We start from the raw sequence: 86082 nt of genomic DNA on the forward strand, positions 1-86082 counted from the left end.
AGGGGGCATGGCGGCAGGAGTTGTCTCTTTCATCGCTCAAACCTTAACGTAAAATATCTGCCCTGCCTGGATTATACCTTTATTGCTTGTTGATTTTCGTTTAAGTCCCGTTAAAAACTTCTGCGACGCTGCACTCAGTAAGCTGTTGAAAAACCTACCCTTGTAAGTGCGAGCGCTTTCATCCTGCAAAACTTGGATTAACAAGCTGACTTAATAGTTCAGGATTTTCGACCTCATTCAAACAGAAGGGGTAGCTACTACCTCGTTGTTAGAACCAAAGTAAAGCTGGCTTAATTCTTCAAGGGAAATATTATTATCCAGTTGTGGATTACGGAAGTAGGGATGGATTGGCAAGAGAGAAGCTGGACGACGTTCTGTTGGCGAAGACACAATCTGCTCAATTAGGGTTAAGTAATTCTCAGCAGTACTCTCCCAGGTGTAAGAGTTCAACACCCGCTCCTTTCCAGCTTCGGCAAAATACTCCCACTCCTGACCATCACAGATCAACCGCTCCAAGCCTTGTGCAATATCAGCAGGGTCTTGTGGGTCAACCAGTACACCATATTCCTCATCTCCCTCTCGCAGGCTCTCGCTGGGACCACCATTCTGAGTTGCGACCACAGGTAAACCCGTTGCTGCCGCTTCTAAGGGAGCCAGACCAAAGGGTTCATAGAGTGCAGTTAGCGCAAATACCGAGCGGCGTTGACGCATAAACCGATAGGTCGCCGCCAGTCCCTCTTGCCCTTGATCAGATAAGCCAAAAGCACTGATCTTGCCCCATAAGTTATTTTCTTGCACGACTTCGCGGATGGGGACTAAGACGCCTTGTTCGGCTAGGTCATTATCAGCCTCCTCGCGTAGCGGATCGTCTAGTCCACTTGTAAGTATCACCAAGTTGGCTCGTTCTTGAAGCGTCTGGCTCATTGCATAGGCTTGCACTAACCCCAAGATGTTTTTCTTGGGAGCTAATCGGCTGGCAGCCAGGATAGCCGGTAAATCTCGGCGTTCCTCAGCAATATCTCGTGCCAATCGCTCCTCAATGAGTTGATAGGTAGCTTCTTCATCTTCGGATCGGGTTTCTGAACTGAAGAGGGAAGAGTCTGCTCCTGGTGGAATCACAGCAAAGCAGTTGTCGTTATTGACATCCACTGCGCCATGATAGACAGGATGAGAGTATTGCTCAAAGCGTTCCTGTTGTGTACTGGTGATATTGACAGCCGAGCGATTCATGCTCAAGCGCTCAGCTACAATGCGGTATTTGAAGTGAAATTGCTCGTCTATTTCGGCTAAATTCTCTGGAGTGGGTTCCAATTTGTCCAGCTTTTGTGCCCCAAGAGAATGACCCGTAAATGTGAAGGGTATGCCTGTCTCGTCCTCAATTAGAACAGCGGATAGTCCTCCATCGGCATAGTGGGCGGTCATGGCATCGGGTAAACCACCCTCCTCTCGATAAAATTTCAGGATGTTAGGCACCCAATCGGTGACTAGATGCGACCAAAGCAACTCTTTTGGGAGGAATTCTTTTGGCCCTGCTGGCAAGCGGATGATGCGAACGTTGTCCACGCCGGGATAAGCGTCAAACGGCTTAGCAAATTCTGGCCACTCTGGATCGATGATTTGGCGCGTGAGAATATCAACTTTGTGACCCTTTTGAGCCATTGCCAGGGCAACTTCCCTGACATAGATTAGCTGACCACCAAAATCCGGATGTCCCGTTAGATGACTATTACTTGAATCGAAGTTGCCCTGAGGGTTAAGAAATCCAATGTGCATCGTCTGATTCCTAAGAAAGCTTCATGTGAGTGAGCTAGAGAATTCTGCCTGAAGACGCACAGGAACAATGAAAGCGAACATATCCAGAATGAGTACTGGCAGTAAGGCTTTCATGAGTGCCATCAAAAGTTAAGAGAGAGAGCTTTTATGGGTTCCCTTCGGTTGACACCCAGCCGGATTCAAGCATTTTCCTATTGCTTAGGTTAATCGCTACTAGAGAGTCCTCACATATACCGGATGACATAAAGCGATCGCAAATCCTTGGGTTCCTGAATGATTACACAATGATTAAGCAATTAAAATGCACATCAGCTTAGTATCCTCAGTAATCGTTTTCATGTTGGCAAGGATGGCGCTCGCTCAATAGTCGCTATTAGGATTGAGCAAGCGCAAAGTACAACTAACTCAACACGCTCAACCTATACACAGACAATCCCATGGCTGAATACAAACAAACTCCAGAAAATAGCTCTCTATCCCTGTCTACCCCTCCGTTGGTTACTAACATATCGGAGGCTGATGCCATCCTTACGGATGCGATCAAACACGTTTGCGAAGAGACTGAATGGGAATATGGTGAAGTCTGGATTCCCGAAGCGGACAACACAATCCTACAACTGAGTCCAGCCTGGTATATCACTACACGGGTAGACAGCGATCGCAAGCTTGCCTGGAAGCAGTTTCGGTGCTGTAGTGAGGAGTTCGTCTTATATCCAGGTGAGGGATTACCAGGACGAGTTTTTTCAGCTCAACAACCAGAATGGATTGCTGATGTGTCGATTCAGTCAGAATTCTACTTTTTACGGAATCAGATTGCCAAAGCGTTTGGGGTTAAATCAGCCTTGGGTGTGCCTGTAGTTGAGGCACACCTACAAATTGTTCTCGTTTTTTTCATGTCAAAGATTTGGGATGAGAACAAGCAAGTGATTGCCTCCACCGAGGCTGTCGCCGAGCAACTTAAACCATTACTGCCAAGTCTGAACTGAAGCAACGAAATGTAGAACGTTTTTAAAAGCGTAAGGAATGCGATCGCCAATCGCTTTGGTACCAACCGCTACGACAATATGGAGGTCATCCTGACCAATCGAGTATGTTAAAACCGATGATATTACCCTAATCCGCAAGGACGGGTGTGACGTTAGACTACTCATCAACGGATTTCGCAAGCTAGTTAGGAGGATTTAGGAGATGACTCAGGGTTCCGTCAATCAGCTTGGCGAAATTATCCCTCAAACGCTCAACGCATATGCTCCCAATGTGTTTCCAGAATTTCATCAAACGCTGCAAACACACTTTCCAGGGGCAGTACCGATGAGTAAGTACATGAGAAAAACTTTCCAAAGCTTGAGTACCTACGGTTTTTGTGACGAAAACACGATGGGAATGATCGCAATCTGTCGGGATGAAATCGCTGAACCGCTATTCATTGAAGTCATTCGATATTGGGGAAAAACTTTTAATTGTTGCAGCTTAGCTGGGTTTGTCATGATGGGAAAAACCGGGTTAGCCGCCGCAACAGACCATACCCCGATCGTTGATGGTCTGCGTCGTTTTACCTTCTATGCTATGCCTCATGTCGCCATTTCTAGACATGGCGATATTGGCAAGGTCTATCGAGATGGCGTTCAAAAAGTTTCCCATGCTTGTGGAGCATTAGAAACGGTTGTCAAGGAGTTAGCATCAGGTCACCTGAAACTCGAAATGGATATGCAGGATATTGAACAAACGATTATCCGGCAGAAGATTCTTTCAACCCTTACTTATGGAGACAAGCCCGATTTGATAGAAATTACCAAATTGGCATCTCGAATTATTTCCAACGATGTCGAAAACCTTTTAAATACCCTAGACTCGTCCGTCTTTAATTATGCCGTCATGACCGGAATTCAAATTCACGGCCCCCTAGACACTCACTGGATCTACCCGCAAGATTTTTATGTCGTTGGAGCGGATATTTCTGAAGGAAAGGAACATATTAAAGTGTTTCAGTAGAGACAAGATTAAATAAGGCAATGGCAACGCGATCGCTACTCGCAATACCTGTACGCTAAATCTCAAATCTTCAGCTCGGATAGTTGGTTCATTGACTTTAGCTTTAGCTCTAGCTCTGTGTCTTGGTTAAGGCGCGTAGGTGGTAGGTTTTAAGGGAAAAGTTATAGCCCTCTCCTGGGAAAGATTAGGGTTGTGGGTAGATTTTGGCTGACAAGGCATACCTGTAGACCTACAACCTAACACCTTGACAGGGGCAGCTTTAGCCCTAGTCGCTAATGTTTGGCTCCATATCACAAAAGTTTCGCTTATTGTTGCTTGTGTAACATTTTTTTAGACTTACGTCTTCTAGATTAACAATAAAGCTTCAACTCAATAGGAGGCTTGATATGGGCTTGATCAGGAGCATTGAGATTCGGCAGCTAGAGTCGATCAAAGGAGGAATGTCTCAGTTCTACACTCCTCAAGCTAGTCACGAGACAATGCTGGTACAGATTCCACCAGGAACAGTGGATGATTTGTTTGTACACAAATTTCAGACAGACCAATTATTGGTTGTGCGGGCAAGCTTTGTGCTGGTGGTGTTACAAAACCGTCATTACCAGTACATTCTCCTGTGTGAAGAGCAGCCAATGGTAGTCAAAATCCCTCCTGGTGTTCCTCATGGAGCGATTAACTTGAGTGCAGAACCCTGTGTGCTGGTGAATGCTGTATTACGCCATGGTGCGGCTCATGAGCGAGATTATCAACCCCTGAAACGACCCTTCCCTTACGATTTAGAAGCCGCTCAGGCAACGCTGAAGGAAGAATTTATAGCGGGTGCTATCGGCTAGACCAGCTTGCCCCAGGTTTCCTTACCTCTTTCGCGAAAAGATGGGTGAAAACATTTTGAAGGGAGTATGGAAGAGTTGAAACATGCGATCGCGCTTGCAAATAAAGCATTTGTGGCACTTGTAAAATCAACTACACCGCCTAGGTTTCATCAGGCTTAGAAGAATTTATCAAAAAAAGTTCTTAGGTTCCTGTTTGATGGGGCATACATGACCTAGCGTAAGAGTAGATTAGCTCTTATACCAGTACCCCATGCCATTGATAATCCTGGTTGCAGATGACAACCTGGGAACTCGTCTTTCTGTTAGCGATTACCTGGAAATCTCAGGCTACTCAGTCGTCGCGGCTGAGAATGGTCAGGAGGCGTTGTCTCTGATAGACACCTATCATCCTCACTTAATTGTTACAGACATCAATATGCCGAAAATGGACGGCTATGAACTGGTCAAAAGAGTTCGTCAAAAGCCAGCATTCCGTCTGTTACCTGTAGTGTTTTTGACCGAGAGAAACACTACAGAGGAACGGATTCGCGGTTACCAGTTAGGGTGCGACTTGTATCTACCCAAGCCTTTTGAGATGCAGGAATTGGGGGCCGTGATTCGCAATCTTTTGGAGCGAGCGCAGATGATGCAGGCGGAGTTACGATTCTCCTCGCCAGAAGTAACACCTGAGTCTGAGCCGTCACACCAAGTACAGACAAGTCACAGTAAGCCGAGCGCTTCTAGACCCAATAGTTTTGGTATAAGCGAGCGAGAACAGCAAGTCTTGGATTTACTCACAACAGGTTTATCCAATGTCGAAATCGGCAGCAAGCTGCACCTCAGCCATCGCACTGTCGAAAAACACGTCAGCAAGCTCTTGAGCAAAACAGCAACCAGTAATCGAGCGGAGCTAGTCCGATTTGCCCTAGAAAACCATTTAGTAGAATAAGTCTCAGGACTCTTGAAATAGGTAAAGAGTTTTGCTAACTAATTTCATTGGCTAACACCAGCCCTAGCCACAAATAATTCTGCGACTCAATGTTGCTGCAACCTCTGCTCAACCAGATTTCCAAGAGTTCTGGAAAAATCCCCCTCCGGGTTTTCCTCGTCGTCCCGTTTGTCCTTCAGACTGTTGCTGCTGTGGGACTAACAGGGTGGTTTTCTTTACGCAATGGACAGCAAGCCGTTAACGATGTTGCTAACCAACTGGGTAGTGAAATTACCGCTCGGATTGACCAGAACCTGCGTACTTACCTTGCTACCCCGCATCAGATTAATCAGATCAACGCAGCGGCTATTAGTCTTGATCAACTAGATATCCGAGACTTGGCAGGATGGGAACGTCAATTCTTTCGTCATCTTCCGATATTTAATAGCCTGTATAGCATTACGCTGGGTAACGAGCAAAAAGAATTCATTGGGGTAGAAACTCGCGAACAGGGCTTACTCGTAGTAATGCACTCGGATAAGACTACGGGGTATAACCTGCGTACCTATGTTGCCACCAGCAAAGGCGATCGCTTAAGACTTCTTAGCCTCACTGAAAACTACGACTCACGAGTTCGCCCTTGGTATAAAGCGGCTGTGGCTGCGAAGAAACCCGCTTGGAGTCAGGTTTTTCCCCAATTCAGTACTAAAGGACTCAACATTGCAGCAGTTCAGCCCATTTATGACAAGCAGAATAAGCTACAGGGAGTAGTCAGTATCGGCGTACACCTCTCGAAAGTCGGTGACTTTCTGCAAAGTCTAAAAATTGGTAAAACTGGACAGGCTTTTATTATCGAGCGGTCAGGGCTGTTGGTGGCAACCTCGACTACTGAACCGCTATTTCGCATCAACAACGATAAACAGGAACGGCTCAACGCGGCGAATAGCAGTAACCCCTTAACTCAAGCGACGGCTAAATATTTGTTAGCCAAATTTGGCAATTTCAATCAAATTAAAGATTCCCAGCCCCTCGAATTTGATATTGACGGCAAGCGGCAATTTGTACAAGTCCTACCCTTACTCGATAACAAAGGCTTGGACTGGCTGATTGTGGTGGTAGTGCCAGAATCAGACTTTATGGAACGCATTGAGGCAAACACTCGCTGGACAATTTTGCTGTGTCTCGGTGCTTTGGGGCTAGCAACTCTATTAGGTATACTGACTTCCCGTTGGATCGTCCAGCCAATCCTACGCATGAGTAAGGCAGCGAAAGCGCTCTCTCAAGGAAAATGGGAGCAAACCCTACCTGTAGAACGCGCTGATGAACTAGCGGTACTGGCCAGCGCCTTCAACCAAATGGCACTGCAACTGCAAGAATCTTTTGCCGCTCTAGAACAGCGCAATCAAGAGCTAGAAAGTCGAGTTGAAGAGCGTACTGCCCACCTGCAAACTGTTAATGAGCAACTGCGAGTTGAAATTGTCGAACGCACACAAGTGGAGATAGCGCTCAGAGAATCAGAAACCCAGTTACAGCAGGCAAAAGAGGCAGCAGAAGCCGCTAATCGTGCGAAAAGTGAATTTCTTGCGAATATCAGTCACGAACTGAGAACCCCACTCAACGGGATTTTGGGCTATGCACAAATCCTCAAGCGTGAAAAAAGCCTAATGCCCCAACAGCAGGATGGGCTAGTCATGATTCAACAGTGTGGTGAACATCTGTTGACCTTGATTAATGATATTTTGGATATCTCAAAAATCGAAGCCCGGAAAATGGAACTCCAGCCGAGTAATTTTCATTTTCCCGAATTCTTGGGTGGCATTGTTGAACTCTTCCGAATGCGATCGCAACAGCAGGGAATCGCTTTTATCTACGAAAGCCTTTCGCCTCTCCCAACTGGTGTATGGGGTGATGAAAAACGCTTGCGGCAAGTTTTGATTAATTTACTCGGTAATGCCGTCAAGTTTACTGAAAACGGTGGAGTCGCGTTCAAAGTTGGTGTGGTTGAGGAACCGACTCAGCCAAACTCAGCGCCTACAACTAGTGAAACCTACAGAATACGGTTTCAGGTGGAAGACACAGGAATTGGCATTCCTCCAGAGAAATTAACAGAAATCTTTTTACCCTTCCAGCAAGTAGGCAATCACAATCAATGGATCGAGGGAACTGGACTCGGTTTGCCAATCAGTAGCAAACTCGTCAAGATGATGGGCGGTGAACTTCAAGTCAAAAGTAGCTTAGGTTCTGGCAGTATATTTTTCTTTGAAATCAATTTACCGAAAGTGACAGAGTGGACTAATTCCTCCACAATTGATGCGCTGATGATTAGTGGTTTTAAAGGTGAGAAGCGCAAGGTGTTAGTCGTGGATGATAAATGGCAAAATCGTTCTGTTCTACTCAACTTGCTATCACCTTTAGGCTTTGAAGTTGTTGAGGCGATAGATGGTCATGATGCGTTACTCAAAGCTGCCGAGTTTAAACCAGATGTGATTTTAATGGATTTGGTTATGCCTGTGATGGATGGTTTTGAGGCAACACGACAACTGCGGCAAGCAACCGAACTCAAAGATATTGTTGTAATTGCTACATCAGCAAGTACATTTGATTCCGATCATCAGGAAAGTTTAAATTCAGGTTGTGACGATTTTATTGCCAAGCCAGTGCGCTCAAAGGAGCTTTTTGAACTTTTACAGTCTCATTTAGGGCTGGAATGGGTTTACGAAGAGGAGATAACAACACCAGGGAAGCTAGATGATACCCGAATCCAAACTCATGGAGATTCTTCTCATACTTCTGTCTCACTAGTTGCGCCACCAGTGGAAGAAGTAGATGCCTTGTTTGAACTAGCAAAAATTGGCGACATCAAGGGCATCTTGGAAGGAGCAGAGCGTCTTGAACAGATGGATGAGAAGTTTTTACCGTTAGTACAGGAGCTTCGTCAATTGGCTAAGGGATTTCAGGTTAAGAAAATCCGGGAATTGCTTAAGGCTAAGAGTAAGGTTTAGTTTAATTTTGAAAAAGTTAAGCACTTCTATAAAAAATAGACTTGGGTAACCGTAACCTTGAAAATTAATAGTAGAAATATCTCACAAATAATAAAAAGCGACTTAGAAACGAATGAGTAATAAAAATCTGGAAAAAGGGATTATTTTACTGGTGGACGACACACCCACTAACTTAGGTGTCCTGTTTGAGTCGTTAAGTAACTCTGGCTTCAAAATACTGGTTGCGCTAGATGGAGAAAGCGCAATTGAGCAGGTTGATTATGTTGTGCCTGATCTGATTCTTTTGGATATCTTAATGCCAGGAATTGATGGGTTTGAAACTTGTCATCGCTTGAAATCAAAAGATTCAACTAAAGATATTCCTGTGATTTTCATGACTGCTCTGACGGAGACAGTGGATAAAGTAAAAGGCTTTGGTGTGGGAGCAGTGGACTATATCACAAAACCTATACAAACAGAAGAGGTTTTAGCCCGCGTCAACACACACTTGTCCATTCAAAACTTAAAAAAGGCACTACTTGAGCAAAATGAGCGCCTGCAACAGGAAATTTGCGATCGCCAAAAGGCAGAAGAGGCGTTGCGATTGCTCTTACATAGCGTTTCTCACGATCTCCGCAACCCTGTAACCGGAATGTCAATGGTGCTGCGGAATTTGCTTGCACAAGAAAAGGAAACTATACCCGTTGGACGCTCAATCTTAGAGCGCATGGCAACAAGTAGCGATCGCCAACTCAATTTGATCAACTCTCTAGTCGAAGCCCATGCTAACGAAGTTCGAGGTGTAGCCAGTATTCGTAAGCCACTGCAACTCAGTCAGCTTATTCAAGACTTGGTTGCGGATTGGGAGCCAATTTTTGTCAAAAGTCAAGCCACACTTACAAATCTTGCTCCGGCTGAGTTACCGCTAGTTAATGCTGATGCTACACAGTTGTGGCGTGTATTTGAAAACCTCATTGGCAATGCCCTCAAGCACAATCCTCCGGGCGTGAGTTTGACAATAACAGCTACAGTGGAAGCCAAGGAACAGAACCAGGAAGAAGCGATCGCTAATTGCTCAAACTCTAAGCTATCTTCTCCTACTCCCTACTCTGGAGTAGGCACGGCAACACCATCCTTACTCTCTACTGCCCCAAAAAAACTCCACTCTTCGCCTACAGTAATTCGTTGTACGGTTAAGGATAACGGCATCGGCATAGAGCCTCAACAGTGTGAACGACTCTTTGAACTTTATGTCCGAGGTAGCCAGTCTCGGCACACTTCCGGCCTTGGCTTAGGGCTATATCTGTGTCGGCAAATCATTACTGCCCATGGTGGTGAGATTGCTATCAGTAGTACCCCAGGTAACGGGGCAACGTTTTGGTTTACCTTACCCGTCCTAAAATAGGTGTTAGGTGTTAGGGGAGAGGGATTTTCATCGCAATGTTTGTGTACTCCTGTTCATGCGTGCCTAACTTAAAATTGGGAAGTACTGTCAACGAAGACTAATATCCAAGCTTTTCGTGGTGCAAACTATGCATCCGCTGAGCTATTTCTAATGGAATATCAACTTTCTCAAAATCCTCAATCTCAAATACCCCAACACGAATATTAATCAGTCGCCAAGAACCACGTTCGCGCAATAATATGGCATCTCCCCTCAGGTCTTCTATTGTCCAGGTGACAAGCGCATATGGCTCATCGATAGTCATTTCTATAAATTTTACATCTTGTTGCTGTTCGTCCAATTGATTGACCATGTATCTAGTCATAACTTCCTTGTTAGGCGATTGCCTTTAGCTAAGGCTCCTCTTGGATAGATGCATTCTTGAGTAATACGGTTAGTAGATTTAAATGAATATTTAAGTGGTACGTCATTGCACCCAAATATCGAATGTGATGAACTAGTTTTTCATCAAGAGCGATTAGCCCTGTATAATTATTATCTTCTTGTTCATTGTTTCTTATATCAAGATAGCTATTGTAGTCTCTGATTAGCTTAAATAGGCTATTGTCATCATCTTGCAGCATATAGGCAATATGCTCATCCATCAATAAATATTGAGGGGGCGTATTTTCAATTATTACCTTGAGTTTTCCTTCGTTTATTGGAGTAATTAATGTTTGTTTTAATAAACAAGATTTTTTTTGCTTCAGCAGATTCAGTTCGCGGCGGATTAGCTTATCTGCCTTGCGTAAGTTAAAAAAAATATTATCTACTTCAAAAATTAAGTACGATAACAAGACTTGCGATTCTTTCTTTGTGTCTGTGGCAGTCTGAAGCATTTTACTGAATCTAGTAATAACCGTTAGCCCAAGCCTTTGTTTTCGTCATATACTTTTTTATTCATCAAAACATTGTTGTAAGTTCATAACTTTCTCAAAGGGTAAGGGTGTAAATTCCGGCAAAATCCTACATCACTAGTTGGCTTTCATGGAAGCGGTAGCCAGTCTAGATTGACAATGTATGTGCTACGTGCCAACTTATGGCACATCAAACCCTAAGCGAATCCTAGGTTCGCTCACTCAAGCTTTAAACAAAACTGGACAAAACCCAGTTAAGTACGCGATCGCAAAATCTTGATAGCTAATTAGGCTAAGTAGAAATTCTTACTAGTAGTGGGTTAAGAATTGCACTACTAGTCAATACAAAATTTGCATTTGTAGCTTTAACCCAAGTTTGGTTGGGAAACCTATGAAGTTGAAGGAGAAAAGTAGATGACCCTGATGTATTCAACCTGTAGAGCAGCGAAAGCAAGAAGACTGGGTTTAACAGTCTGTTGCTTCCATTTGGGAGATATCTCAACATGTAATACTAGCGTAAAACATGTATTACTATGAATAGTATTTCAATTTGCTGAGATCAGCAACAAACTCAGGCAAAGTTTATCAAGTCTTAAAAAAATCCGCTGAGAGAGTAGGCTTTTCAAAGTAGGCTGAACAGCCACGGCTAAAGGCTTTTGCGGGTAGCCACTACTGAATTTGCAACAGCACTCACCCTTAAGAAATTGCAACCTTGAAGCTACATAGAGGTAAAGCAGTGACGAATACTCATAGCAGCACATGATGTAACTAGACTAAATGCAACTGCCTAAAGATAGAAATACAGTAATACAACTCAGCTAACTACAATTACCCATAAAGCTTCTCACTTGGATGAGGACGCTCTCCAGAATTCTCCTGAACTTCTGTATTCTTCTTGGTCACCCAGCTACTTATCAATGGTTGCTGATGAGATTTGCCAAATTTTGATGGTTTGGTCAAAGCCTCCACTCGCGAGAAAGCGCCCATCCTGGCTGAAAGCAACTGATTGCACCCAGTCTTGATGTCCAGGTAATACAGCAAGAAGTTCGCCTGTTTTTAAGTTCCATAGCCGGACACCATCACGGCTAGCACTAGCAAGGGTTTCGCCATCAGGATTAATTGCGATCGCTTGAATCCGTCCGATATGCCCAGAAAGGGTGTATTCTAGTTGCCCAGTTCTTAAGTTTCGGACTTTGATGGTGCGGTCATAACTGCCACTGACCAAAGTTTGACCATCAGGTGTAAATGCGATCGCATTCACAGCACCTGTATGCTCAGACATTGTACTCAGTAATTGTCCCGTCCTCAGGTTCCACAGTTTAATCGTACCGTCTCTCACCCCACTTGCCAGGATGTCCCCATTAGGGTTAACTGCCAGGGCATACGTTGGATTATCGAACCGTACCAGCGTGTAAAGGGGGCGCTGCGTCTTCAAATCCCACAGCCGAATCCCATCCAAGCCACCAGTGACTAGCGTATTACTATCTGGTGTCATTGCCAGGGAAAGAACATTGCTGGAATGTTCCAAAAAAGTTCGGGTGTACTGCCCCGTTTGCCAGTTCCAGAGATTGACACCAGCGTCAGCCCCACAACTAGCCAGAATTTCTCCATCAGGGCTTAATGCCAGGGCAATCACAGAGGTTCGGTGCGCCCGAATGCTCTTGATTTCTCGTCCTGTGTTCAGCCACCACAATTTAATCTTGGCATCACTATTACTCCCGCCACTAATGAGGATTGTCCCATCAGGGCTGAAGACTAGGGCATCAACAGGCGCAGAATGCCCTTTAAGGGTGCGAACGAATTGTGGTGTTTTCCAAGCGTCAGCTAGCGGTAAGACTTCCGAATTGCTTGTTTCGGGTGAAGGGGCATCAACAACGGTAGGGACAGGCATTGGCTGAGCCACTACCGCGAGACTCATGCTAAAAGTGATGCTAGTTGCGATCGCGCCCAAAATTGCCAGTTGTCTCTTTGTGAATCTGCAACAACTGGAAGCAAAATAGTTCATGAATATGATTTTTTTAAGCTATCGAATATTTAACCTGCAAGCTGCTATTTAGCCTATTGCTTGTAGGATGAGTCGAAAAGCCAGTCCGTGTTATGCAAATCAAATGTACAGCAGCTTAGAGGCATCAACCTACCTAACTTTGTACAGGCCGCGTGTATCATTAGCTCTACTCATTGGTTAGCGATTGAATATTTGGGCAAATCGTCTGGGCAATACGATTACCCGCTGGTTGCTCTTGCCAACCCGAAAGTACGCCCAACAGTTCAGACTTAAGAATTTCTAACGCCTCGATTTGTTGTGTGATTGCCTCAACTTTGAGCAGTAAATGCTGCTTTACAGCACCACAGGGCAATTCACCAGAGTCATGAACTTTTAGGAGTTCCTGAATCTCGCTGAGGCTAAGCCCTAAAGACTGTGCCCGTTTAATAAACGCTAGCCGATTTATAACTGAAGGGCTGAAGAGGCGGTAGCCAGATTCTGAGCGTGTTGTTGCCGGAACCAGAAGACCAATTTCCTCGTAATAGCGAATGGTTTTTACTGGAATTTCGCTACAACTGGCAACCTCACCAATTTTGAGCTTCTGATGGCATCGATTTTCTGCTCCGTGGGTCGTTCGGGCTTGCTTGTGTCCTGCTGTTCCCCGTTTGGCTAAGGCTAGCGGAGGCGATGCACTAACACGTCCCACTTCGCTATCAGCAGCATAATCTTTCATTAGAGCGGTTTTCAGTTAAATGAGCTACAGCTAAAGGTTGTGAAACAAGTGTCAAAGTCAGGAAAACAAAAAAGCTGAGCGCTGATAGCTGAGCGCTAACTGCTATGTCGGTTCATTAACGTCAGCGCTTAACGGTGTGGTTTACGCTTAGTCGTGCTTAAAATCGGTAACGCCGGACGTGACGAGCTAGGAGGGAGAAAATGCGTTACTGGCTGCTCTGCTAGCTCAGCTTCTCGACGCTGGCTTTGCCACCAACGCAACACAATCGCGAGCATCACCATCATTATCCCAAAACCTAGCAATGACCAACGCTCACCAACGCCACCAATCACAGCATCTACGGCACCGACAATGACGATGAAGCTAGAAATTGGCTCTTTTCGATAAGCTGACTTCAAAATTCGAGGCCACAAAGCATTCATCACGGCTTATAACTTACTCAGTTCCACTTAGGTATTTAATCTAATTTCAGGGTATCTCATCAGTGTCCCAATTAACGATGCACACTCTTTACCCTGAATACTTCTATTTTCTACCGCTTCATTACAGCCGACAACATCGCCCATCAGATGGGATTTGATGGAATCACTGGATTCACCTGCATACAGAGATTGCAAACTTGATTGCTAGTCTCTTCACGTTTTAGTAGACGAGTAAAATTAGTGTAGGTTGCCGAGCGGCGAGAGCCAAATTCTTATTCTATTGTAAGCCCAGCCAGGTTAGTAGCCCCTGTCCCGTAGAATATTCGATAACCAAGGTCAATACAAAACCAATCATTGCAGCGCGACCATTTAAACGCTCTGCGTAGTCATTAAAGCCAAATTTGGGTTCTTCTAGCTGGGGGGTTGTGGTTGGTTGCGGTTGTGTCATGGTTTTAAAACTCTATTTAGGGTTTTTGGTTACAATCCTTTACTATTTTTAATCATTCTTCAATCAGGAAAGCTTGTCAAGTTTTATAAGGGCTGGGGCAAGAGATTAGGGTAGGAACTCAAGAAGATTCAAATCCATGCAATGTAGAGAAGGTTGCAAGCACCTAGCTATCTATTGGTTTTTCTGAACTTCTGGCTCAGAATTTCCAATCATATTGTGTAGCAATTGGCGGCAGGACTAGGTCACTCGCCATACTGTAGTTAGAAGCCCTTAGCGAAAAAATAGTAGACTTACTCGCTCTCACCCGCTACGAGAAGCAGCGTTTTTGGCTTTTTGGTTCAACTACTCTTATCGGTGGCACTCTTGAGCTAGCTATTGGCTGATACAGGCTCAACATAGTACCGATTCTCTTTCGAGGTAAACAATGGAAATAGGTGTCCCCAAGGAAACTAAAGATCAAGAATTTCGTGTAGGTTTAAGTCCCAGTAGTGTTCGAGTATTATGTGAAGCTGGTCATCAGGTATTTATAGAAACCAATGCTGGCGCTGGTGCTGGATTGGCAGATGAAGACTATCTGCAAGCTGGAGGACAAATTGTCTCAACGCCAGCTGAGGCTTGGAATCGTGAACTGGTCGTCAAGGTGAAAGAACCACTTAAGCCGGAGTACCAGTTTCTCCAAAAAGGGCAACTGCTGTTTACTTATCTACACTTGGCAGCTGATCGAGCGTTAACCGAGCATCTCATTGATTGTGGCGTAACTGCGATCGCGTATGAAACCGTTGAGCTTCCAGACCGGAAATTACCTCTACTCACCCCCATGAGTATCATTGCTGGTCGTCTGGCTGTGCAATTTGGAGCTAGGTTTCTAGAGCGCCAGCAAGGCGGACGAGGTCTGCTTTTAGGGGGAATTCCTGGTGTTAGTCCGGGTAAGGTGGTGATTCTTGGTGGCGGAATTGTCGGTACAGAAGCGGCTCGGATTGCTGTAGGGATGGGGGCGAGAGTACAAATTTTCGATGTTAATGTCGAGCGATTGGCGTATTTAGAAACCCTCTTTGGTTCTAGAGTCGAACTACTCTACAGTAGCTCTGCCCAAATTGAAGCGGCTGTCCCCGATGCTGACTTACTTGTTGGTGCAGTTTTAATTCCAGGGCGACGTGCGCCAATCCTCGTGTCTCGGAGTTTAGTACAACAGATGCGTCCGGGTTCTGTAATTATTGATGTGGCAGTAGACCAAGGCGGCTGCATCGAAACCTTACGACCGACTTCTCACACCAATCCTACTTATATTGAGGAAGGTGTTGTCCACTTTGGTGTGCCGAATATGCCGGGGGCTGTTCCCTGGACAGCAACCCAGGCACTCAACAATAGTACTTTGCCCTATGTCCTGAAGTTAGCAAATCAGGGATTAGAGGCTCTCAAGCTTGATTCCACCTTGGGAAAAGGTTTGAACGTACAGAATTACCAACTGGTTCACCCAGAGGTACAGCAGGTATTTCCGGATTTAGTTCGCTGAGGCGATCGCTTTCTTTGTGCGTGAAGGAGTAGCAAATGCGATTGCAATCTGGAATATGTCTCTTTGACTGAACTGAAGCAACACGCCCTCAACTCTTGATGAAAATTGGGTGCAAAACGAGAAATCGGCTTAAGGTATTATCCCTATTGATGGAGGATATTGTCTGATTTGCTAACTATCTTAAGCAGTAGAACGGGGTGATTTATCCTGTGTTCAACAGACGTTTAAGAGGTTTTAGTTGCAAGTTATGCAGTATCAAACAACAGTAGGGTGGTCGCTGATTACTTCGGGAATCGTGACGCTCTTACTCAATGTCCTTCCCGGTAAGTCCCTTTGGTGGGGAATTGGATTTCTAGTGATTGGAATTGTGGCACTCTATGTGCGGAAAAGCGATCGTATTCCCACACCCTAAGAGTAGGTGACTACCACTTGCCAAAAGTTGACCATCAGGGCTAATGGCGAGAATATACGCGGCACTGGTATGCCCTTCTTCTCATTATTCTCTTTCCAAGCTGTATTATCTTAGGAATTGTCTTGTATAAAAAGCACTGTGCTTATCGTGCTGCTGTTCTACTTCAACAGATTGAGGCGTTAGAAAGGTTGTGGCGGATAAGTCCGAGAAAATAGAACAAGAGAATTGTCTATTGTCTGTGGTGAATTTCGTCTACATATTAGTGAAGGAAGTAAGCGATCGCTTTTTGAGCAGGCAAGGCAAATGCGATCGCATTCTTGAGTAACACTAAACGGCGCTAACAGAACTTGCCATCACGCTTCTTGCTCTTGTCCATATTCCCCTACTCAGACCCCTTGAGGGGTTCAGCCTTCGTACTCGGTATCTATTTCAATCTCTAGAGTGTCCTCATCCACCCGGACATACAAGATATTGGGACGACAGCAAACCTGGCAATCCTCGACATAAGATTGCTGCCCACCCGCACTCAAATCAATAAATGTGAGATTTGGTTCCCCACAATAGCCACAGGTAAATTCTGCTGTATCTTGCATTAAAATTTAGCGTTTGAAATCGGTACTCTACCAGCGCACATCAAGCTGCTTAGCCAAGATGTTCTACTAAGTATGGCAGCTAATAGTCTATCAGGGATGGTGCCAGTGAAGAGAGCCAGGGAAAGATGATGTATTAGGACTTTTATACTCTGCCTTCACCTTCACAACCCTCTATTAAGCAGATTAAGATTCCGCCTTAAGGTCAAGACATTCTCTAGTCAAGAGTTCACAATGGAAGAATCTTATTCTATTTGTCACTCTTTGGTTTTATGAATTTTATTCTCCTATAAAAAAAGTACTTAATTTTCAAGAAAATCAAATGCTTGAAAATTCACCCTAAATTCATAGGAACTTAAGTACAAATCTAGGGTTAGCGTTTTAAATGATGAATAGACCGATTCTTTTCAGGGTTATTTTCTGACAAGATTTTATTATTAGGGGCATTCTCTGTCGGCAACTCAGTTGAGTGTGGTTCAAAATCCTAATTGATGTTATGATTGCCCTCTTCTATTTATCAGTTCCGCTGCTGTTAGTTTATTTCCTCCAGCACCCTACTAATCTCCCTATACAGAAAAGTTTCTGGTTGTTGTACACCTTCGTTATCACTTACCTGCTGGTGGTGTGGACTCTCTGGCACTCCGAAGATTGGCTAGATGGTCTTGTTAAAACAACTAGTCTAGGTATTTTCTTCTACGGGGCTGAAATTGTTATTCAATGGATATCTAAAGTTGTAGAAACGTACCCTAGTACATCTCTACAGGCAGTATTTACCCAAGCGGCGGCACTAAAAACTCAGGAACACCAACAGCAAGAGTCTGCACAACGGCTTTCCTTGCTAGTTAAGCAGACTCCACTGGCAGTGATTGAATGGACTACTGATTTTGAAGTCGTGGACTGGAACCCAGCCGCAGAAAAGATTTTTGGCTATGACAAACGGGAGGCTTTGGGTCGCAATGGGGTTGAACTGATAGTGCCTGAAAGCGCAGGGGAGCAGGTAAATCTGGTTTGGCGACAATTGTTGCAGCAACAGGGTGGAACTCGCAGTACAAACGAGAACGTGACGAAAGAGGGTCACAAGATTTATTGCGAGTGGTACAACACGCCGTTGGTTAATGCTAAGGGTGAGGTAATTGGGGTAGCGTCTCTTGTTCAGGACATTTCTGAACGAAAATTTGCAGAAGAAGCGTTGCAACAAGCCAAAAACGAGCTAGAAATTCGCGTTGAGGCACGCACTCAGGAATTAAAGCAGGCTTTAGCTGAGCTTCAGAACGTTATCACCCAACTTCAAGGTGAAATTGACCAGCGTCAGCAGGTAGAAGCGGCGTTGAGAGAGCGAGAGGAGCAGTATCGGTCAGTTGTTGATAATGTCAAAGAAGTCATATTCCAGACTGATGCCAATGGGTTGTGGACGTTCTTGAATCCGGCATGGAGTGAAATCACAGGATTTGCGATCGCCGAAACGCTTGGCACACCCTTGTTAGATTACGTTCATCCCAACGATAGGCAACGCCACTGGGAACAATTTCAACCCTTGATTGGAGGCAAAAAAGAATACTGCTCCCATGAAGTTCGCTACATTACTCAAAACGGTGGGTATCGCTGGATTGAGGTATTAGCACAATTAACCTTCGATGCTGACGGGACGTTTCGTGGTACATCTGGCACCCTGAAAGACATCACACAGCGACATTTAAGCGAAGCGGCACTCCGGAAAAGCGAGGAACGTTTCCGTTCCTTAGTTGCTAATATTCCTGGGGTGGTTTACCGCTGTGCCTACGATGCTGATCGCACAATTGAGTTTATCAGTGATGCGATCGCAGAAATTTCAGGTTATCCAGCGGCTGACTTTATCCACAATCACATCCGAACGGCTGCCAGTTTGATTGCGCCTCAAGATATCGCACGAGTTCAACAGACTCTATCAGAGTGTGTAGCGCAAAGACAGCCCTACGTGCTGGAGTACCCAATAGTTACAAGCAATGGCACGTTGAGATGGGTGTATGAGAAAGGTCAGGGAGTATTCAGTGAAGAGGGTAGCCTACTCTGGTTAGACGGCGCAATATTTGACATCACAGACTACAAGCAAACCCAAGAGAATTTGCGCTACAGCGAGGAGCAATTCCGCCAACTGACAGAAAATATCCGGGAGGTCTTCTTTTTAACAACTCCTAACCTCCAGGAAATTCTTTACATTAGTCCAGCGTATGAACAGGTTTGGGGTCGCACCAGGCAAAGCTTGTACCAACAGCCTAGCTCTTGGATGGACAGTATACATCCACAAGATCGCGATCGCGTAGCGGGAAATTGTTTACGCAGCTTGCAAAAACAGCAAGATTTCGAGCAGGAGTATCGGATTGTGCGACCGGATTGCTCCGTGCGCTGGGTATCGGTGCGTGGCTGTCTTGTCTTTAACGAGGTGGGGGTAGCAACGCGCCTTGCGGGGATTGCAGAGGATATCACAGAACGTAAGCGAGCAGAAGCCGAGATTCTCAACGCCTTAGCCAAAGAAAAAGAACTAGGTGACCTAAAATCTCGTTTTGTTTCGATTACCTCCCATGAATTTCGCACCCCGTTGACGACAATTATGTCCACGGCGGAGTTATTAGAATACTACGACTGGACAAAAGAGGAAGAACTTGAACAACTGCATCTCATTCAAGAGGCAGTCAAACAAATGCTCCAACTCTTGGAAGATGTGCTGTGCATTGGTACCGCAGAAGCGGGACAACTACAACTCAACCCAGAACCACTGGCGTTGAATGAATTTTGCCGGGAGTTGGTCGCCCAATTCCAGCATAGGATGAGTTTAAAATCAACCCCTGCAAGCCCTCAATACACCCTGACGTTTGTAAGCCGGGGTCAAAGATTTCTTGCTTGTATGGATAAAAGGCTACTGCGACAAGTACTGAATAACTTACTTGCAAACGCCATTAAATACTCTCCCAATGGTGGCACTGTTCGATTTGAATTAATTTGTCAAAATGATCGAGCGATCTTCCAGATTCAGGATCAGGGGATCGGTATACCGAAAGAAGACCAACCACGACTGTTTGAGTTCTTTCATCGAGCGAAAAACGTAGGTGCCATTACTGGGACAGGCTTGGGTCTAGCGATAGTCAAACAGTGCGTTGATCTACATGGGGGTGACATTACCGTCAAAAGTGAAGTTGGGGTGGGAACACTATTTACAGTAACGCTGCCCTTGAAGAACCATTTCTCTATTGCTCCCTATGTTTAATAATTTGCCCCCAATCCCCCTAGACCAGATTGTCAGAAATAACCCACCTGTAAAAACTCTCCCCCAGATTCCCCTACTTTCGGAACGGCTGGGAAGCGTTCGCCATGAAGGTCTAGGCGATCGCATCCAGTGTACTAGCAAAGCTGATTGCGCTCTTGTGGAAGCCGCTCTGGAGCAGTGCTTCGGAGGAAGTAGCCTAAAATTCCCCCAGATCCCTCAAAATGTGGCTCACAAGCTAAAAGTGTTGCAAAATGATGACCTGTGAAATTGAGCGGATCACACCAGTATCCCAATCACAGCCGTTTCTGAACTCAGAATTTGTGAAGCAGCTAATTTATGTCAATTTCACTTCCTCAAAAAGAAAAACGGATGCACAAGATTCTCGTAATTGAAGACGAGCGTGTAATCAAAATGAACCTGCTCAAGCTCCTGAGTGCAGAAGGGTTCCAGACTATCAGTGCTGATGATGGGATTAGCGGGTTAAAACTCGCTCAAGCTGAGCTGCCGGATTTGATTATTTGCGACATCCTGATGCCTAACCTGGATGGCTACGGTGTTCTCAAAGCGTTGCAACAAAACCCAGTGACTGCCACAATTCCTTTTATTTTCCTGACTGCCAAAGCGGAACGCTCAGATTGGCGTCAGGCGATGACCTTGGGGGCAGATGATTACTTAACTAAGCCATTTACTAGAGCGGAACTCCTTGATGCGATCGCGTCTCGCCTCCATAAACAAGAGTTTTTGAGCCAACGGCATAGTATTGAACTTCAGCAGGTGGAAGCTCAACTGAACTACTTACTGCACTACGACCGTTTGACTAACCTGCCTAATCGACTCTTGTTACAAGAACGGTTTACTCAGCTAGTCAATCCAAAAGAGGGACAGCCTCGGCAGATTCCGATCCTCTCTCTTGGTTTGGAGCAACTCAAGCGGATTAACAATGCTTTAGGCCCGACTAGCGGCGACTTGTTAGTTCAAGCGGTCGCAGATCGACTGCAACGTACCGTCAGGCAGCAAGATACCGTCGCGCAATTGAGTGGTGATCAATTTGTCATTCTCCTTGCCAGGACAAATCAGCGCCTAGAGGTTGCTCAGGTTGCGAAAACCATTCTTGATGCCTTTTCCAACCCCTTCCTGGTTAACGACCACGAGATTTTTCTCAGCGGGGCAAGAATTGGTATCGCCTTTTTTGGACGCGATGGTTGTGACCTTGACACCTTAATTAAACATGCTAGTGCAGCAATGGAGGATGCCAAGAAGTCAGGAACAAACCCCTATCAGTTTTATATCGCCTCAATAGGGGCAAAATCTCAAGAAGCACTGTTACTAGAACTGGAACTGCGCCAAGCCTTGGAACGCGAAGAATTTCAGCTCTACTATCAGCCTAAGGTGAATCTCCGAACAGGAGAGATTAAGGGGGCAGAAGCGTTGGTACGTTGGCATCACCCCCACAGAGACTCGGTTTCTCCGACAGAGTTTATTCCATTGGCTGAGAAAACAGGTTTTATCGTTCCATTGGGAGAGTGGGTTTTAAGAACAGCTTGTATCCAAGCTAAAGTTTGGCAAATGGCTGGTTTTTGCCCGTTACGAATCGCCGTAAATTTGTCAGGACATCAGTTTAATCAGCCACATCTGAGTCGCTTAATCTTTGAAGTCTTGCAAGAAACTGGGCTTGACCCTCGCTATTTGGAATTAGAGATTACTGAAAGTGCCTTGATGCAGAATCCAGAAAGCGCGATCGCAACGTTGCATGAATTAAAGCAGCTTGGCATTGTGATCTCCATTGATGATTTTGGTACGGGCTATTCTTCTTTAAGTTATCTCAAGCAATTTCCCTTTGATATTTTGAAGATTGACCGCTCGTTTGTCTGCCAGCTCGCACAGGACACGAAGAATGCAGCGATTACGACAGCGATTTTGCAATTGGCTCATACTCTGAATCTCAAGGTTGTTGCTGAAGGAGTAGAGACACAAGAGGAACTCGATTTCCTCTATGGACATCAGTGCGATGAGGTACAAGGCTATTGGTTTAGTCCTCCTTTGTCTGCTCAAGACTTTGAAGAGTTGCTCAAGGGCGGGAAGCGTCCACCGCTCTTTTCGAGTTGAAGTTCGTTGTCTTGCTTGAGAACTTACATCGTAAGAGAGACGAGGGCATCAGTACAGTGCTGATATGCTGAGCGCTAGCTCAATCCTAGGTTTGGAATGAGAGTAATTTCACATATCAAAATTGTCTTAACGTGACAAAGCTATTTAATAACTATTAACTATACAAATAATCTAGACCGCAGTTTGCGACCATCCCAGTAGATGAGTCAGTCTCTTGCTCATTAGCAGCATCTTAATAAGTTTAAGGAGTTAGGCATGGAAACACGACGCTTGGGCGCCTCTGATGTCAAAATTACCCCTGTTCTCATGGGTACCTGGCAAGCAGGAAAAAGTATGTGGGTAGGGGTTGAAGACGCTGAAACGATTAAAGCGATACGGGCAGCGTTTGATGCCGGGATCACAACCGTAGATACAGCAGAAGTCTACGGAAAGGGTCACTCTGAGGAAGTTGTCGCTGAAGCACTTGCTGATGTTCGTGACCAAGTGACTTATGCAACTAAGGTGTTTGCCAACCATCTCAAATACGACCAGGTATTTGAGGCGTGTGAGGGTTCTTTAACGAGGCTCAAGACAGACTACATCGATCTCTATCAGATTCATTGGCCTTCTGGTTCGTTTAAGAGTGAGGTTGTGCCGATTGAAGAAACGATGAATGCCTTAAACGAATTAAAAGAACAAGGCAAAATCCGGGCAATTGGTGTTTCTAATTTCTCCCGTGCCCAGATTGAAGAAGCCATGCAGTATGGACGCATCGATAGCTTGCAGCCTCCTTACTCTCTGTTTTGGCGTCAGGTAGAGAAAGATACTGTGCCGTATTGTGTCGAGAACAATATTTCTATCCTTGCCTACTCCTCATTGGCGCAAGGATTATTGACGGGCAAGTTTGGTCGCGATCACAAATTTGAGGAAGGCGATAATCGCAGAGATAATAAGCTGTTTAAGGGTGAGAACTACGACCGAGCGCAGCAAGCTCTAGACAAGCTGCGTCCAATTGCTGAACGTCATCAATGTAGCCTCGCTCAGTTGTCCCTCGCTTGGTTGATTGCTCAGCCACAAACAAATGCGATCGCAGGTGCCCGCAATACTGAGCAAGCTGTTGGTAATGCCTCTTCCGCTGATGTTGACCTGTCTACCGATGAAATCAAGGAAATTGATGCGATCGGGCGCTTAGTCACCGATCAGCTAGATGAGAATCCTGTAATGTGGGACTGGGATTGATGAAACCAATTATGCTAGGGTATTTATCGAGAATTGAATTCGGCCATTGAGTATGTTTTTCCTAGTTGGCAGACATCTCCCCGAATCAAAATCTCCAAAGTATTTGATCTGTTGGAAATGTCCATGTCAATTTATGTAGGGAATCTACCGTTTGCCGCTTCTCAAGAAGATGTCAGAAGCGTCTTTGCTGAGTACGGCACTGTTAAGAGTGTTCAACTACCGACAGACCGTGAAACCGGTCGGATGCGTGGATTTGGTTTTGTAGAAATGGAGACAGAAGCCCAAGAAATGGCGGCAATCGAAGCCCTTAATGGTGCTGAGTGGATGAGTCGTGAGCTTAAAGTTAATCAAGCAAGACCCCGCACAGATCGAGGTTCTTTTGATGGTAGTCGTGGGAGAAACGACAACCGTAGCTTCTCTCGCAATTCTCAAAGCTACTAAATGCTAAACGCTGTTGAAAAGTCAAGCAGGCTTCTTGCTCTGCCCATTTACCGAGATTAACCTTTGGTTAGTCAAAAACCGATTGTCAGTCATTAGTGTTGATGAGTAAGTTAGGATGACTCAAGTACTTGTAGGTCAAAACGAAGGAATTGATTCAGCTTTGCGTCGGTTTAAGCGTCAAGTCTCCAAGGCGGGGATATTGACAGAAGTCAGGCGTCATCGCCACTTTGAGACTCCTCTGGAAAAACGTAAGCGTAAGGAAGTTGCACGACGGAAGAAGCGTTGGGGTTAACCAGAGTTCAGTGCCGAAATCTCTGATGCAACTCTAAATTGCCTAGGCAAGTTGGCTTAGCGGGTACGGACAAAAGTTGCTTCTTACTGGCGGAGCGGAATTTCGATCACAAATTCCGTTCCTTTTTCTGGTGTTGAGAAACACCTCAAGCGACCACCATGTTTTTCAACAACGATTTGGTAGCTGATGGATAGCCCTAATCCTGTACCTTTGCCTACGGGTTTTGTCGTGAAAAAGGGGTCAAACATCCGTTGTCTAACTTCCTCTGGTACTCCGGTGCCATTGTCGATAATTCTGATCACTGCCCATGTGGCTGAACTATCCTCGATAACTTCTGTACGAATCCAAATTGTGCCGGGATCATGTTCAGAATGCGTTACCGGGGGTTTACGGCTGTCTGGGAAGCGCAACTTGGCGACACAGGCACCTTGCGACGGCAATGCTGAGACTCTGGGATTGATAACTGTTTCACTAACACACACATCAGGTTTTGAAATCACCCAATGCTCTTTGAAATCCTGTGCAGTGCAGCCTGAAGTGATGGACTCCTCTAAAGCATCTATTGCATTGCACAGCAAATTCATAAATACCTGGTTCAAAAGACCGGCATAGCATTCTACTAGTGGTAGTTGTCCGTATTCCTTGAGAATCTTAATCCCTGGCTTGTCTCCTTGCGGTTTGAGCCGATTGTGGAGAATTATCAGTGTACTATCAATCCCTTGATGCAGGTCTACTGGCTTCATCTGAGCGTCGTCAAGCCGCGAGAAGCTTTGTAGTGACTGAACAATCTGACGAATGCGGTCTGCCCCCATCTGCATTGAGGCGATGGTTTTTGGAAAATCTTCAACGAGAAAATGCAGGTCAATCTCCTCAGCTTCCTCTTGAATTTCTGATGCTGGCTGAGGATAGTATTTGACATAAAGCTTCAGAATGTTTAGTAAATTCTCAGCATATTGACTAGCAGGGATCATGTTGTTGCACAGGAAGTTCACGGGATTGTTAATCTCGTGGGCAATGCCAGCCACTAACTGTCCCAAGGTCGCCATTTTTTCGTTGTGAATTAATTGCGATTGAGTCTGTTGGAGCTTTTGTAGAGCGAGTTCCAGTTCCTGGGCTTGGGCTTTAAATTGAGCTTCCGATTGCCGCAAAGCCTCCTCATCTAATTTGCGCTTTGTGATATCTGTAACAAAGCCTTCGTAGTAGAGTAACGTACCCTTTTCGTCGCGCACTGCCCGTGCATTCTCGGAAATCCAAATGAGACTGCCGTCTTTGCGATAAACCTGAGATTCAAAATCACTTACCGAATCACAGGTATGCAGTTGCTTGATAAATTCATAACGTCGGTACGGCTCAACATAAAGCTGCCGTTCAATATCAGTCAAGGTTGTCAGTAATTCTTCTGGTGATTCATAGCCATAGATGCTTGATAGTGCAGGATTACAGGCTTGATACTGCCCATCCGGCGTTGTTTGAAAGATACCCTCAACGGCATTCTCAAAAATACTGCGATACTTCTGTTCAGCTTGCCGCAGAGCCTCTTCCACTTGTTGGCGTTCCCTTTGGGCAGCTTCGCTAACAGCAATTTGGTTAGCTAGTTTTTGCTTAGCTCGTTTCAACTGCCTTGTCCGCTTTGCAAGTTTTTTATGGATTGTTTCGTCGCACTCTCCCCAGTTCTCAGAACGGGTGGGCAACCGATTACGGTTTGGGAACATGGCTCATTTGTTGAAGATTCTCTGCCCACTGTCCTCATTATTTGACTTTTTAGTCACTAGCTGAGGTGACGCAACCTTTTCAGATCTTGTTATGTCGTGTGTTATTGAATGGTGACAGTTGCCCACATTTTTTGTGATCAAAGTTTACAAAAAATGTGATTTAAATCACTGCGGGTGTTTAAACTTGAGAAAAAGGAAGTTCTCCTTCTTGAGGTTGCCCTAGTAAGGCTTATTTCACCACTTCTACCACCTTATGAAAATTCAGATGCGATCGCGTTGTTGCCGTAAGTCACGCACAGTTGACAAGTACTGCCCAAGAAAAGGTAAGCCGCCAATTGCCGGAAGCAAGTAACGAGACGTACAAAGTAAGCCTAAAGCAGCAGCAGTTGGTGCAGCAAAATAGGGTTGGTAAAACAAAATCAACGCGGCATCACGAGTGCCAACACCAGCAAACGTCAGTGGCAGCAATCCCGCAAGAATCGCTAGCGGTGAGAGAGCAAGATTTGCTAAAAATGGTGTCCAAGCTTTGAGGGCAAGAATAAAAAACCAAATTTGCAGTAAGTGCAAAAACCAGATAAAGATTGAGGTGGCAGTAATTTTTAATAACTGTCCTTTGTCACGCCAGAAGTATTCATGCATTTCCCCCCAGGAAGTCTGCAACTTTTCCAGCTTAGAGCGAAGTTTCTTGGGAGCAAACTTTTTTGTAACCAAGAAAAATAGATGTGCAAATTTACGAGAACTTAGAAGGAATACTCCAATAACTAGACCTAAAATTACACTAACTGTCATTATCCAAAACAGTGCATCTTTTTGGGGATAAAGCAATAACCCAAACACACACCATAACAGTAGTGATAGCAAATCACAGGATTTTTCAAATACAACTAGCGATAAAGATAGCGTCCCATCTAAATGACCTCGTTGCTTCATAAAATAGGCTTTGGCAATATCTCCCATCTTGGAAGGCAACACCATATTCAGTACACTAGCTGCCAAAATGAGACGAGTTGCCTCACCAAATCCTAATTGTGAACCTGTCGGCATCAATTGTTGTAGTCGCCAAGCTGTGAATAAAGTCAGTGGGACTACCATGCCAAGACTGATTACCATCCACCAGCCATTGCAATTTTTGAAAACTTCGATAAGTCCAGGGAAATCAATCTTCGAGTAAATGACGGCTAGGATAACCAGGCTAACAATGATGGAAATTAGTCGTTTCATTGAGTAGGAATTGGGAATTGGGACAATGGGCTGTAGGTGATGGTCAAGAAACCTTCATATCACCTAGTACTTCATCACTATTCTCTAAGGCTCAATTTTTTATTCTTAAAGATACCGCTCTATTTTCAACGATTCACTAGGAGCAAGTTTTTTGACTTCAGGTGTGAGGTCAAGCCAAGGTTGTAATTGCCCTCGCTGAAAGGTGCGACTCATGACGACATAAATTGATGTTTGGTCACAGCCAATGCCAGCACTAATCACACCTTCCCAAGACTGTGCTTGTAATTCGTCTATAACGTGCCATTTTCCATCTTCCCAAGACAAACGTCGGCGGAAAGAATAGGGTGAAGCTTTCTTGCCAGTAATTAGGACTTTTTGTAATAACTTGCGGATTAAATTTGGAAAAAAGCGTCCAACGGTTAACATGACAACCCGTAGAATTAGTAAGTTGGCAGGTGTCATTTGCTTTTGTTTCGCCCATCCCAATTGACCTTGGATAGCAATTTCGTTTTCAGTAACATTGACTTGATAAGTGTCAACCAGATGAGCAACAGCGTTTTTGACCTTACCACCTTCCAGCACTTGCAGCGAAAATTGAGTATCAGATGCAATCAGTTGATTACCGCGAAATAGCTTAAAAACACCGCCTTTATTCAGTGCTAAATAAAGTTCGATGTCCTGGCGGCGGTCAATGAGGATTTTGGCTTCCTTGAACCAAACGCGACCTGTAGGACGTAGTGTAGGCTTGGGTCTATCTTCAACAAAATCTCGCCAAGTTAGGAGATAATTCCAGGTATGGTGACCAATAATGTGGTCATCAGCGTAACAAGGTGCAAGACCATTTGCGAGTCCGACTAAAAAGCGATCGCTTATTTCCAACGCCTCCGGCATCCACTGCCCAACAAGTTCAAACCCGTGGGGAAAGAAATTGTAAGTATTGCGACTGGTGTACTCGCCACCATACGACCCATCGGGATGCACAAATTCAGCCGCTAATTCTACCGCTTTAATTAAGGCTTCCTTCAAGCGTGGATCGGGTCTTAGTTGATAAATCCTCGCTAAACAGGAAATCGTTAAGGTATGGTAACCAGGGTCACAACCCTCGTATTCTTGAAACCAACCTTCAGGATTTTGCCAGGACAATACCCTTTCCAAACGCTGTACCCGCGCTTTATCCCACTTAGAAGTTTGCAACAGCTTGGACAGGAGTTCTAAGCACAGAACAATTAAAGCTTGGTGATTAGTCAGGCGTCCACTTTCATTGTGATGCGCTAACCAATCTGCCCGACGTTCAAAAAATCTTAGGGCAGTTGAATTATTAAGTCCCAGTTGGGTGTAACTCTCAATGCACGCCAGCAAGGAAAATGCCGCTGCACCACCAGCCCGTTCAAAGGGAAAATAATCATCACAAGACCCATCCGGATGACCACTCTTCGCCGCATAGAGAATGCCTGCTTCTACCCAATCTCGAATGATTGGCTGTTGGTAAAATGGATTGTCTGGCACATCAGTCTCGTAAGCCAAAGCAAGGGGCCAGACAAATTCCTGCGACATGCCACTGGGGAAGTCGATAATTTTGTATTGCCAGAAGTTGCGGTCAAAGCAGCCATAGGTAGGGCTGTGGGCATTGCGGTCAAGCAACGTTAAGATTTTGGGGATTTGAGCTAATGCTTCACGGGCGAATAGGTCTTTACTCATGAAAGGCTTAGTTTAAATGCAAAGTGTTGAGGTAAGGCGTGGCTTGAATTCTCGCTCAATTTAGTGCAATTTTGTAGTTAGCTTTATCTTGTTTTTTTATACATTCTGCACTCAATACAAGGAATTTTTGAGTCTTGAAGGCAGAACAAGTTTCTACTAAGCCTGCTAACGTTGGCGTAATTTCTTGTTCGAGTCTTGCTTGGGCTTCTGCTGCGGCAGGTTGAAACTGTTTAATCCAACGATTTTTATCAATGTAATTTACTTCAAATGCTTGTTTTTCTAGTAACCAGAAATTGATGTTGTATTTTTGAATAAAGCTTTGTAATCCGGCTAAATTTGGGCTGTATTGAGCTTGGATGAGGTGAATGACTCGCTGACGGAATTGACTATAGTAGCCAGTATGGTAAGGGATTCCATATTCTGGGCTGACTAAGACGGAACGCTGAGAAAATGTTGGCAGGTTATCCGCTTCTTCAGCTAGGGAGGCAATAAGGGTATCTTTAGGTTGTTGGGCGAAAAACTGATAAAGGGCTGGTACTTCACCGACTTTATATTGTGTTCTTGGGAAATTTTTTATTAAGCTTGGATACAGTGCTAAAACTATCGCTAGTAATAGAGTTGTTCCAAGTGCAAGAACTTGTCTTTTTTGCCATCTTGGTTGTCTTTGCTGTTGCGCCCAATACAACAGGGCATCTAACATGAGGGTTAATGCGATCGCCGCCGATAGCGCTAGCACAATTTGCAAGCTATGTTGTGTATAACGGCTCGGTAGATGGAGCTTGAATAGCAAAGCATGAGCTGCAAAAAATAGACCAATTGATGCGATAATTAGCTGAATTAAAACGATACTTTCGTTACTCAGTTGCCTTACTAAGGGGAATCTAGAAGGATATCGCAGCAATATTGGTAACAATAAACTAGCACTAAGGGTTACTGGAGTAAGTAGCATTTCTGGAAATATGCCACTGCGCCCTCCCAACCAAAACCTCCAAGGATTATCACGGAAAAAGCTTGCTCGTCCCTTTGACCAAAATTCTGGTAGTGTCTTCGCTTCAGCTACACTAATCACTGGTTCAAATTGAGACGTTGTTAGGGCAAAGGGTAAGAGTACAAGTATCGCTACTCCTAAACCAGCCGCACAGAACCGATAATCACTTCGGTGCCGAGAAAATCTGATTTCCCCCTGTTCCCAGCGCAATAAGCGTAGTACTAGAACTCCCACCGAGATGAAAACGCACTGAGGGTAAAAAAGACCCTGCAAAGCAATTACAGCCATACAAGGGAGTAAGAAATCAGTTAAACACGATCGCTTCCTATCTTGCTGCAATAAATAGTACAAGAAGGCAAGAAGTAGTGGATAGATAAATGCTCTAGGAGTGGCTGAAACTAAGTCTTCTTTGCACCAAAGATTTTGGTTTAATACTAGAGAAGCAATAAAACCTGCCATTGGGACAGGTAAAATTTCTAAGCAAACACCAAAACAGTACCCAGTCGTTACTAAATCCAGGACAACTGGCAAGAACTTACTAAAAAGAATTGGGTCAATACCTATAGCTGCAAATAACTGATATAGAGTGGTATAACCCCAAGGAGCAACAGATTGAAAATAATCAGCAATTAAATCATTCGGGAACAACTCAGAGTCTAAAAACCGACGCATCCAAAATACGTGCTGTCGTGCATCATCCTGCACAACATATTCACTACTGAAGGCTTGTTGCAGCCACATAGTGCTATAAACCGCTGCAAAAGCCAGACTTAAACTAAACCAAAAGATGACTTGTGACTTGGAGGCTTTTGGGACTGGAGTGGTGAGAAATTGGCGTAAGTATCGGCTCAGCATAGCACCCGTGGTGTTTATAAAGCGATCGCATGATTTCTACCGCTTCACTAACTTCGTGGAGGAGTACTCCTTCACGTTTTGAGAATCAACTTCAAGTCGGCGGAGTCTTAGCTGGACATCTTCTAGCATCTTACGATTCACTGCCATTAAATCAGCGACTAACCCAAACATCCACAATTGAAAACCAATCAAAATGAGAATTGCCGCCAAAATCAGACTCGGAACATGAGCTTTTGGAGTACCACTCAAGAACAAGATTAACCAGCGAACACCAAGCAGCGAACCTAAACTAAAAGGAATCGTACCCAAGATTACAAAGAATCTCAAGGGCTTATAGGTCATGAAGATTCGCAGGATTGTCAAAAGCGATCGCTTTACATAAGATGGGATACTCTTGACTAAACGCGAAGGTCGTAAATACCGATTAGTTCGGATTGGCACAGATGTAATGACCATGCCTTTTTGTCCGGCTTGAATAATAGTTTCTAAGGTATAGGTATATTCATTAAATACATTTAACCGTAGCGCTGCCTCACGACTGATTGCTCGGAAGCCACTAGGCGCATCGAGAATCTTTGTATTACTAGCCATCCGCACAACCAAACTACCTAACTTTTGTAGGAACTTTTTCGTAGGAGAAAAATGCTTGATTTGTTGAATTGGTCGTGCGCCAACAACAATCTCAGCCCTACCCGATAAAATCGGTTCAATTAGTTTTGGAATATCATCAGCACAATACTGATTATCGGCATCGGTATTAACAATAATATCAGCGTTAGCTTTCAAACAAGCTTCTATTCCCGCCATGAAGGCTTTCGCAAGTCCCTGATTATGTTCAAAATTGACGATGTGATCAACACCGTGAGCTTGAGCCACTTCCACGGTTTTATCAATGCTGCCATCGTTGATAATCAACCACTCTACAGTATCTACACCTGGCAGCTCACGCGGGAGTTCAGAAAGGGTAACTTCCAGGCTTCCTTCTTCGTTGTAACAGGGGATTTGGATGATGAGTTTCGTCAAGTCACTTTACTCCAATTCAAGATTTAAGAGGGATATCAATGGGTGGATTATATTGAAATTCACGATTCACTAAGCATTGTTGAGTCCAATTTTGGTAGGCTTCCCCTAAGCGGCTCTCAACTAGCCGCGAACTGAGTCAATTTAACCATCAAACCGATTACCTTGAGTGTGTGATGTATGGATTATCTTTAGGTTGGTGCCAATGAAGGGGGTAAAGCGCCAGACCTACAAACCAGCTCCTTTACCTTTACCTTAAAAGTTTACTTTTGTCAAAATATGTTTTCAAAGATTTTTGAAAACATAAGCAACTGAAGTAAGCTAAAACACTTTTTAAAGTGTCTGTCTGTGGTATTCAGAGAATAATGTTCCCTAATTTGATGTTTGGTAAAACTGTGAACAAATCTTCCAGTTTTTTTTCGAGCTGCATCTACTCTTGGAAAGGTATCAGTAGCTGGCTGAGTAAGAGAGAAAATTTCTTTTTTGTGCTACTGATAGTTATTCATCTATTGCCGATCTGGTTTTTTAATTACTTTCCTTCACAAGATGGACCGGCACACCTTCACAGTGCTAGCGTTCTCCGTGGGTATTATTTCCCTGAACATTCTGCTTTCAGGGAGTATTATTTACTCAACAAAAACCTTACTCCAAACTGGTTTACCCATCTTTCCTTAGCAGGACTGATGTATATTGTGCCACCACTTATTGCCCAGAAGCTTCTCTTGAGTGGCTATATCATCCTCTTGCCCATCTCAATCCGCTATGCGCTGTACGCGGTTCGTCCAGATGCAGTATTTCTTGCATTTCTGGCGTTTCCGTTTATTTACAACTATGTGCTTCACATGGGCTTTTACAACTTCTCGTACAGCATGGCGATGTTTTTTTTTGTCGTTGGTTACTGGCTGAAGCACCAGAACCACTTCACGTTTCGTAGGGTAATTACCTTAAGTGTTCTCTCACTATTGCTCTACTTCTGCCATTTATTCTCGTTGGTAACGGCGTATATAGCGATCGCATTTTTAACGGTATGGTTGACGATTCTCGAGCTCGCGCCACAGGTACGTCAGCAGAAATTTAATTGGCGATCATTTGCTCAAGTGCTGCGTATGCGAGTACTTGTACCACTCTGTGCATTTTTGCCGACACTCATCCTTGTTGTGATGTTTCTCGCTCGGAAGTCAACAGTCAACTCCGACATTGACACGTCTAGATTGACTTGGAAACATATATTTTATCTGCTTAGCCTCCACTCACTCGTCTCCTTTCAGAAACCGGAGTTTTTGTTATCCATAGCGCTAGCAGGTTTGTTTGCAGCGACTTGTTTATATGTTCTCATCACCAAACTAGCTCATCGTCAGATAAATGTCTGGGATGGCTTTCTCTTGGTTGTTGTTGCCTACGTCCTCATGTACTGTATTGCACCCGATAAGATGTCTGGCGGCGGTAATATCAAGCAGCGACTGCTGTTTTATCCGTTTTTTATCCTAATTCTCTGGTTTGGGGCGCAGTCGTACCACTGGATTGTCAAGCAAAGAATCCAGCTAGTTGCTGTGGCAATTACTTTAATGCTGCTTGGAGTCCACACAATACAGTATGCAGAGCTGAACAGCTACTTAGAAGAGTACGTCTCAGGTATGCACCTGATTGAGCCAAATACGACTCTTCTCCCTCTCTCCTTCTCCAATACTGGACACGCGCCCGACGGAAAGGTTCTATCACGCCGGGTTAAACCTTTTTGGCACGTTTCGGGATACATTGCGGCACAAAAACACGTTGTTGTTCTCAATAATTACCAAGCGGCGTTAGACTATTTCCCAATTGCTTACCGTTCTGAGACTAGCCCCTTTCTACATATTGGTATCGAGAATTATCCGAGCAAAGGTAACTGGGGGATCGAAGCTGAGCCTCCTAGGGTAGACTTCCTCAACTATCCCCAACGGACAGGAGGACATGTAGATTATGTGCTGATTTGGCAAGTCCTTGAGGGACATCGTACTCTTGAAAACACGAAGTCTATCTTCAAACAACTAGAGGAGGGATACGATCTCATTTACACCTCTCCACAAAGGGGATTGATGCAGTTATACCGTCGTAAGGATTGGGGTAGGAAAACGGAGGAAGTTGGGGGTTCTGAACTGTAGCATCCCAGTTGATAGCCACCAGATTGCTTTAGGATTGTTCTGAACCTAGATAAGGTTCCAACTTTCACTAGGAGCGAGAGCAATGTGGCAAGACAATTGGACGCAAGGATGTTGGCATAGTAGTAGACCAAAAAAAGGTGTGGGATATCGCTTTCAGAGGCTGGGAACGTTCAGCGTTGTCAGCGTGGCAATGATTATCGCGATGTCTTCTGTGAGACAAACTAGTGCGATCACCTTTCCTTTAAAAGAGCAGTTGCCTAACGCCTCAACATCTCTGGCACAAACACCTATACCTTCTCTAACCCTACCCCCGGCGATCTTTCCGACAAATCAAGCCCCCGGCGTTAGCGTTCCTCCCCTGCAACAACCGATTCCTGCTGAAACCCTTCCAGCCGTTACACCTGCTCAACCACCTGAGCTTCCACCCGCAAATGTATCTCCTACTCCTAATTCATCCCCAGTTATTGAATTTGGTCAGCCATTGCCAGAGAAAACAACATCGACTGAACCAGCATTTATACCTCAAAGCGGCATACCAACCCTTGAGCCAGCAGCCGCTTTTATGTCGCAGGAGTCAACGGAGACTGATGTAAATCCAGAAATTCTATTACCCAGTGGCACTCAGCTAAGTCTGCGCTATCCCGGCGAAAAGGTTCTCAATCTTCAAGCCTATCAGTTACGGCAGGAAGTGTTGCTACTTCAGGAGGACTTGCGCGATCGCAATAATCAAGTCATTGCCTCGGCTGGGACACCAGTTATTGGATACTTTGAAACGAGTAGTACAGGCAGTCGCTTCATTGCAAAAGCAATAGTACTCCGTGGAAGTAATCTTCCCTTTGAAGCTCAATCCGATAATCTCGAAGTCACTCCTCCTGAAGAAACTACCACCAACCAGAGTCTTCGCCAACCGGGTACAACAATTCAGCCAGGTCAAATTTTACAAGTTCAGCTACAGTCCGATTGGCGTTTCTCAGCGATTAGTAATTAAGGTAATTCCTTGGCTTAGAAATCCTCTGTTTCTGGTCGTGGACCAACTGTGCCAGGTTGATTGAAGAAGGTATTACCCGCGTCATTGTTTTGATAGATGCAGGCAATTTTTGGTGAACCTTCTAATGCCCCAGTGAAGCCAAACGTATTCATGCGGTTCTTACATTCGCGCACCTGCTCAGAGGTAACGAGTTTCCTTTGCTCCAGAATTGACCAGTTGTTCTTACGCAAGACACAGCCCGGTTGCATATTAGGCTGGGTAACGTAGACGCTAAAGGGACTCATCGTCACATAGACACGCATATCTGTAACCATCGCACTTGCTCCATACTGAACACAAAGCTCAGCATTTGGTGCACTGCGGTCGATGGCTTCACGGGTTACCAAATTCTGTGGGTTTGAACTCGCTGTGGAAGCAAACGCAATGCCTATCCCAACCCCCAGCGCCAGGACGGCACCCAAAATTGCCATGTAAGTGAAGTTGAAATCAAATAAAGGGGGTTTGGAAGCTGGGGCTTTTTCTCTAGGACTAGGAATAGTTGTGGATCTGGATTTACGTTTCATCGTTAGCTTACGTCAACTTTAGGAGAATTAGCAGGGAGTAGTTTCAACTGCCCTCCTTATCCCAGTATGCCTATAGATATCTTATTCTGGTTAGGGAAAACGGGAAGGTTTAAAGGGAAAGGAATAAATTTTCCTTATTCCCTACCGCTATTGCTTTGGCACACCAGAAGGCGCAATCCCTAATATTTTGCTAAGCGTTGCTGTGCTTGCATTGGGATGCCAGTTACCCCTGCCTGCTCAAGTAGTACTAGGAAATCTTCTCGGATAGATGAGTTAGTGGAGTAAGACGCTTGGGCAGCAATGAGCGTGTCGATCGCATCGTACCAAAGTCCAGCTTCAGCATAGGCTAAGGCGCGATCGCGTTCTGTTGTCGCTGTTGCTAGCTGTTGCTCTAGTGCTGGCGTACTAGGCACACGCTTAATCCAACTTTGAGCAAAGGTGTCGTTAGAGCGTCGATCTGCATTACAAATTAAGGTTACAGACCAACGGTACTCTTTGCCAGGAACGAGTTCCGGCAGATTCTTTGGCATTTCTAGCTGAACAATACCAGCCTTTTGTAGCTGTAGCTGTTTTACAAAGATTGGCTCGGCAACGCCTGATTCCACTAAGGCAAATTCCAAAGGTTCCGATGGCACAGTGGAGACATACCAAGAGAACGTTGGATGACCTGACAAGGTTTCTGCTGTGTGGTCGTTGGGAACAACTAGTGCTAGTTCCACCGCCTGAGACCCAGTACAGCCTCGCGAACCTGCTCCTTGGGTTCGTCTGGGCATTCCCCGCTGAGGCGGGACATAACTAAAATTTGCTTGGGTTTGTGCAGGAATTGCTAAAGCAGGGCTTGTTAATAGGTTTAAGCTACCATCTAGCCAACTGGTCACTGGCATCAAGACGATTGATGCAGTCGCTGTGACCACACTTATCAATAGGCGGAAATTCACCATGATAGTAGGCGCAGTATTTAAAGTTTTTTAATATTCAGTAGAGCGCCCTGATTTCTCTAAAACTTAATGAAATGTACACGAGCAATAGTAAGTATGTACTTATCTATTACTACCCTTTAAGAATAAGAGAATCTTTAGGAAGAGACCTCTCTATTTAGAGAGAGAAACTGCCTAAATATTTCTTAAAACTTATACTTTTCATTAAACATTGGTGATGGAAGTAGTGAATAGGAGCGAAGCGTAGTCGGGTGAAGGCAGAAATCTCAGGAGCTACAACTAGAGTGAGAATTGCAATTTATTAAATCACGTTCCTTAAGGATAAATCCCCAAGATTGTTATTCTGTCAAGCTAAAAGACAAGCTACTGGAAAGATGAGATATTCCAGGAAGAAGAGTTTCCAGATGAATTGGTAAAACTGCGCGATCGCACTTTTATCCTGCAAATCAACACTGAGGCTACGCCACCACAGTAAACCTAACGCCAGTAGGTTCGTAACCACCAGAAAAATTGGGTTCACCGAAGGTAGGATTAGTAACGCGGCAAGTATCATAGCCAGGTAGCATACCGTAATTACCCAACGGGCAAGGTTAAAGACAACTGGCTTACCGAGCTGGATCGTAAACGTGGTGATGTTGTACTGTTTATCGCCTTCCATATCGGGGATGTCCTTGAAAATCGCGATCGCAAACGTAAAGACCACAATAAACAGCGTTAATGCCCAAACTGGTGCAGGTGGAAAAACAACATTCCCAGATAGACGGTCACTAAAGTGCAAAAACAGCCCTAAATTAACAATTGCGCCCCGCACAGTGTAAATACAAAAACTAGCCCAGAAAGGAAATCGCTTCAAGCGTATTGGCGGCAAAGAATAAGCTGTTCCTAGCGCTAAACTGATGCTCACCATTAAGAGCAACCACAAACCGAGTAATCCTGCTAATAGCAAGGCTAAGATGCCAAGAATCCCTACAATCAGTTGAGCTTGTCGCCTCGAAAACTCACCTGCCGCAATAGGGAGATGCGGTTTATTAATCCGGTCAATCTCCACATCTTCTAATTGATTCAGCCCGACAATATAAACGTTGCCGCACAAGCAAGCAATCCAAGCGCCCACTAATTGCTCTAAACTCACTACTGTGAAGTGGCTGCCAGTAGTGGCTATGGCAATCACATACAAGGCAAAAACACTTAAGCTGGTGCCGATAATCGTGTGAGGACGCGAGAATTTCCAAAAGGAATAGAGCCATTCAGCTGGCTGCTTAAACGGGGTGATTTGGGAACGGGTTGACGTTTGGGGAGAAATCTGGCTCATTCTTGAGATTAAGACGGAATAGACCAGAAAGATCTTACTCCCTAGCTCCCCCTTCGCTCTAGCTAGGATTTTTAAGCGATGCTCTTAACGTTAGTGCAGTAGGAGGTGATCATCCGATGGATTCCCTGAATGGTCAGTATCGTGATGTCAATGTTAAGGAAGTTTTGTTGGCACAGGCTAGCGCCTCGCTTTGCTGCTTCGCACCATGCTTTGCAAACGCTAACGCTGGTGCCGAAGGCAATCGCACCTAAAGTTATACTGAATAGACATTCTTCACGACATAGGGAGTTTGATGCCTACCGACGCGCAACTGAGGTGTTTGTATCGAATTGGCTACCAGTTGACATATATGCTGTTTCAGCCCATCCACCTTATTTGCATCGACGGTCGAACTCAGAATTTATATATCTTGGCAGGGCAGAACGAGGAAATCGAGGCAAGAAATTACTCCAAGTGGAGAGGTGCTGTAATGAGTCAAGTTGACTACACGGCTATGTCTTACAAAGAGTTAAGGCGGTACTTTCTCAAGCATCGAGAAGATCAAGCTGCTTTTCAGGCTTATCTGTCAAGGCGTCGAGAGCGATCGCGCCCAGTCATTACAAGAGTTGATGACCCAGATTTCGATAACAAAATTCAAACAGCAATCCGTCAGCAACTAGCGGAGCATCGAAGTTAGCACAGTAGTAGCCTCTTAAGCTGAGGAAGGCTTTGTGTGTGATCGCATTCCACACACTAACAAGCGCGATCGCATTCCCCACACCAACAAGCGCGATGACATCCCCTCCCTCAGCCCGTCTATTAGTCTTTGCGGCAGTATTTGTGTTTGCTCTTGAGGCAGGTATTGGCTGTGAGAGATTATCGAAATTTTTCCATCTGTTGCGCCTGCAACAACATATTGGCGTATCTCCGAGTGCCCTACGTCAGTTAAGAACCCGCATGGAAGAGAAAATTCTAGAGTATCAACTACATGTTCAATCTCAATTGAAACAAGACGGTCGCGAAGTAGAACTTTGTGCGGCAGCCGATGAAAAGTTTTTTGACCAAGTTGTTCTAGTGATGCTGGATTTACCTTCCGGCTATATTTTAGTTGAGGAGTTAACAGAGAATCGACAGTATCCGACTTGGCAGCTTTCTACTCAACAAGCTCTACAAGACTTCGGCTTCAAGGTCAAGTATTTCGTGAGCGACCGAGCCAAAGCTTTAGTAAAACTCGCCCTAAATGACCTAGGATGTCCCAGCATTGCTGACTTATTCCATGCTCTGTTTGAATTAAGTAAGAGCCTGGGTTGGGAACTCAATTGTTTAGCTAGTCGAATTGAAAAGCAACTCCAACTTGCTCGCTCTAATCACCAGTCAACCGAGCTGATTAAACAATTAGAAACTGAACAATCTCTGTTGCAAAGCTCAAATCGAACTTACCAGGATTGTTCTCATCGTATCAGTACTTCTTTACATCCTTTTGCTCTAGCTGATAGTTCTCCTCAAAGCAGCCTTCAAGTTAAAACCCTTCTGTTGAGAGAGGTTGATCAGCTTAAAGCTTTAAAGCAAGCTCATCGCTTGAAAGACCAGCGCGATAGTATTAATAAGTTCGCACGCCAAGTTCAAGAGCTATCTGCTGTGGTAGATATTTGGTGGTCATGGATTGATGGCTGTTTAGGGTCATATCAACTTGAATCTTCTCGTTTAGATTGGATTAAAAAGCAGTTACTGCCTGCTGTTTACTGGCAACAACAGGTGCGACGAACTAAAACTGGAACTCTCAAAAGAACCTATCAGCTTGCTTATCAACAGGCATGGGAGGCTTTGATGCATCATCCAGCTACAGCCACCGTCAGTCATACTAATTTACAGCAATGGTTAAATTGGGCGAGTTGGATGGTGAGTAAATTCCAACGCAGTTCTTCTCCTGTGGAAGGTCGCAATGGTTATCTATCTCAGGTTTATCACAATCGTCGCGGCTTATCCTTAAGACGACTAAAAATCATGACACTCATCCATAATTTTCACATCAAGCGTTGTGATGGCACGACAGCAGCTGAGCGTTTATTTGGAAAAACATTTCCCGATCTATTCCAATGGGTTGTCTCTCAAATGGGAGAGCTACCAACACCTAGAAAGCCAAGAAAACCCCTTTTGGAAACAACAGTTGGTTTACCTACTGTCCCATCTGAATTTCACCTTTGTTAGCTTTAAAATCTTTTCAATGTATGAACTGGTTTCCAGTTCCCGGTTCTACCTGATGTAGCGGAAGGCTCTACTGGTTTCCTGCCTTTGATGGCATCACAATATCTTAATTTCTAGGGTCTGTCTGGTTTCTTAATTCGCGACCATGTGTCGCGAACTAAGCCCTCACTCCTTCTCGGCTTTTTTCTTAATCTTGTCCCGCCTTAAGTTGGTAGCCGCTCAATCAATCGTTTAATTTGAGGGAGCGAGAACCTAATTTGTCTTTCGCCTGTTTCGTGACGTCTGATTGTTCTGCTTGTTGTTCCTAGCTCAGTCGCTAATTCTTCCTGCGTCATTCCCAGTCGTTCGCGTAACTGTTTAAGAGTTGCCAATTCAGGGTTGCTATTTGAGTTTGTATCGTTTACCATTTTCCCCTAGTAACCGGACACTTGTTCCGGTGGTAGACAATAAAAATGACGGGGAAACTTTATTAGGAAGTCTCTACCCTTCCTGTTTCCCTGTCTTCTATGGGTAGTTTCTCACACGGAGCATGTTGCCCTCATGCTAAAGCATGGGGCTATACAAACTATGTCCGCCTACGCGGACTCAACGTTTTGCAAGGGTTTGAACCCGCGCTGGCGGGTTTCGTTTGTGTAGCCGCGATTTCAATCGCCTTGTGCGTCTAGTTTGAGAAAGCCTTCCATAGATAACAGGCGATTCCCTTCGGGATAGCTGCGCTTCACGCATTTTTGCATTTATCGCATTTTTGCAGATCGCCCTTTCTACAAATAATCACCCAAATCATACAATGAAACATTCTGAATGGCTTCGCCTCAAAACTGAGGGCGACAGGGTTGTTGCGTCTGTACGTGCCGATGGGTTCAACTGCCGCAAGCAACCGCGCCGCTTGTCTTGGTATCTTTGCAAAGGCTCCGTTTCTTACACCTTGACTTGGCTACCAGCGCCAGTGCGTGAATGGAGCTTGTTACCGAATGATGAGACTCCAGAGAGAGCGCAACTTTCAACCCAAATTCACTCTATTTTGCAGCATCGGGGTTGCGGTCGAGCAGCAGAACCATCTCCGCTTCCTAAGTATTGAAATGCTTTGTCGGAATTGTAGAATTTGTAATCATCCTTGTAGGGTTTTGTAACTTTAGGCGAATTTCATCAAGTACATTTATATAACCAGCTACCTGATATCGTTCTACAAGTACATGAACTCCGTTGTCATAAACATTTATTATTTCTGCCACTAAACCTCCACCAACTTGAGTAAGTTCCTCTCGAACTTCTTTGGTAGATTCTCTTACTAAAACTGCATCATACGTTTCTAAATTTGAGGGATTATCAACTGGCTCGATCCTAAAATTAGCGAAAGTATAAATCCTATGGTTATATTTGTAGTTGCCTAGGTTTGCCTCATTATTATGATGATACAAGGTCTTACAACCAGGCATTACTAAATTCAATAAATACATAAAGTTTGAAAAATTAATTCTACATTATAAAATTATGCTTTCTAACGCTTACTTATGTGTAAGATAGTAAACCCAATAATTTCGTCTTGCTCATCATATCTAATAATTAGGTCATTATCAGCATACTCACTATCAGCAGCAGGTTTAGTTGTGTCTCCAAAATTAATGTACATTACGTCTGCTTCAGAATCGTAATCTACTTGAAAATCTATTTTTGGAATTTTTTTTACAAAGGTAACTAATTCTAATAAGTATTCCTGAATATCAATGTTGGTCACAGCGGCCATACCCTGTTCCTCCTTTTCAAAGAATTAATTCTTGGGGTCGCATATGCAGTAATAATAAAACCATCTTCCTCAAGTTCTCGATAGACAACGACAAGCCATTTTCCAGATTCTAGTTCTGTTACTGCTAGAAGTTCTTTTTCACCTCCTTCAAAGATAGATTGAGGATTAGCAACAGTTTCTAGAATCTTCTGTCTTTGGTCAATTACTTCTGGATGCCCTCTGATGATATGCTCCCAACGTTCGTCTGTTAACCGGATGGGGATGTTTTTAATAGATTTAACAATAGAAGTCACCGTGCTTTTACCTTTGAGTTGCACAGTATTTAGCGTTAAGTATAGCAACTGATGTTCTAGACTGAAAAAACAAGAATCCAGTTATAGAAAGGGAACATACGATGCGACTGTCTAATATGCTTTTCGTCACCCTGCGGGAAGATCCAGCAGAAGCGGAAATCCCCAGTCATAAACTACTAGTTCGTGCAGGCTACATTCGTCGCATCGGTAGCGGGATTTACGCCTATCTCCCCTTGATGTGGCGCGTACTGCAAAAAGTCTCCCAAATCGTGCGCGAAGAGATGAATGCTACAGGTGCCCAAGAGTGTCTGCTTCCCCAGTTGCAACCCGCTGACTTATGGCGTGAGTCGGAACGCTGGGATACCTACACCAAAGCTGAGGGTATCATGTTTGCCCTCAAAGACCGCCAAGACCGGGAATTGGGACTTGGACCCACCCATGAAGAAGTCATCACGACGATCGCTCGTGATATGATTCGCTCCTATCGGCAACTACCGATAAACCTGTATCAGATTCAAACCAAGTTCCGGGATGAAATTCGACCCCGGTTTGGACTGATGCGCGGACGAGAATTCATCATGAAAGATGCCTACTCCTTCGATGTAGATCCCGAAGGTTTGGAGCAGAGTTATCAGAAGATGAATCAGGCTTATCACAATATGTTCCGCCGCAGTGGTCTAGCGTTTAGAGCCGTTGAAGCTGACTCCGGCGCGATTGGGGGTTCCCGCTCTCAAGAGTTTATGATTCTGGCAGATGCAGGGGAAGATGAAGTTCTCTACACCGAAGATGGCAAGTACTCCGCCAACACAGAAAAAGCTGTTTCATTACCCCCTGATGCTGAACCTTCGCCATTCACCACGTATGAAAAACGCGAAACGCCTAACACCCCAACAATCGAAACCGTCTGTCAATTCTTAAAATGCTCTCCCACCAATGTTTTGAAGAATGTCTTGTATCAGGTGGTCTATGACAACGGCATGACGGTGTTGGTACTAGTCAGCATCCGAGGCGATCAGGATGTGAACGAAGTGAAGTTATTCAATGAGATAACAGCAGCAGCAGAGCAATACAATGCCAAAACAGTCATAGCGCTTACTGTACCGGATGCAAATAGTCAGCAAAAATGGGCATCTAAACCACTTCCCTTGGGCTATATTGCACCTGATATTAGCGATGATTACATCAGTCCTAGTAAAGAAGTTGCGCCTCAGATCTTGCGCTTGGTCGATAAAACGGCGGTTGAGCTGAAAAACTTCCTCACGGGGGCAAATGAGTCAGGCTATCACGTTGTCGGCGCAAACTGGGGTGAGCAATTCCAGTTGCCACGGGTAGTGGATGTGCGTAAGGCAAAGGCAGGCGATCGCGCAATTCATGACCCCAGCCAAACTCTGCAAAGCGCACGCGGCATCGAAGCTGGACACATCTTCCAATTGGGGACAAAGTATTCCCAATCAATGGGGGCAACCTATACCAGTGAGTCAGGAGAAGAACTTCCCTTCTATATGGGTTGTTACGGTGTCGGCGTGTCGCGTGTTGCACAGGCAGCCGTAGAACAGTCTTATGACAAAGATGGGATTATCTGGCCCGTTGCGATCGCACCTTACCATGCGATCATCTCAGTTCCAAACGTTGGAGACGCTGACCAAATGGCAGCAGCCCAAAAACTCTATACTCAACTCAATGAGGCAGGTATCGAAACCTTATTCGATGACCGCAACGAACGGGCAGGTGTAAAGTTCAAAGATGCGGACTTAATCGGGATTCCATACCGGATTGTGACAGGGCGATCGCTTAAAGAAGGTAAAGTGGAAGTCGTCGAACGGGCAACCAAAAAGTCTCAGGACATTGCCATTGACGAAGTAATGCCTACCCTCAAGCAGTGGATTGACACCGCTTTGAAAGCTTAGAGCCTGACAAACTTATGGAATTTCTGACCATCCTCCTATCTGGTTTACTCGCTGGTGTCTCTCCCGTTGGTCTAGTCATCGACAAGGTGATCGAAAGTAACTTCCGTTCCCGCTTGAACAAAGTGGAGCAATTGCAAGTCCGGGTTGACAACACTCCTAGTTACCAAGCTTTGCAAGGTAAGGTGGAGAAAGTGCGAATTGCTGGTAGAGGGTTGTGGGTGACGCCGAATGTTCGGATTGAGGCGTTGGAGATGGAAACTGACCCGATTAACATCGACTTCCAGCGTCTTCGACGGGGTAATGAGGAATCACCAAGAGCCTCTTTCCTGCAACCTGTACAGGCTGGGTTGCGTTTAGTGTTAGCCGAAGCAGATCTCAACCAGACTCTACAATCTCCTACTGTAACCGCTCGATTGCGAGCGATTGCGGGTCAGCTTCTGGGGGGTTCAGCCGAGCGGTATGAATTTCTCAACCCACGGGTGGATTTGCTAGATAATGACCGTATCCGTTTTCAGGTCGAAGTGCAGGAAACGAATGCTGAGTTATTAGCTATCACCGTTGAGTCAGGGCTGAACATCATTGCTGGGCGCAGCTTACAACTGATTGAGCCATCCGTTTCAATCAATGGAAGAGTCCTCCCCCCTCAGTTAGTTGGCGGGTTTGCTGGAGGTATCGGTAACCGCTTTAATCTCCGTACCTTGGAAGATGCAGGCATCACAGCACGACTTTTAGAATTAGACATCAATGCTGACGAGTTAGAGCTAGCCGCATTTGTCCGAGTTGACCCACCAAGTCAATAATTTGCATCGACTATAGGAGTGCATCATCCGTAAAAGCATCCGGTTTACCTGTAGTTACCTGTTTACGCCCATCCTCTTTAATTCTCATGGAGGGTTCTTGATATGCAAGACCAACACCAACAAGAAGTTCGTCGCGTTCCTTTGGGACTCGTTGCTGGTCTTTCTGCCGCGCTATTAACGGCAGGAGGGGGGGCAGCTTGGATAGCGTGGAATTCGTTCATGTCTTCCCAGATACCACCAGCCCCAACAACTCCTAAGTCCTCTCAGGCATTACAGCCAACGGCAGAGGAAAAAGTCCAGGTCTATTGGCTTAATGATGTCAACAACAGAATTGAAGTCGTTCCCAGTTCGATAATGCTAGAGAAAGTTGACAAGCCAAGTGAAATTTTAGAGGGTGCGTTTAAAAGCTTATTGAGTGGTCCTGCTGACCCAGCTTTGACTACAACCATTCCTAAGGGCACGGAACTTCGGGGTGTTGCTCTGGAAGCTGATGGCGTGCATGTAGATTTGTCAAAGGAATTTACGGCTGGCGGTGGCAGCGCTTCAATGACAGGTCGTGTGGCACAAATTCTTTATACAGCCAGTAGTTTAGACCCAGCATCTAAGGTATGGATTGAGGTGGAGGGGAAACCACTGGAGGTGCTAGGGGGCGAAGGGATAGTCCTTGACCAGCCACTGACTCGCGAAAACTTTGAGGAAGACTTTGCGCTTTAACATCTTTCAAGTCAGGTTCGTCTAGTGTGAACAAGAAAAGGCAAAGGGCAGAGCGAATTTATCCCAATGCCTTCTTCACGAGTCATCTGGAACTGATAGGGAGGAAGGCTCTCAATCCCCATCTGAAGAATACATAAACGCCCTCTGCCTCCTGCCTTCTTCAATTGCTACAGCGTTAAAGGGAGATGCGTTGCACAACTGTGGGATGAGCGTGTTGTAGGAGGAGTCCCCCTACCGTTTTCTCCCTTTGATGTGCAACGCTTGGTTTTTTGTTGATTTATGCCGCTTGCTGGGATGGAGTCGAGCTGAAGACAATGTGATGCTGGGAGTCAAATGTAATTTTCCCTTGCTTCTGTAACTTGCTTAGCTCTCGCGTAACCGTGACTCTGGTAGTGCAGCAGGCATCGGCAAGCTCTTGATGCGTGAGGCGAACACTTAAACGAGTGCCTTGTGCCAGTCTTTGACCAAATTCCTGTTTTAACCACAGCAACAGATAGTACAAACGATCTTTCACTTGTCGCTTTCCTGCGATCGCGAGTAGCGATTCTGTCTGCCGGACGCGATCGCTTATTTGAGGTAAAAGAGACTGCGTCAGACGAGGGGAAGCGGTGATTTCTTCTAGAGAAAGGGAAACTAACTGAACATCTTGCGTTAGGGCTGTTGCTTGATAAATACTCAGAGAAGTCATCGTAGAGCCAAATGGCATCAATGGTCCTGCTAAGCCCACAAGTATCTCATCACCACTTTCGCTCATTGTGCTGAGCTTTACTATACCTTGGCAAACTAGCCAAATCTTCTGGGGTTCTAGGGAGATAAGCTCTCCTTTAGAATAACAATGCCTTGGGCGATCTTGACTAGGGTCGTAGTCATGACTTAAGAGCGCCAACTGAGCACGCTTGCGTTCGGTGATATCGCGTACTATCCAGCACAAGCGAGTTAGATTACCCTGTGCGTCTCGCACAGGCGTTACACTCAAAGCTGCGTCAAAGAACTCACCTTTACGGGGTTGCATACGCACTGTATACTCTTGCACGCGATCGCACTGCTGCAACTGAGTTAGTTTGGAACGAAACACCTGACGTTCTTGTAGTGGGATGAAGCTGACTAGCAGTTTGTCCACCAAGAATGACGGCTCAATGTTGAACAGTTCAGCCGCCGCATGGTTAGCTTCCTGAATCTTCCCATGTGCGTCACTCACCAGGTACGCATTCGGCATGAAATCAAACAGACTTTGGTAACGCTGCCGTTCCACTTCGATTCGCGATCGCGTAGCTGCGAGTTCCTCAGTCTGCTGAACTAGTTTCTCTGCGGCTAGTTCTAGTGCTTCTGAAGCTGTGCCAAGTTCCTTGAAGGCTACAGGCAACAGCAAATTGGGTTCCGGCAGTACTGAGGCATTCGCATCTCGATACAACTGGGCTAAACGCCCGTGGAGTGACTGTACCTGCTGGGTAAATGTATCTACGTTCATCTTAAGCTGACACTACCTATCTGGATGGACTTGAACTCGACCTGAAAAACAGACTTAAACCTAAGTCAAGCAGAGCTATGAGAATCAAGGAAAATATCATATTCTCCTTGAAAAGCAGACCAGCTAAAGCTTCCCAAGCTCACATTTAAATAGTAAGAAACTACGTCAAGGAAATCAGTACGCTCTCGTACTCATCAATATTCTTTGAACACTAGCACGTTTTTAGGGAGCTGGATTTTAATTTTTAGATTGCTCTAGTGCGTTGCAAGTTCTGGACTCTGCCACTGTCAACATCAGTAAAGCCCCGCTTTCGGCTGTTCTTGAGAAGCGGGGTTTTTGTATGGCTCTAGGTTGGTTTAAAAGAAGTAATAAGCTCATAGATCATGAAAGCTAAGAGCTTGATATCCTGTCAACAGCAATGTCCGTGTTACTTAACAATTGCTATAAATAAAGTTTATTACCTTTGTTATACAGACTCTTCTATCTAAAGAGGTCTATTTCTGTACTTAGAAAGGCTTAAACAAGATAAAGTAACTGCGTGTTTAACGCTACATCATGCCTTTTATGTTGTCGTCTATGGCTGATTCCAATTGGCAGTAACAAGGATTTTTGTATGGCGAAGGTCGTCATTTGTGTCAACTTAACGTCAACTTGGCGGTTATAGACAATTTTCTTCGGCTTCCCGCACGGTAACGGTAGCTACATAAACAAGGCACCTGCTCCAAGTCGGCTTCAAAAACTTTTGTGCGTTATTAATCTTTGTTCGCTAAACTGAAGTCACGGAAATGACGGGCTTGCTGTTCAATTCGTGTTGCAAGGCGATCGCAAACTAAATTACATAGCTCAAAAATTAACTCATCTTCTACTTTGTAATAAGCCGATGTTCCTTCGGAACGGCGACTAAGGATGCCAGCTTGTAGCATCACTTTGAGGTGTTTTGAGACATTAGCCTGACTCGTCGCGGTTGCCTCTACCAACTCCTGTACACATTTTTCGCCTTCACGGAGCAAATTTAAAATCCGCAGACGCATTGGCTCACTCAAGATACTGAAATACTCAGCGACTTGTTGTACTACCTCGTGTGGTACAGAGTTTACTGTTGGCATCGGTACAACCCGAACTAAGTGATCCCCAAATTTTAGCAGCTATTTTATTAATGACGATAGAGTCATTATTAACCAGGGTTAATTCGCATTAATGGTTGACCATACTCAACAGGTTCACCATTCTTCACCAAAATCTCCATCACCTGCCCTGATATCTCCGCTTCAATTTCATTCATCAGCTTCATCGCTTCGATGATGCAAACAGTTTGACCATTACGGATGCGATCGCCAACTTCAACAAAAGGCGCTTCATCAGGACTAGGCGATCGGTAGAATGTACCAACCATCGGCGACTTAACTTCTTCCCATTTTGGGTCTACCACCGAAGGCGTTGCTGCCGCTGATGCTGCCTCCCGGATTACTACCTCTGGAGGAGGAGCGGGTGGACTAGGCATGACTACTGAGTCGGCGGGAGCCACTACAAAACTGGGAGCCGCGTTGCTACCCGTACTACCTATTGGATCAGTAACAGTCGTTGTGCGACTCCCTTTACGAACAGTCAGTTCAAAGTCAGCACTTTTTAAGGTCAATTCTGTAATATCGGTCAGAGCGATCGCGGCTAGCAGGTCACGGAGTTGGTTAAAGTCTAATGGCACAATTAATCAGGGGCTAAGGACTAGAGCGTCGGGGTAAAGCAAGTCTTAAAGTAAGTGGGAAGGCGAGGAGATTTCACGCGCCAGCTTCGCCGTTCTCAACCTCGCCGCTCTTTTCTCATCAAAACAGTTTTACTCACGACCCAGATAGGAATCGTTACGGGTATCGACTTTGATGCGCTCTCCTATAGAAATAAACAAAGGAACCATTACTTGGGCACCTGTGGAAACTATTGCTGGTTTTGTGCCACCCGTTGCGGTGTCACCTTTAACACCTGGATCAGTTTCAATAACTTCCAGTACCACAGAGTTTGGCAGTTCCACTTCCAGCACTTGCTCACCCCAAGTAATTACATTAACTTCCATCCCTTCACTGAGATACTTAACGCGATCGCCAATCTGGGATGAACTCAGACTACTTTCCTCGTAGGTTTCCATATCCATAAAGACAAACTGGTCTGCTTCTTTATAGGTATGCTGCATTGTGCGCTTCTCCAGATTGGCTTGGGGAACCGTTTCCCCAGCCCGGAAGGTTCGCTCAACAACACTCCCACTCTGCACATTTTTTAGCTTGGTGCGGACAAAGGCAGAACCCTTTCCAGGCTTAACGTGGAGGAACTCCACCACCCGCCAAACAGACCCATCTAACTCAATCGTGACACCGGGGCGAAAGTCGTTACTAGAAATCATGAACCTATTTCAAAGGTCAGGACAAGACGCTCGATAACTCGCGACCGCAGGACTAGGTCTTGCTGCGAAGATAGCTATCGGCAATTTATTTTACCCCTGTTGTGGGGCATTCCCCCTAATCTGACTCAAGAAGAGGGATGGGGATATGGGGAGATAGGAGACAATACACATATACTTCGGACTTTTTCACCTCATCACCCCATATCCCGATTTATTCGCTGAGGGGCACCTGTATGGCAAGATGAGAAATAAAGTTCTTCAGGCTGTTGATGAGCCTAAAACTTTCTGGTGCAAGCCTTCGGTAGAAATGTTTATGCGACTTTCAAAAATTTTAAAGCTCGATTGGTGCCAACGCTTGGCAAAAACCAGTGTCTTGGCAGTGCTGTTGGCTACGCTCTCTCTCGGTCTAAGCGGTGCTTGGTGGGACGGTAACGACCAACCGGCTCGTGAAAGTCGCCTACCAGTAGGAAATGCGATTACAGATGGTAAGGCACTGTTGCGGTATGCGCTTCCAATTGAGAATCAACAGGCGCGGGATATGCAAGCCAGTCTAGAAGATATTGCGACCCAACTGCGGGGGAAGCGCTGGAGTTCGATTAGCCGGGATGTTACCAGAGCCGCTGTAATTTTAAGCGATCGCACCGATAAACTGCTAGCTGATATCCCAGATGAGAAAAAACCAAAAGCCGAAGCTCTAATTGCCGAACTTAATGACGGTATTGCCTCAATCCGAGAGGCGGTAGAAGCTAAGGATAAAGACAAGGTCTGGACTGAGCGGGGTAAACTCCTCAACGAAGTTGGTGAACTCGAAGAATTGATGGTCAAAGAGTTTCCCTTTGAAGTGCCTGCCGACTACAGCAATCTGCCTCAACTCAAAGGTCGCGCCACCGTGGAGATGACCAGCGACAAAGGCAATCTGACTATTGTTGTTGATGGTTACAGCGCCCCTGTTACAGCTGGTAACTTTGTAGATTTGGTTCAGCGAGGCTTCTATGACGGCTTAGAGTTCATTCGTGCTGAAGACTCCTATGTTCTGCAAATTGGTGACCCACCTGGCCCTGAAGAAGGATTTATCGACCCCGCAACAGGTCAATACCGAGCAATCCCTCTAGAAGTGCTAGTAAGGGGTGATACAGAGCCAATTTATGGCATTACCTTAGAAGATGCAGGTCGTTATCGTGACCAGCCTGTACTCCCCTTCTCTGCCTATGGTGCCGTAGCAATGGCACGTCCAGGAACTGACCCTGATGGTGGTTCTTCCCAGTTTTTCTTCTTCTTATTTGAGCCAGAACTTACCCCTGCTGGACTAAACCTCTTGGATGGTCGTTATGCAGTCTTTGGTTATGTCGTAGACGGCAAAGAAACTCTCGAAAAGCTCAAAGAGGGTGACGTAATCGAGTCCGCAAAAGTTGTAAACGGTGCTGAGAATCTGGTCAAGCCGCAAGTCGCCTACAACAATTGAAGAGTGAGGCTTAACTCATCCCACGTCCTTGCTTACGTGGGATGAAAGTGTTATTTGTTGTTGGTCATTGGTTATTCGTATTCTTTAACAAACAACAAACAACTAAAGAACAAATAACAAACAACAAAGCGTTTATGCCAATTATTGATGCTCTCCTGGTGATTACACTTGCTCTTTTGGTAGGCGTGCTAATCCGTGGCAGCACCAAAAATCGGCAGCAGCAGTTAGAGGAATCCTTCAATCGTCAGCAATTGGAGGATGCATTCTACCAACTCCTGCAAGAACAAGGCAGTTGTATTTCTCTCATCGAGCTAACAGCAGCGGCAAGGGTAGATGTGCAGCAAGCGCGACAGTACTTGGAGCGACAAGTGCAATTATTTGCTGCCGTTCCAGAAGTTGACGCCGATGGCGATACGTTCTATCGCTTCCCCAAACTTCACAAGCGTTCTTCAGTTGATAAATCCACTTGAGTAGCAAAACTTAAGAGTGGGACACTAATAACTGCCCATTTTCAGAGTGGCTGTCAGGACTTACGCACTCAACCCGTTCTGCAACGGGAAGATAATGCTTTCAGCTTCTTGAACAAGGCTCAGAACAACGAGATTTCGTTTCAGTGCGGAAGTCCTAGCTGTTTTCAAGAGTTACCGGGGCTGGATGCGCCTCGACTGGATAGCCAACAGCTTTCCATGCTGCTAAACCACCTCTGATTTCAGATACGTTTTGATACCCATCTGCACGAAGTCGAGCCGCTGCCGCAGCGGTTTCTTCGTCTGTTTCGCCGTAGATATAAATATCCCGGTCAAGTTCAAGCTTGTTTAAAACTCGATTGGTGGGTTCATTCAGCGGCATGGGAACAGCTCCCATAATATGGCTGATATTAAACTCCCCGCGATCGCGCACGTCAATGATAGTCAACGCTGGTTCACCCCAGTCCAACCTTGCCTTTAGGTCAAAAACACGAGACTGCGTTTGCAAGGGTCGAAAGGTTGGAACTATATCAAAAAAATTAGCCATGAAGATATACCATGTTTTGTCGTATCTTCTGCAATGTAACAACTATTTTTAATATTTTCAAATTTTTGTTTAGAAGCCTTGACTTATTTGCCATTATTTCTGCAAGCTCAAATGACGTATCCAAGCCAAACAATTGACTCGTTGCTAGTTGCTGTAGTCAACACGACATTTGAGCTGTCAACGTGAGTTATGTTTTCAGCAGTAGGTAAAGATAATCAGATTAATTTCAGTAGGCAAAAAATAGCACAGCTAACCTCCTGCAAAGTAACAATAAATTTTGCTACTCACCTATGTTTTTGGATAGATTTTTGAGCCAGTTTTCTTAAATTTTTTCCTTCATTGGCAAAATCAAGGAAGCCCCCACTGTACCACTTAAGCAGTCAGCGTCGGGAAGATGTCACTTCGAGCTTCTAAGGGGTACTAGTCCTGTTTCATAAAGTAATCGTTGCCCTTCAGAAGTTCGCAATAGCTGAGCGAACTTTTCCCCGGCTGGAGCGAGACTATTATCCCGTGGATAGACAACGGCAAGTGAATAGGCTAGTGGGTATTGTCCAGTTTGAAATGCCTTCACATCAGGGTAATAGCTACCCTTGCGATCGCACAAATCTGTACTTGGGTCGATGGGTTGATCCTTGTCTAGAACCAATGCCTGAACAGCCTTTTTACCTTTAGCTTGCACCGCCAAGGGATAGATCGAACATTGTCCAAAAATTTGACTGAGAGGACTAAATCCGACGCTTCCCAATCCTTCCGGCGACTCGAAATCTTGAAGCACTTTCTGGAGCATTTCTAGAGTAGGCAGTTGGGTAACCTGACTCTTAGTCAAACGGCTCATTTGCACATCCTTAAGAACGCGCTGCTCAAAAAATTGGATCGCTTCGGGGTTTGTTGGAGCGTAGAGCTTTACAGGTAGATTCGCCCCCTTTAGCTCCTGCCAACTTGAAATCTGACCCAGATAAAGCTGCCGTAACTCCTCCAAGCTAGCTTCACCCTCCAACGTCTTGGGTAACCCCTGATTGCGCCTGGAATAACTAAACGCTACAAAAACGGCAAGTCCATCATAAGCAATCTCTCGATAAGCCAAATCAATAGGAAGAGGCTTGAGCATGGGAATGATCGCAAAATCAACTTCTCTTGCTTGGACTTTTGCGATCGCAGCTTCAATTGACGGCGAAGGTTTGTAGTTGAGTTGAAAATTAGCCTGAGACTCTCTCAACCTAGCTTCAAGCGTTTGCCCTGGCTGTCTCACATTGGTTTGTCCTTGTACATAACTCCAAGTACCACCTTGCACAGCCGTATAGGTGAATTTCCCCGTTGGAACTGCACTCACTTCCTTTAAACAGCACAATTGAGGTTCCTCTTGGGTACTGGCGCTAGTTTGGGGTTTTGGCAGTAACGCCCAGATAATACTCCCGACAACTCCCAACCCCACGGCACACAGAAGCAGCAGCAGGAGGCGGGAGAAGGGTTTCGGCTTAGAGGTTTCAGGTTCCGCTTGCAACGCTAGCTGACCAACGGTAATAGGCTGAGGGAGTTTTAACAATGCTTTTCGAGCGACTTCTGCACTCTCAAACGGTGGTGCGACTCCCACTAAGCGCAGGATGAATTCTTTAAGCGGTAAGTCTGTAGTGATTGGCCAAGATTCGTCCTGACGTGGATCGAAGTTTGAGTCAGCTTTTCCTATAAGTAGGTAAAACCCTATATATCCGACAGCAACCAAGTCTTGAGCGATGGAACGCGAGAGAGCTTTTGTTGTTGGAGGGTCAAAAATCCGCTCCCAGAGAGCTAAATCGCAAAGATAGATAAAAAATTCCTTTTGGTTTTCCACCCAGAGAAGGCTCTCCAAACTGAGATTACCGTGAACGAGTCCCACTTGGTCTTGACCAGATGGGAGGCGAAATTTCTGTTGATGGAGAAGTTCTAGGGTTTGCAATACCTGAGCAAGAACTACACGCACCTGTGCAGGAGGCATTACACCCGTTTGTGCCAGATGAGTTTTTAGCGTTGGACAACCATCTCGCTCATCAGTCACAAGGTAGCAGCGCTCAAATGAGGTAGTATCTGCGATCGCTTCCAGTGGACTAATAACTCGCAAGTCCTGCACACGTCCATCCGCAAGGCTCACCCCTGCCAAATTTACAAACGCCTTCTGTCGTTGCTGTGCCTCCTCCTGATTGAAATAGCGTCGGGGTAGCAAGTATTCCTTAATAACAACAGAACGATTTGCCCCAAGCTGAACCCCAGCAAACAGTTGCCCCATACCCCGTTTACCAAGCCAGTGTTCAACTCGATAGGTACCCCGCTGACCGCGAATCTCTGCTTTAAGGAGTTTTGCAACCTCTTCACTGGCTGCTTCTGGTTCAACAGCCTGAGGTAGTTCAGCTTCTGGTTCAGGCGGGAACAGTTCTGGTCTAATCTCATCAAGGAGATCTTTGAGCCAGACGTACCGGGCTAAGAAGTTGAACTGGGAAAGCCTGATATGGGTGGGGTGGCGTCTCAGGTAGGCGCTGAGGAGGACTTGTGCAATTCTCATAGGTAAAAACCAAACCCCCTCGCGAACGTTCTGGACAGGGCGAGTTTTGGGATTGCTGGCGCTAGTATAGTACGATCAAGCTGCCTTGGGAGTCCTATACTTTTGTTGCAGAGCTGGCGGGGGAAAAACCAAACTCGCTATCTTAGCCAGAGGCGTTTAGGGACATCTTAGCGGATTGGAGTAAACGGGTATGGCAAAGGAAGCGGTCGTTCAGTTATATAGGGATGCTCAAGCTGATTCTGCTCTCAAAGAGAAGCTCAATTCAGCCCCTAATCTAGAAGCTTTTGTAGAAATGGCTCAAGCCTACGGCTATACATTTACGGTAGAAGAGTGGCGCGAGATGACCCGTTTCTCAGTGGAAGAATTGAAAAGCAAAGTGTCTGAGATTCCAGGGCTTTAAGGTGGACACTTAGTTCCACGAAAGTCGAGCTAATGTATTAGAAGCTTGGTTTGAGCAGCATTGTTGGTAAAGACGATGGTCGTTGATTTGACTGTTGCCATACCCACTTACAACGGGGAAAGGCGTCTACCGGAAGTTTTAGAGCGACTGCAATTCTCTTGTAAAGATGTAATGCTGCGATCGCTTCACTCAGAGCAGCTCAGTTGGGAAGTGATTGTTGTTGATAACAATAGCACCGATGATACAGCGAAAGTTGTTCAAGCTTATCAGGTCAACTGGCCCAAGCAATACCCTTTAAAGTATTGCTTTGAACCCAATCAGGGTGCAGCATTCGCCCGACATCGAGCTTTTCAGGAAGCAAGAGGTACACTAGTGGGTTTTCTGGATGATGACAATATCCCTGCACCTGATTGGGTATTAGCTGCCCATAGATTTGCACAAGAACACCCAGCAGCAGGGGCTTACGGTAGTCAGATTCATGGAGTGTTTGAAGTTTCACCTCCGGAAAATTTTGAGCGACTTGCTCCCTTTTTAGCCATTACTGAGCGAGGTTCAACGCCACTGCGGTATGAACCGAAAAAGAAAGTACTACCACCATCAGCTGGGTTAGTTGTGCGTAAACAAGCTTGGCTGGAAAGCGTACCCTCGCAGCTCATTTTGTCAGGACGCACGCCTAGCAGCATGGTCACTAGTGAAGATTTAGAGATGCTGTCTTATATTCAATCTAAGGGCTGGGAAATCTGGTACAACCCCACGATGCAAATCGATCATAAAATTCCCCACTGGCGATTAGAACGAGAGTATTTAATTCCATTCTTTCGGGGAATTGGATTAAGCCGCCATGTGACACGAATGCTAAGTGTTCAATCCTGGCAGCGACCGATCGCAACTTTAGCTTACATGACAAATGATTTGCGAAAGATTGCTGTTCACTTGCTCAAACATGGTACCCGTGTGCAATCGGACTTAATTGCAGCTTGTGAGATGCAGCTATTTGTCAGTAGTTTAATCAGCCCTCTTTACCTCTGGCAACATAGCTACTTTGATAGTAAAGATTGAGCAAGTTTATAGCGTTTATCACATATATATAGATCTAGAATATTTAATCAAGTAATAACTTCTTATGCCAATTGACTTTACAGTTGCTATCCCAACTTACAACGGAGAAAGTCGATTACCTAGGATTTTGGAAAGACTGCGATCGCAAATTGGTGTAGAACACATCAACTGGGAAGTCATCGTTGTTGATAACAATAGCCAGGACGCTACAAAAACCATTGTGCTTGATATTCAATCAAACTGGTCTGCACCTTGTCCACTGAAGTATTATTTGGAAACAGAACAGGGAACAGCTTTTGCAAGGACTAAAGCAATTCAAGAAGCAACCAGTGAATTAGTCGGTTTACTTGATGATGACAATTTGCCAGCGCTTAACTGGGTAGCAGTTGCCTATGCCTTTGGTAAAGCTCACGAAGGTGCTGGGGCTTATGCTAGTCAAATTCATGGTGAATTTGAAGTTGAACCACCAGCAAACTTTGAGCGCATTGCTCCTTTTCTCGGTATTACTGAACGAGGTTCACAAGCTCATCTCTATGAACCCGATAAGCTGAAGTTACCACCTGGTGCTGGGCTAGTTATTCGCAAGCAAGCCTGGTGTAACGCCGTTCCTAAACGCCCACTTCTTAAGGGTAGGGTTGGCAAGTCCTTAGTAGGTGGTGAAGACTTAGAACCATTGCTTTACCTCCACAAAGCTGGTTGGGAGATTTGGTATAACCCAGCTATGGAGACTTATCACCAAATACCCGCTTGGCGCTTAGAGAAAGACTATTTAACCAATCTCTCTTTCGGCGTTGGCTTGAATAGCTGTTGTTTACGAATGATCAATACTCCCTTTTGGCAAAAGCCAAATCTTCTTGCAAGAACATTTCTTGGAAGTGTTCGTCGAGTATTGATACACTTTATTAAATATCAACAGGTATTAATGAACTCATCTAAGGAAAAAAGCTTAATCTATGATTTAGTTGCTGCTTGTGAGCTGGCTTTTTCTTGGGGTTACTTATTAAGTCCGTTTTATTTTATTAAAGCTAGCATTGCTAGAAAAATTGGTACCTTATCTTTGAATAAGCTCTCTGTGTAGTTTAAGCTGTTGTGCATTTCAACTGCGTATTTAAGAGGCTGAAGCCTTTTACTGGCTTAGATCGTCTCGGAAATTTAAATGATGAACAGCTTAATCCTATATCAGATGTTGCTCTTTAAGTTGCAGTTCTTTGAGCATACGTTCCCATATCGAAAAGGGACAAGCTGTTATTTGTGTGACAACAAAGCTTAACAGTTCTTGAATCTATTTTTAGAGTCTGTTAGTTTCCAGAGGTTATTTGCGAATAAAATTCATCTTGATTAGCAAAAACCCTAAAGATTTTATTCGTTTTACTCAGCTCAAGCACTTGCTTTAACTGGTCATTAATAGAGCAAAGAAAAAGTTTGCCACCCGTCGCACGAACTGTTTTAAAAACCGCGACTAAACCGCCTAATCCAGCACTGTTTATAAAAGTCACATTCTGAAGGTCAATTAATATAATAGTGGGTTTAGTTTCGACAAGGTCATTAATCTCTTGACGTAATTGCTCAACCCTAATACTGTCTAAAATACCAGTGGGTTGTACGACTTTAGTAAGAGGCAGCATAGTTAGACTCAATTGGCTTAGAAGGTTTTGCCAAAACTATAACCAATGCTCTTCTAGAGTTAAACAGTGAAAATACTTAATTATTTTCAATCTGAAATAAGGCTTTTTGTAGGTTATCCGAATTTTCTCAGTTGACAAGGATTTTCTAAAAAGCTTTTTCGAGTGAGCTTAGGCGGAAACAGTTGTAATGAAACGAAATTGCTCAGTCGGAGAGAGGTGAATTCGTCAAATCCTGAATGACAGAGAAATGCTATTGGAGCTTGCTTAACCGCTTCCCCCACTTTTTTACCAACTCAGCCGCTATCTCCACCATCTCAGGTTCAAAGGTTTGAACGTAATCCTGTAGGGCAGGGGATAGCGCCTCTTGTTGCAGGGTTGCCTTAATGACATCTGGCTCGTCTTGAGATGATAACGTCTCCAAAAGGGTGGACTGAAATGTGGCTATATCTAACGACATCACACACTCTCCTTTACCACTTGTTTGATTCGCCAAAAATCTTGTCGAAATCCTTCGATATCAGCTTCGGTGTGCAGGGTATGACCGATTCGCTCAAAGATTACAGCTTCAACAGAAGGGCAGCGTTTGAGCGCCAGTGCCAGTAACTCAAACACCGCTTCCGGTACCGTACCGTTGTGCGTATCACGCCGAATTGTTCTCGTCTGTTGCCCCTTTGAGGTGACACTCCAGGAGCCGCCCGAAACGTGCAGCTCTCGCACCCGCTGCAAAGGATAGCGTTCTAATAACTGCTCAGCCGACTGTTGAAAATTGTGTACTTGACAGTACAGATTGTGCAAATCTAACACTAAAAAACCATCCACTGGTTCCAGTAGTCGAGCAAGAAACTCTCCCTGCTGCAACACATCCTGCAATCCAAAGGCAAACGCTAAATTTTCCAATCCTACTGGAGCATTTGCTTTGTCTGACAAACGTTTGAGATGCTCACGCCCTAACTGCAAGGTTTCAGGAGTCAGGGGCAACGGCAACGGCGCACTCTGGTAAAAATCTCCCGCCGCCATCCAGCCAAAATGCTCAGAAATGTGGCGATAGCGATAGTCAAGGCATTCTTCTTGTAGTGACTTGAGCCAGTGGATTTGGCGTTCACCTGGCTGTGCTGACAGGAGTGAGTAACTGATACCATGCCCAGTGAGGCGATCGCGTTGACTGTAAAACTGAAGCAGTTCCTTAACCCAAGGGGGCTTTGCCTTCACCCCCCAACTCATGTCGAAACTCCACTCCAGCACTTCTACTGCCCCAGTTTCAAACAAAGGTTGGGCAGCTTGGAAAAAATCAGACTCTATCATCAATGACAGTCCGACCATAGGAGTACGGCGTTTGAACTTAAACATCGCCAATTAACACAACTCTACTAATTCGAGCCGTTCATCACATTATTCATTCAGCCAGCGCATACTGTCGCCTTGAACAGCACGCGCTGACTTCAACTTAACCGGAATGTCACTGACTTAATAGACCTCTTGAAGAGCAATAGCTAGGACGGGCTTTTCGGCCCATCCCACTCATAGCCTTTTTTCTTGTGGGGTAGGAGGCGTCCCGCCTGCCCCAGAATTTGATGAAAAGGACTTTTGCAAAAGGTCTAATGAATGAATTCAACCTCTGCTACCTCTCGATCAACCCTTGTGCAGGGGGTTTGGGGGAGGCACTCCGTCCCCCAATGGGGGGTTTGGGGGGAAGCCCCCCAAGCAGGGTTTTTCTACGAACGATTACTTTTCGCTTAACTCAGTGCCATTCAACTTAACCCATCCCACAGGCAGGACAAGGAAGACTTCGCGATCGCCTTCCTGGACGACGACTCCGAACTTCTAGCGAAGTCTGGGAGTTCTCAGATATGGCTGTTTGATCCTGCAAGTTTGGTGTGCCAAACCGCACGCTCAAGTCCGTAGACTGTGCTGGCGTTTCCATCCCAGAACCAAAAGCTGTCAGTAGCCCGACAAAGGTAGAAATCAGAATACCAAATTTCTTTAACATAAGGGTCTTTCAGGCCTGAAGGTGAGTTGTTACATCACCCTCAGTTTAAGGTAACCCTACTGTCTCATAACTCCGGTTTCAAAAGTTGAAACTAAAATTTTTTTTAGTCGCAGGTCATTAAGATGACGAAATCCAAAATTATCAGTCAGCACAGATTGCCGTGTGTCATATTCTGTTAAATTTGCCTTTGCAGAAACTAATTAACTCATTGAATTTCTGCTGTGTTTTTGGAGTGAAGTAATCATCTGCCGTTTGACCTGTGAAGCCCATAGATCGAAGTTAAAGCTTTCAGTTCCAGCAATGAGTGAACTCTCAACCGACTTACCGACTTGACTCTTTCCAGTTTTTGTAGTCATGGAGATGAATTAGGGTAGTGCTAGTTAATGGTGTCGCTCAGGTTAAACCTTTACCTAATAAGAAGTAATCATGTTTACTAGAGCGCCTTTGCTTAAGTCGGTCTGAGCGGAAAGCTGTTTAGACGACTCGTTAGTTTGTATAAATAGAATTCCCAAAAGTTAGTAAGCTTTTCGCACATCTGGACTCAACTTCACAATCTCTTGATATTTCCTCATTGCTTTGACAAGAGGAATTCATATTGACCCGATTCTCCCTAGAGAGTGGCTTTTTGTTGATTGAGCAAGACCCGCAGTAACAGCGATCGCTGTTACTTGGATAAATCATAAAATGGCGGCTTAACAGTACATGTGTTACAAAAATTAGTAGATTTAGCAGATGCTGAACAACGCGATCGCATTTTGGGTGAGTTTGGTTAAGTTAGGACTGAGGTGAGGTGGGAAGGTTCCGTGAGGCGATTGCGTAGAGAATAGGCTGCTAGCTGTATCCCCAGAAAGATGTTTTCTCAAATCCCGTCTGATTTCCTAGTGGATATACCTAAAACTAACGAAATTGACGGAGGGTGATTATGGCTTTTCAACAGCTTGAAGATTTACCGAATGAAGTGAAAGAGAACCTACCTCAAGGTGCTCAGCAAGTTTTCCTTGCCGCTTACAAGAGTGCTTCTTCGGATGGCATAAGCGAAGATGGTGCTGTACAAGTAGCCTGGAACTCTGTAAAACGTGGCTACGTACAGGGCGAGGATGGCAAATGGCACGTCAAGCCAGAAGCCACTAGTGATAATAGCTCTACTGGTAATATGGCTGCTGGCTAAAGACTTCAAATAAGATCTCGATGCGGCATTGTAGGGGTACAGATTGCTGTACCCCTATTGCTGTTGAAGAAAATAACCATATTAAACGCTACATAATTTACAGACCTTTCCTCTTAATCCCTATCTAAGGGATGATACATCTATGCACATTTCATGGACATCAGTCAGCAATCTAAGATAAAGTTGTAATGAGTTTGTCTTATTGTACCGGGTGTCGTACTTAAGCAGTTGCCAGCTGTCCCTCAGCAAGTTTTTGGGCATTGTTATTACAATTCCAGGTTTTAGGTTACTGATGCCAGGACGTAAGGACTTAAGTCTCGTCGATAGAATGGGAGACAGGGATATGAATCAGCTAACCAATCAATTAAAAACACCAAAAATGCAAAACGAAGCGGCAGTTGCTAAACCCATTCGCTCTCTTGATGATGCCCTCAATCAATGCCAGGTATTGGGGATGCGTCTAAGCCGCCAGCGTCGCTTCATTCTGGAACTACTTTGGCAAGCCAAAGAGCATATGTCGGCGCGAGAAATTTATGACCGTTTGAATCAGCAAGGTAAAGCGATCGGTCATACCTCTGTGTATCAGAATTTAGAAGCGCTATCCAGTCAGGGCATTATTGAGTGTATTGAGCGGTCTGATGGACGGCTGTATGGTAATGTTTGTGATGCTCATAGTCACGTCAACTGCCTGGATACCAACCAGATTGTCGATGTGTATGTAGAACTGCCTGAAGAATTGCTCAAGCAAATTGAGGAGCAAACAGGTGTGAGGATTACGGAATATAAGATTGATTTCTACGGCTACCGGATGAATCAATCACAAGCATCGGTATAGAGGCACTCAAACAGCTTATAGCCGCGACTACTCATAACCTGAGAAAATTGCCATAAAACACCCTCTAAAAAGAGTTTTTGGGAATCTCAATGTCAGTGGTTGCCGGGTCATACAGCCTTATAGTTTCATCCTGTTCAATGGCACCATCATCGTAGTCAGGAAAAGCTGGATTTTCTTGATCTAGATTCTCAATTTGTGCTGTATCACCGTCGTAGTCATCAGGATTGTACTCATACCTCACATCCGGTAAGCTTGGCTCTCCTTCAGCACTCTCAATAAAGATTGTCGGTTCTTCTGCCAAAAGATCATCTTCGTCAAGATTGCTAATAATCCTTGTTGGAGCTAAAGACTGATTGTAAGCTTGGAAATCTTCCAGGGTAAAGAAAGCTCCGCTTCTCGTGGCAAAGTTTTTAGCTTGTTCATCCAATCGAGCTTGAAATAAGCAAGCACTAACAAGATTCGCTGATGTAAGATTGGCTCCTTTAAGATTAGCGCCTGATAAATCAGCGCCTTCTAAATTAGCTCCAATCAGATTAGCGTTGGATAGATTTGCTCCTGCAAGATTTGCCCAAGACAAATTAGCATTTTGGAGATTAGCAGCGGCTAAATTAATCCCAACTAATTCAGCGTCTGATAAATTAGCTTGCCATAAGTTTGCCTCAGCCAGCATCGTTTGGTTTAGGCAAGCATCTGCTAGCTGGACTTTCCTTAAACTCTGCCGCGCACGCTCCCAAAAGGTAGTTGGAGAAAGTGCAGCTATTCGATTGATAAAATTTAGTAGCTGGTCGGCATCAAACTCTTGTAGATTATCTGGGTTGCCACAAGGCCAGAAGGGAATTTGAGCCGCTTGTGCGATCGCACAAAGCAACAAGAAAACATTCAACCCAACAGCAGCATCAACTTGTAAAGCAGTCAAGGGGTTGTTGAGTTCTTTGAGCTGGGAATGCGCTTGATGAGCAATGCCTTCATCCAGCCATCGCCCTCGACAGTAAGCGCGATAAAAACGGTATAGGCGTTCAAAGAGAACTCGAAAGGAGAAGTTATCAGCATTACGCTTTTCCTCTTGTAGGAGACGCAGCACCACACGTTCTTCAATTTCAGCCGACATTAAACCATAACTCAACAACGTGTAGAGATGCTGAGCGACGTTAACAGCTTCACAAATGACAAAGCTAACTTCACCGTATTGATTTTTAACGGGTTGAGTCATCGCTTGAAGCTGAACTGCAATGGCTTCAGCACCCAGATATTCCCCGAAGCTAGGGTGAGAAAATTCAATAATTGGATTTTGGATTAGGGATTTTGGGGCATGGGAGTCGGCAGCCGCATCCGATCTTGAGTAGCGTCGAGGTGTTTGGACAACTGAGTCCTGGAAGCCTCCAACTGTCGTTAGGTTATCATCCGTCGCTCTTGCACCCCAAATCGCCGTAGTTCGCTGAGAGCGGAAGAAGAGAGCTGGTAGTGAGGGAAAGAATACACGAGTCGTCGGTTCACCGTTGAGACGCTTCTGGATAGCGGTAGACGCTGCTTGATATTGCCCAGTTTGAATCATCGTTAGTGCTGCTACTTGCATTTGATGACGCAGCACTTGGGGAGAGCGATTTTCCAGCAAATTAGCGATCGCTTCCTGTGAGCGACTAGCATGAGCAAGCCCTTCCCGGATTAACTCCGGTGGTGGGCCACTGCCAGCCGTAGATTCACCCAACAGCCACCGCATCATCCGGTCGTAAATTTCAAACTTGGCTTGGGAGGCGTTCAGTAAAAAGATGCTTTCATCCACCCAAGCATCTCGGTGTAAAAGCCCTACAAGATACAGCATCAGAGGACGTGTGAGCAAAGCCGCAAAGTCGTTGCCTGTTGAGCGGTGTTGAAATACTCCTCCGTGTTTGAGGAACGAAAAATACACCTGAGCAATAGTCTTCGATTGTAGTTTTGCCCACGCAACAAACCAGTGTCGAAACTCCTCCTGCCCCATCGGTTCAATGGCAATTCGCTGTAGTGGCGCAGGCATCGGTTGGGTACTACGTTGTCGATACTTTCGCGTCAGACGATCCAGGGTTGCGCGACGACTCGTAAGAATCAGCTTGTGACGAGGAAGACCCGATGAAGCTGTATTCTGGCTATGGAATCGCAGCACCTGCTCCATAAACGTCCAGAGGTGGCGTTGTGTCTGGGACGAACGGGGCAGTTCATCCAAACCATCGAGAATCAATAAGCAGGGAGGCGAATTAACAGACAACCAGCCATCCGTATCTGTGAAGCGTCCAATCGGGAAGGCAGAATTGAGAGTCTGCTCAAGGGTTTGACCTAACGTCGCCTTTGAAAGCTGGATGACCACAGGCATCCAGTTAGGATAAAGTTCTTGAGAGACTCGATACGCCAACATTTGGCAAAAACTCGTCTTCCCACTACCGGGATCGGCTTCAATGACGGCAAGACTAGTCTTCTCTTCCAGTTGCGACATTGCCCAGTCCATCAAATCCACCGGACGTGGAGGATTTAAGACTCTAGGTGCCAGGAAGATGGAGTAGTTTTGCAAGGAGAATCCCTCATCTTTAAGCACTTGCCCTTTGAGGGGAATGTATAAATCTTTCAGAGAAAAGGGTTCGCCTAACAAAGGTTCGCTCAACGAACAAGCAAGGTCTGCTCGATAGTATTCCCGATCCAAGTCAATCGGTAACGTCGCTGTGGTGATTTCTCGATCAGGAGTCTCTTCTGGGGTTGTGGCATCTCGCGAACTGCTTAAACTGCCCAGCCGCACAAACTTTTGCAGTTGCGCCAAGGGTAGAGCATTCTCGGCAATCACTTTGAGGAGATAACCCGGTAATCCATTACTGATCCGCTGTGTCAGCAGTTTCGCTTCGGTTTCCTCCGCACCATTGGCGATAAACCAAGCGATCGCTAAACTATTCATCTGTTGCACTAGAAACGACTCAGCCACTAATGAAAGGGCTTGTTCCGCCTGACTATCGCTAAGCCGTCCTGGACGTAGGGTTTTTAGCAAAGCTAGGAGTTGCGAGTCGTTTAATGGTTGAGCTGCATCTTGACCCGCTGGCACTGAGGCTCGATCAACCCAAGGTCTTGCAACTAGAAATTCTTGCTCTAAAATTCCTTGTAAGGCATTAAGATAAGCCACTTGAAAGGCAAGCCAGGTTCCTTCATTACGTCTTAACGGCTTTTTTCGACTGAGAATGCGTAGCAATCCTACACTCAACTGGGAGATAGGTTCTGCAACCTGCCATGCCGCTTTTAACGGTAGCTCCAAAACGTCAGTTAAAGCACTGATCGAAAAAGGGCTGAGGCTTTTGACCTCCATATCTTGGGCAATACGAAAAGCAATGCCAGCAATTTGGGCACTAGGGTGCCCTAGTTGGGCAAGTTCAATATTGCGCTCTACTAGCCAATGCCGGATGCTTAGGCTCATGCCACCCTAGTCACTCCAAAATTGGTCACTCATCTTATTTTGAACCTTATACAATGAGTGCGTGTCAAAGGATTCCAGCCCTGGGCAAGTCGCCCATTTAGGTCTGGCTCTTCCAGCGTAGCCGAAGAAAATCGTATTAGCTCTCCATTACCCATCAGGGACTAATCGTTGATCTGTGCCAAGAAAAGAATTAGACCGATTTCATGTCAAAAAAACCCGTCGCTTTCGTAAACGCCGGGAACGCAAACTGCTTATTCAAGTTGCCCAGAGAAGGCGAGAACGCCAGAGAGCAAGAGTCGAGGCAAACCTCACGTCCTCATCCGCTCTCCTCATCTGTGATCCAAAGCCTCGCCGCTCATTTCGCCGCGCTTGGCGCTGGTCGCTCGTGTGGTTAAGTCTTCTCTCCTTTATGGGAGTTACTGTTACCGCAGGAGTGTTATGGCTCACCAAGCTACCACCTCCCATTGATTGCCAAAACCTCTCGCGCTTGGCTACTGATGGCGATCGCTTATTCTGTGCCCAAATTGGAGCAACCTCTGGAAAATTAGAGAAATTAGAAGCCGCCATCACCTTAGTTCAGCAGTGGTCTCCCAATCATCCCCTCTACCCAGAATCACGGCGGATGCTGGAGAAATGGTCAGGATTGATTTTAGAAATTGCACAACAGAAAATCAGCCAAGGTAAGCAATCCGAAGCCGTCAGCATTGCCAGCAAAGTTCCTGTCAATAGCCCTCTTTATCCTGAAGCACAAGCCTTAATTGCTACCTGGAAACAAGAGTGGCAACGCAGCGAAGCGCTAGTTAACCAATTTAAAGAAGCCTTGAAAGTACAAAAGTGGCAGCAAGCATCTCAGATGATTGCTGAGTTGTCCACCAGTAACCGGGAATATTGGAGTATATCGCGTGTTGATGCGCTAATGCGGCAGCTTGCAGCCGAAAAACTTGCATGGGAACAGCTAGAGGAGGCACGGGATTTAGCAAAATTGAATCGCCTAGACCAGTTGGAGGAAGCGATCGCATTAGCGGGGAAGGTTAACCCTAACACCTATGTCAAAGTCAAGGCGAAAGCAGAACAGACCCAATGGAGTCGTACTATAGTGCAAATCGCGGTAACGTATTTTGACCAACAAGAGTATGACAGTGCAGTTAACGTGCTAGAGCGCATTCCTGCAAATACTCCCCTGTATCAGGAAGCTCAAGATTGGATTCACCTGAGTCGTGCATTTGAGATGGCTAAGAAAGATACCATTCTCGCTTTATTGGATGCGATCGCAGCAGTACGCCAAATTGAATCCAAAAGCCCACTGTACCGCAAAGCCTCAACCCAAGCGACACTCTGGCAGTCTTACTTACAAGACCACACAAAGTTACAAGTTGCCCGCTTACTCGCAAGCTTTGATCAACAAAAGACACTCAAAATAGCGATCAACCAAGCAACACAGGTTGTCCCGAAACGTCCTCAACGAATATTTGCCCAGACGCTGATTGCTCAATGGCGAAAGGAAATTCAACATATTGAAGACCGGAACCAACTAGCCAGTGCTAAACAACTGGCAGAGCGAGGGACACTTAGAGAATTGAAGACAGCCGTGGAAATCGCCAGTACTATTGAGCTAGGTCAGCCCCTGCGTCTTGATGCTCAAAGTGCGATCGCAAAATGGAATCGGCAAATTCAAACCATCGAAGACCAGCCCATCTTGGATTTAGCACAGGCGTTTGCCCAGCGTCGAGATTTGATTGCCGCCATTTCTACAGCAGGACAGATTCGTTCTGATCGAGCACTGTATGCTCAAGCACAAACTGCAATTAGCGATTGGGTCGCTCAAGTTCAAACTGCCGAAGATCGTCCGATTCTGGAAGCCGCAGTCGCCCTTGCCGCTCAAGGTCGTTTCGATGTTGCGATCGCTACCATCTCTCAAATCTCCCCTGAACGGGCACTTTACAGTCAAGCTGAAGCCTTAAAAAATAGTTGGATAGAACAAAGCGCCGCCCTTAACCGTGAAGCTCAGTCGCTTACTCCTGAGGCATACTGACGCAAGAGGCAGTGTTCAGGATAACGAGAGAATCAGATTTCTCTACAGATGTCACATTTTCCGCATATTTTGACTTTGGGGGTCAAAACCCTTAGAAAAACGGGTACTTTCATCGTAGTACGCTCCACTTAGAGAAGCTCCAAAAAGCTTGGTAAAGTTGAGTTTAGCTTGCCGTAAATTTGCTTCATTGAGTTTCGCTCCGCTTAGATTTGCTCTTGTCAAGTTAGCTTTGGCAAGGTTAGCGCCACTCAGGTTGGCTCCCCAGAGTTTTGCTCTAGCAAGGTTAGCGCCACTCAAGTCCGCGCCCCAGAAATTAGCTCCCACCAGTGTTGCGCCAATAAGCGAAGCTCTGGAGAGCTTCGCTCCAGTAAAGTCTCGCTCTCCAGCGGCATAACGCAAAAGTAGTTCCTCAGTATCCATGTTTGATAAAAAAGATAGGCAACCGGACTTTCTAGTAGACTGTAGCAGTTGCCTGTATGTGGTTTAAGAGATTTTCTTACTGCTTTAAGCTTAATTTAATCCACTTTTCTTGGAGCGCTTGCCCATCAGTTTCATGAGCGATAGCAACGCCACACGCGACAGTATCCACGGCTTAACTCGACTTCTCCTAGTCGATGATGACCCCATCTTCCGGTTAGGGCTACGCACAGCTCTAGAATCGTTTCCTGACTTGCAAGTTGTGGCGGAGGCAGATACGGGTATTGCTGCTCCAGAGATTTTAGGTCGTCTGGTTAGTCAGAATACTGTTGATTTGGTTGTTTTGGAACTCGATAGTGGTGGTTCTCGCCCCAATTCCTTATCCGGGTTGTCCCTATGTCAGCAGCTAAAGACAGAGTACCCTGACTTGCCAGTTCTACTACTCACGGCTCAATCAGAACCGCTTTTGCTGCTATCGGTAAAGGAGTCTGGGATCGAGGGGTATTGTGCTAAGGGAAGTGCGATCGCTACACTTGTCCAAGCCATACGTCAGATTAGGTCGGGTCAACCTGCGTGGCAGACACTTTCAACAGAGTCACCAGTACTGACAAGTTCTGTACGCCCTCCAAGCTGGCATTACAAAATGCGCTCTTACGGATTGCGGCAAATTGAAGAGGCACTAGCGCTAGTCAATCAAGAGCTTCAGAATCCCAATCTTTCCAATCTGGACTGGCTATTTTGGAGCGGACGCCGTCGCGAACTTCGGGCAGCACGTTGGGTAGTGAATCAACTATTGCCTACTGATGTCATCGTCGTGGAACGGGAGAGGATAGGGGGACAAAATTCTCCTTCATTACGTGCAGCTGATAGCCTCGGACTTCCTTCTGTACCCGCAACACCGACTCGCTCACTTTCTTCGAGTTCCCAATCCTCTATCTCCAGGCAACAACTAGTCCCAGCATCGCGGCTAGCTAACGCTGAGCTTAGTCAAATTCCTCAGCAATCGACGCTATTTGAGCTGACATTAGCGAAACTCCAGTCAGGGTTATCAAATCTCACAGGTGTTGTGTTAGAAATTGATATTCTCTCTCCTGAGAAAAAGCAAGACTTACTTTATATCGTCTTGCAAAAATTTGAGGATATTCTTCAGGAATTGCGTTTCTCCCAAGTAACGCTTGAGCAGCTACCTCAAAAGCGATCGCTAATCCTACAAGATTTGTGGCAAGTGTCAATCATAGATTTTTTTGGCAAGTATTATACATTGCCAATTGAAGAAAACGGGTTTGAAGTTGTTAATATTTTACTCAGCGATGCTGCCCTTGTTCAAACAGCAATTTTAGATAAAATTCCTTTCGTGGTTGACTTATTAACTCAGCAGCTATTTGAAGCACCGTTAATCATTGATAATGTTTCTTATCCCGCCCAGACTCCTGAAGCAATGGCACGGGCAGAACTAGTACTTCATAATCTAATCCTTCAAGTGGCTAATGCTGTTGTTCAACCACTTTTAAATGAGTTTTCAGATGTGGAGACGATTAAGCAAAGTTTCTATGATCGGCATTTGATTTCATCGCGAGAACTAGCTCGATTTCGTAATAATCTCTCTTGGAGATATCGGACTTTACAAGGGCTAGAAGAGCCACGAGCCATCTTTGAAAGTCGATATGAGTTATTTGTTTTGAGTGATACAGGTATCAAAAAAACTTCAATTTATGCGCCTCGACGTCAGGAGTTAGAACAGCTTCGAGGTATTCCGTTAGCGGTAACTTTAGCGTATGAGACACGGGATGCGATCGCACCTCGTCTACGAGGTGTTGTGGCTTGGGTTGGCAAAGGTGTTGTTTACGTCCTCACACAAGTACTAGGAAGAGGCATCGGTTTAGTTGTTCGCGGAGTGATTCAAGGCGTTGGCAGTACCTTACAGGACACAAGGTTTGGGAAAAATAGTGAACGAGGAAAGTAATTTGTTGTACCCTTTGAGAATTTTTTCTCTCAGACTAAAGGCTTAAAGGTTACTAAAATTTTCTGGTTCTACCTGATTAGTCTTTAATCGTTTGAAGATTGAGGCTTCAATCTCAATTCAACAAAAGATACTTCGATTGACCCTACCGAGAGAGGGCAACCTTAAAAATCATAGATATTCTGCTGGTATTGAATTTAAATTTTCAGCTTAATATCAGTCTAAGGAAGTAACACATGATATACATGATTGACGACGAATCGCTTCAGGAACTACAAAGCCTTATCCAAGGTGTTGTTAAAGCACAGACCGATAATCTCTCGGAAATTGTAAAAATTGCTGGTCTAGACCCTACAGAAGACTTTGCAGGAGCTGATCTCAGGAGTACTCGGCTAAGAGGTCTTGTCCTGAGTGATGCTGATCTCAGGGGAGCTAACCTGAATGCTGCCAATATTAGAGGGGCGCTTTTGAGCGGAGTTGACTTCAGTGAGGCAAACCTCAGCGAGGCTGACTTAAGCGATGCTAACCTCACCTTGGCAAATTTGAGCGACGCTAATCTCAATTGTACTAATCTTAGTCGTGCCAATCTAATCCGCGCCAACTTAATCTGTGCCGATCTGAGCAGTGCTGACCTGAGAGGAGCGAATCTCGGTGGAGCTGATTTAAGTCGGGCAAACTTAGGCGGAGCAAACTTAGGTGGGGTCAACCTGAGTGGAGCTAGCCTCAATGGAACCAATCTTAGTGGCGTCAACTTAATTCGGGCAAACTTGAGCCGTGCTGATTTTATTCGCGCCAATCTTTGCCTTGCCGACCTAATTTGCTCCGATTTGAGTGTAGCTAATCTGTCAGGTGCTGATCTAATCCGTGCAGATTTGAGCATCGCTGACCTCAGAGGAGCCAATCTAAGCGGTGCCGACCTGAGCGGCGCAACCTTATGTGGTGCCAACCTAGGCGGAGCGATTTTACGTGGAGTCAACTTGAGTGAGGGGAACCTGAGGGGGGCAAATTTAAAGAAGGCTAAGTTTGCTAGGATTTCAGGGATTTGTGAGAAAACAAAACTAGATTGGATTCGACGGGGAGCTATTTTTGAAGATTTAGCTGATACCAGCTTCAAAGAATGCTGTCAGTGTTAGATTCGATTGTAAAGCTTAAGCAGCACTTGACACCAACGGATTGCCGAGTCATGTACCTTTATAGGTAGCACCTTGCACTACCGATTCCAGCTTGGCAATGCAACCTTCTCTTCCTACCAAGCCTCAGCCGGAGCCTAAAAACAACTGCCCAAATTGCCTATACATGAAGTTGGAAGGAATTCCGGTTCAGCCAGGGAGCCAGGACAGTATTGACTTGTGGCATTTAATCACCGACACACAGCCGATTGACCTGCTGTTGACGATTAACTTCGGCGAGCAATGGGAGACGCTCAAACAAGGTCGTGTCAAGTTTGGGCTAAAAGGTGGAGAACTGCGAGTCAAACTAGAAAATGGCGAAATCCCTCTTGAGTCGCGTGAACTTATTGGCTCTATTGAACTTTTCCTTCAAAGAGAAAGGCAAAAACCCGAACGTGGTAAAGAGCAAAAGGGTAGAGACATTCGTATACGTGCTGCCAATCCCTCTTCAAATGGCAGTCAAGCTCAGCCTCAAGCAAATGTTGGTGTAGGACAAAAGTTAGGTAGAACAGAGCAATCCCCACCTAGCATCTGTCATATAACAACAAAGGTTTCCGAAGAGAATCCCGTTTGGATTTTTGAGCAGGAGATGGGTGAACCCGTTTTAAAAGGCTTCCTGAAGAAGGCAAAATTGGCAACCTTGAATGTGATTGCTTTGCCTTGTCGTGTAGAAGCAATCTTTGAAGTGTCCAAACGAGATCTGTGTCTGACTGATGCTGAGGGGTTATGGCCGCCAGACATTAGTCGCAATAAACGAGCTGTGTTAGACCGATTAATCATCCAGCGTTTGCTAGAACCAAAACTCAAGCCTTACCTCAGTCGAGCGGAGTTGCACTATGACTGATGACAAATCTCTTCAGGAACTGCACGTCCTGATTCAGCGTGTTTTAGAAGCCAAAACAGATAATCTTGAGCAGTTAACAGCAATTGCTGGTCTAAATATTGCTAAAGATTTCATTGAGGCTGACCTCAGCCATACCAATCTGAGTGAAGCTGAACTCATTGAAGCCGACTTTAGGGGGGCTGACCTTAGAAGCGCCAATCTTCAGAGAGTAAACCTGAGAGGCGCAGACTTGAGAGGAGCAAACTTGAGTCAGGCTAACCTGAGCGATGCCGACCTCAGAAGTGCTAACCTCCGAGGAGCCAATCTTAGGGGAGCAGACTTGAGAGGGGCTGGATTAAATAGTGCGAATTTGAGTGATGCGAACCTGTGCGGTACCAACTTGAGTGAAGCTGACCTGAGTGAAGCTGACCTCCGGGGGGCTGACCTCAGAACTGCCAGACTTAGAAATGCCGACCTCAAGGACACAAAACTCAGGGGAGCTAACCTCGGTCGTGCAGACCTCAAGGATGCCAATCTCAAGGGAGCATTCCTGATTCGAGCCTATCTTGGTGGAGCCTACCTTGGTGGTGCTGATTTAGGCGGGGCAAACCTTAGTGAGGCTGACCTGAGTGATGCCAAACTCAGTGGTGCTAAATTGCGGGGCACCAATCTCAGTGGGGCAAATTTGAGCATTGCTGATTTGGGTGGTGTAAACCTGATCCGAGCCAACCTGAGCAGCGCTGACTTGATCCGAGCTAACTTGAGCAGTGCTGACCTGATCCGCACCAACTTGAGCGGTGCTGATCTTCGGGGAGCAGATTTGAGCCTTGCTGACTTGAGCCTTGCCAATCTGGGCAGTGCCAATCTGGGCAGTGCTAATCTCATGCGGGCAAATTTGAGTATTGCTGAGTTAGGCGGGGCAAACTTGAGTGGGGCAAACCTGAGTGAGGCTGATTTAAGAGGGGCGAATGTTGAGAATACGCAATTTGCCAAGAATCAGGGAATTTCTGAGGAGACAAAGCTTGTCCTGCTACGACGTGGCGCAATTTTTGAAGATTCCACTGGTAATCGTTCTGAGGTTTTGACACCTCGCTAAATATTTGCCTAAAAATTATTCCTTATAGATTAGAGATACAATGAAAAGCTCAAAAATCACTGATGTCTGAAGCAGGCGCAAAGATGAGAAAACCAATTTGGATGAAGTTTGTCGTTCTGATATTGCTGTTGGTCAGTACCGGATTCTCTCTCACAGCCTGTCAACAGCCACAGCAAGGCGATGAATCTACAGAACAAGAGGAAGATCAGCCTAACAACTCTAACCAAGAGAATGAGGATGAGGAAGACGAGGAAGACGAGGATGAGGACTCTCAGGAAGACGATGACCCAGAATAATTGCTGCTCCTTCTAGACATCTCGTGCTACCTTCCTGATCATGGAGACTCTAAAGCATTACGATTCGCTCACAACAACTCTGCAACATCGGCGTGAACGTCTCGCCCAGTTAATTGATTTTCCAGTGATTCTCTGGTCAGGGTTACGAAGTTCGCGCAACTATCCGGACAATGTATTCCCGTTTCGGGCGAGTAGTCACTTTCTGTACTTTGCAGGTTTACCACTAGAGAACGCGGCAATCTGCCTCAATCAGGGGAAGCTTGAACTGTTTATGGACGAGGATTCTCCTGCTAGTGCGCTTTGGCATGGAGAGATGCCCAAACGGGAGGAAATCGCTCAGACGATTGGGGCGGATGCTGCCTTTACTCTGTCAGAACTCCCATCACGAGCAAAAGGTGCAGCAACGGTTGCTGTCCAAAATGCCACCACTTGCTTGCAACAAGCTCAGATTTTAGATCGACCTGTGGCACCAGCAGATGTATGTACTGGAATTGATCAAGAGTTGGTAAAAGCGATCGCGTCTTTACGACTCTGCCACGACACTGGTGCCCTCTCAATGTTACGTCAAGCCGCTGTGGTGACTGTAGAAGCCCATAAAGCGGGGATGAAGGCAACACCTACCGCTAAGGTGGAAGCCGCAGTACGGGGTGCGATGGAGGGCGTAATTATTGCTCACAACATGACCTGTGCCTACAGCAGCATTGTCACCGTTCACGGTGAAGTACTCCACAACGAGCAGTATCACCATCCCCTACAACCTGGAGATTTACTGCTTGCTGATGTTGGGGCTGAAACCGTGGCAGGATGGGCAGCTGACATCACACGTACTTGGCCTGTCACAGGCAAATTCTCAACAACTCAGCGTGACCTTTACGATGTTGTGTTAGCGGCTCATGATGCCTGTATTGATAAAATCCGTCCTGGAATCGAGTATCGTGACCTTCATCTTTTGGCAGCATCAGTAATTGCCCAAGGATTAGTCGATTTGGGCATTCTGCGGGGACAGGTGTCAGATTTGGTAGAAATGGATGCTCATGCCCTATTTTTTCCTCACGGTGTTGGACATCTTTTGGGCTTAGATGTCCACGATATGGAAGATTTTGGGGATTTGGCGGGTTATGAGGAAGGAAGAGTTAGAAGCGATCGCTTTGGCTTAAGCTATCTGCGGCTCAATCGACCACTAAAAGCAGGAATGCTGGTTACCATTGAACCGGGTTTCTATCAAGTGCCAGCAATTCTGAATGACCCTTCCCTACGATCAAAGTATCAAGAGGTTGTAGATTGGGAGCGTCTTACTCAATTTGCCGATGTCCGGGGTATTCGCATTGAAGATGATGTTTTGGTCACTGAGGAAGGTAGCGACGTATTGACAGCCGCTCTACCCACTGATGCGGATACCGTTGAACAACTGGTGATGACGGTTGCTTAACGACATAGCTGCTGAGCAAGTACAAATTAGCTCTACCTGGCGCAATCAAGATTACCGAGATTTGACACCAATAAACGTGTGATAAACAAGCTCCGTCAAAATGTGAAGTTTAGGGCATTGTCCTAAACTCTTCACTCAGTTTTAGCGCCTTGTCGCGATCGCTAATTCAACGGTCTTCAATCTCAAGAATTACCCACGAACTCCTCCTGTACGGGTAATCCGCCCTGTAATTGTCCTATTTTCACTTCTCTACCGCTACAACCTTGACATCCCACATTTTACAATTAGTAATGTTGCCAGTAACGGGGAAAGGATTTCTTGATATTCCGCGTTCTCGAAATCCAGCCTGCACTGGCGAAGAAGGCAACATTGATTGTCACGCTTGCAGGTGGTCGCCAATGGTTTGTTGCATTTAATCCAAAGAACAATTATGAAAGATCTCACTCGTTATCGAAACATCGGCATCTTCGCTCACGTGGATGCTGGCAAGACGACCACAACTGAAAGAATCCTGAAACTGACGGGTAAAATCCACAAGATTGGTGAGGTACATGAAGGCGCGGCGACGACAGACTTCATGGAACAGGAGCAAGAGCGCGGTATTACAATTCAGTCGGCTGCGACTAGCTGTTACTGGAATGACCACCAACTGAACATCATCGATACCCCAGGTCACGTTGATTTCACCATTGAGGTCTACCGTTCCCTTAAGGTTCTCGATGGTGGCATTGGTGTTTTCTGTGGTTCCGGTGGGGTCGAACCGCAATCGGAAACTAACTGGCGCTATGCTAACGACTCGAAAGTCTCTCGCATCATCTACATCAATAAGCTTGATCGCACGGGTGCCGATTTCTACCGTGTTGTCAAGCAAGTCGAAAAAGTGCTTGCGGCTAAGCCACTGGTGATGGTGCTGCCGATTGGCGTTGAAGAGCAGTTTTGCGGTGTGGTCGATCTGCTGACCCGTAAGGCATGGGTATGGGACAACTCCGGCGATCCGATGAACTACAAGATTAAGGATGTTCCTGCCGATATGGTCGATGATGTCGAGGCTTATCGCGAACAGTTGATCGAACTGGCGGTTGAGCAGGACGATGACCTGATGGAACAGTATCTAGAAGGGGAAGAACCGGATATCGATTCGATTAAGCGGTGTATTCGCAAGGGTACCCGCGATATGGCATTCTTCCCTACCTACTGCGGCTCGTCGTTTAAGAATAAGGGTGTGCAGTTGGTTCTGGATGCCGTAGTTGACTACCTACCAGACCCGACTGAGGTCAAACCGCAGCCAGAGATCGATCTGGAAGGGAATGAAACGGGCGGATTTGCCATTGTCGATCCAGAGAAGCCATTACGGGCACTCGCGTTTAAGATCATGGACGATCGCTATGGTGCTTTAACCTTTACGCGCCTGTACTCCGGTAAGTTGTCAAAGGGCGATACCGTGCTCAACACCGCTACAGGTAAGACCGAGCGGATCAGCCGTTTGGTTGAGATGCACGCCAATTCTCGCGAAGAGATCGAATCAGCGCAGGCGGGTGACATCGTTGCGATCGTCGGTATGAAGAACATTCAGACCGGGCATACCATCTGCGATCCCAAAAATCCTGCAACGCTGGAGCCGATGGTCTTCCCAGAACCCGTTATTTCTATTGCTGTCAAACCGAAAGCAAAAGGCGGTGAAGAGAAGATGGCAATGGCGCTGACTAAGATGGTGCAGGAAGACCCGTCTTTCCATATGGTGACTGATGAGGAGAGCGGCGAGACCATTCTTAAGGGGATGGGTGAGCTGCATCTAGACATCAAGGTTGATATCCTGAGGCGCACTCATGGGGTGGAAGTGGAAGTGGGTAAACCACAGGTAGCTTACCGCGAGTCGATTACTAAGCGCCTCGAAGACGGCTACGTTCACAAGAAGCAGTCTGGTGGTTCTGGTCAATTTGCCAAGATCAACTATGTGATTGAGCCAGGTGAACCAGGCACTGGCTTCCAGTTTGAGTCAAAGGTGACGGGTGGCAACGTGCCGAGAGAGTACTGGCCAGCGGTGCAAAAAGGCTTTGTGAGCTGCCTTGACCGAGGCGTATTGGCTGGGTTCCCCTGCATGGACTTGAAGTTCACGCTCACAGACGGTGGTTTCCATCCGGTTGACTCGTCGGCGATCGCATTTGAGATCGCTGCACAAGCCGCCTATCGGCAGTCCATTCCTAAGGCTGGGCCTCAGCTGCTCGAACCGATCATGAATGTCGATGTATTCACGCCAGATGATTACATGGGCGATGTTATCGGTGACCTTAACCGCCGCCGAGGGATGATCAAAGCTCAGGAAACAGGCCCGACGGGGGTTCGCATCAAGGCAGATGTGCCGTTGAGCGAGATGTTTGGCTACATTGGTGACCTGCGTACCATGACATCTGGGCGTGGACAGTTCTCGATGTCGTTCTCACACTATGCTCCTTGCCCAAATAACGTCGCAGAAGAGGTGATCAAGGAAGCTAAAGAGCGTCAGGCTGCTTTGTCGTAGACTTCTGGCAAAACTCAGGGAAAAGGTTAAAGGGCATGGGGAAAGGGAAGAAGATTCCTTTCCCTTTTCCCTCCTCTTGCAAAACACCCTTTTGCAAGAGATGACCATGAGCCTTCGCTCCCAACTAAGGATGAAAATAGGATAGGAACGATTTAGCGTTGTTTCAGCCTCCATTTTCAAGACAGGTCTATTGATTTAAAGTTTCTGGCAGTCTGTCGATATTAATTCGTTATGAAGTTGAATTCTCTGCCCGCAGAAGTCATTCTGAGCCATTCGCGTTTTACCCTTGGTCATCTATATCTAGACTGGAATCCCCAGCCGGGAGCCTACCTGGAAGTCGAGGGTCAGACCTACATGGTTTTAGAACGCAGGCATCGCTATCTGCTCAGATCAGGACGTTATCAGCTTCATAAGATTGCTCTCTACGTTCAAAAATGTGAGATTCCAGCGGAGGTCAGTCTGTTGGACGGGCGCTGGGTGATTGGAGACATCACTTGCTCATACAATGCTCGCTCTGAGTTGGTTCGATGTGCGATCAACCCCAGTGGGCCATGCGATCGCTGTGTTCATTATCAGAGGTTGCTCAACCCTTTTGAATCGGAACCGCGCCAAAGTAACTCATATTGAGCCCCTCCCACGGCTAGAAGCCGATGGGATTCAGGCATCAGACAGAGATTGCAGTCTTAGACTGTCTGACATCTCCTACGCCCAGAGTTGAACTCCCAACTCTTTTAATATTCATGCTGGGCTTTTATGTTTATTACTGGTACGTGGTCGGTATTTGCTGTGAGTTATCTGGACCCCCTCAGAGGACTCACTTCTAGAACACCACCTGGCTTAAATACTACCCGGAACTGAGCTAAGGGTTTTTGAGGTAACAACTCCGCCTCCGCACCACCAATACCCGCCGCCTCCGGCTTATGTAAGCTGGGCAAAGGAGTTTCCCGGATATAATCTGAGGCGGGTTGATTATTTGGCTCATAGTCGGCAATCACACCCTCTTCGGTAACAGCCACACGATAAACTAAATCTCGTCTGGAGAGCGGAGTTCCTTCCCATTTTTCGCTAAGTTCTTCATAGAGTTTGTTATTTAACTCAGTGACTACAGATGCATCGGTAATTTCTGGTCCTAAACTGGGTTTACCTGTATAGCCGCGCCATGGGCTAATTTGCAGAACGCCTCTTCTGTTGAAGACTACCCGAAACTGAGCAATCGGTTCTTGACTAGCAACACTGCCATTAGTGGGAGTGTAGAGCAACTCAGGTAAGGGAGTATCTTGAGCCGCATCGCTTGGTTGTTCATCAACTGGCTTATAGCCGATAATCTCTCCGTCTTTGCCAACGCCAACCCGATATTCTAAGTTTTCATCCACTTCGTCACGGTTGTCCCACGATTGATCAAGCTTGGTGTAAAGGTTTCGTTGTAGGAAACGTAGTTGTGTTGGATCAGTAATCTCTGGAACTGTGGCAAGGACTTCCTCCAGATCACTGGCTGAGGGTGGTGATGATGTCGGTGAAGGGCTAGCACTTGAGAGAGGTTCACCTGGACTAGGAGAGGTCGTCTCACTAGAATTTGGTTCAGCTGCCACGGGTTTGGGTGAACGTACCTCTGGGATGGGTGCAAAGAACAATGCGATCGCAGCGAAGGCTAAACTTGCCATTCCTAGGGTTGCTGGTGCTGCCCGTTTCGCGATCGGTTGGTCAGCTTTGCGGTAGCGCTTAGATAGAGGCTGCAACAACACATTCATGTCAGGTAGTGTGCGCCTATCTGCCAAAAACTGATCGATCGCTTCTACCAAGTCAAATAGCTGCACTGTTGTCAACTCAAGCTGGATTAGCTTACCTTGTTGTACTCCAGTATGAGACACGGAATTAGATACCATTCCCTTAGACGAAGCCTCATCAGTTGGCAGCAGCGTCAACCGATGCAAATTCTTCTCCTGAACTTTTTCCAACTGCACCAATGATGGCTTTTCCTCGTGCAGCTTTGGATGACGTACCTGACTCAAAAATTCCTGAGCATAGCGACTCACAGCCCTCACAAGGCTTTCTAAAAAGTCACGTCCTCCGCTCAAAGATTGTGTCTGACCTGTAAAACGGCATTCTGCATTGACGAGAATCGTCATCAAGGGTCGGGTATCAATTTGACCACCCCCTGCTGCACTACCATCACTCAAGCCCTCAAGAATAAGCGTGCAGTTGGGGAGACTGTACTGACGTTGAATAGTCATGCTACCTCTCCATCAAACAGGCTAGTCCAAAAGCGTTGCATTCCAGAGGTTCCTGTACAAAACAGCAATTGACTTAATAGCGATAGTGCAAGTTCGTTCAACTTCTCGTCCGAGTTGTAAATAGCGACTTTTGCACGTCGCGGATTCATCCGACTCCGAAAATGAGCACGGAACCGTTCTAGATACTCAGACAAGCGAAAATGGTGTTCCAGTGGTACCTGCTTGTCACTCAGTTGTTGATAAGCCAGTAATAACTGCCGGATTAAAGCCGTCATTTTTCGTGCCATGTGACTGGCAATTACCACTAATGCCTTGGCTTCCTCGACTTGCAGTGGACGACGAGTATGAGAGCGTCGTAAGGGATTGGTGCAGCGCAGACGCCAAAGCAAAACGCGATTTTTAATAATATCCTGGAGTTCTAGCTCTTTTGCCGTAAAGAGCATGGCTTCAGAACCGCCCAGTTCCAACGCTTCTATAGCAAGTAAAATCAGGTCGATCTGCTGCCGAGTGCGTGGCGGACACCCTCGCTCTGAGATAGGCATGTCAGGTAGACTATCTAAAATTAGGGGTTTGGACTGGGCAGGAGGACTGTTTGTCGGCATTACGCTCACAGAAAGATTCATTCCAACTAGCGATTGTAGGTTACTGGTTCTTATAAAAGTAATTTCAAGCGGCTTGGTAGCCCATAGGATAGCTGACTTCTTGCATTGGCATTTGTGCCCAGTTTCTAGTGTTGCTGAATTACAGGGTGTTTCCCCACTTCGAGGCTAGCATTTAATGCCTAGTCTGCTCAGCTCTACTACGCTCAACGTATCAGTGTTTGCGATCGCTCAAAAACGATCCAACATTCTATTGTACGATGCGTGCAGGAAGCGAATGGGAAGTTACTGGGGATTGTACCCGAATACTCTTCCTGTCATAAATGCTGAGTCATAAAATGCCTTTGAAAGTGAGTTCACCTGAAGAATGGATTTAAAGTCTCTGATTCGCGATATCCCTGACTTTCCCAAGCCAGGAATTTTATTTCGAGATATCACCACGCTACTACGCAACCCAGAGGGACTGCGCTGCACAATTGATACACTTGCCCAAAAGTGTGAAGAGGCAGGACTCGCGGCTGATTATGTGGTAGGAATGGAATCTCGTGGTTTTATTATCGGACCCCCTCTGGCTTACAAGATGGGAGCAGGGTTTATCCCTGTCCGGAAACCGGGTAAACTCCCCGCCGCCGTACATTCAGTTGAGTATGAACTGGAGTACGGTACGGATCGATTAGAACTCCATCAAGATGCCTTCAATCCTGGCAGTCGTGTTTTGATTGTGGATGATTTGATGGCGACGGGTGGAACAGCCGGTGCGACAGCTGCCCTCGTCGAGCAAACGGGCTGCGAATTAGTGGGTTTCGGGTTTATCATCGAGCTACGGGATTTAGGTGGGCGTCAAAAGCTGCCTAATGTACCAGTTGTGACATTGATTGAGTATTAAACAGTGGTCGTTAGTCATTGGTCATTGGTGAAGCACAACTGACAAACGGCAAAGGACACTAACTATGACTTCTTCTACGAAGGATTCCTCAGTTCGGGATGGATTCGATGGCTTTCGCAATCGGCTCACTCGGTTAGTTACGAGTGAGACGTTTCTCTATGTTGTGAAGCGTTTGTTGCAAGCGATGTTGACCTTACTGTTGGCATCTGCTTTGAGTTTTGCAATCATTCAGCTAGCACCAGGGGATTACTTGGATACCCTCCGGCAGAATCCAAAAATTTCGCCGGAGCGAATCGAGGAACTACGGCGACAATTTGGTCTGGATCAGCCAGCCATTGTGCAGTATTGGCGTTGGCTGGTGGGAGTAGTGACAAGAGGTGACTTCGGTATAAGTTTTACTTATTTCCGTTCCGTATCATCTTTGTTGTGGGAGCGAGTCCCCGCAACATTACTCATGGCGATTGCCTCGCTTGTTGTTACTTGGGCGATCGCAATTCCCCTTGGTATTGTTGCCGCTGTTCATCAAAACCGAGCATTTGATCGATGTCTACAAGTCATTAGTTATGGGGGACAAGGCTTTCCTAGCTTTATCACCGCCTTACTAATGCTCATCGTCGCGCAGAATGTTTCCCCCTTGTTACCTGTGGGTGGTATGACGAGTATCAATCACGCAGATTTGTCACCAATCGGTAAAATGTTGGATATCGGCTGGCACCTGATTTTGCCGACAATTGCTCTATCTATCGCAGGCTTTGCTGGTCTACAGCGCATTACGAGAGGAGAAATGCTTGACGTTCTGCGCCAAGACTATATCCAAACGGCTCGTGCCAAGGGACTCCCAGAAAACCGGGTCATATATATCCACGCCCTTCGTAATGCGGTTAATCCCTTAGTGACACTATTAGGATTTGAGTTTGCTGGCTTATTAGGTGGTGCCTTTATTGCCGAATCTTTCTTCAACTGGCCTGGACTGGGGCGTCTGATTCTGGAGGCAGTAAGAGCGCAAGACCTCTATTTGGTGATGGCAAGCTTGATTATGGGGGCTGTGCTGCTCATTGTAGGCAACTTGTTAGCGGACTTGTTGCTGAAGTTCGTCGATCCCCGGATTCGTCTGGAGGATCTGAAGTAAGTATTTATGCTGTTTCCCTGCCATGTTCACTCAAATCTATTATCTGATTCTTTCTAGAGCTGATGGTCGCTATTTAGTTGCCCAGCCAAATGCAAGTAGCCGTGACGCTGGGGAAAGCTATTTGTTGATGTTTCGTGAACACTATGATGCTCTGAGTTATCTCAATGCTCACGGTTCTGATGTTGCTGACCGCTTTGCTGTAGAGACAGTTTCTGGAGGCCAGTTAAAAGGGTTACTCCAACGCTGGGGATTTACGGGTGTCGGTGTTGTTCAAGACCCTTTAGTACCCCAAATTGAGTTTCTCGAACACGGATGAACTACAGCGAGAGATGGGGAGGTAAATATCGGAGTTCTCAATTGGCTGGAATACAGCAATTCAGGATTTCCTAGGGGCACGACATGTCGTGCCCCTACCTTGTGGTAAACTCATCAACCGACCGCCCGATTGTTTAGGGCATTGATTAGAAACCTATCCTTACTTACGGCAAAAATCGATCCAAAGCCGCTTTCAACTCTTCGATTTCCACTTCAATATTCCCTTCTTCGGCAGCACGACCGATGCACTGGGTTAAATGTTCATCCAGAATAATTCGTGCGACTCGATCTAGTGCGCCTCGAACAGCAGCGACTTGCACCAGAACATCAGGACAAGGGCGACTTTCCTGCACCATCGTTTTGATTCCTCGAATGTGTCCCTCAATCCGAGAAAGCCGATTGACGATTCGCCGCAGAGATTCTTCGTCATGAACGTGGCGATGTGTAGATACCTCGCCATGATGATGTTCTATCGGGCTGTGATGTACATCCAGCTCTTGGGTACACTCATCTTTCCCTGGAATGGCAAAGGTTTCGTTAATCAATGGGTTAACTCCAATTTTTGGATTACGAACACTCATCAACAGATGGAAGGGACAAGGAGAATAGAGGGCATTTGTGGCACTGCTGCCAAGCTAATAAGGCTTACCCCCTTTTGAGAAAGCGCAAGGAGAGGGAAGATTCTCCACATCTTGCCAACTTTCTTGAACACCCTCTTCTTCCATCAATAAATTTGTACTCCTGATCCTAGCCTAGAGCGGAGAATCTATAGCGATAATCCTTGATGCGACAGAAACCTAGACAGTCCGTAAAGCGTCCTCATCAGTTGAATCCCAGTAAAGTTAACTGAACTGTCAGAATATTTATATGACTACTTGTAGCGACAAATAAACTTCTCCTACAGTTTTTCAAGAAACATGCTCCGAATTCAAGATTGATGCTATGCGATTGACAAAGTTTTTTCTCTCTCTACGCCAAACGAGTACCTACCTGCTTGCGATCGTTCTTGGTGTCGTTTTAACGGTTGGCTTTTATCAGGTATTGCCATCTCAGGCAGGACCCGCACCGGGCTTAGAATCAGCAACACCAACTCTGCTGGCTCAACGGCAGCCAATACCTAACCCAGCTACCAATGGCAGTTTTGTAACATCAGCTGTTAATCGAGTGGGATCATCGGTAGTGCGGATTGATACTGAACGCACAATCACGCGCCGTGTTGACCCATTCTTTGATGACCCAGGCTTCCGGCGCTTTTTTGGTGAGGACTTTTTCCCCCAGATGCCACAAGAAAGACGCCTCCGGGGTCAAGGGTCAGGCTTCATTATTGACAGCAGTGGGATTATTCTCACGAATGCTCATGTGGTCGATAAGGCAGATAAGGTGACTGTTCTCCTCAAAGATGGACGTAGTTTTGAGGGGAAGGTACAGGGTGCAGATGAAGTCACTGACCTCGCCGTTGTCAAAATTGATGGTAGAGATTTGCCTGTTGCACCTCTAGGAGATTCCGGACAGGTGTCGGTGGGTGATTGGGCGATCGCAGTTGGTAATCCCTTGGGGCTGGATAATACGGTTACGTTGGGAATTATCAGCACCCTTCAGCGGTCTAGTACTCAGGTGGGTATTCCTGATAAGCGACTAGACTTTATTCAAACTGATGCTGCAATTAATCCAGGTAACTCAGGTGGACCACTCCTGAACCAACAAGGGGACGTGATTGGCATCAACACCGCAATTCGTCCTGATGCAATGGGAATTGGTTTTGCAATTCCGATCAACGAAGCTAAAACAATTTCAGCTAAGCTGGCACGGGGTGAAAGAATTGCCCATCCTTATCTTGGAATTCGGATGGCAACGCTGACGCCTCAGATAGCCGCAGAGAACAACAGCGACCCCAACTCCTCCTTTATGGTGCCGGAAGTCAATGGTGTCTTAGTGGTGCAAGTATTACCCAACACTGCTGCTGCTAGCGGTGGACTTCGGCGTGGAGATGTCATCGTCGAAATCGAAGGAAAACCCATAACCACGGCTGAGCAGTTACAGCGTACTGTTGAAAACAGCGGCGTGAATCAAGTACTACAAATTAAGGTGCGTCGCGGAAACCAGACAAACACGCTCTCTGTCCGTACTGGTGAACTACCTTCGGCAACCTCATAAAAGCCTTCAACGGAAGGTAAAGGGCAGGAGGCAGAGGGCAAAAGAGGATTGTGACCCTTGCTCATGAAAGGTCGCTTTCCGGGCTTGGGCTATCGGCATCAAGAGAATCCCTTCTGCCATCTGCCTTACTTGGACTTGAATGCTGAGCAAGCTTAATACAAGTCGTCTACGCGCTCAGATCTGGCGAAATATTAATGTAAGTTTTCTCTCTCCATTCATCCTTAAATACCGTTAGCTCTTTAGGTTGACACTGCTTAATCTCGATCGCAATTAGTTGTGGTCTTTCCTGTTCTAGGTCTTCCAAGTAGCCGAGTTGAGCCAGTTGAGCTTCACGGTGACTGACAAAGGGGCCAAAGTAGTAGGTACAATCAGGCTTTTTCGTAATAATTTCAACCCACCAAGCCTTTCCCATCTTCTCTAAGTAAGACGTAAAAAGCTCTTTAGTATCTTCCAAGAATTTGTTAATGATGACTTGAAATAACTCTAAGCTTAGTGTTGAAGAATGGGCTTGTAACGGTTCTTTCGACGCTGTAGGGTTGAGCATGATTATTTCCTATTTGTTAAGGAATCTTTACCTAGCGAATAAATAGGTAGAAATGAAAAGAAACATTAAATTATTTAAAAGAGAGATTTAACCTCCCATTAAATGTATAACTTGATACAGCATCAAATTAAACCAATCTTTAAGTAGATTTACTTTGATTGATAAGAAGAGCTGTTGCTCATAGCGTTGTCGATATGAGCAACAGCTCGGTACAAATACCTAACCCTACTCGTGGTTGAGTAAGTTCTCAGTGCCTCAATCTCAAGAGTTGATTTACGAAGGTGATTTCCTCAGGAATTTAGCTAGACCAATCTCCATGTATTTTCCTAACTAATGCATCAATCTTCTGTTCTGGTTGCCGTTTTCGATACAGGCTCTAAAGCGTGACGGCAAAGCTTCTATAACCGGAGTGTGAACAATATAGAAGCGTTTCAGAAAGAAAACGTATTAAGCACAAGGAGGAAAAATGCTTCGCTTTTTCAAATCACCTCTGGTAGTCTCTGGTCTTTTGTGTACAGTAATGTTGTCGGCGGCGTGGGCAAATGTAGGAGAAAAGTTCGCCTCATCCAGTGACTCAGCACAATTAGCCATAAAATCATCTGGCGAGTTGATACCAGCTCAATTAAAGACACAGCCAGCCTCGTCACCAACCATTGCGGCGCGTCTAAACGCAGTCAAAGTATTTTTTCCGAAACAGCCCCGGAGCAATAATGACTTTAGCTATGTTGAAGCTGTTAACCGGACAACTCAAAGCCAAAGTGTAGCGCGGTTTGCTGTGGAACAATTAATTGCAGGACCAACAAGTGCTGAAAGGCAAAAGGGTTTTGTTGGAGCGGTTCGATTAAGAGATAGCTCCAACTGTGGAAGTGATTTTAATGTATCAATCTCTAGCGGAGCTGCGCGTCTGCAATTTTGTCGGACAGTGGTTTCGGCAGGAGTTGGAGATGATGCTCGTGCAAAAAGTGCCGTAACAGCTACACTTAAGCAATTTAGAGGTGTTCAATCTGTCGTTATCCTGGACAAAAATGGCAATTGTCTTGGGGCTATGAGTGGAGAAAACAGGTGTTTAAGCAATTCTCGCTCTTAGTCCACCAGAATGGAAACAGATGCTTGCTTCGGTAATGAGCATTGCATCTGAAACTGAGGTCGTAAGGCTTCAGAATGGTGCATCTCATCACGTCATTGTTAAGGTGTGGAAGTGCTTGCTGGAATTTGATTGCGAGGTGATTGATGGCACTAGATTTGGGGAGATTCTACCAAGCCTGTAACCCTAGCCCTTTGGACTTAGCTAATCCTGAGGCGCGGAAGTACTATATTGATTTTTCTTCTGTACGTGGGGGTAATATTATGCGGGAGTTGGGGCGAACCATCAGCCGCCTTTCACCGGATAAGCCGACGTGTTAGTTGTTTACCGGACATATTGGCTGTGGCAAGTCTACAGAATTGCAGCGACTCAAGGCAGACTTGGGACAGCAGGGGTTTCATGTGGTGTATTTCGAGTCTAGCCAGGTTCTGGAAATGGCAGATGTCGATGTTACTGATATTTTGCTTGCGATCGCACTGTAACCCCGATCCTGAATACTGGAATGCGATCGCGAAGCGGGACAAAGGCGATCGCACTTTAACCCCTAGCCTGGATGCTGGAATGCGATCGCGCTGCAACCCCGATCCTGAATACTGGAATGCGATCGCGAACTACTGCCTCACCGACTCTCCCAAACGCTTCAATACACCCACAACACTATTGCATCCTGGCAGAAGTAACTGACCACCCATTGGGGTGGTAAAAAAGAGGAGAGACCCTTTAATTCCAAGTCGCTGTTTCGACTGAGCAGGAACTTTCTGTTGACATGGCTTA

At 45.8% G+C, this 86082-nt stretch carries 83 protein-coding genes and 1 pseudogene; 46 read left to right on the plus strand and 38 right to left on the minus strand.

What is annotated here, in order from left to right:
• Nucleotides 1–237 precede the first annotated feature (237 nt).
• On the minus strand, nt 238–1773 hold the full coding sequence (locus H6F98_RS11580) for a glycosyltransferase (RefSeq protein ID WP_192218843.1): 1536 nt from the start codon (nt 1771–1773) through the stop codon (nt 238–240).
• Between the two features lie 437 nt (nt 1774–2210).
• Between H6F98_RS11580 and H6F98_RS11585 the strand changes: the two genes are divergently transcribed.
• Nucleotides 2211–2759 (plus strand): GAF domain-containing protein, encoded by a 549-nt coding sequence (locus H6F98_RS11585; RefSeq protein ID WP_192218844.1) that lies wholly within the window; start codon nt 2211–2213, stop codon nt 2757–2759.
• Here H6F98_RS11585 and H6F98_RS11590 read toward each other — a convergent pair.
• A complete protein-coding gene (locus H6F98_RS11590; protein ID WP_192218845.1) occupies nt 2739–2924 on the minus strand; it encodes a hypothetical protein in 186 nt (61 codons plus the stop codon). The two genes, H6F98_RS11585 and H6F98_RS11590, sit on opposite strands and share 21 nt — an antisense overlap.
• A 37-nt stretch (nt 2925–2961) precedes the next feature.
• Here H6F98_RS11590 and H6F98_RS11595 point away from each other — a divergent pair, with 37 nt between their 5' ends.
• The 5 genes from H6F98_RS11595 to H6F98_RS11615 all read left to right on the plus strand — a co-directional run bounded on the left by H6F98_RS11595 (nt 2962) and on the right by H6F98_RS11615 (nt 9888).
• A complete protein-coding gene (locus tag H6F98_RS11595) occupies nt 2962–3765 on the plus strand; it encodes a hypothetical protein (RefSeq protein WP_192218846.1) in 804 nt (267 codons plus the stop codon).
• Nucleotides 3766–4151: 386 nt separating this feature from the next.
• Nucleotides 4152–4595, plus strand: a complete 444-nt coding sequence (locus H6F98_RS11600; protein ID WP_192218847.1) for a dTDP-4-dehydrorhamnose 3,5-epimerase — start codon at nt 4152–4154, stop codon at nt 4593–4595.
• Nucleotides 4596–4845: 250 nt separating this feature from the next.
• Nucleotides 4846–5523, plus strand: coding sequence for a response regulator transcription factor (locus H6F98_RS11605; protein WP_192218848.1), 678 nt, complete (start codon nt 4846–4848; stop codon nt 5521–5523).
• Between the two features lie 89 nt (nt 5524–5612).
• Nucleotides 5613–8504 (plus strand): hybrid sensor histidine kinase/response regulator, encoded by a 2892-nt coding sequence (locus H6F98_RS11610; RefSeq protein WP_192218849.1) that lies wholly within the window; start codon nt 5613–5615, stop codon nt 8502–8504.
• A gap of 112 nt (nt 8505–8616) precedes the next feature.
• Nucleotides 8617–9888 (plus strand): hybrid sensor histidine kinase/response regulator, encoded by a 1272-nt coding sequence (locus tag H6F98_RS11615; protein WP_192218850.1) that lies wholly within the window; start codon nt 8617–8619, stop codon nt 9886–9888.
• A gap of 97 nt (nt 9889–9985) precedes the next feature.
• Here H6F98_RS11615 and H6F98_RS11620 read toward each other — a convergent pair whose 3' ends face one another.
• The 6 genes from H6F98_RS11620 to H6F98_RS11645 all read right to left on the minus strand — a co-directional run bounded on the left by H6F98_RS11620 (nt 9986) and on the right by H6F98_RS11645 (nt 14371).
• On the minus strand, nt 9986–10240 hold the full coding sequence (locus H6F98_RS11620; RefSeq protein ID WP_192218851.1) for a hypothetical protein: 255 nt from the start codon (nt 10238–10240) through the stop codon (nt 9986–9988).
• Between the two features lie 40 nt (nt 10241–10280).
• Nucleotides 10281–10766: a hypothetical protein gene (locus H6F98_RS11625; protein WP_192218852.1), complete on the minus strand. Its 486-nt coding sequence runs from the start codon at nt 10764–10766 to the stop codon at nt 10281–10283.
• Nucleotides 10767–11691: 925 nt separating this feature from the next.
• Nucleotides 11692–12789, minus strand: coding sequence for a WD40 repeat domain-containing protein (locus H6F98_RS11630; RefSeq protein WP_242058494.1), 1098 nt, complete (start codon nt 12787–12789; stop codon nt 11692–11694).
• A gap of 166 nt (nt 12790–12955) precedes the next feature.
• Nucleotides 12956–13360, minus strand: a complete 405-nt coding sequence (locus H6F98_RS11635; RefSeq protein ID WP_313929845.1) for a heavy metal-responsive transcriptional regulator — start codon at nt 13358–13360, stop codon at nt 12956–12958.
• Between the two features lie 269 nt (nt 13361–13629).
• Complete coding sequence (locus tag H6F98_RS11640) at nt 13630–13923, minus strand: hypothetical protein (RefSeq protein WP_192218854.1); 294 nt, start codon at nt 13921–13923, stop codon at nt 13630–13632.
• Nucleotides 13924–14200: 277 nt separating this feature from the next.
• Entirely contained in the window at nt 14201–14371 is a 171-nt protein-coding gene (locus H6F98_RS11645) for a hypothetical protein (RefSeq protein ID WP_192218855.1), read from the minus strand.
• A 424-nt stretch (nt 14372–14795) separates the two neighbouring features.
• Between H6F98_RS11645 and ald the strand changes: the two genes are divergently transcribed.
• A complete protein-coding gene (gene ald, locus H6F98_RS11650; RefSeq protein WP_192218856.1) occupies nt 14796–15884 on the plus strand; it encodes an alanine dehydrogenase in 1089 nt (362 codons plus the stop codon).
• A gap of 247 nt (nt 15885–16131) precedes the next feature.
• The gene (locus tag H6F98_RS11655) at nt 16132–16296 is read left to right on the plus strand and encodes a hypothetical protein (RefSeq protein WP_192218857.1); all 165 of its coding nucleotides are present in this window, start codon (nt 16132–16134) and stop codon (nt 16294–16296) included.
• Between the two features lie 404 nt (nt 16297–16700).
• Here the strand turns inward: H6F98_RS11655 and H6F98_RS11660 are convergent, their stop codons facing one another.
• On the minus strand, nt 16701–16889 hold the full coding sequence (locus tag H6F98_RS11660) for a CPXCG motif-containing cysteine-rich protein (RefSeq protein ID WP_192218858.1): 189 nt from the start codon (nt 16887–16889) through the stop codon (nt 16701–16703).
• Between the two features lie 493 nt (nt 16890–17382).
• Between H6F98_RS11660 and H6F98_RS11665 the strand changes: the two genes are divergently transcribed.
• The 6 genes from H6F98_RS11665 (at nt 17383) to rpsU (ending at nt 24184) form a co-directional block, all read left to right on the plus strand.
• Complete coding sequence (locus tag H6F98_RS11665) at nt 17383–20127, plus strand: PAS domain S-box protein (RefSeq protein WP_192218859.1); 2745 nt, start codon at nt 17383–17385, stop codon at nt 20125–20127.
• A complete protein-coding gene (locus H6F98_RS11670) occupies nt 20120–20392 on the plus strand; it encodes a hypothetical protein (protein ID WP_192218860.1) in 273 nt (90 codons plus the stop codon). Before H6F98_RS11665 ends, H6F98_RS11670 begins: the two co-directional genes overlap by 8 nt.
• A gap of 71 nt (nt 20393–20463) precedes the next feature.
• On the plus strand, nt 20464–22233 hold the full coding sequence (locus H6F98_RS11675; RefSeq protein ID WP_313929844.1) for an EAL domain-containing protein: 1770 nt from the start codon (nt 20464–20466) through the stop codon (nt 22231–22233).
• Between the two features lie 255 nt (nt 22234–22488).
• Nucleotides 22489–23451, plus strand: a complete 963-nt coding sequence (locus tag H6F98_RS11680) for an aldo/keto reductase (protein ID WP_192218861.1) — start codon at nt 22489–22491, stop codon at nt 23449–23451.
• Nucleotides 23452–23574: 123 nt separating this feature from the next.
• On the plus strand, nt 23575–23892 hold the full coding sequence (locus tag H6F98_RS11685) for an RNA-binding protein (RefSeq protein WP_192218862.1): 318 nt from the start codon (nt 23575–23577) through the stop codon (nt 23890–23892).
• A gap of 115 nt (nt 23893–24007) precedes the next feature.
• Nucleotides 24008–24184 (plus strand): 30S ribosomal protein S21, encoded by a 177-nt coding sequence (gene rpsU / locus H6F98_RS11690; protein ID WP_192218863.1) that lies wholly within the window; start codon nt 24008–24010, stop codon nt 24182–24184.
• 83 nt (nt 24185–24267) lie between these two features.
• On the opposite strand, the gene H6F98_RS11695 is transcribed toward rpsU, so the two are convergent.
• The 5 genes from H6F98_RS11695 to H6F98_RS11715 form a co-directional block, all read right to left on the minus strand.
• Nucleotides 24268–25896, minus strand: coding sequence for a sensor histidine kinase (locus H6F98_RS11695; protein ID WP_192218864.1), 1629 nt, complete (start codon nt 25894–25896; stop codon nt 24268–24270).
• Nucleotides 25897–26157: 261 nt separating this feature from the next.
• A complete protein-coding gene (locus H6F98_RS11700; RefSeq protein ID WP_192218865.1) occupies nt 26158–27117 on the minus strand; it encodes a lysylphosphatidylglycerol synthase transmembrane domain-containing protein in 960 nt (319 codons plus the stop codon).
• Between the two features lie 105 nt (nt 27118–27222).
• Nucleotides 27223–28815: a hypothetical protein gene (locus H6F98_RS11705; protein WP_192218866.1), complete on the minus strand. Its 1593-nt coding sequence runs from the start codon at nt 28813–28815 to the stop codon at nt 27223–27225.
• A 55-nt stretch (nt 28816–28870) separates the two neighbouring features.
• A complete protein-coding gene (locus H6F98_RS11710; protein ID WP_192218867.1) occupies nt 28871–30658 on the minus strand; it encodes a hypothetical protein in 1788 nt (595 codons plus the stop codon).
• 36 nt (nt 30659–30694) lie between these two features.
• Entirely contained in the window at nt 30695–31681 is a 987-nt protein-coding gene (locus H6F98_RS11715) for a glycosyltransferase family 2 protein (protein WP_192218868.1), read from the minus strand.
• A 680-nt stretch (nt 31682–32361) separates the two neighbouring features.
• Between H6F98_RS11715 and H6F98_RS11720 the strand changes: the two genes are divergently transcribed.
• Both H6F98_RS11720 and H6F98_RS11725 read left to right on the plus strand, forming a co-directional pair.
• Complete coding sequence (locus H6F98_RS11720; RefSeq protein ID WP_192218869.1) at nt 32362–33819, plus strand: hypothetical protein; 1458 nt, start codon at nt 32362–32364, stop codon at nt 33817–33819.
• A gap of 82 nt (nt 33820–33901) precedes the next feature.
• Nucleotides 33902–34807: a hypothetical protein gene (locus tag H6F98_RS11725; protein ID WP_192218870.1), complete on the plus strand. Its 906-nt coding sequence runs from the start codon at nt 33902–33904 to the stop codon at nt 34805–34807.
• 14 nt (nt 34808–34821) lie between these two features.
• Here the strand turns inward: H6F98_RS11725 and H6F98_RS11730 are convergent, their stop codons facing one another.
• The 3 genes from H6F98_RS11730 to H6F98_RS11740 all read right to left on the minus strand — a co-directional run bounded on the left by H6F98_RS11730 (nt 34822) and on the right by H6F98_RS11740 (nt 37620).
• Nucleotides 34822–35370 carry a DUF3172 domain-containing protein gene (locus H6F98_RS11730; RefSeq protein ID WP_192218871.1) on the minus strand — a complete coding sequence of 183 codons (549 nt, stop codon included), beginning with the start codon at nt 35368–35370 and terminating at the stop codon, nt 34822–34824.
• Between the two features lie 179 nt (nt 35371–35549).
• The gene (locus tag H6F98_RS11735; RefSeq protein ID WP_192218872.1) at nt 35550–36284 is read right to left on the minus strand and encodes a DUF928 domain-containing protein; all 735 of its coding nucleotides are present in this window, start codon (nt 36282–36284) and stop codon (nt 35550–35552) included.
• 370 nt (nt 36285–36654) lie between these two features.
• Nucleotides 36655–37620: a homogentisate phytyltransferase gene (locus H6F98_RS11740; RefSeq protein WP_192218873.1), complete on the minus strand. Its 966-nt coding sequence runs from the start codon at nt 37618–37620 to the stop codon at nt 36655–36657.
• 116 nt (nt 37621–37736) lie between these two features.
• Here H6F98_RS11740 and H6F98_RS34040 point away from each other — a divergent pair, with 116 nt between their 5' ends.
• Genes H6F98_RS34040 through H6F98_RS11750 form a run of 3 tightly spaced genes read left to right on the plus strand, consistent with a single transcriptional unit; the run spans nt 37737 to nt 39807 of the window.
• On the plus strand, nt 37737–37871 hold the full coding sequence (locus H6F98_RS34040; RefSeq protein WP_277927569.1) for a hypothetical protein: 135 nt from the start codon (nt 37737–37739) through the stop codon (nt 37869–37871).
• Between the two features lie 41 nt (nt 37872–37912).
• Nucleotides 37913–38296, plus strand: coding sequence for a DUF6887 family protein (locus tag H6F98_RS34440; protein ID WP_313929846.1), 384 nt, complete (start codon nt 37913–37915; stop codon nt 38294–38296).
• A 38-nt stretch (nt 38297–38334) separates the two neighbouring features.
• On the plus strand, nt 38335–39807 hold the full coding sequence (locus tag H6F98_RS11750; RefSeq protein WP_192218875.1) for a DUF6399 domain-containing protein: 1473 nt from the start codon (nt 38335–38337) through the stop codon (nt 39805–39807).
• 200 nt (nt 39808–40007) lie between these two features.
• Here H6F98_RS11750 and H6F98_RS11755 read toward each other — a convergent pair whose 3' ends face one another.
• The gene (locus tag H6F98_RS11755; protein WP_192218876.1) at nt 40008–40211 is read right to left on the minus strand and encodes a DNA-binding transcriptional regulator; all 204 of its coding nucleotides are present in this window, start codon (nt 40209–40211) and stop codon (nt 40008–40010) included.
• Between the two features lie 380 nt (nt 40212–40591).
• Between H6F98_RS11755 and H6F98_RS11760 the strand changes: the two genes are divergently transcribed.
• Nucleotides 40592–40882 carry a hypothetical protein gene (locus H6F98_RS11760; RefSeq protein WP_242058495.1) on the plus strand — a complete coding sequence of 97 codons (291 nt, stop codon included), beginning with the start codon at nt 40592–40594 and terminating at the stop codon, nt 40880–40882.
• Here the strand turns inward: H6F98_RS11760 and H6F98_RS11765 are convergent.
• Genes H6F98_RS11765 through H6F98_RS11775 form a run of 3 tightly spaced genes read right to left on the minus strand, consistent with a single transcriptional unit; the run spans nt 40872 to nt 41841 of the window.
• Nucleotides 40872–41261 carry a hypothetical protein gene (locus tag H6F98_RS11765; RefSeq protein WP_192218877.1) on the minus strand — a complete coding sequence of 130 codons (390 nt, stop codon included), beginning with the start codon at nt 41259–41261 and terminating at the stop codon, nt 40872–40874. The genes H6F98_RS11760 and H6F98_RS11765 overlap by 11 nt on opposite strands.
• 41 nt (nt 41262–41302) lie before the next feature.
• A complete protein-coding gene (locus tag H6F98_RS11770; protein ID WP_192218878.1) occupies nt 41303–41548 on the minus strand; it encodes a DUF2283 domain-containing protein in 246 nt (81 codons plus the stop codon).
• A complete protein-coding gene (locus H6F98_RS11775; RefSeq protein WP_192218879.1) occupies nt 41536–41841 on the minus strand; it encodes a hypothetical protein in 306 nt (101 codons plus the stop codon). Before H6F98_RS11775 ends, H6F98_RS11770 begins: the two co-directional genes overlap by 13 nt.
• A 101-nt stretch (nt 41842–41942) precedes the next feature.
• On the opposite strand from H6F98_RS11775, the gene H6F98_RS11780 reads away from it, so the two are divergent.
• The 3 genes from H6F98_RS11780 (at nt 41943) to H6F98_RS11790 (ending at nt 45262) form a co-directional block, all read left to right on the plus strand.
• Nucleotides 41943–43748: a proline--tRNA ligase gene (locus H6F98_RS11780; RefSeq protein ID WP_192218880.1), complete on the plus strand. Its 1806-nt coding sequence runs from the start codon at nt 41943–41945 to the stop codon at nt 43746–43748.
• Nucleotides 43749–43762: 14 nt separating this feature from the next.
• Nucleotides 43763–44548 (plus strand): DUF2993 domain-containing protein, encoded by a 786-nt coding sequence (locus H6F98_RS11785; protein WP_192218881.1) that lies wholly within the window; start codon nt 43763–43765, stop codon nt 44546–44548.
• A gap of 102 nt (nt 44549–44650) precedes the next feature.
• Nucleotides 44651–45262 (plus strand): GerMN domain-containing protein, encoded by a 612-nt coding sequence (locus tag H6F98_RS11790; RefSeq protein ID WP_192218882.1) that lies wholly within the window; start codon nt 44651–44653, stop codon nt 45260–45262.
• A 277-nt stretch (nt 45263–45539) separates the two neighbouring features.
• Here the strand turns inward: H6F98_RS11790 and H6F98_RS11795 are convergent, their stop codons facing one another.
• From H6F98_RS11795 to efp, 4 genes are all read right to left on the minus strand, one after another.
• Nucleotides 45540–46730 (minus strand): PAS domain S-box protein, encoded by a 1191-nt coding sequence (locus H6F98_RS11795; RefSeq protein WP_192218883.1) that lies wholly within the window; start codon nt 46728–46730, stop codon nt 45540–45542.
• Between the two features lie 752 nt (nt 46731–47482).
• Nucleotides 47483–47836: a helix-turn-helix transcriptional regulator gene (locus H6F98_RS11800; RefSeq protein ID WP_192218884.1), complete on the minus strand. Its 354-nt coding sequence runs from the start codon at nt 47834–47836 to the stop codon at nt 47483–47485.
• A gap of 68 nt (nt 47837–47904) precedes the next feature.
• A complete protein-coding gene (accB, locus tag H6F98_RS11805; protein WP_192218885.1) occupies nt 47905–48432 on the minus strand; it encodes an acetyl-CoA carboxylase biotin carboxyl carrier protein in 528 nt (175 codons plus the stop codon).
• A 129-nt stretch (nt 48433–48561) separates the two neighbouring features.
• Nucleotides 48562–49119, minus strand: a complete 558-nt coding sequence (gene efp, locus H6F98_RS11810) for an elongation factor P (protein WP_192218886.1) — start codon at nt 49117–49119, stop codon at nt 48562–48564.
• Between the two features lie 313 nt (nt 49120–49432).
• Here efp and H6F98_RS11815 point away from each other — a divergent pair, with 313 nt between their 5' ends.
• Together H6F98_RS11815 and H6F98_RS11820 are read left to right on the plus strand one after the other, a co-directional pair.
• On the plus strand, nt 49433–50581 hold the full coding sequence (locus H6F98_RS11815) for a peptidylprolyl isomerase (protein ID WP_192218887.1): 1149 nt from the start codon (nt 49433–49435) through the stop codon (nt 50579–50581).
• A gap of 41 nt (nt 50582–50622) precedes the next feature.
• Nucleotides 50623–51051 carry a hypothetical protein gene (locus tag H6F98_RS11820; protein ID WP_242058496.1) on the plus strand — a complete coding sequence of 143 codons (429 nt, stop codon included), beginning with the start codon at nt 50623–50625 and terminating at the stop codon, nt 51049–51051.
• Nucleotides 51052–51205: 154 nt separating this feature from the next.
• On the opposite strand, the gene H6F98_RS11825 is transcribed toward H6F98_RS11820, so the two are convergent.
• On the minus strand, nt 51206–51595 hold the full coding sequence (locus H6F98_RS11825; RefSeq protein ID WP_192218888.1) for a rhodanese-like domain-containing protein: 390 nt from the start codon (nt 51593–51595) through the stop codon (nt 51206–51208).
• 397 nt (nt 51596–51992) lie between these two features.
• The gene (locus H6F98_RS11830) at nt 51993–54128 is read right to left on the minus strand and encodes a substrate-binding domain-containing protein (RefSeq protein WP_192218889.1); all 2136 of its coding nucleotides are present in this window, start codon (nt 54126–54128) and stop codon (nt 51993–51995) included.
• 190 nt (nt 54129–54318) lie between these two features.
• On the opposite strand from H6F98_RS11830, the gene H6F98_RS11835 reads away from it, so the two are divergent.
• From H6F98_RS11835 to hpsE (H6F98_RS11845), 3 genes are all read left to right on the plus strand, one after another.
• A complete protein-coding gene (locus tag H6F98_RS11835) occupies nt 54319–54528 on the plus strand; it encodes a Nif11-like leader peptide family natural product precursor (protein WP_192218890.1) in 210 nt (69 codons plus the stop codon).
• Between the two features lie 75 nt (nt 54529–54603).
• Nucleotides 54604–55587, plus strand: coding sequence for a hormogonium polysaccharide biosynthesis glycosyltransferase HpsE (hpsE, locus tag H6F98_RS11840; RefSeq protein WP_192218891.1), 984 nt, complete (start codon nt 54604–54606; stop codon nt 55585–55587).
• 64 nt (nt 55588–55651) lie between these two features.
• Nucleotides 55652–56665, plus strand: coding sequence for a hormogonium polysaccharide biosynthesis glycosyltransferase HpsE (gene hpsE / locus H6F98_RS11845; protein ID WP_192218892.1), 1014 nt, complete (start codon nt 55652–55654; stop codon nt 56663–56665).
• Nucleotides 56666–56885: 220 nt separating this feature from the next.
• On the opposite strand, the gene H6F98_RS11850 is transcribed toward hpsE (H6F98_RS11845), so the two are convergent.
• The 5 genes from H6F98_RS11850 to H6F98_RS11870 form a co-directional block, all read right to left on the minus strand.
• On the minus strand, nt 56886–57212 hold the full coding sequence (locus tag H6F98_RS11850) for an STAS domain-containing protein (protein ID WP_192218893.1): 327 nt from the start codon (nt 57210–57212) through the stop codon (nt 56886–56888).
• 250 nt (nt 57213–57462) lie between these two features.
• Entirely contained in the window at nt 57463–57669 is a 207-nt protein-coding gene (locus H6F98_RS11855) for a hypothetical protein (RefSeq protein WP_192218894.1), read from the minus strand.
• Entirely contained in the window at nt 57669–58559 is an 891-nt protein-coding gene (locus H6F98_RS11860) for a DUF692 family multinuclear iron-containing protein (RefSeq protein ID WP_192218895.1), read from the minus strand. The genes H6F98_RS11855 and H6F98_RS11860 overlap by 1 nt, the downstream gene beginning before the upstream one ends.
• Before the next feature lie 406 nt (nt 58560–58965).
• Nucleotides 58966–59199: a hypothetical protein gene (locus H6F98_RS11865; RefSeq protein ID WP_192218896.1), complete on the minus strand. Its 234-nt coding sequence runs from the start codon at nt 59197–59199 to the stop codon at nt 58966–58968.
• A gap of 200 nt (nt 59200–59399) precedes the next feature.
• Nucleotides 59400–59555, minus strand: coding sequence for a hypothetical protein (locus tag H6F98_RS11870; RefSeq protein ID WP_192218897.1), 156 nt, complete (start codon nt 59553–59555; stop codon nt 59400–59402).
• 566 nt (nt 59556–60121) lie between these two features.
• Here H6F98_RS11870 and H6F98_RS11875 point away from each other — a divergent pair.
• Entirely contained in the window at nt 60122–60367 is a 246-nt protein-coding gene (locus H6F98_RS11875; RefSeq protein ID WP_192218898.1) for a ChaB family protein, read from the plus strand.
• Nucleotides 60368–60746: 379 nt separating this feature from the next.
• Nucleotides 60747–61202 (plus strand): Fur family transcriptional regulator, encoded by a 456-nt coding sequence (locus H6F98_RS11880; RefSeq protein WP_192218921.1) that lies wholly within the window; start codon nt 60747–60749, stop codon nt 61200–61202.
• 64 nt (nt 61203–61266) lie between these two features.
• On the opposite strand, the gene H6F98_RS11885 is transcribed toward H6F98_RS11880, so the two are convergent.
• Nucleotides 61267–64626 carry a pentapeptide repeat-containing protein gene (locus H6F98_RS11885; protein ID WP_192218899.1) on the minus strand — a complete coding sequence of 1120 codons (3360 nt, stop codon included), beginning with the start codon at nt 64624–64626 and terminating at the stop codon, nt 61267–61269.
• Between the two features lie 175 nt (nt 64627–64801).
• On the opposite strand from H6F98_RS11885, the gene H6F98_RS11890 reads away from it, so the two are divergent.
• Nucleotides 64802–66658 carry a hypothetical protein gene (locus H6F98_RS11890; protein ID WP_192218900.1) on the plus strand — a complete coding sequence of 619 codons (1857 nt, stop codon included), beginning with the start codon at nt 64802–64804 and terminating at the stop codon, nt 66656–66658.
• A gap of 51 nt (nt 66659–66709) precedes the next feature.
• Here the strand turns inward: H6F98_RS11890 and H6F98_RS11895 are convergent, their stop codons facing one another.
• A complete protein-coding gene (locus H6F98_RS11895) occupies nt 66710–67078 on the minus strand; it encodes a pentapeptide repeat-containing protein (protein WP_192218901.1) in 369 nt (122 codons plus the stop codon).
• 133 nt (nt 67079–67211) lie between these two features.
• Between H6F98_RS11895 and H6F98_RS11900 the strand changes: the two genes are divergently transcribed.
• The 8 genes from H6F98_RS11900 (at nt 67212) to H6F98_RS11935 (ending at nt 76993) form a co-directional block, all read left to right on the plus strand.
• The gene (locus H6F98_RS11900) at nt 67212–69038 is read left to right on the plus strand and encodes a DUF3685 domain-containing protein (RefSeq protein ID WP_192218902.1); all 1827 of its coding nucleotides are present in this window, start codon (nt 67212–67214) and stop codon (nt 69036–69038) included.
• A 242-nt stretch (nt 69039–69280) separates the two neighbouring features.
• Nucleotides 69281–70168 carry a pentapeptide repeat-containing protein gene (locus H6F98_RS11905; RefSeq protein WP_192218903.1) on the plus strand — a complete coding sequence of 296 codons (888 nt, stop codon included), beginning with the start codon at nt 69281–69283 and terminating at the stop codon, nt 70166–70168.
• A 97-nt stretch (nt 70169–70265) separates the two neighbouring features.
• Nucleotides 70266–71048, plus strand: a complete 783-nt coding sequence (locus tag H6F98_RS11910; RefSeq protein ID WP_192218904.1) for a hypothetical protein — start codon at nt 70266–70268, stop codon at nt 71046–71048.
• Entirely contained in the window at nt 71041–72123 is a 1083-nt protein-coding gene (locus tag H6F98_RS11915; protein ID WP_192218905.1) for a pentapeptide repeat-containing protein, read from the plus strand. The genes H6F98_RS11910 and H6F98_RS11915 overlap by 8 nt, the downstream gene beginning before the upstream one ends.
• Nucleotides 72124–72206: 83 nt before the next feature.
• Complete coding sequence (locus H6F98_RS11920) at nt 72207–72419, plus strand: hypothetical protein (protein WP_192218906.1); 213 nt, start codon at nt 72207–72209, stop codon at nt 72417–72419.
• A 40-nt stretch (nt 72420–72459) separates the two neighbouring features.
• The gene (locus tag H6F98_RS11925; protein WP_192218907.1) at nt 72460–73848 is read left to right on the plus strand and encodes an aminopeptidase P family protein; all 1389 of its coding nucleotides are present in this window, start codon (nt 72460–72462) and stop codon (nt 73846–73848) included.
• Nucleotides 73849–74278: 430 nt separating this feature from the next.
• On the plus strand, nt 74279–76366 hold the full coding sequence (gene fusA, locus H6F98_RS11930; RefSeq protein ID WP_192218908.1) for an elongation factor G: 2088 nt from the start codon (nt 74279–74281) through the stop codon (nt 76364–76366).
• A 231-nt stretch (nt 76367–76597) separates the two neighbouring features.
• A complete protein-coding gene (locus H6F98_RS11935; protein WP_192218909.1) occupies nt 76598–76993 on the plus strand; it encodes a DUF6464 family protein in 396 nt (131 codons plus the stop codon).
• Nucleotides 76994–77157: 164 nt separating this feature from the next.
• On the opposite strand, the gene H6F98_RS11940 is transcribed toward H6F98_RS11935, so the two are convergent.
• Nucleotides 77158–78597 carry a DUF4335 domain-containing protein gene (locus tag H6F98_RS11940; RefSeq protein WP_192218910.1) on the minus strand — a complete coding sequence of 480 codons (1440 nt, stop codon included), beginning with the start codon at nt 78595–78597 and terminating at the stop codon, nt 77158–77160.
• A complete protein-coding gene (locus H6F98_RS11945) occupies nt 78594–79220 on the minus strand; it encodes a DUF3038 domain-containing protein (protein WP_192218911.1) in 627 nt (208 codons plus the stop codon). Before H6F98_RS11945 ends, H6F98_RS11940 begins: the two co-directional genes overlap by 4 nt.
• 343 nt (nt 79221–79563) lie before the next feature.
• Between H6F98_RS11945 and H6F98_RS11950 the strand changes: the two genes are divergently transcribed.
• The 3 genes from H6F98_RS11950 to H6F98_RS11960 all read left to right on the plus strand — a co-directional run bounded on the left by H6F98_RS11950 (nt 79564) and on the right by H6F98_RS11960 (nt 81527).
• Nucleotides 79564–80082 (plus strand): adenine phosphoribosyltransferase, encoded by a 519-nt coding sequence (locus H6F98_RS11950; protein ID WP_192218912.1) that lies wholly within the window; start codon nt 79564–79566, stop codon nt 80080–80082.
• Between the two features lie 64 nt (nt 80083–80146).
• Nucleotides 80147–81211: an ABC transporter permease gene (locus H6F98_RS11955; RefSeq protein ID WP_192218913.1), complete on the plus strand. Its 1065-nt coding sequence runs from the start codon at nt 80147–80149 to the stop codon at nt 81209–81211.
• A gap of 22 nt (nt 81212–81233) precedes the next feature.
• A complete protein-coding gene (locus H6F98_RS11960) occupies nt 81234–81527 on the plus strand; it encodes a hypothetical protein (protein ID WP_192218914.1) in 294 nt (97 codons plus the stop codon).
• Between the two features lie 163 nt (nt 81528–81690).
• On the opposite strand, the gene H6F98_RS11965 is transcribed toward H6F98_RS11960, so the two are convergent.
• The gene (locus H6F98_RS11965) at nt 81691–82107 is read right to left on the minus strand and encodes a metal-sensitive transcriptional regulator (RefSeq protein WP_242058497.1); all 417 of its coding nucleotides are present in this window, start codon (nt 82105–82107) and stop codon (nt 81691–81693) included.
• Nucleotides 82108–82468: 361 nt separating this feature from the next.
• Between H6F98_RS11965 and H6F98_RS11970 the strand changes: the two genes are divergently transcribed.
• Nucleotides 82469–83680, plus strand: a complete 1212-nt coding sequence (locus H6F98_RS11970; RefSeq protein WP_192218915.1) for an HhoA/HhoB/HtrA family serine endopeptidase — start codon at nt 82469–82471, stop codon at nt 83678–83680.
• A 166-nt stretch (nt 83681–83846) separates the two neighbouring features.
• Here the strand turns inward: H6F98_RS11970 and H6F98_RS11975 are convergent, their stop codons facing one another.
• Complete coding sequence (locus tag H6F98_RS11975) at nt 83847–84224, minus strand: DUF1816 domain-containing protein (RefSeq protein ID WP_242058498.1); 378 nt, start codon at nt 84222–84224, stop codon at nt 83847–83849.
• A gap of 466 nt (nt 84225–84690) precedes the next feature.
• On the opposite strand from H6F98_RS11975, the gene H6F98_RS11980 reads away from it, so the two are divergent.
• From H6F98_RS11980 to H6F98_RS11990, 3 genes and pseudogenes are all read left to right on the plus strand, one after another.
• On the plus strand, nt 84691–85311 hold the full coding sequence (locus H6F98_RS11980) for a GerMN domain-containing protein (RefSeq protein ID WP_192218916.1): 621 nt from the start codon (nt 84691–84693) through the stop codon (nt 85309–85311).
• A 143-nt stretch (nt 85312–85454) separates the two neighbouring features.
• Nucleotides 85455–85784 (plus strand): annotated as a pseudogene (locus tag H6F98_RS11985) (ATP-binding protein); the annotation flags it as partial.
• Nucleotides 85756–85992 carry a hypothetical protein gene (locus H6F98_RS11990; RefSeq protein ID WP_192218917.1) on the plus strand — a complete coding sequence of 79 codons (237 nt, stop codon included), beginning with the start codon at nt 85756–85758 and terminating at the stop codon, nt 85990–85992. The pseudogene H6F98_RS11985 and the gene H6F98_RS11990, both read left to right, overlap by 29 nt.
• The last annotated feature ends 90 nt before the right edge of the window (nt 85993–86082 follow it).

Origin of the sequence: Microcoleus sp. FACHB-SPT15, from assembly GCF_014849525.1 — a bacterium.
Taxonomy (GTDB): Bacteria; Cyanobacteriota; Cyanobacteriia; order Cyanobacteriales; family Coleofasciculaceae; genus Symplocastrum; species Symplocastrum torsivum.

What these genes read in the sequence shown, in the direction of transcription:
- H6F98_RS11580 (WP_192218843.1), bottom strand. Translation starts at nt 1,773, where the DNA reads ATGCACATTGGATTTCTTAACCCTCAGGGCAACTTCGATTCAAGTAAT.
- H6F98_RS11585 (WP_192218844.1), top strand. Translation starts at nt 2,211, where the DNA reads ATGGCTGAATACAAACAAACTCCAGAAAATAGCTCTCTATCCCTGTCT.
- H6F98_RS11590 (WP_192218845.1), bottom strand. Translation starts at nt 2,924, where the DNA reads ATGAGTAGTCTAACGTCACACCCGTCCTTGCGGATTAGGGTAATATCA.
- H6F98_RS11595 (WP_192218846.1), top strand. Translation starts at nt 2,962, where the DNA reads ATGACTCAGGGTTCCGTCAATCAGCTTGGCGAAATTATCCCTCAAACG.
- H6F98_RS11600 (WP_192218847.1), top strand. Translation starts at nt 4,152, where the DNA reads ATGGGCTTGATCAGGAGCATTGAGATTCGGCAGCTAGAGTCGATCAAA.
- H6F98_RS11605 (WP_192218848.1), top strand. Translation starts at nt 4,846, where the DNA reads ATGCCATTGATAATCCTGGTTGCAGATGACAACCTGGGAACTCGTCTT.
- H6F98_RS11610 (WP_192218849.1), top strand. Translation starts at nt 5,613, where the DNA reads ATGTTGCTGCAACCTCTGCTCAACCAGATTTCCAAGAGTTCTGGAAAA.
- H6F98_RS11615 (WP_192218850.1), top strand. Translation starts at nt 8,617, where the DNA reads ATGAGTAATAAAAATCTGGAAAAAGGGATTATTTTACTGGTGGACGAC.
- H6F98_RS11620 (WP_192218851.1), bottom strand. Translation starts at nt 10,240, where the DNA reads ATGGTCAATCAATTGGACGAACAGCAACAAGATGTAAAATTTATAGAA.
- H6F98_RS11625 (WP_192218852.1), bottom strand. Translation starts at nt 10,766, where the DNA reads ATGCTTCAGACTGCCACAGACACAAAGAAAGAATCGCAAGTCTTGTTA.
- H6F98_RS11630 (WP_242058494.1), bottom strand. Translation starts at nt 12,789, where the DNA reads ATGAACTATTTTGCTTCCAGTTGTTGCAGATTCACAAAGAGACAACTG.
- H6F98_RS11640 (WP_192218854.1), bottom strand. Translation starts at nt 13,923, where the DNA reads ATGAATGCTTTGTGGCCTCGAATTTTGAAGTCAGCTTATCGAAAAGAG.
- H6F98_RS11645 (WP_192218855.1), bottom strand. Translation starts at nt 14,371, where the DNA reads ATGACACAACCGCAACCAACCACAACCCCCCAGCTAGAAGAACCCAAA.
- ald (WP_192218856.1), top strand. Translation starts at nt 14,796, where the DNA reads ATGGAAATAGGTGTCCCCAAGGAAACTAAAGATCAAGAATTTCGTGTA.
- H6F98_RS11655 (WP_192218857.1), top strand. Translation starts at nt 16,132, where the DNA reads ATGCAGTATCAAACAACAGTAGGGTGGTCGCTGATTACTTCGGGAATC.
- H6F98_RS11660 (WP_192218858.1), bottom strand. Translation starts at nt 16,889, where the DNA reads ATGCAAGATACAGCAGAATTTACCTGTGGCTATTGTGGGGAACCAAAT.
- H6F98_RS11665 (WP_192218859.1), top strand. Translation starts at nt 17,383, where the DNA reads ATGATTGCCCTCTTCTATTTATCAGTTCCGCTGCTGTTAGTTTATTTC.
- H6F98_RS11670 (WP_192218860.1), top strand. Translation starts at nt 20,120, where the DNA reads ATGTTTAATAATTTGCCCCCAATCCCCCTAGACCAGATTGTCAGAAAT.
- H6F98_RS11675 (WP_313929844.1), top strand. Translation starts at nt 20,464, where the DNA reads ATGTCAATTTCACTTCCTCAAAAAGAAAAACGGATGCACAAGATTCTC.
- H6F98_RS11680 (WP_192218861.1), top strand. Translation starts at nt 22,489, where the DNA reads ATGGAAACACGACGCTTGGGCGCCTCTGATGTCAAAATTACCCCTGTT.
- H6F98_RS11685 (WP_192218862.1), top strand. Translation starts at nt 23,575, where the DNA reads ATGTCAATTTATGTAGGGAATCTACCGTTTGCCGCTTCTCAAGAAGAT.
- rpsU (WP_192218863.1), top strand. Translation starts at nt 24,008, where the DNA reads ATGACTCAAGTACTTGTAGGTCAAAACGAAGGAATTGATTCAGCTTTG.
- H6F98_RS11695 (WP_192218864.1), bottom strand. Translation starts at nt 25,896, where the DNA reads ATGTTCCCAAACCGTAATCGGTTGCCCACCCGTTCTGAGAACTGGGGA.
- H6F98_RS11700 (WP_192218865.1), bottom strand. Translation starts at nt 27,117, where the DNA reads ATGAAACGACTAATTTCCATCATTGTTAGCCTGGTTATCCTAGCCGTC.
- H6F98_RS11705 (WP_192218866.1), bottom strand. Translation starts at nt 28,815, where the DNA reads ATGAGTAAAGACCTATTCGCCCGTGAAGCATTAGCTCAAATCCCCAAA.
- H6F98_RS11710 (WP_192218867.1), bottom strand. Translation starts at nt 30,658, where the DNA reads ATGCTGAGCCGATACTTACGCCAATTTCTCACCACTCCAGTCCCAAAA.
- H6F98_RS11720 (WP_192218869.1), top strand. Translation starts at nt 32,362, where the DNA reads ATGTATATTGTGCCACCACTTATTGCCCAGAAGCTTCTCTTGAGTGGC.
- H6F98_RS11725 (WP_192218870.1), top strand. Translation starts at nt 33,902, where the DNA reads ATGTGGCAAGACAATTGGACGCAAGGATGTTGGCATAGTAGTAGACCA.
- H6F98_RS11730 (WP_192218871.1), bottom strand. Translation starts at nt 35,370, where the DNA reads ATGAAACGTAAATCCAGATCCACAACTATTCCTAGTCCTAGAGAAAAA.
- H6F98_RS11740 (WP_192218873.1), bottom strand. Translation starts at nt 37,620, where the DNA reads ATGAGCCAGATTTCTCCCCAAACGTCAACCCGTTCCCAAATCACCCCG.
- H6F98_RS34040 (WP_277927569.1), top strand. Translation starts at nt 37,737, where the DNA reads ATGGATTCCCTGAATGGTCAGTATCGTGATGTCAATGTTAAGGAAGTT.
- H6F98_RS34440 (WP_313929846.1), top strand. Translation starts at nt 37,913, where the DNA reads ATGCCTACCGACGCGCAACTGAGGTGTTTGTATCGAATTGGCTACCAG.
- H6F98_RS11755 (WP_192218876.1), bottom strand. Translation starts at nt 40,211, where the DNA reads ATGGTAAACGATACAAACTCAAATAGCAACCCTGAATTGGCAACTCTT.
- H6F98_RS11760 (WP_242058495.1), top strand. Translation starts at nt 40,592, where the DNA reads ATGAAACATTCTGAATGGCTTCGCCTCAAAACTGAGGGCGACAGGGTT.
- H6F98_RS11765 (WP_192218877.1), bottom strand. Translation starts at nt 41,261, where the DNA reads ATGTATTTATTGAATTTAGTAATGCCTGGTTGTAAGACCTTGTATCAT.
- H6F98_RS11770 (WP_192218878.1), bottom strand. Translation starts at nt 41,548, where the DNA reads ATGGCCGCTGTGACCAACATTGATATTCAGGAATACTTATTAGAATTA.
- H6F98_RS11780 (WP_192218880.1), top strand. Translation starts at nt 41,943, where the DNA reads ATGCGACTGTCTAATATGCTTTTCGTCACCCTGCGGGAAGATCCAGCA.
- H6F98_RS11785 (WP_192218881.1), top strand. Translation starts at nt 43,763, where the DNA reads ATGGAATTTCTGACCATCCTCCTATCTGGTTTACTCGCTGGTGTCTCT.
- H6F98_RS11790 (WP_192218882.1), top strand. Translation starts at nt 44,651, where the DNA reads ATGCAAGACCAACACCAACAAGAAGTTCGTCGCGTTCCTTTGGGACTC.
- H6F98_RS11795 (WP_192218883.1), bottom strand. Translation starts at nt 46,730, where the DNA reads ATGAACGTAGATACATTTACCCAGCAGGTACAGTCACTCCACGGGCGT.
- H6F98_RS11800 (WP_192218884.1), bottom strand. Translation starts at nt 47,836, where the DNA reads ATGCCAACAGTAAACTCTGTACCACACGAGGTAGTACAACAAGTCGCT.
- efp (WP_192218886.1), bottom strand. Translation starts at nt 49,119, where the DNA reads ATGATTTCTAGTAACGACTTTCGCCCCGGTGTCACGATTGAGTTAGAT.
- H6F98_RS11815 (WP_192218887.1), top strand. Translation starts at nt 49,433, where the DNA reads ATGCGACTTTCAAAAATTTTAAAGCTCGATTGGTGCCAACGCTTGGCA.
- H6F98_RS11820 (WP_242058496.1), top strand. Translation starts at nt 50,623, where the DNA reads ATGAAAGTGTTATTTGTTGTTGGTCATTGGTTATTCGTATTCTTTAAC.
- H6F98_RS11825 (WP_192218888.1), bottom strand. Translation starts at nt 51,595, where the DNA reads ATGGCTAATTTTTTTGATATAGTTCCAACCTTTCGACCCTTGCAAACG.
- H6F98_RS11830 (WP_192218889.1), bottom strand. Translation starts at nt 54,128, where the DNA reads ATGAGAATTGCACAAGTCCTCCTCAGCGCCTACCTGAGACGCCACCCC.
- H6F98_RS11835 (WP_192218890.1), top strand. Translation starts at nt 54,319, where the DNA reads ATGGCAAAGGAAGCGGTCGTTCAGTTATATAGGGATGCTCAAGCTGAT.
- hpsE (WP_192218891.1), top strand. Translation starts at nt 54,604, where the DNA reads ATGGTCGTTGATTTGACTGTTGCCATACCCACTTACAACGGGGAAAGG.
- hpsE (WP_192218892.1), top strand. Translation starts at nt 55,652, where the DNA reads ATGCCAATTGACTTTACAGTTGCTATCCCAACTTACAACGGAGAAAGT.
- H6F98_RS11850 (WP_192218893.1), bottom strand. Translation starts at nt 57,212, where the DNA reads ATGCTGCCTCTTACTAAAGTCGTACAACCCACTGGTATTTTAGACAGT.
- H6F98_RS11855 (WP_192218894.1), bottom strand. Translation starts at nt 57,669, where the DNA reads ATGTCGTTAGATATAGCCACATTTCAGTCCACCCTTTTGGAGACGTTA.
- H6F98_RS11860 (WP_192218895.1), bottom strand. Translation starts at nt 58,559, where the DNA reads ATGTTTAAGTTCAAACGCCGTACTCCTATGGTCGGACTGTCATTGATG.
- H6F98_RS11865 (WP_192218896.1), bottom strand. Translation starts at nt 59,199, where the DNA reads ATGTTAAAGAAATTTGGTATTCTGATTTCTACCTTTGTCGGGCTACTG.
- H6F98_RS11870 (WP_192218897.1), bottom strand. Translation starts at nt 59,555, where the DNA reads ATGACTACAAAAACTGGAAAGAGTCAAGTCGGTAAGTCGGTTGAGAGT.
- H6F98_RS11875 (WP_192218898.1), top strand. Translation starts at nt 60,122, where the DNA reads ATGGCTTTTCAACAGCTTGAAGATTTACCGAATGAAGTGAAAGAGAAC.
- H6F98_RS11880 (WP_192218921.1), top strand. Translation starts at nt 60,747, where the DNA reads ATGCAAAACGAAGCGGCAGTTGCTAAACCCATTCGCTCTCTTGATGAT.
- H6F98_RS11885 (WP_192218899.1), bottom strand. Translation starts at nt 64,626, where the DNA reads ATGAGCCTAAGCATCCGGCATTGGCTAGTAGAGCGCAATATTGAACTT.
- H6F98_RS11895 (WP_192218901.1), bottom strand. Translation starts at nt 67,078, where the DNA reads ATGGATACTGAGGAACTACTTTTGCGTTATGCCGCTGGAGAGCGAGAC.
- H6F98_RS11900 (WP_192218902.1), top strand. Translation starts at nt 67,212, where the DNA reads ATGAGCGATAGCAACGCCACACGCGACAGTATCCACGGCTTAACTCGA.
- H6F98_RS11905 (WP_192218903.1), top strand. Translation starts at nt 69,281, where the DNA reads ATGATTGACGACGAATCGCTTCAGGAACTACAAAGCCTTATCCAAGGT.
- H6F98_RS11910 (WP_192218904.1), top strand. Translation starts at nt 70,266, where the DNA reads ATGCAACCTTCTCTTCCTACCAAGCCTCAGCCGGAGCCTAAAAACAAC.
- H6F98_RS11915 (WP_192218905.1), top strand. Translation starts at nt 71,041, where the DNA reads ATGACTGATGACAAATCTCTTCAGGAACTGCACGTCCTGATTCAGCGT.
- H6F98_RS11920 (WP_192218906.1), top strand. Translation starts at nt 72,207, where the DNA reads ATGAGAAAACCAATTTGGATGAAGTTTGTCGTTCTGATATTGCTGTTG.
- H6F98_RS11925 (WP_192218907.1), top strand. Translation starts at nt 72,460, where the DNA reads ATGGAGACTCTAAAGCATTACGATTCGCTCACAACAACTCTGCAACAT.
- fusA (WP_192218908.1), top strand. Translation starts at nt 74,279, where the DNA reads ATGAAAGATCTCACTCGTTATCGAAACATCGGCATCTTCGCTCACGTG.
- H6F98_RS11935 (WP_192218909.1), top strand. Translation starts at nt 76,598, where the DNA reads ATGAAGTTGAATTCTCTGCCCGCAGAAGTCATTCTGAGCCATTCGCGT.
- H6F98_RS11940 (WP_192218910.1), bottom strand. Translation starts at nt 78,597, where the DNA reads ATGACTATTCAACGTCAGTACAGTCTCCCCAACTGCACGCTTATTCTT.
- H6F98_RS11945 (WP_192218911.1), bottom strand. Translation starts at nt 79,220, where the DNA reads ATGAATCTTTCTGTGAGCGTAATGCCGACAAACAGTCCTCCTGCCCAG.
- H6F98_RS11950 (WP_192218912.1), top strand. Translation starts at nt 79,564, where the DNA reads ATGGATTTAAAGTCTCTGATTCGCGATATCCCTGACTTTCCCAAGCCA.
- H6F98_RS11955 (WP_192218913.1), top strand. Translation starts at nt 80,147, where the DNA reads ATGACTTCTTCTACGAAGGATTCCTCAGTTCGGGATGGATTCGATGGC.
- H6F98_RS11960 (WP_192218914.1), top strand. Translation starts at nt 81,234, where the DNA reads ATGTTCACTCAAATCTATTATCTGATTCTTTCTAGAGCTGATGGTCGC.
- H6F98_RS11965 (WP_242058497.1), bottom strand. Translation starts at nt 82,107, where the DNA reads ATGAGTGTTCGTAATCCAAAAATTGGAGTTAACCCATTGATTAACGAA.
- H6F98_RS11970 (WP_192218915.1), top strand. Translation starts at nt 82,469, where the DNA reads ATGCGATTGACAAAGTTTTTTCTCTCTCTACGCCAAACGAGTACCTAC.
- H6F98_RS11975 (WP_242058498.1), bottom strand. Translation starts at nt 84,224, where the DNA reads ATGCTCAACCCTACAGCGTCGAAAGAACCGTTACAAGCCCATTCTTCA.
- H6F98_RS11980 (WP_192218916.1), top strand. Translation starts at nt 84,691, where the DNA reads ATGCTTCGCTTTTTCAAATCACCTCTGGTAGTCTCTGGTCTTTTGTGT.
- H6F98_RS11990 (WP_192218917.1), top strand. Translation starts at nt 85,756, where the DNA reads ATGTTACTGATATTTTGCTTGCGATCGCACTGTAACCCCGATCCTGAA.